Raw genomic sequence first — 115343 nt, forward strand, 5'->3', positions numbered from 1 at the left:
AGTGGCCTTGTTTTTTCCAATAATAAATTGTCCCATGTAATGTATAGAGGCTAATAAATAAAAATTAATATCACATATCGTATTTACAGCCTCCATTATTACAGTATTTATACTTAATCTTGTTTATTACTATGTAGGCAAGATTAAGTAAACAGGAGTTTGCTATGAAAGAAATAAAGTTAGAACAGGTGATGGCATATCAAAATGAAGATATTGTTGCTCGCTTTATAAAAAATTATGGTGTTGATAAAGAACAAGCCAATATTATATTTGATGATGTTAAACGTTGGTTGTGGCTAGCTTATAAAGTCAGAGCTGAAGGAATCAAAAAACCATTAGTGATTGATGCCCAATTAGTTGTTTTAGATGAAATGTGGCACAACTTTATTTTATTCACTCGAGAGTATAGTGGTTTCTGTAAAGCGTTATTTGGTCAATATTTACATCACTCGCCTAATACTGAATCAAATAAAAAGAAAGAAGCTGACAAATATAAAGATATGTCAGTTGCGGAACGAAAGAAAATATTGATGGACAGTAAACGTTGGCAGTATGAGTTTATTTATGATCATTTAGGTAAAGATGTATTTATTCGTTGGTATAAAGAATATCCAAGTCAATATACGGTTGAATCACTGTGTCAGATGGCTTATGAGGCTGAACATCAGCGTTCTGAAAATAAACGCAATGAGTTTGAGCGGATGAGAGGCGAAATGTCTGGCGCAGCTTAGACAAACGGGAGGACGGTATGCAGTATTTTTCTGATAGAGATAAACTTTTTAGAAAAGAGGTTTTGGAAAAGAATAATAAAGTAAAAACGTTAGGTGAAGTGCTGCTACGTCAACCGCCTGAGTACAAGTGGATTGCCTATATTTTATTTATCGCAATTTGTGTTTTTGTCGTTTATTTATTTATGGGGAATTACGCTAAACACGCCACTGTATTTGGGGTCATTACTGTAGATAAAGGCGTTGTAAAATTAAGTGCGAGCCGTGAAGGAAAAATTGAGCAGCAGTTATTTAATGAAGGCGATATCGTTGCGAAAGGGCAACTGCTATATGTTATTTCAACTGAGCGACATAGTTCTTTAGATAAAAACTTAGATCAAAATATTTTGCTGCAACAACAACAATTAAACCAGTCTTTACAAGAAGATATTAAGATTGCCGAACAAAAGATGGTGCTCGATAAACAGCTATTAAGTGACAGAATAGTCGCTAAAAAGAGTGAGATTAATCATCTTGAACAACAGCTCGTTATCTATGACGAACGTTTGGTGTTAGCACGTAAAAGTCTACAACGTAATGAGCAACTATTAGCTTCAGGGCATACCAATCAAGCCCAAATCGACAATGTCTATGAAGATTATTTAGCGCTGAAAACTAAACGTAACGATCTGAATTTAAAAATCACAAATAGTGAAACTAAACTCACGGAACTGAATAATGACTTAGCATTAATGCCTGCTGTTTTTAATGAAAAAATTAACTTACTCGAGCGTAAACTGATTGAGAATGAGCAACGCATTGTCGATGCTTCCGCTAAAATTGATTATCGAATTTATGCGCCCACAGCAGGCGTTATCGCCACTCAGCATTCGTTTATTGGTGAGTACATTAAAAAAGGCGAATTGATTGGCAGTTTGATCCCCGCTGATTCTACTTTGCAAGCAGAGTTATATGTGCCTGCAAGCTCCATTGGTTTTATTAAGGAAGGCCAACAAGTTGCCATGCGCTATAGCGCCTTTCCATATCAGCACTTTGGCTTGCAGCAGGGACAAGTTGCTAGTGTTTCAAAGGTCATTTCATTACCGGAAGAGTTGCAAACCACGGTCGAGCTGTCTGGCGCCGTTTATAAGGTGGTGGTGTCGCTAACATCGCAACACATTAAGGTTGGCGAGGACCTGATTAGCTTAGGTGTTGGAATGGAGTTAGAAGCAAGCGTAAAACTTGAAGATCGTTCATTGGTGCAATGGATTTTAGAGCCTATTTACAGCTTAAGGGACAGTTAACATGAATAACTTAATTGATCGAATTAATTTTTCTGGTAAGCAGTCTTTACCTGTTATTTTACAAACAGAAGCCGCTGAATGTGGTTTAGCTGCTATGGCGATGATTGCTGGATATTATGGCTGTAATATCGATTTATTTCATTTGCGCCAAATGCATCGAGTATCAATGACAGGCTCTACTTTACGTGGACTGACCCAATTAGCGGATAAAATTGGCTTAGAACATAGAGCGGTACAGTGTCAGTTAGAAGATATGAAGCAGCTAAAGACACCTTGTATTATTCACTGGGATCTTGATCATTTTGTGGTATTGAAAAAAATATCGGGTAACAAATTTCATATTCATGACCCTGCTACAGGTTTACGAGTGTGCTCTTTGGCAGAGATGTCAGATAGCTACACCGGTGTGGCACTAGAACTTACGCCTAAAAATGATTTTAAAAAACAAGAACACGTTGAAACGGCGTCGTTAAGTTCATTCTGGACCAACTTAGAAGGCTGGAAACAATCTTTACTGACGATTTTTATTTTTTCGATGTTATTACAAGCATTTATTTTGGTGACGCCAATATTTATGCAGCTTACTGTGGACGACGTCATTATCAGCAATGATTATAGTTTGTTGATGATACTTGCAATTGGTTTTGGCTGCGTGTTGCTACTACAGGCTTTATCGACTGGACTCAGGTCATTATTGATTATGTTATTAGGTAATCAGTTGTCATTGCAGATGAACTCGAATTTGGTCGGTCATCTGTTTAAATTGCCGATGGATTACTTTGAAAAGCGTCATATTGGTGATGTGGTATCACGTTTTCGCTCATTAGAATCGATTAAAAATCTACTGACTACCACGTTAGTTGAAAGTATTGTTGATGGTCTAATCGTCATCGGCTTATTAGTGATGATGTACATCTACAGCATTGAACTCATGTTATTGGTGGTATTGGCTTCAGCCTTGTATTTATTAGTACGGGTGGTGTCATATCAAAAGCTACGCCATGTAAACCGTGAGAATATTGTTGCCACTGCAAAGAAAGACAGCAATTTTATGGAGTCGGTACGGGGCATTCAGAGTATTAAGTTATTTACTAAAGAGGCCGACAGGTTAAGCCTGTTTAATAATTTCAATGTCGACAGTGCTAATACCTCGATTAAAGTTGAGCGTCTACGAGTCATGTTTAGCTGGACCAGCATGCTTATTTTTGGTGTTGAAAATATTCTAGTCATTTACCTGGGGGCTGAAATGGTGATGACGAATATTTTAACTGTGGGAATGTTACTAGCTTTTGTGTCATATAAAACTCAGTTTGAGCAAAAAATTAATAATCTCATTGATAAATATATTGAGTTTAAAATGTGTTATCTGCACTTGGAGCGTTTGGGCGATATCACCTTAACGGAACAAGAAAGTGATTTGGGCGAAGCAGATGATGAATTTAATGTGGCTGGTAATTTGACGCTTAAAGAGATTCAATTTAGCTATTCTGACGAAGAGCGAGATGTGTTAAATAACTTAAGCTTAACCATAAGTAGTGGTGATTCAGTCGCGATTGTTGGGCCATCAGGTTGTGGAAAAAGCACGCTCATGAAAGTGATGTTAGGATTATTAAAACCGAGCCAAGGGCAGGTCTTAGTTGATGGTCGAGATATTCGTAAGATCGGTTTAGTTAACTTTAGAAATCAAGTGGCTAGCGTCTTGCAAAACGATCAACTTTTATCTGGCACCATTATGGATAATATTACATTTTTCAGCCAAGAACCTGATCGTCAGTGGGCTGAAAAATGTGCTGAACTTGCGGGGATAGATAAAGACATACAGCGGTTGCCCATGGCTTATCGTTCTCTGATTGGTGATATGGGATCGAGTCTTTCTGGTGGGCAAGCACAACGTCTACTGTTGGCTAGAGCTTTTTATAAGCGACCTAAGATTTTATTCTTAGATGAGGCGACCTCGAGCTTAGACTTAGCGACCGAACAACATGTTAATGCGGCAGTAAAGCAGCTTAATATTACGCGAATTATGATTGCTCACCGACCGCAGACAGTGATGACAGCAGATCGCATTTTGCGTTTTGATAAAAATGGTGTGCAGGAAATCAGTAAAGAGGACTTTGGTCAACGCCGCCGCGCAAATAGTGCTGCATTTGCCTCTGCATGATAGGTATAAGCCAACTACAATTGTTGAGCGATAGCTTTATATTGTCTACAATGGCGCACTTTTTGACTTTGGGTAAGAAATAATATGAGCGACACTCAATCACAACCAGCTTTACCAGATCGCCTTTCAGGTAATCCACGTAGCCGTTTTCATGTGGCAGAATTTTTTGAGCATGACATTGGTATCCGTTTAAACGGCAAAGAGCGTTTTGATGTTGAAGAATATTGCATCAGTGAAGGTTGGGTAAAAATTCCTTCGCCTAAAGCGCTAGATCGTTTCGGTCAACCGATGTTAATTACCTTAAAAGGTACTGTTGAAGCATTTATTAAGTAACCTTGTTTGGGTAATTAATTGCAGAATTTAACAAGGGTCTAATTTATTTAGACCCTTTTTTATTGTGTTATTTATGCATTGAGCGAGACTTTATTTGAGTTTGAAGCTGCATGAGTTTAGTTTCTAGCTCTTGTCGATACAGGCTTTGACCTTGGCATTTTTGTAGGACAAAATTACAGGTTCTTACGACAGTACGCCATCTTGGATTTTGTGGTAGGGTAGCTAAGCTAAAATAACGCTCCATCGCCCTAGCACGTAAGCGGCCATCATCAATACCCACGCTCCAAATTTTACTCTGTTGTGCCAGTTCTAATTTACCTGTTTGGGTATTTTCTTCCCACATTTGTAGGGCTAAATGCATTAACTCGATTAATTGACTTTTAACCTCATCATCGCTGATCTCTTTTATTGGTGGTGTCACCTGTTTAGTTGTCTCTGGTGTGCTTTGGTTTTCAGGCGTAATTGCTGTTGCGGTTTTAGTGCGGAAATGATGCCATCCCCATATTACTAATAGCGAGCCAATGATTATCGCTGCTAGTATCCAAAATAAAGGAAAAAACAATTTATTATCGGTCGTTGCAGGCTGTGGGGTAAATGTAAATGAGCTCTTAATTTTTTCAATTCTTAGATCATTTTTACGAATAAGTTGCGAAGATAATGTATCTGCATATAAACGCCAGTATTTGCTGGATTGTTCAAAGTTAAGTTGTTTTTCACTGAGCGTCGCCATCGCCGTATAGAGCTGTTCTTGTAGTTTATACTCTTTATTTTTTTTCATTAATTGGTATGCCATTTCAAAGGCTTGATAAGCTTGCTCTAGTTTGTTCTGCTTTTCATAAATGATGCCTTGAATATACCAATATTTAGGGTTTTGCTCAGATGATTGGAATAAATTAAAGGTATGCTTAGCTTGATCTAACCATGATTGTGCTTGGCTAAGTTGATTGGATTGTGCGGTTATCTCTGCCAATAGTACATAAGCATTTGATAAATATCGAAAGGCATTTTCCTGCTTAAATATATCTGCAGCATTATTGAGTAATTCTAACGCCTTATGTGTGTCTCCATTTAAATAGAAGGCATAGCCTAGTTTTGACAGGGTATTGTTAGCTCTGAGCGATTGGCCGATATCATTAAAAAGTGAGTAGGCATTACGATATGACACAATCGCTTCGTTAAGCTTGTGTTGGTCAACATATAAGGAGCCTAAGTTGTTTAGTACAACCGCTTGTCCTAGCTTATTTTTTTCCTGATTATGGAGTTCATAACTTTTCATTAGCAATTGAATGCTGGTATCAAAATCACCGTAAACTTTATAGATATTGGCTAAGTCGTTATAGCTTAGTGAAACAAGTTTGTTGTTCTTTATTTCAATTGCTAGAGAAAGGGATTGCTCAAACTCTTTAAAAGCTTGTTCATACAAACGTTGGTGGAAATAACTAATACCTAATTGACGGTGGAGGCGAATCGCTAAGGTGGGATCTAGATTTGAGACTTGTTTTAAGTTGGTTTTAAGTAAGGTTTCTGCAGAGGTGAGATCGCCTATTTCTTGATACAGTGTCGACAGTGCCAAGCTGGATAATATGTATTGTTGACTATCAGGTTTTAATGTTTTGAGTAGATTCTCGCATTTTAAGATTTGCTGGCTAACATTAGTTTGTTCAATATTATGCGGACGACATACTAATTCATCTGCTTGAGTCGAAAATATAGTAAGAAAAGTGACTAAATAAACGAATAAATTGCAACTTCTGTGTAAGTACCTTTCGAAATCCATCAGTAGATGTTCCTTATCAATCTCTTATTATCTCAATAAGCGAAAATAAACAATGTATGTCTCTGTTCGCTTATAAAATAAGTTAAAAAGTCAGGTTTACAAGTCCTATGTATTTCAAGTTGTTAGAAGCAAAACATGCCCTGTAACTGTCATATTTTCCCTAATTTAAGCCCTAGATGACCCTAGCAAAAATAGCAAATATAGTCCAAATTTTTAACAAATTAATCGTTTTAATTTTACTTGCGGCAGTCGCAACTACAACTTGATGTGTGCCAGCAGTTATTCAGTTTTTGTAAGTATTGATTGAGATAATTGCGGACTAAAATAATGAAGAGGGCTAGACAGATGAATCCAACAAAGAATCAAAAAAGTATGAATAAAAATAGTCATGAGGCTGAGTTACAAGCCGATGCTAAAGATGAACGTTTGCAAACCATTGATGATGCATTATTGGATAATTGCTCTGGAGGCGTGAACGAAGGTATATGTAATGGACATCAATTTTGTGTGTATTGCCAAATACCACCTCAAAATTAAATAACTAAAACAAAGCAAGCTAACCGTTAAACAATATTAACGGTTAGCTTGTTTGTACTGATTAATCTGTATCGTAATCCAGTACCGGTTGTAGCCATTTTTCAGCTTCGGCGATGGTCATTCCTTTTCGGTTGGCATAATCTTCAACTTGATCGCGACCAATATTGGTTACCCCAAAGTAACGTGATTGTGGGTGGGCAAAGTACCAGCCGCTGACGGCTGCGGTTGGGTACATGGCATAACTTTCAGTGATATTAAGATCGATATTTTGATCAGGTTGCAATAACTGCCAGAGTAACCCTTTTTCTGTGTGATCTGGGCAAGCAGGATAACCTGGCGCAGGTCGAATACCTTTGTATTTTTCACGGATAAGGGCTTCATTATCGAGCGATTCATCAGTGGCATAACCCCAAAATTCTTTACGCACTCGTTCATGCATTCGTTCAGCAAAAGCTTCTGCTAAGCGATCGGCTAAACATTTGAGCATAATGGCACTGTAATCATCATGATTAGCTTCAAATCGCGCAATATGTGCGTCGATGCCATGCCCCGCAGTAACGGCAAAACCACCCATATAGTCTGCCACACCACTTTCTTTCGGTGCGACAAAGTCAGCTAAACAGAAGTTGTTATTACTGACTCGCTCAATCTGCATCCGTAAATGATGCGTGGTTAACAAGGTTTGTTGACGCGTTTCATCGGTATAGAGTTCAATATCATCATGATTGATGCTATTTGCGGGGAATAAGCCTATGACCGCTTTAGCCGTTAACCATTTTTCATTAATGATCTGGTTAAGCATCTGTTTGCCATCGCTAAACAGTTTGCGTGCTTCTTCACCGACCACCTTATCTTCTAGGATTTCTGGATAATGACCATGTAACTCCCAACTTCTAAAAAAAGGCGTCCAATCAATACGCTCGACTAAATCAGTCAGAGGATAATCATCAAATACTTGGATGCCTAACTTATTAGGGGGTATGGCTTGATAATTGTGCCAATCATGTTGGCATCGATTGGCTCTTGCTTCTTCAATAGAGATAATTTTTTTACGTTTAGTTTGGCTATTACGCTTGTCACGCATGGTTTGATATTCGTCATAGATGGCATCAATTGTTGCCTGACGGGTTTGGTTATTAATTAACTTACTCACCATTGGCACGGCTCTAGAGGCATCCGCAATATAGATAGCCCCATGAGGAGCGTGGGGAGCAATCTTGACTGCGGTATGGATCTTAGAGCAGGTAGCACCACCAATAATGGCTGGAATCGTTAGTCCTTCACGGTGAAAGGTTTTAACGTTATGAACCATTTCATCTAAGCTTGGGGTGATTAACCCCGACATACCAATAATGTCGACATTTTCAGCTTTCGCGACTTCGATTATTTTCTCAACCGGTACCATTACGCCTAGATCGATCACTTCATAGCCATTACAAGCCAGTACCACGCCGACAATATTTTTGCCGATATCATGTACATCGCCTTTTACCGTGACCATTAAAATCTTGCCATTGGATTGGCCAGCTATTTTTTCAGCTTCAATATAAGGATTTAAATAAGAAACAGCTTTTTTCATGACCCGAGCAGATTTGACTACTTGAGGTAAAAACATTTTGCCTGAACCAAATAGATCTCCCACCACATTCATGCCATCCATTAATGGCCCTTCAATCACATCTAGTGGTCTGCTAGCAGCTGCACGTGCTTCTTCAGTATCTTGGTCAATATACTCAGTGATCCCTTTTACCAGTGCATGCTCAAGTCGTTTATTGACTGGGAGTTGCCGCCAACTTAAATCAGTTTTAGATTCAGCTTTTGCCCCATCTCCGCGATATTTTTCTGCTACGTCGAGTAATTGTTCAGTATTGTTTGAATTAGTAAGGGGGCAAGGTAAGTTGAGTACCACATGTTCAACTAACGGTTTAAGTTCTGCATCAATATCATCATAAATTGCCAGTTGACTTGGATTGACAATGCCCATGCTCATTCCCGCCTTGATGGCGTGGTAAAGGAATACCGCATGGATTGCCTCACGGACGGGGTTGTTGCCTCTAAATGAAAACGACACATTCGATACGCCACCTGAGATCATGGCATGTGGCAGAGTGCGTTTAATTTCTGCGGTCGCTTCAATAAAGTCGACACCATAGTTATCGTGTTCCTCAATACCGGTGGCGATAGCGAAAATATTGGGGTCAAAAATAATGTCTTCAGGTGCAAAACCGACGCGATCAACAAGGACACGATAAGCACGAGTGCAGATCTCAATTTTACGTGCTTTAGTGTCTGCTTGACCCGCTTCATCAAACGCCATCACAATGGCAGCGGCGCCATAGCGTTTGATTAATTTGGCCTGTTCAATAAATTTAGTTTCTCCCTCTTTAAGCGATATTGAGTTAACAATCCCCTTACCTTGAATGCATTTTAATCCAGCCTCAATCACCTCCCATTTGGATGAGTCGATCATTACAGGCACTTTGGATATATCTGGCTCAGATGCGACCAAGTTTAAAAACTTAGCCATCATCTCAACTCCATCCAACATGCCTTCATCCATATTGATATCGATAATTTGTGCGCCATTTTCAACTTGATCTCGGGCAACATCGAGAGCAGTTTCAAATTGTCCCTCTTTAATCAGCCGTAAAAATCGTGCTGAACCCGTGACGTTTGTGCGCTCTCCCACATTCACAAACAGTGAATCTTTATCTATGGTTAAGGGTTCTAGGCCTGATAAACGACATGCAACTTCGATAGTCGGTAATGGCCGTGGTGAATAGCAAGCAACGGCTTGTTTAATTGCGGTAATATGTTTTGGTGTGGTACCACAACAGCCGCCAATAATATTGATTAGACCTCTGGCTGCCCAATCTGCAATAACTTGTGCCATCTGCTGCGGCGTTTCATCATAACCACCAAATTCATTGGGCAATCCCGCATTAGGATGAGCAGAAACATAACTTTCACTTATACGGCTTAATTCTTCAATATAGGGACTTAGTTCTTTAGGGCCCAGTGCGCAATTGAGCCCCATAGATAGAGGTTTGATATGGCGTAATGAGTTATAAAATGCCTCGGTTGTTTGGCCGGTTAAGGTGCGACCTGAAGCATCTGTGATGGTGCCCGATATCATGACGGGTAATTTGATATTGCGCTGACAAAATACTTCATCAATGGCAAATAAAGCGGCTTTGGCATTGAGCGTATCAAAGATGGTTTCCACCATGATCAAATCAACTCCGCCCTCAATAAGTGCATGACATGATTCTTTATAGGCACTGACTAACTGATCAAAATGGATATTACGATAACTGGGATCATTAACATCAGGACTGATTGAGCAGGTACGGTTAGTTGGCCCGAGTACTCCTGCAACAAATTTTGGTATCCCCGTAATTTGGCTCACTTCATCAGCCGCGGATCGTGCAATTTTCGCTGCAGCTAAGTTAATGTCTGCTGCAATCGATTGCATATCGTAATCGGCCATCGCAATAGTGGTCGCGTTAAAGGTATTAGTTTCAATAATATCGGCGCCAGCATTGAGATAGGCAGATGGATATCTTTGATAATTTGTGGCTGAGTGAGCACTAAAAGATCATTGTTACCTTTGACATCACAGTGCCAATCTTTAAAACGCTGGCCTCTAAAATCGACTTCTGAAAGTTGATGATTTTGGATCATTGTTCCCATAGCACCATCAAGAATCAAAATACGTTGGTTGAGTTCGTGTTCAATGGGGTGTAAGGCAGAATGCGATGATGTCATATTATTTACCAACCTTTAGAGTCCAAATATTCATAATGTTGTTATTTTTTGAGAAAATAGGATTTAGTTTTGGACATATATCCGTATAGACGTCCATAATAGCCGAGTTAGAAGATTAAGGACAAGCGTTAATCAGTAATTAATCATTTGTTAATATTTATGTGAGTGACGATTTAGCGATGCAGCAATTTTCTATTTATCTTTTGCGTCATGGTCAATGCCAAGGTGGGGATATTTTACGGGGGCGCACTGATGTGGCATTAACCTCATTAGGCCAGCAACAAATGCAACAAGCATTGGCAAAGTTTGAGCATTTACCTTCATTAATTGTGACCTCACCACTGCAACGTTGCCTGCATTTTTGTCAGCTACAATGGCCTTCAGAGGTCATTCATTGTGTTACGCAATTAGCCGAATTTAATTTTGGCGATTGGGATGGGCAAACCTACCAGCAGTTATATCAAGATTATCCACAGCAATTAGATGCATTTTGGCAAGATCCTTGGCACAATCCGCCGCCAGCAGGTGAAACCATGATGGAATTTGAATTAAGGGTGATGCAAGCTTGGCAACATGTATTACAGTTAGTCGAGCAACAACAGCAAGATGCGCTGGTGGTGTGTCATGCGGGCGTTATTCGTTTTCTGCTTAGTTATGTTTTAGGTTGTTCAAAGCAAGTGGGTTTTTACAATGCCTTGCACTTACCTTATGCTGCCTTGCTGCAAATAAAATTATCAATAACAACAGATGGTCAGCAGTTTCTACAGCTTTGTTGGCCAGATTAAGACCTATATGTTGAGTATGGGAAGTTAGCTTCGTTAAGGTGTTAGTTATTTTATGACTAACTTAAATGGGAATGTGTATCTCGTATTATATCAATTAGATACTGACTGTCCCCGCAACTGTGAGTGCTTAGCACAAGTCAGACACCAGCCTTAATGTTGTTTTTTGCTTAAGCGGGTGCACTTAAGCGTAAAGGATATTCATGTCACAGAACAAAGCATTAACGGTTTGCTCTTTATCTTGGAAAATCGATGCAAAATCGATTTTATCTGAGATTAGTTTTGAGTTGCCGCAGTCTCAAATGCTGGCTGTCATTGGCCCTAACGGTGCGGGTAAGTCGAGTTTATTACGAGCAATCTATCGATTTATTCAGGCTAATAGTGGTCAAGTCATGCTATTTGGTGAAGATGTCAGCAAAATGAGCTTACGTCAACTGGCTAAGCAAGTTGCGGTGGTACAACAAGAAAATAACGATCACTTTATTAGCACCACCTTTGATTTAGTGGCGATGGGAATGTTACCGCATAAAAGTTGGTTTGAAGGTCATACTTTGGATGATCAACAGCAAGTTGAGCAAGCATTGACTATGGTTGGATTACTTGACAAAGCCAACTGCATGTTAAGTGAGTTATCTGGTGGTGAGCGACAACGCGCCTTGATTGCCCGAGCGATTGTACAAAAGCCTAAGCTGTTGATTTTAGATGAACCGACGAATCATCTTGATATTCGTTATCAAATTCAAATTTTAACCTTAATTAAAAAGCTTAATTTAACGGTGATCGTCTCTATTCATGATCTGAACTTAGCCAGCGCGATTTGTGACCAAATATTGTTATTAAATCATGGTTGTGTTGTTGCTCATGGTACTCCAGATGATGTGATTACAGAGGCAACCATTGCTGATGTTTTTGGGGTTAAATGCCAAATCAAACCGCATCCGTATCACCAGCGACCAATGGTGCAATATTTTTATGATAGTGAGGCGACTTATGACTAAGCAGCATCATTATTGCTCTTTGTCTTGGGTATTGTTTGTACTCGCACTTTTTACTTTTTTATTTAGTTTATCTTTAGGCGCATACCCAGTATCAATGGTGCAGGTGATAAATCATTTGTTGCCTGACTCAATTAGTTCTATTTGGTCGACAGCAACGCCAGACCCTTTAGTTCAACAAGTTATTTGGCAATTACGATTACCGCGCATGCTATTGGCTTTTATGGCTGGGGCTGGTCTTGCTTTAGCTGGGGCAGTATTACAACGAGTGACCCGAAATCCTTTAGCCGATCCCTATCTATTTGGTATCTCATCAGGTGCTTCATTTGGCGCAGTGGTGATGCTTACCCTATTCAATAATAAACTCGGGCATATTGGTATTAGCACTGGCGCTATGCTTGGGGCATTAGCGGCAATGGTCATTGTGGTTGGCTTAAGTGGCCGGCAAGTTAATCGCCAAGTTGAGCGGATGCTATTAGCAGGTGTAGTCACTTCATTTATGTTTGCCGCCTTATCGAGCTTATTACTGTATTTTGCTGACCCTCAGGCGGCTGCGAGTGTGCTGTTTTGGAGTTTAGGCAGCTTTACCCGTGCATCATGCCTATTTTAATTTGGCCATTGTTAGCCTTGAGCATTAGTTACTGCATCATTGTTGCTTATAAACGGCCACTAAAGGCGTTAAGTGCGGGTGATGAAACCGCTCACAGTCTTGGTGTTAATGTGGTTAAAGTGAGATTGTTGATGCTGGGGGTGTGCTCATTACTCACTGCGGTGTTAGTGGCATTTTGTGGCGGTATTGGCTTTGTCGGTTTGATGATCCCACATTGTGCGCGTTTGCTTTTTCCCCAACAATATTCATTTTTATTTGTCGGTTTGTTAGGCGGTATCTTTATGGTGTGGGTCGACGTATTTGCTCGCATGTTGCTAACCAATCAAGAGTTACCTATTGGTATTATCACCGCTGCAATGGGCAGCATCTTTTTCTTATTTATTCTTAAAAAGCGTCAGCGCTAATTGATAGGTATTACAGCTATGTATTGCATTACACCCGTTTCAACCGTTAATGACAGCGCAATTTGGCATAAAATTAACAATAAAACTAAACCCATTGGCGCATTAGGCAAATTAGAACCGCTGGCAGCACAATTAGCGGCAGTATTAGGGCATCAGCATATTAAGTTAATGCCCCAAGCCATGATTTTTGCAGCAGATCATGGTTTGGCGAGAGCCGGTGTTTCGATTGCGCCAAGTGAAGTGACCCAGCAGATGGTGCATAACTTTGTTGCAGGCGGCGCGGCTATCAATGTGTTTTGCAGACAAATGCAGATTGATTTAGAGGTGATTGATTGCGGCATGTTATCGCCGTTAGATGATTCATTGGGCGTGATTAACCAGCGATTAGGGGCGGGTACTGAGGCCATTAATGTTACTGAGGCTATGTCGTTAACTACCTTGGAACAGGGCTTTGAATTTGCTAATCAACGCGTTGAGTATCACCGTCAACAAGGTATCAATCTGTTATTGCTGGGGGAAATGGGGATTGGCAACACCTCATCTGCGTCAGCCTTAATGACAGCATTATTAGATATAGATAGCGATCTCTGTGTTGGTGCTGGCACGGGAATAGATGAACAGACATTAATTAGAAAACGACAGCTAGTTGCTGATGCAGTTGTTTTACATCAAGACAAACGTGGTGATACTAAGGCAATATTGGCTGCATTGGGTGGTTTTGAAATCGTGCAAATGACCGCCACTATGCTCGCTGCAGCACAAGCTAACATGCTCGTTATCATCGATGGTTTTATCGCATCTGCAGCGGCATTAGCCGCAGTAAAGTTAAATCCCCATGTTAAAGATTACCTGATTTTTGCTCATACCTCCCATGAACAAGGCCATCAATTGATGTTAGCTAATCTCGCGGCTAAACCATTATTAGATTTAGGATTACGCTTGGGGGAAGGGAGTGGTGCTGTGTTGGCCTATCCATTAATTGAGGCCGCAGCAAATTTTTATAATCAAATGGCCAGTTTTGAAGATGCTGGTGTTAATTCTGTAGTTTAAGGCCATGTTATGTTAAAGCGTCAAATTGGGTTATTTCTTGTTGCTATGGGTTTTTTTACCCGTATTCCTATGCCTGCATGGGTATTTACTGACACTGAAAAATTAAATCGAGCCAGCCGCTATTTTGGTTTAGTGGGTACCTTCGTTGGTATTATTACTGCAACTGTTTTTTGGTTAGCACAAACAGTGTTACCGATTGGCGTGGCGGTGGTGTTATCGATGATTGTCTCTGTGCTGTTGACGGGGGGATTTCATGAAGATGGCTTAGCCGATACTGCTGATGGCTTAGGTGGTGGCTGGAAAGTGGCTGATAAGCTCAACATCATGAAAGATTCTCGGTTAGGCAGCTATGGTGCACTTGCTCTAGTACTGGTATTACTATTGAAGTGGCAGTCGTTAACAGAGCTAGCACTGTATGATCCGATTACCGTGGTTGCCGCATTAATTGCGGCGCACACCTTAAGTCGAGTGGTTGCGGCCAGTTTTATTTTTACTGAAACCTATGTTCGAGATGATGAAACCAGCAAGAGTAAGCCGCTAGCCTCAGAGCAAAATGTCAATGATATTTCGATTTTGTTACTGTGCAGTTTACCTGTTGCTTTGTTGGTGCATCATCAAGTCTTTGTTTATTTAGTGGTTACCATGCTGGTGGCTCGATTTGTATTAGTGCGTATTTTTAGACGCCAAATTGGTGGCTATACCGGTGATGTACTGGGCGCTGTTCAGCAAGTTTGTGAGCTAATTTGTTATTTGGTTATTTTGCTCGCAGGAGGCTTAAATTGATTGAGCTGGTGTTGGGCGGCGCGCGCAGTGGTAAAAGCCATTACGCTGAAGCAACGGCTGCCAGCCTCGATTGTTCGTACTATTACTATATTGCGACGGCTGAAGCTCAAGATGCCGAAATGGCACGGCGCATTGCTCAGCATCAACAAGATCGGCTTAATGCTAAAATTGATTGGCAATTGATTGAAGCGCCACAAGATATTTGCACTCCTTTAGCTCAGTTTAATCAACCTCAGCAATGTATCGTAATTGATTGCCTGACCTTATGGCTAACTAATTTACTTTTGGCTGGAGCTGATATTAATGCGAGCAAACAGGCGCTAATTGATCAGTTAAGAATGACTCAGGCTAATGTGATTTTAGTCAGTAATGAAGTGGGTTTAGGTATAGTGCCATTGGGTGAGTTATCACGCCGTTTTGTCGATGAAGCGGGTTGGCTCAATCAAGCGATTGCCGCGATAGCAGATAAAGTGACCTTTATTGCTGCGGGTTTACCATTAAGGATGAAGGCTGATGGCTTATACTTTAATGGTACAAGGCACCACCTCTGATGCGGGTAAAAGTACGCTAGTAGCTGCATTAGGCCGAGCATTTGCGCAAGGTATTGAGCCGCAATTAAGTTATGTTGCGCCTTTTAAACCACAAAATATGGCGCTTAATAGTGCCGTAACTACAGATGGTGGTGAAATAGGTCGAGCGCAAGCTTTGCAAGCTTACGCTTGTGGTGTCGAGCCGCATACTGATTTTAACCCCATTTTACTCAAGCCGAGCTCTGATACACGGGCGCAAATTATTGTGCAAGGGCATGCTTTGTCTGAAATGGATGCTGCTCAGTATTTTAATGGCTATAAAGTTAATGCCATGATCCCGGTACTCGATTCATTTTCACGATTACAGCAGCAATATCAATTAGTCTTAGTTGAAGGTGCAGGGAGCCCTGCAGAAATCAATTTACGTGAAAATGATATTGCGAACATGGGCTTTGCAGAGGCGGTTGATTGCCCCGTTATTATTATTGCAGATATTGATAAAGGCGGAGTATTTGCGCATTTAGTTGGTACTTTGGCATTGCTGAGTGAAAGTGAACAAGCACGGGTTAAAGGCTTTGTGATTAACCGTTTTCGAGGTGATATTAGTTTATTGCAATCAGGTATTGATTGGTTAGAAAACTACACCAATAAACCAGTGCTTGGGGTGTTACCCTATTTAATGGACTTAAAAATTGATGCTGAAGATGCCATTGTTGAGCAACAGGTCAATGCATCTCAAGCTAAATTTAAAGTGCGAGTACTGACCCTGCCAAGGATCAGTAACCATACTGATTTTGATCCATTAAGGCAGCGCTGTGATATCGATTTTGCTTATATCAATGCCGCTAACAGTCATTATCAAGATTCAGGAGATCTGTTGATTATCCCTGGTAGTAAGAATGTTGCTGCTGACTTAGCCTTTTTGCGAGCGCAAGGTTGGGATAAATTGATTGAACGTCATCTGCGTTATGGTGGCAAGCTCATTGGTATTTGTGGCGGTTTGCAGATGCTCGGTCAAAGCATTTATGACCCATTGCAGATAGAGAGTTCAGATGGCTTAACCCAAGGGCTTGGCTTATTACCTATCACAACAGAATTAACGACCAGTAAACGTCTAACCCAAGTACAAGGGCAGTTATGTTTAAATGGGCAACTTGCCGATGTTAAAGGTTATGAAATTCATTGTGGAATTAGTCAATTTAATGCTGATATAGTAGCGCCCTTAACATTACAACAAATTGATAACCAAAAATTTACTGATGGCATGTTGTCTGATGATAATCAAATTTTTGTTAGTTATTTACATGGTATATTCGATCAGCCGCAAGCATGTCAGTTAATGCTTGCTTGGGCAGGACTTGAACAAGTCGAAGCGCTTGATATTGATGCCCAGCGTGAAACTGAATTAAATCGTCTTGCTACCATGGTCAATCAGCATTTAGATATGGATAAGCTGATTAATATTATAAAAGGAACGTCATGACTTCTGCCGCTGACAATGCTAAGCGTCATCAACAACGTCAACAAAAACTACAACAAACCGTTGCTGGTAAAGTTGCAGCTGCAACTGATGAGCGTGGGGTCTTGATGGTGTTAACTGGGAATGGTAAGGGTAAAACCACTGCGGCGATTGGTACAGTAACGCGGGCGGTTGGGCATGGTAAAAAAGCCGCCGTCGTACAGTTTATTAAAGGTAATTGGGAATGCGGTGAACGTAATTTGTTAGCCGCAAATGGTGTGCTGTTTGATGTGATGGCAACGGGCTTTACTTGGGATACTCAAGATAAAGAAGCCGATATAGCGGCTGCGCAAGAGACTTGGCAACAAGCGTTGTTACGATTACAAGATCCAACCATCGACTTGGTGGTATTGGACGAATTAACTTATATGTTGAGCTATCACTATTTAGCGGTTGATGATGTTGTGGCTGCAATTGAGCAAAGACCTACCCATCAACATGTGATTGTCACTGGGCGAGCTTGTCATCGCAAGTTAACGACATTGGCTGATACTGTCAGTGAAGTTAAACCGATAAAACATGCATTTGATGCTGGCATCAAAGCACAAGTAGGTTTTGATTATTAAGATGAAGATATTAGTTGCGATGACTCAATGGGTATCCGGGATACTGCTATTAGCATTGACCAGCGTTAATGCAGTGGCTCAAGAGGCACCTGTAAAACGTATTATTGCTTTATCTCCCCATGCGGTTGAAATGCTGTTTGCTATTGGTGCAGGTGAGCAAATTGTGGCGGCAACTGATCATGCTGATTATCCTAAACAAGCGTTGGATATTCCTCGTATTGGTGGCTATTACGGGGTGGTGATTGAAAAAGTATTGGCGCTTAAACCTGATTTAATCGTCACTTGGGGCGATGGAAATAAATCTGAAGATATTGAACAGCTGAAAAAGTTAGGTTTTAAGGTGTTTGATAGCAGCCCTAAAGCGCTTGATGATGTGGCGGTCAATATGATTAGCTTAGGTAAATTGACAGGGCATGAACAACAAGCGCAACAAGTTGCTGAAAAATATCGACAGCAAATTAATGGGTTGCAGCAAAAGTATGCTGAAAAATTGCCTATAAAAGTTTTTTATCAGCTATGGGGTAGACCATTAATGACAGTGTCTAATAATAGCTGGATTGAACAAATTATAGAGATCTGCCACGGTCAAAATGTGTTTGCTAATTCGTGGAATGAATACCCTCAAATAAGTACTGAGAATGTATTAGTGACCAAGCCACAGGTGATTTTACAATCAAATGATCCCAGTAATTTAGATGCGGTGAATTGGCTTAATTGGCCTGAAATACCAGCTGTTGAAATGAACAATGTTTTTGTGATGAATGCCGATTATTTGCATCGAGCTGGGCCGAGAACGCCACTTGGGGTCGCCCAAGTGTGCAATGCGCTGCAAAAAGGTCGACAACATATTCATTCGAGTGTTGAATAACTCTATATATACTATAAAAAGGCTTAATTATTTAATAATTAAGCCTTTTTTACTCCACCACAAGTACGATTTAATTCCCCTGTCGCTAAATTACCATTTGCTTAAATCATAACTATATTTCAATTAGTTAAGCTATAGCTGTAACAATAATGGACTAGTTATTTTGGGTTATTTCGGGCACGTATTGCCGACGACTATGCCGCTGAACCATCATTCTTGTTATTATTGATTTTAACAATGCATTTACAAGTGTATTGTTGGCTACCAGTAATACAGGGATGTAGTGATGATTAATCGGTTTATTTTATTATCAATATTAGTGCTGTTGCCATGCAGCCTGCCGCTGCAGGCTCAAGATCATGATATTGAAATTAGTGGTTTAGTGATTGATCGTACCTTAACCCGCTTTGGTAAAGATTTTAATTTTTACTATGCCAGCTATTGGCGAGACCTGCCTTTTACCCAAGGATTTAATGTCACATTAATTGAGCAAGTATTTCCGCAAGCAGGGACTTCATTAACCCTATTAATTAATGATATTCAAATATATAAAACCTATTTTGGTCGCCGTGCCAGCCCCATAAAAGAAAGAGCTGAGCAGGCCATATTATTGACCATTGATCATATCGCCAATACCAGAGCGAATGCATTAATGGGTGAACTTGCTGATGTAAATAATGGATTCTAGGAAGGAATTATGTTGAACAGGATGTTGATTATATTATTCATATTTAGTGCCAATGCTACCGCTACTGAATTAGTTTATACCCCGATTAACCCTAGCTTTGGCGGTTCTCCGCTAAATGCTTCTTTTTTGCTGAGCAAGGCGCAGTCTCAAAATGATCATACCGCTGAAAGTCGTGAAAAAGACTTTGTCACGCGTTTTAAAGAATCACTAGAACGTAACATTATTAACTCGATTACTCGTGGTGTGGCAAATGGTGAAATAACAGAAGGGGTTTACGATACTGGTGACTTTCGCGTTGAGGTTGCTTCGACGGGGGGCGGTGTGATGTTAACCATTACCAATATAGTCTCTGGTGAGGTGACTGTGATTGAGATGCCTACATTTGGAGGTGGCCTATGAGGTTAATCTTCAGTGGCATCATCGCATTATTACTTAGTGGTTGTAGTTTAGTGCCAAAACCTGATCTTAATATATCCGCTGCAGAAGTGAACCCTATTAGTGCCACCATGCGTCAATTGGCGCAGCAACCAGGGCCTAAATATCCTATTCCAGTATCTGTATATTCATTTAGAGACCAAACTGGGCAATATAAACCACAAGCTAATGTGAGTTCATTCTCAACAGCCGTGACACAAGGTGCCACTTCAATGTTGGTGCAAACTTTACTTGATTCAAAGTGGTTCACTCCGCTTGAACGTGAAGGACTGCAAAACTTACTCACTGAGCGAAAGATAAGCCAAAAGCAACAAGTTAACGGCAACAATGTTCCATCATTGACCCATGCTAGATTGCTGCTAGAGGGCGGCATCATTAGTTATGAGTCAAATATTAGTACAGGCGGTAGCGGGGTTGAATATTATGGTATTGGCGCATCTGAGCTGTATCGTGAGGATCAAGTTACCATCTATTTACGCGCAGTGGATGTTCATACCGGTAAAGTGCTCTTGTCTGTTAACACCAGTAAACGGGTGTTTTCACAAGAAATGCGCGCAGGACTATTTCGTTATACAAGTTTGAATCGCCTAGCAGAGGCTGAAATTGGATTCTCAACCAATGAACCAGTGCAATACTGTGTGCTACAGGCGATTGAACTGGCCGTTGCTGAACTCATTGAAAAGGGCATATCACAAGGATTTTGGTCGGTTAGTTAACGGGGGCCAATTGCCTGCCAGAATAATTGAAAACTGGCCTGTTTATAACGCTCATTTTGCCATAGGTGCGGTTGCTCAATATAAAAGTGGCTGAGTGTTAAAAACTGGCCATGACAAGTTTCTAACATAAGATCCATTGGGTAATCGGCGACCAGTGATTGTTGCTGACCTTGTACCAATAAGGGTTCCAGTAATTGATAAACACTTGCTAGAGCTTGTTGTTTAATGGCTTTGTTAATCGTGGCAGATTGTGAATATTGTTGGAAAAAACGCTGTTTAAGCGGATTTTCCATTGCCCATTCAATGGCGCCAAACCATATCTGCTGGGCTAATTGTTGCAGTGTTAAGTTTGGCGCTTGTTGACGGATTTGCATGACATGATTAGCAAACTCTTGCTTTATTGATAAATAGAGTTGCTCAATTAACTTGTCTTTGCTACTAAAATGGTGGAATAGCGTTCCTGTTGCTACCTGAGCTTGCTTCGCAATTGAGGCCGTAGAGGTTGCATAAAATCCTTGCTCAACAAACAGCAATAAAGCAGCATCAAAAATTTGTTGTTTTTTCTGAGATAACTTAGCCATTAGCGCATAAATATCTTAAACAGTAACTGTTGGATTTTATTGCCATAGGGTGGATGTACCAATTTGCCGGTATTGAAACGCCCTCTGCTCAGTACTGTTTTAGCGTGACTAAAGCTTAAGAAGCCCTCTTTACCATGATAATGGCCCATGCCCGATGGTCCAATGCCACCAAAAGGCGCATCGTCTGCGGCTACATGAAATACCGTCTCATTAACACAGACTCCGCCGGAATGGGTGCGACTAATAATCTGTTGGCTCGTCGTCTGCTCGAAACTCATAATATAAAGTGCTAACGGACGAGGACGTTGATTAACGTAGCTAATCGCTTGTTCAAGGTCATCATAAGCAACAATAGGCAGCAGTGGTCCAAAAATTTCTTGCTGCATAACAAGCATAGAATCTGTGACTTGGCTGATAAGCTGCGTGGCCATTTTTCGCTGCGGAATATCAATACTATTACTGGTGACTGGTTCGACTTGCGCCCCTTGTTGTTTGGCATCTTCAATAACTGCCAGCAAGCGTTCAAATTGACGTAAATTAATCACATTTGAATAGTCTTGATTGTCGATAAAATTAGGATAAAGTTGTTCAAATTTAGTTTTATAAGCATCAATGAAAGCTTGTTGTTTATCTTTCGGGAGCAAGACATAGTCTGGTGATACACAAATTTGCCCTGCATTTAAACATTTACCAAATATCATCCGTTCAACTGCAATATCTATGTCCATATCAGGTGCAATAATAACGGGCGATTTACCACCGAGCTCTAACGTCACTGGGGTTAAATTCTCGGCGGCCGCACGCATTACATGCTTGGCGACTTCGGTTGAGCCAGTAAAGAGTAAGTGGTCAAATGGTAGCGCTGAAAATTGGGCGGCAACATCAGCTTCACCTTCCACAATATAGACCTGTTCATCACTGAATACTTGGGCGACAATTTGTTTGATGACTTGGTTTACCGCTGGCGTGAATTCACTCAGTTTGATCATGGCATGGTTGCCAGCAGCCACTGCGGTAATTAATGGCCCTAAACTGAGCATAACCGGGAAATTCCATGGCACGATAATGCCGATAACGCCTAATGGTTGGTAATGTACTTTGACATTGGCAGGCGCTAATAATAAGCCTGCGTGGCGGCGGCTAGGTTTTATCCATTTGGCTAAATGTTTACGAGTGTAATTGATCTGGTTAATACAAGGCATAACATCAGCAAGCAAAGTATCAAAGCTGGCTCGATGTCCATAATCATTAGCGAGCGCGCTGACAATATGTTGCTGATGTTGGATGAGTGCATGCTTAAGTTGGTTTAATTTGTCGAGCCGAGTTTGGAAGTCAAAGCCACCGCTTTGCTCAAAACTATGACGTTGTTTTTGCAATTGGGTAATAAGTGCTGAAGCTTGATTTTGTTGTGTATTAACCCTATCCATGTTGACACCTTATTTGTTATAAAAACAATTAAACCGACTAGTCAGTCGGTTTAACATAGCGTGCTTAATTGGACGGGGCAATAGCTCAATAGTCGCTCAACAGAAGTGCCTTGAGCTGAACGAGCTTAAGTGCTTCTAGAAATAACAGCTTCAGGTCGTTTGGCTATTATAGTTTTGCAGTTGCTGTTGTAACTCTTTCAATTGCTGTAAGCGTTGCTGAGTCAAATAAGCTTGCCACTGTTGTTTGGAGGTATTGGGCGTCAGTAAACTGAGTAGATGGGCGGTACTATCACGATAATTTAACCATGCACGTTGAGTTTGCTTTAGATCATCAAAATGAAAGCTAATATTGAAGTCAGTTACGGGATGAGCACGCAGGTTTTTTCTAAGCTGTCGGTAGACTTGATTTAGAGCCTTATCTTCAGCGCTGAAATCGACCACGACAGGATGACTTAATAGCGCCACTTGATTATAAATCCAATCAATATAGTGCTGCTTTTGTTGATTGATATCTTCAATGATCATGCCTGAACGGCTAGTGCCTGCATAAAGTTGTTCTCCAATCGCGCGTAATTGGGCAAAAGTCGCAAATTCATTGTAGCTGTCATCAAGTGCCATTAATAATTGTTGGTGCTGTGGCTTATGCAGTAACTGCTGTTTGATTTTTGATAACTGCAATTGTTGCTGTTTAGCCTGCTTTTGGGCATCGCGATTAGCACAAAAACTCATGCCCATACCGCTGGTAATATAGTGACAAATATTGAATGTTTGGCTGCTATAGTTCTGTAACCAAAATTGATAACGTTCTTCAACCGCAGTTTCTAACTCTGCGGGGACTTCACTGCCTCGGCAAATAATTTGCAATACCAGCTGATTGGTTTTATTGGCATAAATGGGGTTATGCGAAACACGCTCAGCGAGTTGCCATGTTTGATAGATATCACCATGGTGGATTAAGTAACTTTGCTGATCTGCTTCGGTTAAATCAGCTAAGTTAAATGTACCTGCATTGACGCATTGCTGCAGGCTTTGACGGCTGTTTACCGCTAAATGGGGTTGCTGTTTCTTCTGTAGTTTGACTAATTCGAGTGCGCGCTCAGGAGAGGCATTTTGTAAGTATCTGGCGCGGGTAAATAATACCTCAATAGCATCGTCTAGCGCAGGACTGTAGCCCAGTTGTACCGCTTTTTCATAATAGTTGATTGCTTGTTCATTGCTGACAACATAACGATATGCCAGTTGGTAATAGGCTTCACCACTGTCTAATTGTGCTGCTTTGACGTAAAGGTTTTGGGCTAACTGAGTTTGACCTTGTTCGAACAGTTGATTGGCTTGTTGCAGCAACAGCGTTATTGATTGTGACGGAGCTATTTGAGATGACCGCAGCTCAATATGTTGAGTATTAACTGAGGCTGATGCCGCGTTAACATTAAAGAACAACGTTGATAGCAATGAGCAGAGTAAAGCTGGGTACATCAGAAAACGCATGGAGGCTCCATCACAAAACAGTAACAATAGAATAATTCATTACAACTACATTAGGGATTAATAATAAGTTGTGTATCTCCCATTCTACTTGAATTTTTGTTATTAATTAATAGAAGTGTGATGCTGATATATTGATCTTATTGTTAATGGCGTATCTAATTGTTAACAACTAGAATCAAATCAATACAACAGAGTGAGGCGATGATGAGAAACAAACCGATATTATGGCCAACAGATTTTTCTGAAACAGCCGCACATGCATTAAGCTATGCCATTGAAATGGCAAATTTATATGATGTTGATTTACGTATTTTGCATGTTGTTGAACAGCCATATGGTTATGAAAATTACCAAATTATGGCAATTACTCCACAAGAGCTCGCAGATAGTATGGAACTGGCCGCGGCTCAAAAAATGAATGATTTATTAGCAAAATTAAAAATGACATTGAAGGTCGATACTGTTATTCGTCATGGGCAAGCGATTGAGCAGATAATTGAAGAAGCTGAGCAGGCTGATGTGGGGATGATTGTGATAGCTTCACATGGCCGCACTGGCATTGATCACTTCTTACATAGTAATGTCGCTGAAGCGGTTGCAAACGGTTCTAAATGTCCGGTGCTCGTGGTTAAATAAATTAAAAACTTGAGCCAGGCTGATTGAGAAAATCAAGTTCAGCTTGGCTAGATTCGCGTCCTAAAATCGCATTACGATGTGGATAGCGACCAAATCGGTCAATAATAGCTTTATGGCTTAATTCATATCCCAATTGTGCTTTTGCAGCTTCTCTATTAAATAAAATCTCAGCGACCTCATGAATTTGTTTTGATTCACTGTGCATATAAGGCATATATAAAAACGGAATATGTTTGGTTTTTAATTGAGTATCAATATGTAATGCAACGGCCTCTTGCGCTAATACCAAGGCTATATTATCAGCGGCAAATGCTTGTGGAGTGTCGCGGTAGATATTACGTGAAAATTGATCAAGTACGATGATCTCGGCTAGACGTCCTTCAGGAGTACTACGCCAATGATATAATTCCCCCAGTTTCGCTTGCTCCAACACAGATTGATATCTCTGGCGTAGTAATTGATCAAATTCAAGATCTTTTACCCACCAACATTGACAGTCTATCTCTTCAAACCAAAAGTTTAAGATTTCATCAGGGGTTATCATTAGCCATGCTTCCGTTTCAGTGGTTAACGATTTACTTTAGCCTTAGATTGCGCATAAAATCAACTAACGCTTTATCTATAGACCAAATTATAAGTATTACAAATGGATAGAATTACTATGCTCGATCCTAACAATAGCTCAAAACAGCAGAAAGCCTTCCTACGTAAGCTTTACTTGGCACATCTTATCAAGAGTGAGTCTCATAATTTACTGTCATTAACTCAATTAACTGGGATGCCTCGCCGCACGTTGCAAGATGCCATTGCAGCATTCGCTGATATAGGTATTGAATGCCAGTTTGTTCAATCTGGTGTCCGCAACAATGCGGGCTATTATCAGATCGATGCTAGCGGTCCAATCAATTTAGATTGGGTTGCTGATCACCTTGAGCAGATAGCATTATTACTGGAAATATCCGCAAGCAATAATTGAAATAATATTCAGAATAATATTATTTAAAGTTTAAATTAGTTTAGGTTTTATTTATAAAATAATAAAATTGATACATTATGCAATACTTGTTTAAATAATATTAAATAAGCAGTGAATTAATTATGTGACCTAATTTACATTATTAATTTATTCTTATTCACCAATAATTAAATATATGCAATATTAGCGCCGCATAGTTAAGCGGCGCGTGTTTATTTTCTGCTAATTAACTTGCCTTTGAAATTAAATAATAATATGTGAAATTTAATTACCTCTTATGATTTTTAATCATGAGTATGGCTTCGTATATTCTAAATTTAATGATGTTTTTATTTGTTTATGTAATTTAAATACAAAACAAGGCTTGTTTAGAGATCAAATAATTTGGTCATTAACTGAAAATAAGCATAGGAGTTGGTGTGAGTATTTTATTGGTATCTGGCCATCCTGATTTGCAGCGCTCTGTCGCTAATCAGGCCATTTTGTCTGAGTTATCAGCAACCGAGATACAGTGTCGTTTACTCGATAAATTGTATCCTGACTATCAAATTGATGTTTTGCAAGAGCAACAAGCATTGTTGGCAGCTGATGTTATTATTTTTCAGTTTCCTCTGTATTGGTCGACTTATCCTGCATTAATGAAGCTGTGGTTTGACGAAGTGTTTACTTATAACTTTGCTTTTGGTCCAAATGGCAGCCAGTTAAAAGATAAAAAAGTGATTTTGTCGATTACTTGCGGTGCAACTGCAGAATCTTACGCACCTGAACAATTTAATTTCTTAGATATCAATCATTACCTGCAAGCAGCTATGCATCCTGTTAATGCTGCGCAAATGGACATTGTTGACACTATTCTCACCTTTGAAATGAACTCTACCCCTGATGAAGGTGGTGATCAGCAACAAGTGATGCAGTTAGCGCAACAGCACAGCCAACGGATATTGGCCTCAATCCAACAATATAGTTAATTTTTAGGATATTTTATTATGTGGCAATCTCTTATTGGTATTGTAGCGTTATTGGCGCTGGCATATTTATGCTGTAATGCTAAATCAAATATTAACTGGCGTACCGTAGGTGGGGCGTTAGTGATTCAAGTGCTTATTGCAGGTTTCGTACTGGCGACTGAGTTCGGTAGCGATATGCTGTTAGCACTATCAAATGGTGTTTCAAGCATCCTAGGTTATGCATCTGAAGGTATTGGCTTTGTGTTCGGTAACCTCGTGACCTTTAAAGTTGAAAACTTAGGTTTTGTGTTTGCTTTTCAAGTATTACCTGCGATTATTTTTACCGCTGCATTAGTGAGCTTATTGCACTATATGGGCATTATGAATCTATTCGTTAAAGTATTGGGTGGTGGCTTACAAAAAGCGATTGGTTCATCGAAAGCTGAGTCGATGAATGCGATTGCAAACACTGTGTGTGGTCAAACTGAAGCGCCATTATTTGTAAAGCCATGGCACCCATACTTGACTAAGTCTGAAATCTTCGCGGTGATGGTGGGTGGTTTAGCGTCTATTGCCGGTTCTGTATTAGCAGGTCTTGCAGGTATGGGCGTTGAAGTTAAGTATCTTGTGATGGCTTGCTTTATGAGCGCGCCTGCGGGTCTATTGTTTGCTAAGTTAATTATCCCTGAAACTGAGCAACCAATGAATGATGTACCTGAGCTACCAGATGATGAAAAACCAAGTAACTTTATTGATGCGATTGCTAAAGGTGCGATAGCGGGTCTTAAGATTGCTGTAGTAGTGGGTGCAATTTTGATTGCATGTATCGGTTTAATTGCCATGGTTAACGGCATGTTAGGTTGGTTTGGTGACAAGATTGGTTTTGAAGGTTTAACGCTTGAGCTGATTCTAGGTTTTGTATTTGCGCCGGTGGCATGGTTGATTGGTGTGCCTTGGGCTGAAGCTAATATTGCAGGTTCGTTCATTGCGCAAAAGTTAGTCCTTAACGAGTTCGTTGCTTATGCAGGTTTTGCTCCTTATATCAGTGGTGAAGCGGTTGTGGCGACAACGGGTGAAGTGATGTCACCTAAGTCGGTTGCCATTATCACAGTCGCACTATGTGGTTTTGCTAACTTAGGTTCTGTTTCTATGGTGGTTGCAGCACTTAGCAGCATGATCCCAAATAAATCGAGCTATATCGCTAGCGTGGGTATGAAAGTGTTACTTGCAGCGACATTAGCTAACTTACTTTCTGCAACAGTGGTGGGTTTATTTATGTCATTCTAATTGGATGATGTAAATTGAAGCGAGTCAGTGCAAACTGACTCGCTTTTTTATTGGCTCAATGTTTTGTGTTGCTTAATTACAGAGTGAGCGGCTATTTAGGTTGATAATTGCACAGGCTCTAACTTTTTAACTTGCTTCATTAGCAAAGGTTAATGAAATACAAAGCTATCATTATGATTTAAAAGTATTAATCTGATAGTGCGTAGATGTGTCGATATTTGTTTGCGTAATAAAATTACATGTTAATTCTGATTTGTGCGTTAGCTCACGGAAGTTTGAAGTGCTGCAAGGTACTTTGAAGATACCGCTTTTCCTGAAAAGCCTTAGCTAAGTGATTAGCTTAGCTAAATCTTTTTTGGGAGTGGTATTAATGAAAGTCACTAATCAGCAGGAATTAGATCGTCTGGTTACTCGCGTTGCTAATGCACAGGCAAAATTTGCCACTTATTCGCAACAGCAAGTTGATAAAATTTTTCGTGCGGCTGCACTTGCAGCAGCAGATGCCCGTATTCAATTGTCCAAAATGGCTGTTGCAGAAACACGCATGGGGGTGATTGAAGATAAAGTGATTAAAAACCATTTTGCTTCTGAATATATTTATAACAAATATAAAGACAGCAAAACCTGTGGCATTTTAGACGAAGACACCACTTTTGGCACCATGACTATTGCTGAGCCTATCGGCATTATTTGTGGCATTGTACCGACTACAAACCCGACCTCTACCGCCATATTCAAGGCATTAATTAGCCTTAAAACCCGTAATGCAATTATTTTCTCACCCCATCCGCGCGCTAAAAAATCAACCACGCAAGCCGCTAAAATTGTACTTGATGCTGCTGTTGCCGCAGGTGCGCCAAAAGATATTATTGGTTGGATTGATGAGCCAAGTGTCGAGTTATCTCATCAATTAATGACTCATGATCAGGTCAATTTAATTCTCGCCACGGGTGGTCCCGGTATGGTGAAAGCGGCATATTCATCAGGTAAACCTGCAATTGGTGTTGGCGCCGGTAATACGCCGATTGTGATTGATGAAACTGCAGATATTAAACGTGCCGTCAGTTCTATCTTAATGTCTAAAACTTTTGATAACGGTGTGGTATGCGCATCAGAGCAAGCGGTCGTTGTTGTTGATAGCATTTATGAACAAGTTAAACAGCGTTTTGCAAGCCACGGCGGTTATTTACTGAATGCTAAAGAAAATAAAGCACTGCAACAAGTGATCTTAAAAAATGGTGGTTTAAATGCCGATATCGTGGGTCAAAGTGCGGTAGATATTGCGGCAATGGCTGATATTAAAGTGCCAGCAACCACTAAAGTGCTGATTGGTGAAGCCACTAAGATTGATGATTCAGAAGCCTTTGCCCATGAAAAACTGTCACCATTACTCGGTATGTACCGTGCTGATAATTTTGAGCAGGCTGTGATTAAAGCTGAGGCATTAGTTGCCCTTGGTGGTATTGGTCACACATCGGGTTTATATACCGATCAAGATACTCAAATTGATCGTATCAGATTATTTGGCGAGCGCATGAAAACGGCGCGGATCTTAATAAATACGCCTGCTTCACAAGGTGGTATTGGTGATCTTTATAACTTTAAATTGGCACCATCATTAACCTTAGGTTGTGGCTCATGGGGTGGTAACTCTATTTCTGAAAACGTTGGGCCAAGCCATCTTATTAATAAGAAAACTGTCGCTAAACGGGCTGAAAATATGTTGTGGCACAAACTTCCATCATCCATCTATTTCCGTCGTGGTAGCTTACCGATTGCACTTGAAGAGCTTAAAGATAAAAAACGTGCGCTGATTGTGACCGATAAGTTCCTATTTAATAATGGTTACTGTAATGAGACGCTGCAAATCCTTAAAGCGCAAGGATTAGAAACTGAGGTGTTTTATGAGGTAGAAGCCGATCCAACTTTAGCCGTAGTGCGTGATGGTGCTAAAGTCGCGCAGAGTTTCCAACCTGATGTGATTATTGCATTAGGTGGCGGTTCACCTATGGATGCCGCCAAAATTATTTGGGTGATGTATGAGCATCCAGATGTGGCCTTTGCTGATTTAGCGTTGCGCTTTATGGATATTCGTAAGCGTATTTACACTTTCCCTAAGCTAGGCCAAAAAGCAATGATGGTGGCGGTGCCAACCACATCAGGCACTGGCTCTGAAGTGACACCGTTTGCTGTGGTCACTGATGAAGTGACTGGAATGAAATATCCAATCGCTGATTATGAGTTGACTCCTGATATGGCCATTATTGATCCTAATTTGGTGATGAATTTACCCAAATCATTAACGGCTTTTGGTGGTATTGACGCCATAACTCATGCGTTAGAAGCTTATGTGAGCGTGATGGCCAATGAATATAGTGATGGTCAGGCATTACAATCAGTTAAACTGCTCTTTAGCCATTTGGAAGATGCTTATCAGTTAGGCGCTAATGCCCCTGTGGCGCGCGAAAAAGTGCATAACGGTGCCACAATTGCGGGTATTGCATTTGCTAACGCTTTCCTTGGTATCTGTCATTCAATGGCACACAAATTAGGGGCAGAATTCCATCTTGCTCATGGTTTAGCCAATGCGCTACTGATCAGCAATGTGATTCGTTTCAATGCTACTGATTTGCCTACTAAACAAGCCGCTTTTAGTCAGTATGACCGTCCTAAAGCTAAGTGTCGTTATGCTGAAATTGCTGACTACCTGCGTTTACCGGGCCAAGATGATAGCGCTAAAGTGAATGCACTTATTGATGAAATTGAACGGATTAAATTGGCGTTAGATATCCCGATGTCAATTCAGGCCGCAGGGGTGAATGAAGCCGATTTCTTAGCTAAATTAGATGAAATTGCAGAAGATGCCTTTGATGATCAGTGTACTGGCGCGAACCCTCGTTACCCATTGATTAGCGAGTTAAAAGCGATTCTGTTAGCCAGTTACTATGGTAAGCCGTACCAAGATTGATTTTCAGCTAGCTAAACAATTTAAAATGGAGCCTAAGAGCTCCATTTTTGTTATGGTGCAATCATATTAACGATAAGGAATACTAAAGTGGCAGTAACTCATGATGAAATAGTCGTGGTATTGAGCTCTTTGAATTGTAGAACCAATTTTACCATTAAGAAGATTACTGAATATATGTTACCTGAGTTGAAAGAGCCGATCTATTTGCAAGGTTCAGGTAAAGATTGCCAACTAGTGATCCGTCCAGCGTATGAAATTTTTCTTAATGAACTATCGTCGCTTGAGGGGGTTAAATATAAAGCGGGCTATTTTCATAATAGTGAGATGACTCGTTTCCCTAAACGTGTGCAAAAAAGCTTAAATGGTATTCATTATGGCTTAGCATTTAAATTTGATGATGAGATGGCGATTAAGCGTTTTATTCAGCAGTTATTGAATATTATTAATGGCGCTTAAACACATGGATAAGGCATTATTGCGCGATATTATTGTGGTACAGCTTGAATCAATTAAACAAGCTGCAGTTAATGCGGCTAATCAAGCTCATGAAACCGCGACACACAGTGAAGCCATTGCTAGAAGCAAATACGAGACTTTTGGCCTTGAGGCATCATATTTAGCCCATGGACAAACTCAACGGGTGGCAGAGTGCCAGTTAGCGCTGCAACAAATTAATGGCTTAGTACTGCGAGATTTTGATGCTGATACTGCCATTGGTTTAGGCGCTTTAGTGATCCTTGAAGATGAGCTTGAACAATTACAGGCATTATTTATCAGCCCAGCGGCTGGTGGTGTAAAAGTGCAGTGGCCAGAGCTTAGTCAGTATCATAATGATATCAATAACGTTATGTTAGTGACGTCTGCTGCACCATTAGGTTATGCATTAATGGGCAAATATGTGGATGATGATATTGTGTTAGCAGGTCAGAATAAACAGTATCAAATTATTGCGGTTTATTAAAAGCCAGCAAAGGTCGCTGGCTTTCAATACTATGCTATTGCATCAGCGCCTTTGATTGTGAAAGGTGTGGCTCAATCAATTCATTTTCAAAAGGTCCCACCATAAATTGTTGTTTACCATCTAAATACTGGATATTTACCTGAGTTGCTTGGTTATCACCTAAACCAAAAGTGATGATACGGCTGCTATCAGAGCATAAGCCTTCTCCAGAGACGTAAGGCCGTTGTAGTACATCACCATTACTTAATTTAATTGCAACCACGGCGCCAATAGAATTGATGGTATCAGCAAGCTTTACTTTTAAGTAATTACCAGAGCCAGGCTGGCTTAAAAACAGTTTGGAGTCACTGTTTAAATTGGCATGAACAATATCAGGTCGGCCATCTTGGTTAAAATCAGCTGTTAAAGGGGAGATTGAATATAATCGATTGGATACTCCAGCTTGCGCACCCGCTGGTGCAAACTCACCATTAGCGGTTTGCAGGAGTAATCGACCATTTAAACGTAAAAATGGCATTTTATGCATAGGTAACCCTATGTAGTTTTCTGCCACAATTAAATCATCACGACCATCTAAATTAAGGTCATCAAATACGCCACCCCAAGCAAATTCGTAATCAGCAATTTTAGCTTGTTGAGCAACATCCTCAAATTTGAAGTCGCCGTTATTTTTAAACAGTAACCATTTCCAATTACTGATTTGGTCATCGGTTAGCTCGCCTCTAATCATAAAGTTGGGCGGAGTCGTACCGACATTCGAGAAGTAAAAGTCAACATAACCGTTATTGTCGAGGTCGGTAATACCTAAGCCCATCGGATAGCTGTATTCACTTGAGTTAGGATTGTCGACCGCTGCAAATTTAAGATTACCCAAATTACGCCATGTACGGACGTGTCCAGTATCATGCGCGACGATCAGATCTTCTTTACCATCACGATCGATATCGATAAAAGCTGATTGAAAAGTGTTATGTTTATATTCAAGTCCTGCTTGCTTAGTGTAATCAGTAAAGCTGTTGTCGCCATTATTGATAAATAATCGACTTGAACCGCCATAACCTTCTCGGAAGATATTTTGCCCTTCAACTAATTCATGCTGAATATAGCCTGCAACATACATATCAAAGGCACCGTCACGGTTAAGATCTGCGATAGCAATCGAGAGAGGCGTTGTACCTGCAGGCATTTGTGCTGCTAACTTTTGATTGTTAAACATGCCGTGTTCATTTAAATGCAGCCAAATACCATCTTCGCGGGCTACAATCAGATCTTGATAACCATTGCCGTCTACATCAAGCACTACACTACCAAAGCTGGCTTGACCGTTATTGCTTATTCCTGCACTACCTTTAATGGCAACCAATTGATTTTTGGTAAATTTAAACAGACCATCATTACTCTTTTTACTGCCGCCCAAAAAAAGCTCTTCAACGCCGTCATTTTCAATATCAATAATAGCCGACCCTAAAAATGGCAAACTATCACTAAAGTCATTAGCTTGATTAAATGGGATAGTCGATTCGATATATAGCGGCACTTCAGTATCCGCTAGACTGACGTCGTAATCGTCTTGTCTATCCATAATGGAACGAATAATGATCATAATAAACATAGCGATTATGAGCAGTAACAAAGCAAATAATAGTTTTAAGGTTAGGCGCATCTATCTGTCCTTATTGTTTTATTTTTATGGCAATAAATAGTGAGAGGGTAAATAGCAAAGCAAATGAAGTGTTTAATGCGATAGGCATTAAATATATACCTACAGCAGGTGAGATAAGCCAAATAGCAAAGTTGAGCAGAATTAAGGTAAAGGGATTAAATAACATAAACCAGCGAGGATAGTGAGTTTTGCCGGTTGCAATTAATCCAACAAAAATGGCTGAGAATAATAAAACGATGACTCTGGTCACTTGCAACAGACTTTCATATCTCGCTTGATAGAGTGCAATTAATTGAGTTTGGTCTATATTCACAGATTGATTAATCATGGCACTGATATCTGCTCTTGAGCCAATCCACACCAGCCCGATAATAATGCCATAGCTTAGTAATACAAATCCGATGGTGGCGAGTAATTTATTAGCAGGTTCAAGCATTTTCATCAAATGCCAAAAACCTATGATATATAAAGGGCCACTGAGTACTGCAATAAAATGACCATAACTGGTGCGGGTTGCACTGATCCCCTGCATAAATTGATAAGGAGAGTCGGCATTAAAGCGTCCTTGAGGGTCAAAATGTAATAAAAATTCGCCACAGCCGACTAAAAGCGCGGCTAATAAACCGATAACGGCTGATAAAAGTAATTTTCTCTTTAGTGTCATCATTATTATTTTATTCTCGCTGAACTCGCGTTTTGATGAATCAAGCTTGTTATAAACCAGAACTGTTATGGATAAGTGTTTTTTTAACCTAACAGTGACACTGAAGATGTCAATAATTAAACAGTTATATACCCTGTGAAATTAATAATATAACGGTAGCTGTTTAAATAATTATTTATATTAAATGATTTGTTTTATTGTGTAGGTGGTAATAATTGCTTAGATATTCAATTATTATTTAATGGTTATTAATGATAAATATGCGCGAATAATTAAAATCGTGTCGTTATTAAAATAAAGCCCATAGGGTTAAATATGGGCTTTAAGGGAGAGGTGACGTCGAGTTAAGTTATTATTGACTGCTCGTCGTAATACGATTGATCGTCAGTGGATCTAAGCTTGGCTTTGGTAAATTCAGTGCCTGTACGCGACTTAAGCCAATATCAGTAATACCACCTTCATATTGCGGCGTGCTGTCACCTGGGTAAATAAATGATTTACTGCCCGGATTCCATGCCTTGAAAAACTCACTTAAATCAGTTTGGGTCGCATACGACATACATAGCATCAACTGATCACTGGCTGATAGCTGGCTGTTATAACACTGATTTTCACCATGTGCAGGCGCATCTGCATTACGCGTTAAGCGGTGCATTAACTTAAATAAGTTCCAGCCAGCGAGTCCTTTTTGTTCATCGTAATAGCTTGGTAAGCTTTGGTTTGGATACCAAGTATTAATATCAAACTCGGTTTCAGCCCATTGTTTAATTTGAGCAAACATCAGTAGTCGCTCGCCAGCTCCGCCAGCAGCCCAAGCATGACCCTGTTCGCTTTGCACAAACTCAGGGGCAATACGAATGTCTTGCTCAACTCGGTTCATTTTACCTAAATGTTTGTCCTGCATATAAAGTGCCAGTAAGTTGTTAACCACTTCTGTGGCACCAGCAACATTAAACGGGGCTTCAGCCATATTGTGGCCAACTTCATGCCACAGTAACCAATCATTCAGTGGTGTTGTCGGCAACTGCTGGCTTTGCGGATTAAAGTTAGCATTCATGACCGGATAGCCCGAGTGAGCAGCACCTATACTGATGGCAACATCATTGACGAAATGATGGCGGCTATTGCCAATACTGCTATCAGTCGCTTTACGGTTGAGCAGTCCATTTACCCCTTCATCACGACTGTAAAAATCGTTACTGTCTAAGGCAAATTGATCTAGCTGCTGTGCAAATTGAGCCAGATTACCCTCAAAATTACTCGCGGCTAAGTTTGCTTTGGCTGTGGTATAGATGAAGCTTTGGCTAATGACTTCAGCCAGTGGTGCAGGCGCATCTTGTGGGTTAAGCCATTGCCCTTGTTGACCATCAAATTGATATAACGGTGCAGCAACAGTGCCTTGCAGGCTCAATTGTACTGGTGTATCAATATTGGCTTTGGCATAGATTAAACCGCCATAAGGCACTGTCATGGTGTAGCTATTGCCAATATCGCCGCTGTTTAAGGTGATACTTTGGCTTATACGTGGTGGACGCATTAAACCAAGCTCATGTTTTTCACGACCTGTTAAATCGTCATTGAGGGCAACGGTAATCGTAATTGGTTGATTGCTATTAGCCGATATGGTGAAAGGCTGCTGCGCAACGGCCCACTGACCCGTTGCTTGGCGACTACCAGCAAACCAAGCCGCACTGCGGTTACTTAAATCCAATGTAACATTGTGATTGCTTGGGCTGGCATTGGCTTCACCAGGGTATTGCCTAATATCAACTTTGATATCTAAATCCCAAAAAGAGCGGCCTAACATTAAACGTGTTAACGGCTTTTCCATATAATTCAATGGATAGCTTGGGTTCATGTAGTCTGCATACTGGCCTGCATCGTCGCCGTAAATCATGCTAAGTGATTGCATGCTAGTACGCAGTTCAGTCGGGCAAACTGTACCACCTGCAGCGCGGTTGTCGCTATAACAGTTCAACATTTGGGTGAAACGTTCAAAGCCAAGTTCATCTTCTATTCCCGCTTGGAAACGGTAATCAAGATTATTCCATAGCCAGACCGACATATTTTGATAAATACGTTCTAAATCAACACTATTTAAACGCTCACCTTGTTTACCTTTGCTACGGAAGTAGCGCTCATGCTGATATAAACGTTCAATGTTATCGCCTAAGTTTGCGGCTTGTACCATAGCTTTGGCTTCATCGTTACCCAGACTTAACTCGGTATAATGCGGTACATACATGCCACCAGAAAGGGCAATGCCATTGCCGGGACGGTACTCTAAGCAGTTGACTTCATAATGATAGTTACTGTCTTTACATTCACTATACGCCAAGCTGTCATCAGCCTTTTTAAAGGCATTCAAAATACGTGCTTTATCAGCGGCGATATCTTTACTGTTGGCAACATCAATATAAGCAAGGTGTTTGATTTGTTCGCCTTGGTCATTAGTTTCTGTCCAACTAGCTACCTCTAATTTTGGCTTATCGTCTGGCTTGCCTTGTAGCTGATATAACCAATCAACGCTACCATCGGCATTAATGATATAGGGGGTGGTTGGCTTATTATCTTCACCCTCAACTGCGGCATAACGTTCAATCACCCATGCCCCTAATTGATTGTGGCTACGAACGCGATCAGGATAACCTTGGTTAGGGCCATTGCCATTGTTAACCACATTTTGGCCAATGCCAAATGCAATGCCAGCACTGTCAAGTAGACGCGCTAATGGATTGCCCTGCGGCATATCTAACAAGGTTTCCATCACTAACACATTGCCGCCGCGACTCACATAATCAATCAGGTCAGTAGCATCTTGTTGAGTCAGCTTTGCTTGCTCTGTATCGGCTCTTAGCGGTAATTCGTAATGGTTACCATTAGGATTGAGTAGATATTCAAAACCATTAATCATCACAATTGGCATTGTTTGCGGATCAAGATGACTGAATTGGCTAACTTGCTCGGTAGCTACGTTAAAGTCAGGATGGATTTGATACGGCGCTGAGTTGCCAGTGACTTGACCATGACGTTTAAAATAAACCAAAGGAATATTGGTGCCTATGGTATAACCACTTTGGCCATGGCTTAGATAGTTCAAGACGTTCTTCATGAAATGCTTCATATCGTCACTATCATTGCTATTGGTGCATTGACCTTGGTTATCAACGCCACCTTGCCAGCTATAACCATTTGGACAAACTAAGATACTGTTATAACGAGCATTACCCATTACCATCACTTTACCTTGGCCCATTTCACCAATGCTGATAAAAGGCAGATTAAAAGTGGCGGTGTTGGCGCCAACACGTTCTGCAATCACAGTTGATGGTGCCTCAGTAATATAAGCTAGACCATGTTGATCCCACGCTTTTTGCTGACCAAACGGTAGCCAATAGTTATTGTCATTGCGGGCCATCATGACCGGAAATGCAGTATTGGCAATGTTAACTGCCGCTTGACCACGGGCATTACCGGTACTGCCATAAAAGTTAGTGCTGTCATGGAAAACATGGAACTGTTTAACGGGTAACCAACCTTGCTGTTGGACCTCAGCAGTACTGCCCCACAGTTTTTGAATATCAGTTAAAATCTGATTGCTGCTTTGCTCTACCAATTGGCGCTGCGCTGGGGCTTGGCAACCATTCGCGCAAATTTGTTGATCGATTTGTTGAGCCAACCCTTGTTTAAACTGCTGCTCAAATTCGGCGCTGATAGTTTGGGTTTGACCATTGCCTAAATCGAGTATTTTATCGTTAGCAGTTAATGATAATGAAATGATCTCATTAATTGCGTTCGGGTATTGGCTGAAGACTCGATTAACTTGCTCAGCCAACTGCCAATGTTGTGACTGTTCAGTACTATAACGTAGCACTAATTGTTCGATATTTTGACCTACATCGCCATGGCCGAGCTGGCTGAGTGTAAATTGAGTTTGATTGCCTCGAATGCTGCCCAGCTCAAAGGTGTCGATACCAAAGCTGATATTATCACCCCAATTAAATTCAAAATAACCCTCGCTGTCTGTGATACCACGGCTATGGGCACTAAAATATTGAATACCTGCAATAGCTTTACCTTGGCTATCGGTCAGTTTAGCCTTTGATAAAATCACTTCTGTGGCTTGATACTGATAATGACTTTCAGCATTAGCCGCTACAAACTGGCCGTTAAGATCTGAAGATGCGCCAGCCGTCACTGCGGGCTTAATGTCCGGCACATGAGTACTTGGCTGTTTATCAACTTGATTGTCGTTACTTTGCTTTTGCTCAATCAGCTCAACAAACTGGCTATGTTCCATATCCAAATCATGTTGGTAATAGTTAGTAAACTGCAGCTGTTGAATTGGGGTTAATTTAAGCTCAATTTGATTACCATACGTGGTTGCCATGCTATTAATTAAGCTGCTGGCATTAACTACAGCATTTGGGCGCTGCGCCATATTATCAGCATGTTCAAGTACTAACAGCTTACGGCTGGTTGGTTGCTCGCTGCGGCTAGGGTCTGCTTGCACATTGCTAAATTCTGCCAACGTCAGTTGATCCAATTGACAATTAACATCATCACCCACTTGAATGGTAAAGGCATTAGCTGACATACCGTTACACAGAACACTGTCGCCAAAAGTAAGATGGCCATCTAATGAGAAACTCGCATTAATTTCAGTGGGAACACTGGTGGCTGCGGGGGTTCTGGCGGTAGCGTTTCATGGTCATTATTGTCTTTTTCGCTACATGCACTAAGCAAGGCAAGTAAAGACACTGCAATAATTGATTTATTCATACAATCCGTTTGTTTTATAAAGATATTAATCTAAAAGTGTTAAATATCATTTGCTGATTATTTTGCTAAGTTAATTAGTGTTAATCATTGGTTGTTTTTTGACATGCCAGCAATTTATCACTCAAGTAGAAATAATTTAAAGGTTGTTAAGAATAAAATGATAATCTTATTTTGCTTGTTAGTGAATCTTGTAATTTGCTGTTTTTATAGCTTTTATTTTTATTGCTTAAACGCTGCCACTTTATTTTATGATGAATGCTAATTATTTGAATAAATTTGATTTAATTCAAAAAAAGAAGACTTGTGATGGATTTGAACTGTAGTTTGGTAAAGTAAGGATTATCCATTGTTAGATGTTTATATTATTGAAATACATGATAATTATTTTTAGTTTTCAGTTGGGGTTCCATTGCTAGCAATATAAAGATAGGCCAATGAGTTTAAATTTAAGACGTGATTTCGTGAGTAATGATAATAAATTATTACAGTACCTCTATTTATACAAATTGACACATTTTAAAGACATCAAATACAGCAATTAACTGATGCGTATGTTAACTTAATGTAAATTTCGTTGTGTAATAAGCATGACATGACCACTTAGTTAATATCGAGGAGCAACTGGATTATGATGAAGTGTGTACCATCATTTTTGTTAGTGTCACTGGCTATAGGGCTGACTGCCTGTAATCAAGCGTCAGAAAAAGACAGCAAAGTGAATATTAACAAGGATCCTTATCCTAGCACTTACCAAGCTTTAGCCGCGAAGCCCATCTTAATCAAGAATGCCACTATTTTAACCGGAACGGGTGAACAGTTAGATAATGCCGATATTTGGTTAGTTGACGGTAAAATTAAACAAATTGGCCAAAATATTGAAGTTTCCAATATTCAAATTATTGATGCTAAAGGTAAATGGATCACGCCGGGGATCATTGATGTGCATTCCCATTTGGGCGCTTATCCCAGCCCATCTGTTGAGTCACATCAAGATGGTAATGAGATGACCAATCCGAATACCTCACGGGTGTGGGTTGAACATAGTGTTTGGCCGCAAGACCCCGGTTTTGATACTGCTCGTGCTGGTGGTGTCACTAGCCTACAAATTTTACCCGGTTCAGCTAATTTATTTGGTGGCCGAGGCGTCACTTTAAAAAATGTACCATCAACTACGATGCAAGGGATGAAGTTTCCACAAGCGCCTTATGGGTTAAAAATGGCTTGTGGTGAGAATCCTAAAAATGTGTATGGTGGACAACATATTGCGCCATCTACTCGTATGGGCAATATGGCGGGTTATCGTGAAGCATGGGCCGAAGCCACAGAATATAAGCGCGAATGGGATAAATATGAGCGTGATTACGCAGCTGGATTAAATCCAACCCCACCACAACGAGATCTTACTCATGACACGCTACGCGGCGTGCTTGATGGTGAGATACTCATTCATAATCATTGTTATAAAGCTGAAGAGATGGCGATGATGATCGACTTATCAAAAGAGTTTGGTTATCACGCTGGTACTTTCCACCATGGGGTTGAAGCGTACAAAATTGCTGATTTATTAGCTGAAAATGGCAGTTGTGCTGCGCTATGGCCTGATTGGTGGGGCTTTAAAATGGAAGCTTATGACATGGTGCCTGAAAATGTGGCTATTGTTGATGCCGTTAAAAATAGCTGTGCCATCGTTCACTCTGACTCAGCCGACACCATTCAACGTTTAAATCAAGAAGCTGCCAAAGTGATGTATAGCGCCAACCAAAGTGGCTTTGATATTGATGAGGCACATGCGATTCGCTGGATCACCAGTAATGCGGCTAAATCATTAGGTATTGATGATGTGACTGGTGATTTGAGCGTTAATAAACAGGCTGATGTAGTGATGTGGAACATGAATCCTTTTAGTGTGTACGCGCAAGCCGAGCAAGTGTTTGTTGATGGTGCCAAGGTTTTTGATCGCCATGATGAGCAGTATCAAGCGGTGAGTGATTTTTTGTTAGGCCAACAGTAATAGGGGTTATCTGATGAAACTATTTTCAAAAACACTGTTGGCAATAGCACTGTGCTCGATGACCAACGCTTACGCACAAAGTATTGCGATTACCAATGCCACATTACATACGGCATCAGATGAAGGGGTATTAACTCAAGCCAGTTTAGTGATGGATGACGGTAAAATTATCGCCATTAATCCTGCCAAAATTGATGCTGACGTGGTGATTGATGCTAAAGGTGCAATCGTGACGCCGGGTTTGATTGGCTCTCTCAATCAATTAGGGTTAGTTGAGGTGGGGGCGGTAGCAAGTTCGCGCGATGGCCGTGATAAAGATGCTGATATCAGTTTTAATGGCGAGACAGCTTTTAATCCTAAATCTAGCGTAGTGGCATACAGTCGTAAGGGCGGTATTACCCGAGATGTGATTATGACCAGTGGTGGCTCGCTGTTTTTAGGGCAAGCATCATTGGTTGAGTTAACCGGTGAGTTCAACAGTGTTATTACACCAACCAGTGCAGTCGTGATGGAGTTTGGGGCTCAGAAAAAAGGGTCGCGCGCGCTTAAGTTACAACAGCTCGTCGATGAGTTGACTGAGCATCAACAGCAGTCTTCTGAAAAGCCGCCTAAAAAGAAACAAGCGCCATTATCAAATAAAGCTAAATTATTAAATCAGCTATTGGCTGGCACATTGCCACTGATTATTAAAACAGATCGCGCTCAAGATATATTGCATTTAATCAAATTAAAGCAGCAGTTTAATTTAGATATCAGTATTGCCGGAGGCGCCGAAGCATGGCGGGTTGCACCGCAATTAGCCGAGGCCGATATAGCGGTTATTTTAAGCCCATTGCAAAATCTACCGGGTAATTTTGATTCATTACATGCCAGCATGGAAAATGCGTCACGATTGGATAAAACAGGGGTACAAATTGCCTTTACCGTCGTCGGTGATGCGACTCATAATCTCTACCAATTACGCTTTGATGCGGGTAATGCGATTGCTAATGGTTTGAATCCGGCATCGGCGTTAAAAGCAGTGACTTACAATGTTGCTGACATCTTTAATATTGATGCAGGACAATTGGCTGTTGATAAAGCCGCTGATGTGGTGATTTGGAGTGGCGATCCGTTTGAGCTAAGCACGCATGTCGAGCGTATATTTATTGGTGGCAAAGAGTATTCGACGCAGTCGCGTCATGACAAATTACGTCAGCGCTACACCACAGATAGCCAGATGCCACGGGCTTATACTAAGTAAGCGAATGATATTGACAAGGCCTCGCAATGAGGCCTTGTAAATTTGATTAACGATAGCTGACAAACAGCTGATAACCGATAAACCCCAGCCAACTTATAACCAGTAATATCCAAGCTAATTTACTACTTGATTGAGGTATTTCAAATTCATCCTCATCGCTATCATCAGTCGCATTTGTTTTCTGCTTTAGTTGCTGCTTCTTAAATTTATCACGATCTCTTGCTTTGGCTTTTTGCAGCTTTTTATACTCACTAATGCCTTTTTCAATGCCTGCGGCAATCAGTTTAGTTTGTTCTTTAGTTTGTCCTGGTCGCTGCGTTGCTTTAGCCACTTTTAGCGCTTCTTCTTTGGTGGCGTCAGAGATAGATTTCTTCATGATTATTGATTATTGCTACTGAGATGATGGTAACTATACCGAATGCAATCTGATCCTGCACCTTTAACTCTTTTAGAGATTAATCTGGCTGATAGCTAATTTGAGGTATGTTAGAAAGTTGTTCCTTAACCCGCTACAAATCATGTGTTATATCTGCACATTATGGGTTGAATAGCGTAGACTAAAATTAAATTTAGAGTCTAATAATCAATAAGGAACGCTAGTGCCGCGTAATATAAATTACGAAACAGAACATACTAAAACCATGGCAAAACGTGCTATCTGGCCTTGGATTGGTTCCTTTTTAAAACCATATAAATGGCAAGTTATTGCCGCCATTATCTGTTTATTTGTTGGTTCATTAGCATGGTTGTCATTGGGGCAAGGCGTACGCCTTATGGTCGATGAGGGCTTTGTTAAAGATAATGGCAATAGGCTGAATGAGATCATTTTATTGGTGTTGTTGATCACTTTTATTAGTGGTGCAGCGGTATTTTGTCGCTTCTATTTAATGTCATGGTTAGGGGAGCGAGTCAGTGCCGATATTCGCCTCAAGGTCTATAACAATCTGCTGACACTATCTCCTACTTTTTATGCTAAAACGCGTACTGGTGAAGTGATCTCAAGATTTACGGCTGATACCACATTACTGCAAACCGTGGTGGGATCCAGTTTGTCGATGGCATTGCGTGCTAGCGTCACTGCGCTCGGAGGCTTAGTGATGATGTTGTTTAGTAGCGTTAAGCTCACTTTACTCGTGATGTTAGCAGTGCCTTTAGTATTGGGACCGGTCAGCTTCTTTGGTAAAAAAGTACGCAAATTAGCCCGTGCTAGCCAAGATAAAGTCGCTGACTTAGGGGCTTATGTCGATGAAAGCTTACATGAAATTCACACCGTACAATCATACACACATGAAACACTCGACAGTCAGCATTTTGGTGAGCGAGTTGAGTCTGTAATGGCGGCAGCCAGTGAGCGTATTCGTTATCGCTCGATTTTAATTTCATCGGTGATGTTTTTAAGTATCGGTGCGATTGTAGGGGTGACTTGGGTCGGCGCCCATAATGTGATGAATGGCAGTATGTCTGGCGGTGAACTATCTGCATTTATGTTTTATGCGGTAATGGTTGCAGGCTCTGTCGCCACCATTAGCGAAGTGATTGGTGATATTCAGCGCGCATCGGGCGCGACCGAAAGGCTAATTGAACTAGCAGAAGTTCGCAGTGAAATTGAAGTCCCTACTCAAGTCATGCAATTGGACACAACGGCAACGGGTGAACTGAGCCTTAATGGACTTCAATTTGCTTACCCCAGTGATGATATGCCATTGGTGCTTAAAGGTATTGATTTAACCGTGAGTGCGGGTGAACGCGTCGCGTTAGTCGGTGTAAGCGGTGCGGGTAAAAGTACTTTGTTTGAATTATTGCAGCGTTTTTATATTCCGACCGCAGGCAGTATTTGTATTGACGGTGTTGATTTGGACAAGCTGCATCCGCAGCAGATCAGACAACAGTTTGCATTGGTACCACAAGAGTCGGTCATCTTTGCAACCAGTGTTTTTGAAAATGTGCGCTATGGTCGCGTTGATGCCAGTTTAGACGAGGTGAAACAAGCTTGTATTGCGGCGCGTGCCGATGAGTTTATCAATGAGTTTGAACAGGGCTATGAGACTTATTTAGGTGAACGAGGTGTGCGGTTATCGGGCGGTCAAAAACAGCGAATTGCGATTGCCAGAGCCATTCTTGCCAATCGACCCATGTTACTATTAGATGAGGCCACCAGTGCATTAGATGCGGTGAGTGAACGTATGGTGAAATTGGCGTTAGATTCGTTAATGACCAACAAAACTACCTTGATTATTGCGCATAGGTTGGCCACGGTTATCAATGCCGATCGTATAGTGGTATTAGATAAAGGTCAGATAGCAGCTATTGGTACTCATCAAGAGTTGATGCAATCAAGCAAACTCTACCGTGAGTTTGCTGATTTACAGTTATTGACGGACTAGTCGCTTACCGGAGCGCTTAAAACAAAAATGACGCGATAATGCGTCATTTTTTGTGTCTACTATTTGATGATATTGAGTTTAGTAGGCAAATTTTGGCTTTTTGCAGTAGCGTTGCTCAAAACTAAATGGACTCATCTTGAGGGTGCGAACGGCATCCACCCAGCCCAATACGGTAGGCACTAAGGTCCAACTAAACAGCAGGTATAGACTACCTTTCATATACTGACCTAGGTAAAAACGATGGATACCTAAGCCGCCTAATAAGAAACTAAACCATACCGCAAGGCGCTGATTTTTGATACGTAAGTCAGGATCAATACCTGCTAATGCATCTAAACCTTGAGCAGCATGACATTGGGGGCAGGCCACTAGATTTAAGTCGATTTTTTGGCCGCATTGTGGGCAACTAATTTGTTTCATTGCAAACTCCAACTGTCATTTAGCTAATGACTAATTATGTGTACAAGTGTGCGCTGAAATAAAGGTGTCTAGATCACATTATTAAAATAAACATTAAAAAGCCAATATGGTCTAGCGTTATACATTTACTACAGTCGTTGATAATTTAGACTAAAACTCACCTGTTTTAGCTATATTTACGACATTAATCAATATGGATAGTTTCATCATTACTGAAATAAAAAGTACATGCATAACCTCGCTTATAGGTTACGCATGTACTTCTAGTGTTAGATATGGTTTTAGTTACTTCTTTTCAGAGTAAGGGTAAATATGACCCGGTATAAAGCGGTGATATAACACGGCGAGTGCCACAATACCTAGGGTACCAATTAGAATGGGGTGCAATAGGAAAGTCCAACTTGTATGGCCGCCAAGCATGATAAGTAATGGATTACCGCCTGCTGGTGGATGAGTAACATCAAACATCAACATAATAAATAAGCCAAGGCCGACAGCAAGCCCTAGAGTGAGCGGTGTAACCTCAATGTAGTTGATAAAAAATAATCCCACTGCAGCAGTAATTAAATGGCCAAAAATGACGTTCTTAGGCTGGGCTAATGGACTGCGATGCACACCAAAAATCAAAACCATAGTGGCGCCAAATGGTGCGATTAATACATAAGGAGTATCAATGCTGTTATCAATGGCTGCGAGTGTCCAAATACACAGTGTTGCACCAATGGCTGAGATGATGGCGGTGAGGAGTTTGTTTTCACGAATTAATGTGACGTAGTGTTCTTTCATACGAATAATGAGTGGTGAACTGATAGGCGTAAGTGTGGTTAGCGCAGATGAATAGATCAAGTTGTTGTATCGTAAAAATCTAATTTATTGATGCGTTTGCTTACTTTTGTGGCGATTATGGGTTAATTGGTGTGAGTATGTTGTTGCATTAAGGAGGTTGCGGCTTAGCTGCAACCTCGGTTTCAATTATCAGTTAAGCTTGGCGTAGCTCGCGACGTAAAATTTTACCCACAGTTGATTTAGGCAGTTGTTCAACAAACTTAATCACTTTAGGTACTTTATAAGCGGCTAATTGCTCACGACAATGTTGACGAATATCATCACTTAATTGCTGTTCATCAGTGATTTCTGTTTTACAAACAATAATGGCTTTAACGATTTCACCACTATGTTCATTAGCGCAAGCAACTACGGCAGACTCAAGGACCTGTGGATGCATGGCGAGAATATTTTCAACTTCATTAGGGTAAACGTTGAAGCCTGACACCAAAATCACATCTTTTTTACGATCTACAATGGTAATAAAACCATCATCACTGATGCTGGCAATATCACCCGTTTTGAAATAACCATCGGCCGTCATCGCGTCTTCAGTTTCCTGCGGGTTATTCCAATAGCCGAGCATCACTTGCGGGCCCTTGATGGCTAATTCTGCTTCGGTGCCAGTGATGGTTTGCCCTTGTTCATCGAGCAATTTTACTAGAGTATCGACTAAGGGTTTGCCAATCGTTCCTAAACGCTCATGCCCTGGTAAGTTAATACTGACTACTGGCGAAGTTTCAGATAAACCATAGCCTTCAGAAATGGTGCATCCAGTAGTAGTGAGCCATAAATCAGCGGCGGTTTGGGTTAAGGTTGTACCGCCTGAAATGGTTAACTTAAATTGGCTAAAATCCAATTGTTTAAATTGCGGATGATGGCATAGACCGATGAACAGCGTATTTAGGCCAATCATACCTGTAAATTTATGTGGACTGATGGCTTCAACAAATTGATTTAAATCTCTTGGGTTAGGGATCAAAATTGAGCAACAACCCATCTTGAAGTAAAGCAGTAAATTTACGGTAAAGGCGTAAATATGGTATACGGGCAATGGTGCAATGATGACCTCTTTACCAGTGTCTAAAGATTGGCTGAGGCGTGACTGGCATTGCAAGGTATTGGCAATGAGGTTTGTATGGGTCAGCATTGCTCCTTTAGCCAGCCCGGTTGTTCCTCCCGTATATTGTAATGCCGCTAATGCATTATCAGCTATGTTTGGGCGCTCGTATTGTGTTTGCGCACCTAAAGCTAATACGTCACAAAACTCAATATGCTGCAGTCCCGTTTGCGGGTGGATTTGACGTTCAATAAGGTCAAATACATGGGTTGAAATCACATACTCAATTTGGGTCTGCGGTACCACTTTAGCGATAACAGGTAATAGATCTGACAATACCACTAAGGCTTTTGCACCAGAGTCTTGATATTGATGCACTAACTCTCGTTCTGTGTAGAGCGGGTTGGTATTAACGAGTACCAGTCCAGCTCTTAATGCGCCATAAGCCGCTATCACATATTGGACTAGGTTAGGTAATTGAATGGCTATTCTATCGCCTACTTTCAGCTCTGTATGCTGTTGTAGATAGGCTGCAAAATATCGGCTTTGTTGCTCTATATCTGCAAAACTATAACGCTGATCTAAGCAGATATAAGCAGGGTTAGCGGCGAATTCTTGACAAGTCTGCTCGATAAGGCCGATTAAATCAGGATATTGTTCATTTTCAGTTAATGAAAAAGCATCAAATTGCATAAGTAGGGTCCAAGTAAATGGCAAACAGTCCAGTCTGAAGCCTAATGGGCTTTTGGCGATGGAGCAATCTTGCTGAGTTAAAAGTGTGCTTGGTAACGAATAATATTGGTCAGTTTACTTTAAGATACATGTAGTAAGTATGTGAATTCGGTAACTGTAAACAAGTATATTTTTATTGACACATAATAAAAATATATTTAATGGTAATCTATTGTTTTTCTGTGTTTTTTATTGTTATCAAAATATAAGAATGCGTAACCGTTTGAGTTATCGACATTATTTTTATAGCCATGGCTGTAAATTTGTTATAAAAATGTAGCACGCAATAATACTAATATATTAATTGCTAATGTAGGTTGTGGGGAGGATGAGCCGTATTGCCGCAATCAATTGCATTGTTAACAACAATTACAATTGAGAGTGATAACATGAAAACCAATAATAAATACTTACCTAAGTGGAGTACGTTGAGTGTTGCTGTCTCCATCGCGCTAGCGGGCAGCATGGCAACCCATGTATATGCTGCCGAAGGAGAAGAAGGTGTTCCGCAGGATCCCAAAGGTCCTAAAATGGTCATTGAAGAGGATGTGGAGCGTATTGCGGTTGTAGGATCAAGAGCCGCGCCGCGTTCAGTCGGTGAGTCACCCGTACCAATCGATATTGTTGATGGCGATGAGTTTACTCGTAGTGGTGTTAGCGACATGAGCGACTTACTCGGTAAAGTGGTGCCGTCATATAATGTTAATGTGCAACCTATCAGTGATGCCGCAACGTTAATTCGTCCAGCTAATATGCGTGGTTTAGCACCGGATCACACCTTGGTGTTAGTCAATGGTAAACGTCGTCATCGTGCATCGGTTATTTCATTCTTAGGTGCGGGTATCTCTGATGGCGCACAAGGCCCAGATATTTCGGTTATTCCATCTATTGCATTAAAACAGGTTGAAGTTTTACGTGATGGAGCTGCAGCGATTTATGGTTCAGATGCCATTGCTGGGGTAATTAACTTCGTGCTTAAAGATGCATCTGAGGGCGGTGAAGTTGAAGTTAAATACGGTCAATATTATGAGGGGGATGGGGAGTCGCCTCAAATTGCAGCAAACATTGGCTTACCTTTTACCGATGAAGGTTTTATTAACCTCAGCATGGAGTACCGTGAAGCTGACCCAACCAGTCGCAGTGTACAACGTGAAGATGCTGCAGGATTGATTGAAGCTGGCAATACTCATGTGGCTGATCCAGCGCAAATCTGGGGTAGCCCAGAAGTGAAAGAGGACGCGAAGTTATTTTTCAATGCAGGTATCGATTTAAGTGAAACTCAACATGCTTATATGTTTGGTAACTGGGCAAGACGTAATGTAGAAGGTGGTTTCTACTTCCGTAATCCCAATACCCGTGGTGGTGTGTTTAAAGGTAATGTGAGAAATGTTGGCGGCGTGAGTATGTATCGTCCCGGGGATGATGATGTTGCCGGACAAGAAGCATGGGATGCTGCACCCTCAACGATTCTAGTTGGTGCTTTAGAAGGTGGTAATCAACTGGATTGTCCTGTAGTTGAGATCATGGATAATGTGCCTAATCAAGCGGCATTAGATTCATTAGCCGCAGCCAATTGTTTTGCATTTAACTCTATGTTTCCTGGCGGTTTTACCCCACGTTTTGGCGGTATTGTTGAAGATACCTCATTAGCGGTTGGAGTACAGGGCACCTTTAGCAATGAAATTAATTATGACTTCAGTGGTTATTATGGTCGTAATGAATCCTCTTTTTATATTAAAAACACGGTTAACCCATCAATGGGCCCCAACACGCCAACTTCATTTAAACCGGGCAGTTATGTACAGCTTGAGCGTGGTTTAAGCGCTGATTTCAGTTATTACGAGTTTGATACTTGGTCATTAGCATCAGGGGTTGAATACCGCCGTGAAACCTTTGACATTATTAATGGTGACACAGGTTCATTTGAAATTGGTCCATTGGCGTCACAAGGGTTTGGTATTGGTTCAAATGGTTTCCCTGGCTTTAAGCCTGAAGATGCGGGTTCATTTAGTCGTACTAACTTTGCGATTTATTTTGATGCAGAAAAAGAGTTGGGAGATTCATTCTTAGTCACTGGTGCGGTGCGTTATGAATACTATGATGATTTTGGTGCAACCACGAATGGTAAGTTAGGCGCATTATGGAATGCGACCGATGAGCTTTCATTCCGTGCCGCTGCGAGTACGGGCTTTAGAGCGCCGACGGTTGGTCAAAATAACGTGCGTAACGTGACTACTGCATTTGGTCCTAACGGTCTGGAAGATCAGGCAACATTGCCGCCAACTAACCCTATAGCAATCCAAAAAGGCGCGACGCCGCTTGAGCCTGAAACATCGGTTAACTTCTCGATTGGTTCGGTTTTAACGCTTGATCAACTGTTTGTGACCGTGGATTACTTCCACATTAAATTGGAAGACCGTTTATCACAAACCTCAAATCTAGCATTAACCCAAGAAGATAAAGATCTATTGATTGCGCAAGGGGTACTAGATGCTTCAAGTTTTGCATCAATTAAATACTTCACTAATGACTTTGATACCACCACGCAAGGGGTCGATATTGTTGCTAACTATCTACCTGATTGGTTAGAGGACGGTGAGTTTGCGTTAGCCTACAACTGGACTGATACCACGGTTGATGATTACAACCCTGCCAATATTAGTCGTGCCAAAGTGATTGCACTTGAAGATTCACTGCCAGCGCATAAAGCGACCTTTACTTGGAACCAAGGTTACGGTAATAACTTCTATTCATTATTGCGCATCAATTATTATGGTGAGTATTTTGAAAATCATTTAGATGCTGAAGATGATTATGGTAATCCTGCTATGCCAATCTTAGAGGGGGCTTCAGTCACCGTTGATTTAGAGTTGAGCTATGATTTCTCTGAGCAATGGACTGTCAGTGTAGGCGCACAAAACTTGTTTGATCAATACCCTGATGATAATCCATATGAAAAAGTCGCAGGTGCTAAGTACCCTGTGAGTACACCATATGGCTTTAACGGCGGCTATTATTACGGTCGAGTGAACTACCGCTTCTAAATTGTGATAATACCAACTTGATTAAGAGGGTGATCATTCAGCGGGAGTTCAAGGTGCTGTAGACAAGGCGGACATTTGACTGGAATAGTTATTCTATTTTGAAAATGTTCAACGCAGAATACAGTACCTTGAAACCCGCACGAAGTGAGCTTTTCAGGCCTTTCCATTTCGATGTTGCATTGATTTGAAAGGGAATAGCCATTACGGCATCAATGCGCCTAGAACTGAAAAGGCTGACAAGCTCTGAATAGATTACATCTTTAATCAAATTGGTATTACAGATAAACTAGCCAAACCGCAGCATTACGCTGCGGTTTTTTATGGCTTTTTTAATACATTAAGCAATGTTTCTAATGTCAATTCTCTTGGCAGTTCAATACCTTGAGGATGCGTGGGGGTATAAAAACGGTTGTAGGGCAGCCCTAACGCTTGATTCGCGTTTAAATATTGAGTTGCTATTGGGTTGCTTTGGCTAAGATCGCCGCGCATTAAAATAATATTACTGTTTTCAAAAACCTTGATGGCTTCATTGCGGTGTAAAGCATTGGCTTTATTAGCGGCGCAAACATTACACCAATCGGCGGTGATATCGACAAATACCCGATATCCTTGAGCGAGATAATCTTCAATTTTACTGGGTGCGAGCGGTTGCCAGTTGAGTTTTTGGTAAGCCTGATAGTCTTCACCAAAATAGATAAATTTAACCATGGTGCTACTAATGGCGCCAAAACTCATAAAAATAATAATGACGCTGATTGGAATCGCTTTGCCTTGGCGACGTATTCCATATAGCCCAGCGGCAATAATAAAAAATAATAAGCTAATCAATATGGCAATGATCATTGTTGTTAGTATGTTAGCGTTAGATTGATATGGAGAATAACATAAATATGGAATTAACCAGTTGGTTTGCTCTGCTTGCCATTTGTTGTTTGGGCGCTATGTCACCCGGACCAAGTTTAGCCATGGTAGTAAGACATACCTTAGCGAGTGGGCGACTGCACGGTATTGTTTGTGCGTGGGCTCATGCGATGGGCATTGGTTTTTATGCGCTAGTGACGTTACTTGGCTTGGCGGCATTATTACAAAGTGCGCCAATGGTATTTAATGGTATTGCTGTTATTGGTGGACTCTATCTTATTTGGCTGGGGATTCAAGCGCTCAGAGCTACTGCAGGAGCTGATAAAAAATATCAAGCAGGGCAACAAACATCTTTATTAAAAGCGGCGGCTGATGGTTTAGCTATTTCGCTGTTTAATCCTAAAATTTTATTGTTTTTTATTGCGTTATTTAGTCAATTTGTACTGAGCGCACAATCGTTATTGGGTCAAGGTTTAGTGGTATTAACGCCGTTGGTGATTGATGGCTTGTGGTATACCGTTATTGCAACGCTATTGTCGCATCAAGCGGTCTTGCCTAAGATAAAACAGCATGCACAATTGATTGATAAGATTTCTGGGGTCGTGCTGCTATTTTTAGGGGCGAAAGTGATAGTGGGAATTGCTTTTTAATTTCTGTAAATTAATAAAAATGCTGCCAATGGCAGCATTTTTTAGTTGAGGAGCATTAACCTTTAAAAATCTCAACAACCTCTTCTTCTTCCACCGTTTGTGTTGGTGGATTTTTGATATGGTCGTCAATGTTGTCACTCAACATATCTTTATATTCAGCAACAAACCATTCTATTGCATTTTGCTTTTCGGTATTTAAATCCGCAGATTTAATCGCAGCTTCAAAAGCGTTAAAACGCGCAGCAGCGAAACGTAATGCAGTACCGACTTTACCCACATCTTGTTGATCTTGAACGAGTTGGTTAGCAAGGGCGATAAATTGATCTGCAAGTTGATAAATAGTGATCTCTTGCTGCTCAGTAGTGTTGTCTGACATAACTTAATACTCTTAACTTTAAAGGTGTAAACTCAAGTCAGTTTACTCCATATCAACCTTGTTAAACCACTTTTTCTTTATCAATCCTTGTTAATTGAACTAATGTTATAATCCAGTAATTGAGTGATTTAATGAATACAACCATGACTAGCATTTCGACTTGGCAACAGTTTTTACAGCATCAACAGCAACAAGCTTATTATCAACAGTTAACCGAATTTGTCGCAACAGAGCGAGCCTCTAAGGTTATTTATCCTGAGCCTCAAGACGTGTTTAGTGCGTTTGAATTAACGCCGCTTGATCAAGTTAAGGTGGTGATTTTAGGGCAAGATCCCTATCACGGTCCTAATCAAGCACATGGCTTAAGTTTTTCAGTCAAGCCGGGCATTAAAGTACCGCCGTCATTAGTAAATATGTATAAAGAATTGGAGCAAGATATTGCTGGCTTTGTTCGGCCTGAACATGGCTATTTATTGCCTTGGGCTAAGCAAGGAGTATTAATGCTTAATACCGTACTAACGGTTGAACAAGGTAAAGCGCATTCACATGCGAAATCGGGTTGGCAACAGTTTACTGATAATGTACTCGATTTACTCAATCAGCAGTCTCAGCCGATTATCTTTTTGTTGTGGGGCAGTCATGCCATTAAGAAAGGCAAGTTGATTACTGCACCTCAGCATCAGTTAGTGACGGGGCCACATCCATCACCATTATCTGCTTATCGTGGCTTTTTCGGTTGTAAGCATTTTTCTCAAGTGAATCAACTACTAACTGCACAAGGTTTGGCTCCTATTAACTGGCAAGTTTAATCGGATTTTTATTCATAACTAGCTTTGTTAATTATCAGATATTTCACACGAATTAGGGCTAAAGTTATAAAATATTAAGCTTTGCCCTATTTATATAGGTAACTATGTATTTACTGTGCTAAATCATGGTTAAAATGTCATTTTTATGACTACTAAATTGTAGATTGATGATATTTAATCCGTTGTTTTCAGCGGTAAACTAAGATTTGTGTTACAATCGTTACGTTTTCGATATCCAATTTAAAGCTTTGGAGGGGCGAGTGGACGTATCTAATATTAATCAATTCTTTCTTATTGGGGCGGTACTGACGGCATTAAGTGTTTTGCTAAGCCCCGTATCATCTCGTTTAGGTATCCCCATTTTATTAGTCTTTTTAGGTGTGGGTATTCTTGCAGGTGAAGATGGTATTGGTGGTATTATTTTCCATGACTACTCAATTGCTTACTTTGTGAGTAATTTAGCATTAGCTGTTATTTTACTCGATGGTGGTATGCGCACCTCTGTGGCCAGTTTTAGGGTGGCTTTATGGCCAGCGTTGTCGCTGGCAACTGTTGGCGTTGCCTTAACCACTTGTATTACCGGATTGTTAGCTGCTTGGTTATTTGATTTAAGTCTATTACAAGGCATTTTAGTGGGCGCGATTGTTGGCTCAACCGATGCCGCGGCGGTTTTTTCGCTGCTTAAAGGTCGCCGTCTAAATGAGCGTGTTGGCGCTTCATTAGAGATTGAGTCAGGCAGTAACGATCCCATGGCAGTATTTCTTACTGTCACCATCATTAGTATTCTCGCTCACCCCGATGCGGCAATTTCAGGTTGGCAATTAGCCTCAAACTTAGTGATCCAATTTGGTCTTGGCGGCGCGTTAGGATTAGGCGGTGGTTGGCTATTATGGAAAGTGATCAACCGTTTTCAGCTTGATGAAGGTTTATATGCCATTTTAGCGTTAAGCGGTGGCTTAATGATTTATGCACTGTCTAATATGTTAGGCGGCAGTGGTATCTTATCCATCTATTTGGTGGGCTTGTTGCTGGGTAATAAAGCCACTCGTGGTAAACACGCTATTTTAAATGTACTCGATGGTATGACGTGGTTAAGTCAAATCGGTATGTTCTTAGTGCTTGGTTTACTCTTAACGCCATCACAGTTAGGTGATATCTGGTTACCTGCATTGGTGTTAGCGTTTGGTATGATCTTATTTGCGCGGCCAATTGCAGTGTGGGTTAGTTTACTGCCTTTTTCTAGTTTCAGTAAGCGTGATCGCTGGTTCTTATCATGGGTTGGTTTACGCGGTGCAGTACCGATTATTCTAGCGGTATTCCCCATGATGGCAGGGCTTGAGCATGCGCAGCTTTATTTTAACTTAGCCTTCTTTGTGGTGATGGTGTCCTTGTTAGTGCAGGGCAGTTCATTAACCACGGCGGCCAAGTTAGCTAAGGTGGAGTTACCGCCAAAGCCAATGCCAATTTCACGGACGGGGTTAGAGATCTTCCCTAAAAGTGAATGGCAATTGTTTGTGTATTGCCTAAGTGAACATAAATGGTGTGTGGGTGAGCCGTTAAGCCGCTTAACTATGCCAGAAGGGACGCGCATTACCGCAGTATTTAGACAACAGCAGTTAGTCAATCCAAAAGGAACCACGGTACTAGAGTCCGGCGATTACCTATGTGTACTCGGACAAGAGCATAATCTTGATGATTTAAGTCAGCTCTTTAGCCAAGCGCCGCAAACAGAAGAAGAAGCCCGTTTCTTTGGTGACTTCTTTGTTGATGTCAGTGCCAAGCTTGCTGAATTGGCATTAATGTACGGCATTGAGTTAGACGCCGATGAGCAGCAACTGAATCTTGCACAGTTAGTACAACAACAATTAGGCGAAGCACAGTGTGTCGGCGACCAATTTTATTGGCACGGCTAGATTGGATTGTATGTGATATTGACGAGGGTAAAGCGGCTAAAGTGGGTATTCGCTTACCGCCAGAACCTGAGCCGGAAGCGACTTAGTGACAATCTTTGTGATCAACAGATAATAAAAAGGCGCTTAATTGCGCCTTTTTGCTGTTTTGATACTGATAAATTAATACAAAGATTCTGGTTTATCTTCAGGGCGCGTCTTAAAGCGGCGATGTAACCACATATATTGACTTGGGTTACGGTCAATTAATTGCTCGATTATTTGATTACCACGAATGGCATCATCCACTTCATTGTCGCCAGGGAAGTTGTCTAACGCTGGCATAATCTCAATGTTATAACCCGTATCATCACTATTACGTTCAACAAAGAAAGGCAGTACTTTTGCACGGCCAAGTTTAGCTAAGCTGGTGGCGCCAGTAATGGTTGCTGCATCTGGTACCGCATAAAACGGAATAAATACCGCGCTTGAGCGACCAAAATCTTGGTCAGCGGTATACCAAATCACATCGGGTGAGCGCAAACTGCGGATCATTTGGCGCACATCACGCTTAGGCACTAGCGCCTTATTTGAACGTAAGCGACCTTTCACCTGTAGATATTCCATGACCGTATTATTGTGTGGGCGATAAACGCCAACGCCGGGTTGGAATTGACCAAAAATACGCGCGCCCATCTCTAGTGGTAAGCAGTGAACGGCAAATAAAATCACACCTTGGCCGTTTTCTAGGGTTTGGCTGACGTGCTCTTGCCCTTTAATGTTCATATGGCGCTGAATTTTAGCGTCAGACCACCACCATGCATTGATGGTGTCAAAAATCGCTTTGCCAGTATTTTCAAAGTTAGCCGTCAGCAGTTTGGTTTGCTCTGCTTCACTCATGTCAGGAAAACATAAGGCGAGATTACGCCTTGCAGTATTAACTCGACTTTTAGCAAATCGCATCGCTAAACGACCAATTGCGGCGCCGATTTTCATTTGGCATGACATAGGTAACAACTGGGTAAGTCGCATAATTGCAACACCAAGCCACAGTAACCAGTATTTGGGATGACACAAATGTGCAGAAAATTGTGCTTGCTCGACCACGGTTAACTCATAAATAAGGAAAATTTAGCGTTATTCTAACGCAAAACTGCTAAAAAATTAGGTACAATCACAGTTTAATTTTGTAAAAGATATGAGCGCTATGAAGGTTACTCTACCAGCATTTGAAAAAGCCCGTGTGTTAGTCGTCGGTGATGTGATGTTAGATCGCTACTGGGTAGGGCCTACAGGCCGTATCTCACCAGAGGCTCCTGTGCCTGTGGTTAATATTGATCAAATTGAAGATCGTCCCGGCGGAGCAGCTAACGTGGCATTAAACATTGCCACTTTAGGCGGCCAAGTTAAATTGGCTGGACTTGTAGGTGAAGATGATAATGCCAATGCATTAACGCAAGGCATTGAAGCTTTAGGCGTGGTGCCACAATGGCAACGTGTGGCAGATAAGCCAACGATTACTAAGCTAAGAGTGCTTTCACGTCACCAACAGCTGATCCGTTTAGACTTTGAACAGCCATTTGCATTAAGCGATAGCCAAGCACTGTTAACTCAAAGTGAGCCATTACTGCAAGATTGTGATGTGGTCATTCTATCTGACTATGCCAAAGGTGCATTAGCACAGCCACAAGCTTTTATTGCAAAAGCCAATGCTAATGGCGTTAAAGTGCTGGTTGACCCTAAGGGCAGTGACTTTAGTCGTTATCATGGCGCTTATTTGATTACACCAAACATGAGTGAGTTTGAGGCGGTTGTCGGCAAAGTGACATCAGAAGCTGACCTTGTGGCCAAAGCTCGTCAATTGCTGGTTGAGCATCAATTACACGCCATGTTAGTCACTCGTTCAGAAAAAGGCATGACCTTAGTGGTACAAGACCAACCTGAACTGCATATCCCAACCGTAGCCCGTGAAGTTTATGATGTAACAGGTGCTGGTGATACTGTGATTTCTGCATTAGCGACAGCCATTGCCGCTGGCGCTGAATTGCCACAAGCTTGTGCGATTGCCAATACCGCTGCAGGTATCGTGGTTGGTAAGTTAGGCACATCAACCGTGAGCCGTGTTGAACTGATCAATAGCCTTGCGGTGACCGATGGTGAAACGGGTTTTGGCGTGATGAATGAAGATCAATTAGCTTATGCCTTAGAGCAAGCTAAATTACGCGGTGAACGTGTGGTGATGACCAATGGTTGTTTTGATATTTTACATGCAGGTCATGTGAGTTATTTAAAGCAAGCCCGTGAGCAAGGTGATCGCTTAATCGTGGCTGTAAATGATGATGCCTCTGTGCGCCGCCTAAAAGGTGATGGTCGCCCTGTTAACTCTGTTGATCGCCGTATGGCAGTATTAGCCGGTTTAGCATCGGTAGATTGGGTGGTGCCATTTGCTGAAGATACCCCACAACGTGTGATTGCCCGTTTATTGCCAGATATGTTGGTGAAAGGTGGCGATTATAAGGTTGAAGATATTGCTGGTGGCGCCGAAGTGATGGCTGCTGGTGGTCAAGTTAAAGTACTTGGCTTTGAAGATGGCATCTCAACCACTGCCATTATTCAAAATATTATGGCTAATCAGTAAATGCTAGCCGCAGCGCTATTACTCAGCCAATTAAGCTTGAGTCATGGCGTTGCTTGGGTCGCTTCGCACACTAAACCTGCGTTAGTGTGCGAGGTGAACTATCTCCAGCCCTGCCAACAATTAATCGATTCAGATTTACATTCACTACTAGGTTATCGTGCGGCGATGGCGATTCCGTTAACTCACCCGTCATATGCAGGTGTGGTACTGCTTAATAAAATAGCGATGCCGACAGAGCAATCCGCTTATTGGTATCTCAATTCGATTTCATTGACGTTAGATAAACAAAAACAGTTAAGCTTATGGCATGAGTTAGGCCATTTGCATCAGTCGCTAAGCAATACTGTGCTAACGGATTATCAACATGAAGTGTATGCCGATTTGTATATGATTTGGCGTATCGCATTATCACAACAAGATTTTAAATTAGCATGGCAACAATATCATCGACGTAATATCGCCATGTTGGATGACCCAGATAATATTAGTCATTGGACCGTGCCTGCAATCGCGTTAATGCTTGAGCATTATTCGCCAACTGCATTAGTGCAGATAACGGATTTTAATCAAATTTGGCAGCAGCTTTTACCGCAAATAGAAACGTTGGACATCGAGCGTTTAAGCAATTATCAACGTTTATTTAAACAGCAATATCATGCTTCACATAATCGTCAAGTACCTCGCTACCTACAACCTTTGCAGCAGTCATTAAGCCTGTATTTGCAACCGACGATGAACTTATACCAATTTGATTTATTTTAATTTTACTGACGATTCAAATCGATGAATAATTTATATACGTATATATCCCAAATAAATAAAGTGGATAGCAGAGATTCTGCGTTAGATAGCATTCATATTGTTAATAGTGTGCGTCAAGATAACTCATATCAAGAGCTGGAAGGCAAGATTGAAGCATACGAAATCCTGTACTCTTTCAATAACGGCGTCACCATTCAATGCTCTACAGAGGCGGAGCAATTTGAAGTTAACCCACAAGTCTGCCCTGAATGTTGGATCTCTTACCAAGTTATAACTGACTTAGCTGATAATCCTATTAAGCCACATCGCAAAAATTTTATTAATCATTGCCAACAGGCATTTTGGTTAAAAATGAATAGTGCGCAGTAACTAAAAAACTCATGATATTTTTGTGATCTAGTGTCCTGTTTTGATATGTCAGTTTATAAATTAGTCATTATTCATATAGCCAGATATGAAATTAAGGTTACAGCACCGTCAAATAGGGTAATAATGGCGCTCATCAGCAGTACAATTATTATATTTGGATAGTTACCTATGCGCGCTTTTGTATTAAGAGCCAGATCCGCCCCTACAGAAAGTCAGGCATTACTCGCAGGTGTTGGCCACGAATGCCACTCTGAGATTTTAGCTCACACCTTAATGAATTCTATTTTTGTGGCGCAGTCACACCGAGATGATGTGATTGTTTATTTAGTATTAGAAAGTACCAAAGACTTCTCTCGTACTATCTGTTTTGAGCCAACAAAAATCAGTGATTTTGGTGGTTTTCATGAACAGGCGTTATTAGCTAAAGTCGTTAAAGCCCTAGATGTATCGCAAGGTATGGCCAAAGAGCAAACGCGTATTGTTGAACCGGGTATTAGCGTACAAACATTGAGTTTTGAACGTTTAGTGCAGCAATTAGCTGAAGATTATCAAATTTACATGATGGATAAAAAAGGCACCTCTATCCGTGAGCAAGAGTTCTCAGGTAACAGCTGCTTTTTATTAACAGACCATATTCCGATGCCAAAGAAAAGTTATAACAGTTTGAAACGCTTAGGTGCACAAAAAATTAGCCTTGGCCCGAAAATGTTATTTGCATCGCAATGTGTGGTACTGATCCATAACGAACTTGATCATCAGTTATAATCAGTCATAAAAAAACGCCAGCAAGAGTCTATCTCGCTGGCGTAATTTTAGTTGTTAAAAACGATTACCTTGGTAATCACTGTAAGCTTGTAATAACTCCTGTTTAGTGTTCATGACAAATGGCCCAGCTCGGGCAACGCTTTCATTGAGTGGCTGTCCTGCAATCAATAAAAATCGGCAGTTATCTGTCTGACTTTGAATATTAATCTGTTCACCTAACGATAAAATGCCTAATTGGTTACGGCCAATTCGTTGCTGCTGTTCACCGACTATCGCTTCACCTTCAAGTATGTAGATAAAGGCATTATGTTCAGCATTGAGTCGATGACTAAAATGGTCGTCAGCATTCAAGCTCACATCAAAATAAGTCGGTGAGACAAAATGCTCTGTTACCGTGCCTTGAGTGCCATTATTGGTGCTTCCTGCAATGACTCGTACTTTGCTGCCATGAGTTAATGATTCCACAGCAATTTTATCTGCTGCAAATTCTTGATAACGCGGTGCTGTCATTTTATTAGCTTGAGGTAAGTTGACCCAAAGCTGAAAGCCACGCATTAAGCCCGCGGTTTGCTCTGGCATTTCAGAGTGAATAATACCTCGGCCAGCCGTCATCCATTGCACACCATTGGCTTCAATCACGCCTTCATTTCCTATGCTGTCTTTATGACGCATTTTACCGTCGATCATGTAGGTAACCGTTTCAAAACCACGGTGTGGATGGCTAGGGAAGCCACCAATATAATCTTGTGCTTGTTCAGTCTCAAAACAATCCAGTAATAGAAATGGATCAAGCATCTCTAATTGATGATGACCAATTAAACGGGTCATTTTAACGCCATCACCATCGGTTGCTCTTAAACCATTAGTGATATGGCTGAGTTCACGGATGCGCCGTTGTTGTACTGTATTTATAGTCATAATATGCCTCCGTTTGTTGTTGCTGATATGGTGACATATTGACCAATAATGGATAAACCTACAGAATAGAAATTGATTGTTGAATAAAGGAGAACAATCAATGGGCCAATTAGAAGATATGAAAGTGTTTATTCGGGTGGTTGATACCGGCAGTATTACCAAGGCATCCGAACAATTAGGCATTGCCAAATCAGCAGTAAGCAAGCGTTTGGCTGATTTAGAGCAGCGTCTAGCCGCCAAGCTTATCCATCGTACGACTCGTAAATCGAGTTTGACCGAATCGGGCAGTTTATATTACCAACAAGCTAAGCAAATATTGGCTGAAATTGATGATTTGCATCAGCAAATTGCGGTCACCAGTTTATGCTTACAGGGACGCTTAAAAATATCCTTGCCACTCTCTTTTGGTTTATGCCAATTAGCGCCTTTAATTGATGAGTTCTCGCAGCGGCATCCTGACTTATTATTGGATGTGGATTTTTCAGATCGCAAAGTTGATGTGGTTGAGGATGGGTTTGATTTAGCATTTAGAATCGATAATTTTGAAGATTCATCAATGCGAGCCCGTAAAATTTGCACAATTAAGCATGTGTTATGTGCAAGTCCCAAGTATCTTAAATTGCACGGAAAGCCACAAACACTCCCGCAGTTAAAACAGCATAAATTCCTAAAATACAGTAGCCAAACAGATAACTTAATTCGTCTAGCTGATGCCGATAAACAGCTGTATAACGTCAGTATTGAACCTGTGATTGTGGCAAATAATGGCGATTTTTTAAAGCGGTTGGCTTTGTCTGGTCATGGTGTCACCTTATTGCCTGAATTCATCATCAGTAGTGAACTTAAACAGCAACAATTGTTGCCTATTTTGACGGATTATCATGTGGCAGATATGTATGCTTATGCGCTGTATCCTGCCAGTAACTATTTACCGTTGAAGGTCAGGTACTTAATTGACTTCTTAGTGGAGCGATTAGACTATCATTAAATGTATGCTATGTTAGTGATTACTTACAGTTAATGAATGCGAGTTAAAATGGAATTTTTTGATAACCTGTTTACTGAATATGATGGCATCACATTAATATTAATCGTATTCGCGATTGTATTGGTGTGGTTTCTACCAGCTTTGTTAGCACTCATCTTTAATCGTAAACATGTAAAATATATTTTTCTGGCTTGTATTCCCGCAGGTCTTTCTTTCATAGCGTGGGGCGCAGTGTTGGTGTGGGCTGTAGGCGGTAAAGCCGCAGGTAAATATGCTGATAAACTTAAACAAACTAAATCATAAAGTCATTAATAAGAGATCATAAAAAAGGACAGCAATTGCTGTCCTTTTAAGTCTGCTTAAGCCGCTAAATTAATCAGCTTCTTTTAAGTCTTTAGTTAGTTCAACGATTTCCTTTTTACCATCGCCAAATAACATTAGGGTGTTATCGTTAGCAAACAGTGGGTTAGGGATACCAGCAAATCCAGGACTTAGAGAGCGCTTAATGACAATAACCGTACGTGCTTTATCAACGTTTAGAATAGGCATACCATAAATTGGGCTAGTCTTATCTTCACGGGCAAGTGGGTTGGTTACATCGTTAGCACCAATAACAATAGCAACGTCAGTTTGTTCAAATTGAGGGTTAATTTCATCCATCTCAATTAACTGCTCGTAAGGCACTTCAGCTTCCGCTAGCAATACGTTCATATGACCCGGCATACGACCTGCTACTGGGTGAATCGCATACTTAACATCAGTACCACGGCGTTGTAATTCATTGGCTAAATCACGCACTGCATGTTGTGCTTGTGCCATTGCTAAACCATAACCTGGCACAATGACTACGCGCTCTGCAGTTTCAAGTAACATGGCCACTTCTTCAGGTGAAGTTGACTTTACTTTGCCGGCATACACTTCATCAGCATCAGCAACAACGCCACCTTCACCCATTACGCCAAATAGCACGTTAAACAGTGAACGGTTCATCGCTTTACACATGATTTGGGTCAAGATGATACCAGAGGCACCCACTAGTGCACCTGCTACAATCAGCACTGTGTTGCCAGTAATAAAACCTGTAGTTGCAGCTGCAATACCTGAATATGAGTTCAGTAGTGCAATCACAACAGGCATGTCTGCGCCGCCAATAGGTATTACTAAGAAAATACCTAACAGTAGCGATACTGCTGCAAGTGCATAAATCAGATCAATTTGAGTTGGATCAACCACAATTGCACCTGATAGCGCAATAGCAGCCACTAACAAGACAAGGTTAATCACCTTGTTACCCGGTACGCGGATTGGGTTACCTGAGATCAACTCTTGCAGCTTCGCAAACGCGATAAATGAGCCGGAAAGCGTGACCGAACCAATCAGTACCGTTGCACCGATTGAGATAAGTGCCACTGTATGAGTGGCTGATGCAGGGTCTAAGAAGTTAGCAATCGCAATAAATAACGATGCACCACCACCAAAACCGTTTAGTAATGCCACCATTTGTGGCATGGCAGTTACTTGGATTTTCTTCGCCATAAAGGCGCCAATTGCACCACCAACAATAATGCCTGCAATAATCCATTGATAGCTAATAATGCTATGGTCAAGCAGTGTTACCACTACCGCAATTAGCATACCTAATGCAGATAGTTGGTTACCACGTACCGCAGTACGAGGTTTGGTTAAGCCTTTAATACCTAAGATAAATAAGCATGACGCCACTAGGTAGGCTAGATAAATAATCGTGTTATCCATTGCGCTTATTTCCTCTTGAACATGCTAAGCATGCGGTTGGTTACCATATAGCCGCCAACCACGTTAATGGTCGCTAATACCACAGCGATAAAGCCTAGAATGTTGACCCAATAGCCAGCGTCAGAGCCCGCAGATAAAATAGCACCGACCAATGAGATACCAGAAATTGCATTGGAACCTGACATCAGTGGAGTATGCAGTGTCGGTGGTACTTTAGTGATTAATTCAACCCCTAAAAAGACAGCAACCACAAATAGCGTCAGCAGTAGTAATAATTCCATTATTGAGCCTCTTGTTCAGTGGTGGCTAATGGTGCTAAATCAAGTAGTTGACGTACTCGATTGTTGATCACTTGGTGATCGTGAGCCACGAGGGTTTCGCGAATAATTTCATCTTCAAAATCCAGTGTTAACACACCTTCTTTATCAATGATTAGATTCAATAAATGTTCGATATTGGTACCGTACATTTGGCTGGCATGATTTGCCGCTGTGCCAGCAATGTTTTCAGGCCCCATAATGATCACGCCGTTGTGATTAACCTCAACCCCTTTTTGGGTCAGTTCACAGTTACCGCCAGTTTCAGCGGCTAAATCGACAATAATGGTGCCCGGTTTCATGGCTTCTACCATCGCTGCAGTAATCAATACTGGTGCTTTACGACCCGGAATGGCAGCGGTAGTGATTACAATATCTTGCTGCGCTAACACATTCGCCATTGCTTGTTGCTGACGGGCAATAAATTCATCACTTTGTTCGGTGGCGTAACCACCTTTAGTTTCAGTATTTTCAGCTTCGATATTAAGCTCAACGGGTTTAGCACCAACCGAGATAATCTGTTCACGTGCAGCGGGGCGAATATCGTAAGCTTCAACTACAGCGCCAAGACGCTTTGAGGTTGCACAAGCTTGTAAGCCTGCTACACCAACGCCCATAATAAAGGCTCTTGCTGGCTTTAAGGTGCCCGCAGCAGTCATCATCATTGGGAATAAACGCGGAGCTTTGTGAGCGGCTAAAATAACGGCTTTATATCCTGCAATCGTCGCCATAGAAGAGAGCACATCCATGCTCTGAGCGCGAGTAATACGAGGAATTAATTCAAGGGCAAAAGCACTGCAACCTGTCTCAGCTAATTGCTGCGCATGAACTGGATTCATCAATGGATCCATCATGCCAATAAGTAACTGTTGTGGCTTACAAATGGCTTTAATTTCTTCGAATTGTGGGCCTTTTAGATTAACCAGCGTAATAATATCTGAACTGGTCAGTAGGTTTTGGCGATCTGTAGTGATTTGTGCGCCAGCTTGCTGATATTCTGCATCAGTAAAACCAGCAGCTAAACCAGCGCCAGACTCAACAACCACTTCAATCTGCTTTTTGATTAATCGAGCAATATTGGCAGGGATCAGAGCAACTCTGGTTTCCCCGGCAAAATTCTCTTTTGGTAGACCTAGTTTCAAAGGAACACCCTCAGTTAGGAAATGTATGATTACATTTTAGATGAAACGTCATTGTCGCAATTTCTAGGTACCTGACAAGAGGTTATTGAAGAATTGCATTGTCCTACATCAAATAAAAATGTGTTTTTTGCACTACGTCACACTTTTGTAGCCTATTTTGTGACCTTGCACATATATTAAGAAAGAATAAAAAATATGTTTTTATTCTTTTTTGGATTTTGTTGATGACGATAAGCTAAAGCCATGTTTAATTATGGCCGTAAGCTATGTCTCAAAATGCAGTAAGTTCGATGGCTTTGCCATTATCACAATCACAAGCAGAAAAGTTATCACAGCTGTCTGCCGAATTAGATCCATTACAACTCGCTTGGACGAGTGGTTATTTAGCGGCTAAAGCCGAATTGCCTGCTCAGTCAAGATTGCCACAAACAGACAGTGCCAGTGTGATGACCATTTTGTATGGTAGCCAAACGGGTAATGGTCGGATGATAGCCCAGACCTTAGCAAATTTAGCGACAGCCAAAGGCTATTCAGTAAATTTGCAATCAATGGCCGATTACAAGCCGAAGCAGCTCACCAAAGAAACCCTAGTGACTTTTGTGGTCAGTACCCATGGTGAAGGCGAAGCGCCAGATGACGCCATCGAGTTGCATCAATATTTAGCCTCTAAACGCGCAGCCAAACTCGATAAGTTACAGTTTTCAGTACTGGCGCTAGGTGACTCAAGTTATGAGTTTTTCTGTCAAATGGGTAAAGACTTTGAACAGCGCCTAATTGCGCTTGGTGCTAAGCCAATTCTCGAACGCGTGGATTGTGATGTTGATTATCAGCAGGACGTTGCCGCGTGGCAGCAAGCGTTACTGACGCAAGCCGATGCTATTTTGCAATCAAGCGGCGACAGCGGCAGTGTGGTGCCATTTCAACAAGCGACCAACAGCCAGTACGACAAGTTTAATCCTTATCAAGCTGAGGTGATTGTTAGTCAAAAAATCACAGGCCGCGATTCTGATCGTAGTATTAGCCATGTTGAACTCGATTTAGCCGATTCAGGTATCAGTTATCAAGCAGGGGATGCGCTTGGGGTCTGGTTTGAGAACTCAACGGCCTTAGTGGATGAAATCCTGACGGGTCTACAACTTGATGGCAATACTGACATTGAGCTGGCGGGCAAAACCCAAACATTACAGCAATTATTATTGCAGCATAAAGAGTTAACTCAGTTATCACCTAAGCTAATTGAGCAATGGGCGCAGGCCAGCCAAGCCGCGCCGTTATTAGCATTGATAGATGATAAACCTGCGTTAAGGCAATTTATGCTACAGCATCAATTGGCTGATTTAGTGGCGCATTATCCAATCAGTGTCACCGCTGAACAATTAGTGTCGTGGTTACGCGATCTTACCCCAAGACTTTACTCTATCGCCTCAAGTCAGCAAGAGGTTGAAGATGAAGTGCATTTAACCGTGGCATTGGTGGCGGATGAGCATCAAGGCGAACTACGTTATGGTGGCGCATCCTCCTATTTAAGCCAAGTCACTGAAGGGCAAAACATAAAGGTTTATGTCGAGCCCAATCACCATTTCCGTTTACCTGAAAATCCAGATACGCCAGTGATTATGATTGGTCCAGGTACAGGCGTCGCACCGTTTAGAAGTTTTATGCAGCAACGCTCAGCACTAGGTCATGGTGGTGATAACTGGCTGTTTTTCGGTAACCCTCATTTTGAGCAAGATTTTCTGTATCAAACCGAGTGGCAACAGTGGTTAAAACAAGGGGTGTTAACTCAATTAGATTTGGCCTTCTCGCGTGACCAAGCTGAAAAAATCTACGTACAACACAGATTACAGCAACGAGCTAAGCAAGTGTGGCAGTGGCTTGAACGTGGCGCTCATCTCTATATTTGTGGTGATGCTAATCGAATGGCTAAAGATGTGGAGCAAGCACTAATTAATATCGCCATGCAGCAAGGTGGGTTAGATGAAGCCGCTGCTGAACAATATTGGCAAGATTTACGCAGCAATAAACGCTATCAAAAAGACGTTTACTAACAATAAAGGTATGACAATGAGTGAGCAAAAACTAGCGGTAAATGAATACCTAAAAACAGATAGTGATTATTTGCGCGGCAGCATTCAACAAGGTTTAGATACCCAAGTGACCGGCGCATTTAGCGATGGCGATCAGCAGTTGATTAAGTTTCACGGTTTTTATCAACAAGATGATCGTGATTTACGACTTGAGCGAAAAGCACAAAAACTAGAGCCCCTTTATAGCTTTATGTTACGTGCTCGCGTCCCCGGTGGTATTTGTAGTCCGCAGCAATGGTTAGCGGTAGATGAAATCGCCTCCAGCTTAACCAGTTCTAATTCGATTAGATTAACCACGCGGCAAACCTTTCAATATCACGGTATTCCTAAGCGTAATCTAAAAACCTTGATTCAAGGCTTAGACAGACAAGCACTTGATTCCATTGCCGCGTGTGGTGATGTTAATCGTAATGTGATGTGTAATCCCAACCCACACGTTTCGGTATTGCATCAACAAGCCTATGATTGGGCTAAAAAGCTGTCAGATGAATTGCTGCCACATACTGCCGCCTATGCTGAAATTTGGTTAGATAAAGAGAAGCTATTATCGGTTGAAGATGAAGTCGAACCGGTTTATGGCAATACCTATTTACCGCGTAAATTTAAAATGGCAGTGGCAGTACCGCCCGATAATGACGTTGATGTGTATACCAATGATCTGGGTTTTATTGCGGTGGCAGAGGCAGGTGAGCTAATTGGTTTTAATGTGGTCGCTGGTGGCGGTATGGGATCAACCCATGGCGATGTTAATACTTTCCCTCGTCTAGCGGATGAACTGGGCTTTATTGCCGCGCAAGATTGTGTTGAATTTGCCAAAGCGGTGATGACGGTGCAGCGAGATTGGGGTAACCGAGTCGACCGCAAACGAGCTCGCTTAAAGTACACCATAGTGGATCATGGCTTGGCCGAGTTTAGCGCCGAAGTGCAGCAGCGTTCAGGTATTCAGCTACAAGCATGGCGTGATGTCGTGATAGGTGATCGTGGTGATCGCTATGGTTGGGTAGAGGGCGAGAATAAACAGTGGCATTTAACCCTGTTTATTGAAAGTGGCCGAGTCAAAGACACCGCCCAAGGTATGTTACAAACAGGCTTGCGTGAAATCGCTAAAATCCATCAAGGTGATTTTAGAATGACCGCCAATCAAAATATGATTATTGCCAATGTGGATGCGGCAGATAAAGCGCAAATTGAGCAGATTGCCCGTGAACATGGTTTGCTTAGGGCGGAATTATCAGCAACTAGAGGCCACTCGATTGCATGTGTGGCACTGCCAACCTGTTCATTAGCAATGGCCGAGGCCGAGCGCTATTTCCCGCACTTTATTGATCAAGTGGATGCACTGCAGCAAAAGCATGGCATTAGCGAACAAGCCATAGTGGTGCGAATTACTGGTTGTCCTAATGGCTGTGCTAGACCCTTTGCCGCAGAAATTGGTTTAGTAGGTAAAGCGCCCGGTAAATATAACTTCTATTTAGGTGCTAGCTATGAAGGCACACGCTTAAATAAAATGTACCGCGAAAATGTCGATGAAGCTGTCATATTAACCGAGTTAGATCAGCTATTTGGTCAATATGCCGCACAAGGTTTAGCGGATGAAACCTTTGGTAATTTTACCGTGCGGACAGGCATAGTAAATGCTGTGACCGATGCCGCTAAGGATTTTCATGGATAAGCTAACGCTTACATCACCATATACTCAGGCGCAGCTGCAAGCACTGTTACAGGCGCCTGCAGCCGAACAACAACAGGTGCTAGCCAAGCTCAATACATGGCTACAAACGTTAACCGCCAATGAGCGAGTTGCGTGGGCGCTTGCCTATTTGCCCGCACAAGCAGCATTGTCATCCAGTTTTGGTATTCAAGCCGCTGTTATGCTGCATATGCTAACGGTAAAGCAAGCTGATATGCCGATTATCTTGACCGATACTGGCTATCTTTTTAGTGAGACATATCAGTTTATTGACAGACTGACCCGAGAGTTAAATTTAAATCTTAAAGTCTATCGGGCGCAGCGCTCAAGTGCATGGCAAGAAGCCAAATATGGGCAGTTATGGCAACAAGGCGCCGAGCAACTCGCGCTTTATAATCGCATCAATAAAGTGGAACCAATGCAACGCGCTTTAGACGAACTCAAGGTGGGCACTTGGTTTGCGGGATTAAGGCGCAGTCAGTCAGACAGTCGCAGTGAGCTACCCATCCTCGCCATACATGGTCAACGTTATAAAGTGTTGCCGATTATTGATTGGAGCAATAAACAAGTGCACCAATATTTAACCGAGCAACAGTTGCCTTATCATCCACTTTGGCATCAAGGTTATGTGTCAGTGGGCGATACTCATTCCAGTCAGCCATTAACCGCAGGCATGAGCGAACAAGAGACGCGTTTCAATGGATTAAAGCGAGAATGTGGCTTACATGATGAGATTTAATCGATTGATTGGGTAAGTTTGTATCATAGTGTATTATCCTAGAGGTTAATAATTAATCTAGGATGATGCATGATGAATAAGACATTGGTCGTTGCGGCAGTGGTTGCCGCTTTAGGAGTTGGCTATTGGTACAATAGTGATGAATCGAGCCGCGATGGTTTTGACGAAAAAGATATAAGTTTCTTAAAGCAAGTACCTGCCGATACCCTGTTTTTCTCCGCATCATTTGATCCATTTCCAATTAAAGATTATATCGACGCTACACCATCAAGTTATACCACCGAAGAGGTAATGAACGCCTTTAGCGCAGTCGATGACTCGCCGACCAGTAGTTTTTTTGCCAGCCTTGTACGTCAATATTTAGTTAGTATGCAATCAGGCGAGCAGTTTGTTAAAACCTTTGGTTTAAAAGAACGGGCTAAGTTTGTGAGTTACGCAGTGGGCATGATCCCAGTATTTAAAGTGGAGTTAGCCGATCCTGCCGCATTTTGGCAGGTGTTAGATACCGCAGAAAAAAATAGCGGTATTGCGTTAGCTCGCCAGAGCCAAGGCGACCAAACCATTCGCACGCTAGTCGTGCAAGACGATGCTAACCAGCCCTTTGCTAACTTAGTTTTTGAGGTCGAAAAAGGCTGGCTTACTATCGCTATTATGCCAGTTGAGCTGTCAGATAAAGATGGCAAGATTGCACTCGGTCAAACCGCACCTAAAACCTCATTGGCTGATGTGACTAAAATTACTGAGATGTATAAACAGTATCCATTAGAACACTCAAATATTACCTATGTTGATTTCAAACAGTTAGCGACGGCATTAACCACCAAAGATGGAAACTTATTAGCGCAGCAACTCAATCAGTTAGGTGATAGCGAGCTTAATAGTGAGCTTGCAGCATTCCATACGCCGCAGTGCCAAACTGAAGTGGGCGCCATCGCCGCAAATTGGCCTTATTGGATAGGCGGTACCACGGATCTACAAATCAGCAATAAGCACGTTAATATGAAGACCGCATCTTATATACCGAGTAACAATAAGGTGATATTAGATGCGCTGATGCAAACCAAAGGCGTGTTAGCAATTACCTCAATAAAGATGATGCTATTTTGTCATTAGGTGTGGGTCTTGATGTCGCCAATGTGGGCTCAGCAGTATATGACATTTGGCAAGACTTACTGACGCCGCAATATCAATGTCAGCCATTGGCTGAAATGCAGACCATGTTAGAAGCCTCAGATCCAACTGCATTAACCATGATGAGTGGCATGGTGAGCGATCTTAAAGGCATGAGCTTTAACCTGTACCAATTTGACGTGCAAAATGATGAAAACAATCCAATCAAGTCAATGGATGCAGTATTCAGTATTGCCCTGAATAATCCGCGCCAAGTGTGGTCAATGCTGAGCAGCATGCAGCCGATGTTAGGCCAAATTAAACTGCCGCAAGATAACACCCCTATCAAACTTGAGAATACGCCGCTGTCGATGATTGCCCCTAATATTGACATGATGTTAGCGGTAGAAGGTCAGCACTTAGTGGTTTACACCGGTGAGCGTGGTCAGCGCGCAGCGCAATCTCTCGCGCAGCAAGATTTAACCCCCAACGGTAGCCTTAAAGCCTTTGCTGATTACGGCGCCATGATTAAACCGATTATGACCTTTGCCGAAATGAGTGGTGAACAGCTACCACCCGAAATGAAGAACTTTGAAAAGTTTGATTTTGAAATGGGCACAGAGCTTAAGTTTAACCCAACTAATATTCAGATTGATTACGATCTACTCAGCACTAAAAAGCCAGTTAAATAAGGTTTTTGAGTTACGGCTGAGTTTAAAAAGTAATGAGATGATAAAAGGGCAAACGTAAGTTTGCCCTTTTAGTTGCTAAGTTTATAAACTTATCAATTTCCCTTTTTCTAAGAGGAAACTATTACTTTGGATAAAATAAAATTTCATTAGTTTCGACATAGGGACGTTCTACTGGTGTTCCAAAGTTTTCAACTAATTGAATTCGCACATATCGTGCATTCACTGGTTTTTTCAAGGTAAACTCAAACCAGCCTTCTTGTTGTTTCATTTCTGCATTTACAATTTTTTGCCATTTGAATTTCGTTATGTCTGCTTTCTCATCGCCTATACGCTGTAGGTTAGAGTCATCAGATACGAAGATATTAATTTCTTTAGCTAATTCATCCAATGGGCTGATAGTTGCTCCTACGTTATGAAAGATACGAACACGTTTAATTATTTGTTTTTCACCAAAAAAACTCAAAACTGCTTCTGCTGGCCCATTGGTAGGAGCCCCCCAGCTCCCACCATTTCGAGCTGTATCATCATCGTTAAGGTTAGCAGCCCAATATAAAGGGGTTGGTAAAGTCGCGTTTGTCCATTCTAAACGACTATAGTAGCTTCCATTACGGCGCACACCCAATGGACGTTTTACATCTGTGGCATGATAAGCAAGGATTTCTCCTTGTAAAGCCATAGGAATAATAATCATGTCCTGTTGTTTTAAGTATTCAATATCTCCGGCACTGCGTTCAGTTTTAATTATTTCTGTTACTTTTCCACTGGGCGTAATTGTGAATATCTTTCCCGCTTTCCAGTCAGATAACAAAAAGTCTTTTTTATATCGCTGAATACCATCTAAATTTCCTAGCGCTTGTTTAGTTATTTTTTTTATTTGTTTATCCTTTAGTGATACTTTTAATAAATTGCCATAGGGCGCTTCTAGGGGATTTTCATCATTAAAAGAACCCCATGCAGATATGTATATATCGTTACCTTCGATGAGCAACCCATTAGGATTTTCAAGTTTTGGACTATCTAGCCATAATTCAAAATTATCTTTAGTATCTAGCTTATAAATAGCGCTATTAAACATGTCAGATACATAGACATTACCATGGGGGTCAATGGCAACATCATTAAGTGCTTTAGCACCCTTACCGATATAACGTTTTATGATTTTTCCTGAAGGAATGTCAATTTTAACAAGAAATGTTTTATCACTGACATAAAGAGTATCACCAGCAATGGCAATACCTTTGGGTTCATCTAATCCTGTAACCCAATTAGTTGCTATGACCGCACCATTGAGTGTCAATTGTCCTATAGATGCTTCCCCATTTTTACCTGCATATGCTTGGTTTGAAATAAAAAGTATGTTTCTAGTTGAGTCATAAACTACTGACTCAGGATTAGGTAAATTATTGGTTTTCCATGCCAATTCCCAAGTTGATGCATTTGTAACTGATATTATGATTAAACTATTAATTAATAAAATTATTTTAATTATAAATCTCATTGTAAAACTCCTTTTATTAAAGACTTATGACTTTAAATGATATGTTTGAATGAATTGATAATATTGGTATTAAGATATGTGTGGATGTTGGTATATAATTCCATGCAGTTGTCGTAATAAATTTATAATGATTAAGTGTAATGGTTTTTGCGCGAGTAAATATATTTTTTGTTATTTTATTTTTTGAACAAGCAATATTGTTATTAATTATTTGATTTTGTGGATTTAGATATATTTATTGTATGTTGTAATAAAGAATTGTCACCAAATTCACCATGACCTGGAATTACAGTAGCAATATTGGGGTAGGTTGATATGATATTTTCAATAGAACCAGACCACTGCTGAATATCAGCTTCTCCGGTATAGCCTAAGCTTTTACTATCAAGACTACGAATTAAGCAACCACCAAACAATATTTTAGATTTAGGTAGCCATATCACTACATTATCGATGGTATGACCGTGCCCCGGGTAAAACACCTCAATTAAGCCATTCGCTAATGTAAATGGTGTTTTGTCAAAGCTGACCGTTGCTAACTCTTGTTTGTTATCTTTTAAGATTTGATTAGTTAAGCTCATCGCATAAGTGGGAACTGAGTGATTATTTAGGAACTTTATGCCAGTGGTTCTATCAGTATGTGAGTGGGTTGAAATACTTCCCTTTAATTCATAACCATTAGATTTTATCCAGTTGACCAATTTTTTAGTGTCTTGAATTGACCACGGTGTATCAATAATAAAAGCCTGTTTGTTTTCGATAATGATGAGACCATTTGCACTCACCAAACCATACTCTTGAACATAACGAAAAGACTTATGTAAGAAGATATTATCTTTAAGTTTTACAATCTCAATGTTAGGTATTACTGACTCAGCCAATGAGTTAACACTGAAGAATATTAACAAGATTAAATAGTATGGTTTCATTGCTTTACTCGAGAGATTGTCAGTCGATATTACCGAAGCTAACAGGGGCATAATCAGTTTACAAATGGTAATTAGCAATGAATTATTATTTTTATGTCTTAAATAGGATGATAAAAGGACAAACGCAAGTTTGCCCTTTTTTGTGTGGGAAAATACAAACATCTATCTGCATTAGCTAGAGACTGCATCAAAGCCACAACCCTATCCGCTACAACAAATCATTAATAGACACCCCAATGCCAAAGCGCTGATTATGCACATTGTAATCAATCAGACTTTCACCGTAGCCGTTAAAGTATTGAGTGTAGAGGCGTAAATTACCTATGATGGGGTAGCTCCAAGTGAGTTCGATAGCACCCTTATTACTCTTGCGCAGGTTATTGCGCAGCAGCATGGTAAAACGATGTTGCTCAAGCCCGTAAACCGCATTGATTTCAAAGTTACCCATATATTTGCCAATATCGGGGTTATCGTCACCGCGCGGATCGCCAATATAGTCCTTTTCATCTTCTGGCAGACGCCACCACACCTTAGTGCCAATCGCGATGGGACCACCATCAAATACCATAGTGCCATAAATGCGGTTCCAACTGCGTGAACGTAGATTAGAAGCGCCATTCGATTGGTGGCTAATACCAAAGCCCCAAAATGAGTTGATAAAATTACCGACTTGCCAGTCATTGTTGAACAGCATAAACAGTTCGGGTTCGTGATTGGTTTCCCTAAACGGGGATGAAATATCCTTATTAAAAACCTGCCAGTATGACTGATTGGTGTAAGCAAAAAACAGGTGACCATTATCACCAAACAGATTGTAAGCCAGTGGGAATTTAAAGCTAATTTGAAATTTGGCTTCGACTTTATCCAGCGGATAATGTACCTCATCTGATTGCTCAAATGGCGCATTATTAGGGGATGGATTATAGGTCACTGGCAGTAGATAGTTGACCTTATGCGGCGTGATAACAAAGGGCAGTTCTGAGGTGGCGAGTTCATCTTCAACCCGTTCTTCTAATAATGATGCATCAGCATTGGCATAGTGGGTACTGAGCATTAGCCTAATAAACTGGTGGGCAAATATCGTAACTGCGGCATTGTTATTATCTTCCTTAATACAATCTTTCTCTGATGGCATCCTAGCAGTTTCAGTGTCTAACTAGAACCTTTGGCTATGGCTTATAGCGTAATCGTTAGCTGAATTAGCCGTTTTGGCGCTATCTACTGCTACAGCACCACTTTGTATCAAATGCTCACTGTTTTTATATCATTCTGTTATAAAAACTAATAAATACTTATTTATATTGTAATAAGAAGTCTCGCTATATTGCACTAAAGCAGCAATAGGGGGCATCAATGGATTTAGTCACACTACCGGGACTCACACAAACAGGCAAGGTCTGGCTCGTTGGCGCAGGGCCTGGTGATCCTGAGTTATTAACTGTAAAAGCACTGCGTGTGCTTGAGCAAGCAGAAGTGGTGTTATTTGATGCCTTGGTTAGTGCTGAGATTATGGCGTTAGTGCCGCGCAGTTGTGAAACCATTGCGGTCGGTAAACGTGCCGACAAACACAGTGCAGCGCAAGATCAAATTAATCAGTTATTAGTCACTAAAGCGGCAACGGGTAAACGGGTGGTGCGTCTTAAAGGCGGCGATCCTTATATTTTCGGCCGCGGTGGTGAAGAGGTACAGGTATTGGCGCAGGCCAATATTGAGTTTGAGGTGGTGCCGGGCATTACTGCTGCCAGTGGCGGCGCTGCTTATGCGGGCATTCCGTTGACTCATCGTGATTTTGCCCAAGATGTCAGTTTTATCACGGGCCACTGCCAAGCCGATAAGCTTGATTTAGATTGGGCGCAATATCGCCATGCTAATCGTACTTTGGTGGTGTATATGGGCCATAAAAATGCGCAAATTATTAGTGATAATTTGATTAACGCAGGCCGCAGCGCCAGCACGCCGATTGCGGTGATTGCCAATGCTACGCGGCCGAATCAACAAGTGTTTACTGGTGATCTTCAATCGTTAGCGCAAGTCAGTGCCAATGCGCCTACTCCTGCTTTAATCATTATTGGTGATGTGGTGACCTTAGCTTCGCAATTAAGCTGGTTTAACCCTATGGCTGCGAGTGAGTTAACTGCGGTTTTAAATATTAACTAATGGAGTCAAACATGTCAGACACAGGATTAACCCATCTGCAGCAGCTTGAGGCTGAGAGTATTCAGATTATCCGCGAGGTCGCCGCTGAATTTGATAATCCGGTGATGCTTTACTCCATTGGTAAGGACTCATCGGTGATGCTGCATCTTGCGCGTAAGGCTTTTTATCCTGCCAAGATCCCGTTTCCGTTATTGCACGTTGATACGGGCTGGAAGTTTAAAGAGATGATTCATTTTCGTGATCAGCAGGTGCAAAAGTTAGGGTTGCAATTGTTGGTACACACTAACCCTGATGGGGTTGCACAGGGGGTAAATCCCTTTACCCATGGTAGTGCTAAACATACCGATATTATGAAAACTCAAGGGCTAAAGCAGGCGTTAGATCAGTATGGTTTTGATGCGGCTTTTGGTGGCGCCCGTCGTGATGAGGAAAAGTCACGTGCTAAAGAGCGAGTTTATTCATTTAGAGATAAGCATCACCGCTGGGATCCTAAAAACCAGCGGCCTGAACTATGGCGCACCTATAACGGCGCGGTAGATAAGGGCGAAAGCATTCGAGTGTTCCCACTCTCTAACTGGACTGAGCTTGATATTTGGCAATATATCTACCAAGAGAATATTGAGATTGTGCCGCTCTATTTTGCCAAGCCAAGACCCGTCGTTGAGCGCGATGGCATGTTGATTATGGTAGATGACGAGCGGATGCCGCTAAATGAAGATGAGCAAGTGACAGAGCAATCCGTACGTTTTCGAACTTTAGGCTGTTATCCGTTAACGGCGGCGATGCCTTCTACTGCAGATAACTTAGAACAGATTATTGAAGAGATGCTACTGACCCGTTCAAGTGAACGACAAGGGCGTTTAATTGATGCCGACCAAAGTGCATCGATGGAACTTAAAAAACGTCAAGGCTATTTCTAGGAGGAGAGTCATATGAATGCAGCAGTACAAAATCAAGCTGTCGCCGCAGAAATAGCCGAGCTAGGTGTCGCTGAGTATCTAGCAGCGCAGCAGCAAAAAGGCTTATTGCGCTTTTTAACCTGTGGCAGTGTTGATGATGGTAAAAGTACCTTAATTGGCCGCTTATTGCATGACAGTGCCCAAATTTATGAAGACCAATTAGCCAGCCTAAAATCAGACAGCGCGAAGATGGGCACTACGGGTGATGAGATTGATTTGGCTTTGCTGGTGGATGGCCTGCAAGCCGAGCGTGAGCAGGGCATTACCATTGATGTGGCTTATCGCTATTTTTCCAGTGATAAACGTAAATTCATTATTGCAGACACGCCGGGGCATGAACAATACACCCGTAATATGGCAACGGGCGCATCCACTTGTGATGCTGCGGTTATTTTAATTGATGCGCGTTATGGGGTACAAACGCAAACCAAGCGCCATGCTTTTATTGCTTCGCTACTGGGGATTAAGCATCTCGTGGTTGCGATTAATAAGATGGATTTGGTGAATTTTAGTGAGGCCAGCTTTAATCAGATTAGTGCTGATTTTGCTGAAACCATTAGCCATTTAGCCGAGCTGAATATCGACTATGTACCTGTGTCTGCCTTAACTGGCGATAATGTGGTTAATCGATCTACGCAGATGAATTGGTATCAAGGTGAGACATTACTGCGCTTATTAGAGCAGATTGACACCGACCAAGGTAAAGCCAGTAAAGATGCGCGTTTACCTGTGCAGTATGTGTTGCGACCGGATCTGAATTTTAGAGGCTTTGCTGGCACCATTAGCAGCGGCGTGATCCGCGTTGGCGATCCATTAACGGTATTGCCGTCGGGCAAAACCAGTAAAGTGGCGCGGATTGTCACCTTTGATGGTGATTTAGCTTCGGCGCAAGCAGGGCAAGCGGTCACGCTGACCTTAACCGATGAGATTGATATCTCCCGTGGTGACTTATTGGTGAGCAGCAATGCACCGGCGCAAGTGGTGGATCAACTTGAGGCTGATTTAGTGTGGATGGATGAAACACCGCTGCAGCTAGGTAAGCTTTATGACATTAAAGTGGCGGGTAAAAAGACCCAAGCCAAAGTCGATAGCATTGAGTATCAGTGGGATATTAACAGCCTGACGCAACACCAAGCGAGTGAAGTGGCTTAAATACTATTGCCAGAGTTAAATTGACTGTCGTTGAGCCAATTGCCATTGACCTTTATTTGCAACATGGTGAAACAGGCGCTTTGGTGCTGATTGACCGCTTAACCAACGCCACCGTGGCAGCGTTAACGGCGCAATCTGGGCAGTTAAGTCAAACTCAAGCTGCAAGCCAACAATTTAGTGAGTTTGAACTTGAGCTTAATGCGCTTATTCGTCGTCAATATCCACATTGGCAAGCGATTGATATTAGTCGTCTGAAGGAATAGCCGTGAGTGATATTAGTTGGCTAGCATTGATTTTAGTTGGGTTACTTGCTGGATTGATATCTGGCAAGTTTAAGCCTGCAGCGGTATTTGCTAGCGCAGCTATTGTGAGTTATTTACTGGGATTGGTATCACTGGAGCAGATGTTTGCCAGCTTTACCAATGCCAGTTTAATCACCTTAGTGCTGCTGTTGTTGGCAAGTTTAGCCTTAGAGAAAACCACGATATTAGCCAAACTCAGCCAGCATATTAGTCAGTCTAGCTTTACTGCATCGATTGCCAAGCTCGGTTTTTTTACCGCGTTATTGTCATCGTTTACCAATAATACCGCCGTGGTTGCCTCATTGATTGGGGTGGTGCAGCGCAATGAAAATCATCCACCGCATAAGCTGCTATTGCCCTTGTCATACGCGGCTATTTTAGGCGGCACATTAACCTTGATTGGCACCTCCACTAACTTGATTGTGAACTCGTTTGTTGAAGATGCAGGCTTAACGCCATTAACCTTTTTTGAGTTTACGCCGATTGGCATTGTACTGGTGTTCGCTGGTGGGCTATTGCTGATGCTGTTAGCCCATACCTTACCAAATCGTAGCCAATCGCCTGCGGCGTTGCAGTTGCCATATTTATTGGAAGCGCGCATTAGCTGTGATTCTAAATTGATTGGCCGCAGCGTGCAGCAGAATCAATTGCGAGCGCTTAAAAAACTCTATTTAGCCGAGCTAGAGCGCGACGGTGTGCGTATTTCACCTGTGCCGCCGCAGTGGATTTTACAGGCGGGTGACCGCTTACGTTTCAGTGGCGATGTTAACTCTGTCAGCTTGTTACAACAGTTTGATGGCTTGCAATGGTTTGGTCAGCATCAAGCGCAGGGGCAACATTTAGTGGAGGCGGTTTTGTCGCCGAGCTCAAATTTAGTCGGGCAGTCATTAAAGTCGAGCCAATTTAGAGAGCAATATGATGCTGCAGTGATGGCTATTCGTCGAGGTGCCACGCCATTAAAAGGTGGTTTGGGCGATGTTAATTTACAAGCGGGTGATGTGTTGTTGCTTACACCCGGTAGTCAGTTTCAACAGGCTTCGCAGCGATTGCATGATTTTGCAGCGGTGACGGGGTTAGGGGTGAGTTTAAGTTTAAGTCGTTATCGCAGTTTATGGGTGCTAATTGGTTTTGCGGTGGCGATATTTGCCAGCATGTTAAGTGGCATTGCGTTAGCGAAAACCTTATTGGTGTTGTTATTGGTTTATCTATTCATGGGCGCGGTGACATTAACCGAGATGCGACAACGCTTCCCACTTGAATTAGTGATTATTGTTGGCAGTGCGCTCAATTTGGCGCATTTGATGATTAGCTCTGGATTAGCGGCCAATATTACCAGTTACCTATTAGCGCAATTTAATCATATGGGCGTCTATGGCGCGTTTATTGGGGTCTATTTATTAACCTTATTACTGACGGAGTTAATTACCAATAACGCCGCCGCAGCGTTGGCATTTCCAATTGCTTATTCAGTGGCATTACATTATGGGGTTGATATTAAGCCGTTTATTTTGGCGGTGGTGTTTGGTGCCAGTGCCAGTTTTATTTCACCTTATGGCTATCAAACCAACTTAATGGTGTATCACGCGGGCAGTTATCGTTTTAGTGATTTTGTCCGTTTAGGTTTGCCCTTATCTGTGCTGTATAGCGTGATTGTGTGCACTTTAGTGCCGCAGTGGTTTCCGTTTTAGTTTTATTTTTGGAGTCATAAATCGAGATGAATAATATTGTCTGGCATCAGCATCAATTAACGCAAGCATTGCGTGGCCGTCAAAAGCAGCAGCAACCTTTACTATTGTGGTTTACGGGCTTATCGGGTGCGGGTAAATCAACTTTAGCTGGCGCATTAGAACAGGCATTATTTGCACGCGGAGCGCATACTTATCTGCTCGATGGTGACAATGTGCGCCATGGTTTATGCCAAGACTTGGGCTTTAGCGAAGCTGATAGAGATGAAAACCTGCGCCGTGTTGGTGAAGTGGCTAAATTGATGGTGGATGCAGGCTTGATTGTCTTATCTGCTTTTATTTCGCCTACGGCAGCAGAGCGCAACCGCGTTAGAGAGCTGTTCGCCGAGGGACAGTTTATTGAGGTGTATGTGTCTACCTCTTTAGCTGAGTGCGAAAAACGTGATCCTAAGGGCTTATATCAGCAAGCAAGAGCTGGCGAAATTAGTCACTTTACTGGCATTAGTGCCCCTTATGAGGCGCCACAAGCTGCGGAAATTGAAATTGATACCAGCAAAGGCACACTGGCGGCACAGGTCGATACATTATTGGCTTTTTTAAGTGCCATCAATGCTATTGATGTGAGTGACCATAACGATAATGGCAGTGGTATTTAAGCAACAGTTTTTAAGCGAGTAGCTGAGTGCATGAGGCGATTAAAGCTTTAATGTCTTGCTGGTAGCGCTTAGTTACTCGGTTATCAAACAGGGGCAATAACTGTTCGGCCAAAGGGGTAAAGCGGTAATATTTGAATTGTATTACCCCTTGTTTTGCGCGCCAATTAAGGTGCTCGTCTAAAATGGTCAATCTACCTTCATGCAGCTTTTGGGTTTCAAACTCATTTAATTCTAATAGCTGCGCATCAATCAAATTAAGTAACTGTCGATTATTAAAACTATGGCTAGTCAGATTAATCGCGTAGCGGCTTGGTCCTTTAAAATAGTGGTTTAAGCCACCGCTGTTAATGCAATTAAAAATCAACTTTGGGTAACGTTCGTTATTGAGGCGACAACTTAAGCCAAAGGCTAGCTGTAAATCGATAATGTCTGTTTCGGTCAGCTGTTTTAATTTACTGAAATTACGTGCTTGAAAATGCTGACTATGGCTAAGTTGATAGGCTAATAATTTAGCCCACAATAACTGCATTTGTGGCTGATGAACTCGCTCTGCATGTTGCCAATAGTCATGCAACCAATCACCATCAGGCACTTCACCAAGTTCGTCTGTGGCCGCATTTTTAATCGCAATATGGTAGATGGTTTCAACATTGGACTGGTATTTACGATGCTGCTGATAAAGCCGCTGCTGACGGCGTTCAACCAAGGATGCTTGGCTCACTTGGTACTCTTTAGTGCTGACCAAACCCAAATTTAAACCAAGTGATAACGCTTTTTTACGGGCGCAATTATTGGCGTTCACCTTAATCTCAGTGGTGTCGTTAGCATTGGTCGAGCTTGGTTTGGTTGCAACAGCTGCTGTCATAATAAAAATGATCCCAAATAAACTTAACTTGTTATCGGCCGTATGGCTGAAAAGTGAAGTAATACCACCTTGAACTCCCGCTGAATGATCACCTTCTTAATCAAGTTGGTATAACAAGTGTGAGCTAGGTAGAATTATCTTGCGTTAGCTGTGGCAGTGACAGAGCAAGGTGATCTGCTTCAAGTAATTACACGGCTTTTTGACCTATGATGCTTAAATCTGTTTTCTGTGTAATTACAAGAGGCACACGTGTCTAAAACGCTCATTATTCATTCAAGTGTTCATGGTCAAACCGTTAAGATTTGCCAGCATATTTGCCAAATCTTGCAACAAGCAGGCGAACAAGTTGATTTGGTTAGTTTAAATGATAATCCTGATATTACTGATTATGACAAGGTGTTAATTGGTGCCAGCATTCGTCATGGTAAGCATCGTCCTGAGTTATATGAATTTATCAGCCGTAATCAGAGCCAACTAGAGCAAAAACAAAATGGCTTTTTTGCTGTCAGTTTGGTGGCGCGTAAACCGGCTAAAAATACTCCTGAAACTAATCCATATATGCAAGAGTTTCTCGCTAAAACCACGTGGAAACCTGAGTTTTTACAAGTGTTTGCCGGTAATTTAGATTACCAAGGCTATGGCGTAATGGATCGTAATATTATTCGCTTTATTATGTGGATCACTAAAGGCCCAACCGATCCTAATACTCAAATTGAATTTACCCCTTGGGACAAGGTTGATGAATTTGCGCAGCAGTTTCACCAATCTCGTCAAGCAGCATAATAGAGGCAACGGATGAAACTCTATCAAGGCATTGTGCGCCATTTACATGTGATTGTGTTAGTGGTTGCAACGGTACTTATTTTAGGGAGTACCCAAATATTAATTGGCCGTTCATTACGTGCTAATGCCAGTTTTTGGGATTTACTGCATGTTTACCTAGGCTTATTTAGCGTGTTACTTGCAGCCGCTTTTTGGTTATACAACATGAGCCAAGGCCGTTGGCGTCAATATTATCCATGGTTAGTATTGGATTTCAGTCAATTAACCGCTGATGTGAAAAACCTATTTAAAGGTAAGTTGCCTTCTGCTGGTGGCAAAGGGCTATTTAGCGTGGTTGAAGGCATCGGCATGCTGCTATTTTTAGCAACGGCGGTGACAGGCTTGCTTTGGTATATCTATCAAGGCACGAGTGATGCGCTTATGTGGCGCGGTTATCATATCGATGTCGCCTATTATTTTGTCGGCTTTATATGCGTACATATGGTATTAGCCTGTTTGCATATTATTGATTTTATCAGGCAGTAATACTCACTATCACTGAACCTAGCATCCATTAAGCCAGCATATTGCTGGCTTTTTTGTGTTTGTTTACATGATCTTGAATTAATTAAACTTCATCCTTTAATCATGGGGATGAGTGCTACACTCTTATTATCTAATTGATGAGGGAGAGACACATGGCCGCTTTTGACAATATGCTGCAAGGCGCATATAAGGCGAGTAAAACTTGGGGATACGCCACCATAATTTTAGGCTTGTTAGCCATTGCGCTGCCGATGGCGATGGGGCTAGCAATCACTATTCTTATTGGATTAGTGCTCGTGATAGCTGGCTTTGTGCAAACGGGTGCTGCATGGCCGGGAGAAGGTCGTGGTTTTAGCGTGCGCCTATTATTAGCAGTGTTAACCGGTATCGCCGGTTTGGTCATGTTGTTAATGCCGCAAGTAGGCTTAGCCAGTTTAACCTTAATGCTGTGTGTTTATTTCTTACTGGATGCGGGCGCTAACTTTGCTGTCGCCAGCCAGTTACGTCCTCATCACGGTTGGGGCTATGTCGCGTTAGGCGGTTTTACTTCATTATTAATGGCATTGTTTATTATGTGGCAATGGCCTGTATCAACTGAGTTTATTATCGGTATTTTAATCGGGGTAAAATTGTTGATGTTAGGGGTCACTATGGTATTGGTGGCAAGAGCTGGCGAGCGTATGTTCAGTAAACAACAGCAGCAACAAGAGAAAGAGATAAATCCTAAAGAATAGATAGAAAAAAGGGCTCCATCCTGGAGCCCTAAAGGTTGTTAGCTAGTTTTTTTAGTTATTAATTATTCTTGTCTAAAGCGAGGTAGTTAATTAAATCAACTAGCTGGCCAATAGTGCGAAGCTGGGTCATGTCGATAGCATACTTATCGTTAACAATGAACGCTGGCACACTCTGAATACGGAATTCGCGTTGCTGTTTAAGCCATAAAGCGATTTTCTCTTCAGTGATAGCGTTAGTTGCTAATGCATCGTATTTAGTACCATCGATACCAAACTTAGCGAAGATTTTCTTAATATCATCACGGTTATTTACTGTTGGCTCATGTGTATGGCCTGGTGCACTGTGATCGTGACCTGCCGCGCCTTCCTCACCTTGGATTGCAGCAAACATTGCGTGATTAATCTTGTCGTTACCACCAATCTGCTGGATAACTGACAAAGCGCGCATTACTTCGATTGGCATCACATCGTTTTGATCTCGAGAGAAGTTAACGTGTTTAGTTTCGAAAGCAACTTGCTTGTTTAAGCCCGACTTAATGTCAGACATATACATAGTTTCCATGCCAAAACAGTTATGGCAGTAGAATGAAAAGAATTCGGTCAATTTAGGTTGACTGCTCGGTGCCTTTTGGGAAATCACATTGTAGTGTTTTCCTTCAACAAACTGACTTGCAAAACTGCTTAATGGTGCAATTGCTAAGGTCAACGCTAGTGCGATATGTTTAATCATTTTGTCCTCGTTAGGCCGATAATTGCAGCGTTTAAATTCACTGCATTTCGAATGGGTGTAGATTAATGCTATTAGCTTAATTTTGTCTTAATTCATGCGTCGAATACAGTAGATAAATGTGAGCTAAATAAGACTTTTGCAATGGAATTACAACGAGGCGGGTATTTTTGTGAGCTAGATCGCCAAACCGCGATGAATTCGCGGCTTGACGATAAATTAATTATATTTATATTTCGCTAAAAATCACTTCTTGGCTTAAACGAGACTTAGGTAATTTAGCGTTAAAGTCATCTTCTGCGTGGTAACCCAATGCTAAAACAACCGTGGCGCTGTAGCCTTGCTCTGTTAGTCCTAAAACTTGGTTAAGTTTGGCAGCATCAAAACCTTCAATAGGGCAACTATCTATATCCAGTAAGCTTGCGCCGAGCAGTAAGTTACCTAACGCGAGATAAACCTGCTTTTCCATCCATGCTGGTGCGTCATGTAGTTCATTAACATGTAAGCCAGTAAAGAATGCACGAGCGCCTGCCACCATCTGTTTGCCTTGTTCATCATCAAAACGGCCATCTTGCTGCTCTTGCTCAAGTAGCTGATTAAGATACTCATCTGTGATATCAGTTTTGCGACATAACACTAGCACGTGTGAGGCATTTAAGATTTTTGGGGTATTAAAGGCAAACTCTTCAGTTGCTTGGGCGATGAGCTGCTTACCTTCATCTGTCGCTGCTAGCACAAAGTGCCAAGGTTGTGAGTTAACTGAAGAGGCGCTGTACTGCGCTAGGCTTTTTAACTGCTGGATCTGTTCATCACTGATTTTCTTTGAAGGATCAAAAACTTTAGTGGTGTAACGCTTTTTAGCATAGTGAACAACATCGATCATAAATATACCTATAAATGGAAGTAAATCTAATCAGATTTATCAAGAGTACTTGATACTAACGCGACTTAATTTGTATTACCAATGCTGAAAATCGATAGCCGGATTCTGTTGTTTGCTTGCATGTACATTATTAAGCAAACGCTTTAGCATAGCGGGGTTGAATTGAAAGGATAGAATTGTGCGTATTTCCGCTAAAAAACGTTATTCATTATGGGTTAGACCATTACTCTGGTTGCAGGCGAGACACTTTGGCAAAGTGCTTAATCCGGCGAAATTATGGGGTCGTAAACCTGCACTTTTTTGGTTGATTGCCATGTTATTTGGTTTTTTAGACCGTAAAAAATCACCGCTTGCTGCAGTTATGCGTTCATTAGTTTGTGTGCGTGTGTCACAGCTGAATGATTGTGAGTTTTGTGTTGATGCCAATGGCATGAAATTGGCTGAGCGTTGTGATTCTGTCGATAAAATAAAGGCATTGGCGTATTGGCAGCAATCTGACCTATTTAGTGAGCAAGAACGGGTGGTATTGTGTTACACCGAAGCCATGACAATTACTGGGCAGAAGGTGACTGATGAGTTATTGAGTCAGTTAAAACAGTGGTATAGCGAAGATGATATTGTTGAGCTAACTGCGTTAATTAGCTTTCAGAACTTATCGGCCAAGTTTAATACCGCCTTAGATGTACCTGCACAAGGTTTTTGCGCGTTACCGATTCAGCCACAAGCAGCAAAGAAATCAGTGGCTAAAGAGAGTGACGAATCTTCGCAAGGTTGAACAAGCTTATGTTGTAAATTGAATTGTTGCTGCCAAGCGGGTAAGATCCCGCTCTATTTTTGCTCTCTTGTCTCACAAATTGTGTCGCGCTATTTAGGTTAACCATCTTATATGCACTCCCCAGAACATTGCTTTACTCCTTTTAAACAAGCCATTGCGGATATCTCTTTACCTGAGCGTTTCACCTTTCCGTTTTACTACGATCCACATCCATTGTCATTAATGGCAGCGCAGCAGTTACAGCAACATATTGAAAGCCAAACGCTTTGGCAGCATAACTTCGGCCTAACAGGCATTGAGCAAGGTGCCATTGGCAAGATGTTTGGTGTGTTAGTAGTGCGAAATCAAGCAGGAGAAATCGGTTTTCTATCAGCATTTTCCGGTAAGTTAGCCGACAGCAATTTATTGCCGCACTTTGTACCGCCTGTATTTGATATGTTGACTGAAGATAGCTTCTTTTTAAGTGAGCAGGTACGAATTAATCAGCTGACGGCAGACCTTAATGACTTAATGGCGGATCCTAAACTAGCTGAATATAAAGCTAATTTAGCGGATAAAGTCAGTGAAAGTGAGCAGGCGATTGCTGCGCAGCGACAATTGATGATTGAAAATAGAAAGCTACGTAAAGTGCGCCGAGTGCAAGCAGAATCAAGCCTTAATGCTACAGATTTCATTGAGTTACAAGCGCAACTGAGTAAAGAGAGTGTTGCTGATAAAAACCAGTTAAAAGCGCTTAATGCTTATTGGGAACAGCAGTTACAAAGTGCTAAGCAGCAATTAGCCCAGTTAATGGATGGCGTTACTGCGTTAAAACAGCAACGTAAGCAGGCATCAAGTGCATTGCAACAACGCTTGTTTGAGCAATATAAATTCTTAAACATTAAAAGTGAGCACAAGAGTTTAGGCAGTATTTTTAAAGATACTGTTTATCAAACGCCACCGGCGGGTTCGGGTGAGTGCGCGGCGCCTAAATTGCTACATTACGCCTTTAAATGGGGCATGCAGCCGATTGCTCTAGCTGAGTTTTGGTGGGGCAGTTCGCCTAAATCTGAGATCAGACAACACAAGAACTTCTATGGCGCTTGTCAGGGCAAATGCCGACCTATTCTGGCGCATATGCTTGATGGTATGGCTGTGGATGACGACCCATTATTAATTAATACCGCGCAGTCTAAAAATATTGATGTTATCTACCAAGATCAGCATATGGCGATTATTAATAAACCTGCTGAGCTGTTATCGGTACCGGGCAAAAATATCCAAGACTCTGTGTATGAGCGGATGAAGCAGATGTTTCCTGCTGCTACAGGCCCTTTGATTGTACATCGGCTTGATATGTCGACCTCCGGGTTAATGGTGATTGCATTGACTAAAGAGGCCAATAAACATCTACAAGCGCAGTTTATTGCTCGTACCATTAATAAGCGTTATGTGGCTTTACTCAGTGGTGAGCTGGCACAAGATCAAGGCATCATTAATTTACCTATGCGCGGTGATTTTAATGATCGGCCACGGCAATTGGTTTGTTTTGAGCATGGTAAGCCTGCTGAAACCCGTTGGCAGGTGATTAGTCGAAACAATGGTTGCACTAAAGTCTATATGGAGCCTAAGACTGGTCGAACTCACCAGTTACGGGTACACAGTGCTCATCCGCAAGGGTTGAATATGGCCATGGTAGGTGATGACTTGTATGGAACTCGTGCTAACAGACTACATTTGCACGCACAGTTACTGGAACTTAATCATCCTGAAACAAACGAGCGTATGAAGTTTGAGGTTGAGGCTGAGTTTTAACGCTTAACACTGCCTAAGTTAACGCTATTTAACCCACTGAAAATGTAGCGGCATGTATACTTAATGTTTGTTCATTAGTAAGTGGTTAAGTTGTGCCTAGCATTGATAAGTTGATTATTAAAAATCTCCGTTTGTTTCATGTTATTCGGATGACCTTAGTGTGTGTGATTGCCGTTGTGATTGGTGCCCTGTTTGCCTTGCCTTACAGTGCTTGGGCACCCATTACCATTATTGTGGTGATGGCATCAGATTATGCTGGCGCAGTGGTCGATAAAGCCAATCAGCGTATTGTTGGCACCATTATTGGTGCGGCTTGCGGTTTATCTCTGTATCTATTACCTGCCACTTATGCCGTGACTCACTATGTGCTGTTGATTGCTATTCTTGCCATATTTCTATTTTTTACTTTAGGTAAATATTCATACAGTGCCATTCTGGCATCAATTACATTTGTGCTTGTTGCGGGTAACGGCCCGAGTGAATTGCATGTGGCTGCTTGGCGCACCTTCAATGTGATATGGGGCGCATTGTTGGCAATGGCCGCCAGTAAGTGGTTATTTGCCGCTAAAGCGTCATATCATTTTAAGTTACTGACACAAGATTTTTTGATTAAATTTCAAAATATTTATCAGCAACATAATCAGCAGATGCAAGACGAAAAGGGCTATCAACGGGCTACGTTAGCTGAGCTTGAAACGGTATCTAAAAAATTGTCATCAATTGCACCGAGTGCAATCCAAGAGGTCAGCCAATTAACACCGACGATAACTGAGATAACAGCATTGCAGGTGAGGATGTTTAATCTATTAGAAAACATGGTGAAAACGCCTTGGAGTCATCAATATGGTAGCCAAAAGATTAAGCATTGTGCGGGGTTATTTGAATCGAAACAGCAAACGGTAATGTTGATTAAGCAACTGGCTGATTATATTGATGAGTCTGATAAAACACTCCCTCCATTTGTAATAAGCCAAGATGATTTAACTATTTTACAGTTGTTTCCCAAAATTGAAGATGATCATGAGGTTAAAACTGATATCAGTTATTACGGTTATTTATGGTTAAACCGTGAGTTAGCAAGACAAGTTATCGCCATTAATCATGAAATCAATCAGCTGGTTAAAGTGCGATAACTGAACGCTATAGTGCTGTCCGTTAGGCATATTTTTTTAGCATGAAATAACGGGCAGGGCTCGCTGCTATGGCCTCTACTTGGCCGACAATTTCAAACCCCAGTTTTTGATAAAATAAAGGCGCTTGAAATGACAGGGTATCCAGTTGTGCAGCTTTGCAACCTCGCTTAATGGCTTCAACTTCTGCCTGTTGCATCAGTTGACGCCCTAAGCCTGTACCACGTAAAGATTGCTCAACCCAAACTGCGATAATTAAAAATTGCTGGTATATGGTACGCCCTGACACGCCAGCAACTAATTTGCCCTCATCGTTATAGGCAACTACTGATAATGGCTGACTTTGTTCTGTGCCCATATGTTTGAAATTAAATTGCCGCACGCCATCGACAAGGGCTTCAAAAATATCGTTGTTCTCTTGGTTGATGATTTCAATTTTCATTCGCTATCTTCCTTGTTAGAGCACTTGTTAGCCATTGAGTGATAATTAAACTACATTAACCATGAATTGGTTGCAAATTAGCCATGTCGTTGGCGATTTCTCACTTATGGATAAAAATAGCTTTACAATCTATAAAATAAGCGACACAATATCGTTGCTTTGATAAAAGAAGTTATTAATAGTACATCTAGTTAAATCGCTAACCCTCATACTTTGCTACATATCTGCTCTGTTCCGGCTTATCTCTTTCGCTACATCGTTAATGTCAATAATTCATTTTAGTACCGTTTATTTCGAATATTATTTCGAATATCAGTTCGGTATGGCATAAAGAATTTGTTATCTCTATAACATCATAAATTACTAAGAAAATTGTAAGTTACAGATGACAAAATAGGTTTTAAATGACTATTCATGTATATGGTTTTTATATATGTGAGTAATTCTGGGTAAATATTACCGATAGCTAATTAACTATTTTTATAGGCATATAGATTGGTTATGCTACCCAGTGTAATAAACAGAAAATTAATAGAATGAAAAACGTTATATATACAAGTGAACAACAACATCAAACATTAGATTCAATCCTTACCGAAATGCTATGGGGTGATGACATCATTATTGTTAACCAAGCCTTTGATAAGAAAGAAGTAAGTAACCACCTTGCTTGATATAGTTTTAAATAAATAAAACAAAAATAAAATAAAATAAAATATAAGATAAGAGTTAAATAATGAATAATACATACCAAAATACAACATTGCCTCATCCAGACACGATTGTGGCTACACAAATATTACAAGATTATCAGGCTGAAAAAGAGCTATATTGGTGTCATGTTGACACTGAATACGGCACTGGGATTAAGCTTGTTTATTCAAATGATAAGTCATATGAAGTTATGCCAACGCATATAGATGGCCATATATCGATTAATTATGATAACGGCAAACAAGTGACAGAAATTTATAATGGTTTGAAAAAATCAAGAATGCAATAATTTACATTAGTAAGTCACCATTTAATATTAACCTACTCTAATTAATCTTTTATTAATAAATAAAAATAATAACAATAAGAGATTAAATAAGGCATTACCTTAACGGTAATGCCTTATCCAAAATACGTTAAATACCCACTGAGCCCTGCAACTTCAAATAGCTTGGGTGTAGCACTTAACGTAACACTTTACTTAAAAATGCTTGAGTACGAGGTTGACTGGTGTGGTCGAATACTTGCTCAGGCGTCCCTTGTTCGACAATATGACCGCCATCCATAAAGATCACTCTATCTGATACTTCCTTAGCAAATCCCATTTCATGAGTGACTACCACCATGGTCATGCCACTGTGTGCCAGTGATTTGATAACATCTAATACATCACCGACCATTTCCGGATCAAGTGCTGAAGTGGCTTCATCAAATAACATAATTTTAGGTTGCATGGCTAACGCTCTTGCAATAGCAACCCGTTGTTTTTGACCACCCGATAAGCTTGATGGATAAACATTGGCTTTGTCAGCAAGTCCCACTTTTTGTAGGAGTGGTATTGCAATCTCTTGTGCTTGCTGCGGTGTCATTTTTTTCAGTAACTCTAATGATAGGGTCACATTTTGCAGCACAGTTTTGTGTGGAAACAGGTTAAAGTGTTGAAACACCATGCCTACGTCTTGGCGTAATTTATTTATATCGGCATGGCTATCGGTAATGACCTCACCATCAATGCTGATACTACCTGCAGTCGGTGTTTCAAGCAGGTTTAAACAGCGTAGAAAGGTACTTTTACCACTGCCACTTGGGCCAATAATACTGACAACTTCACCGCTATTAATGCTGATGGAGATCCCTTTAAGTACTTGATTATCACCATACTGTTTATGGAGGTTATCTATTTTAATCACTTTGTTTTAACCTCTTTTCAAATCTGCCAAGGATAAGCGTAAAGCTATAAGTTAAGATTAAGTAGATAAGGGCACAGGTAAACAGTGGCACCATATCTTCAAATGTTCGGCTACGGATAATTTCACCTGCACGCATCAAATCAACGCCACCAATAAAGCCGATAACCGCGGTTTCTTTAAGTAACATAATAAATTCGTTACCCAGTGCAGGCAGAATATTTTTAATCGCCTGCGGCAGAATAATGTGTCTCATACTCTGGTTATGCGATAGGCCTAATGAGCGTGCAGCTTCCATTTGACCTTTATCGACCGCTTGAATACCTGAACGAATAATTTCAGAAATATAAGCGCCACTATTAATACCAAAAGCGATAATGGCAGCGGTAACTTTATCAATGTCAAATGATGCCAAAATAACAAAATACAGAATGACTAATTGGATGACGACTGGTGTTCCGCGAATAATACCGACATAAATATCAGCGGGTAACTTGAGATACCATTTACCCGATGTTTTACAATATGTGATTATTATGCCGAGTAAGGCACCTAAAATCATTGCGAAAAAAGTGACAATTAAGGTGACTTTTAGACCATTCAAGATCAGTAAGATACCGATCATGCCGTCTGCGCCTATTGGTTCAAATAATGATGTATAAATGGCATCCATAATCTTTACTTCATGTATTTTGATAATAGTGACTGATATTCGCCATTGGCTTTCATTTTATTCAAGCTTTGGTTAATGGTGGCAACGAGTTCTGGGTTATCTTTACTCACTGCAAAACCATAATATTCCGTGGTAAAGGTCATAGGTACTTGCTTAAGTGTAGGGTTTTTAGCTAAAAAGCTTTGGGCTGGTTCTTTATCAAAAATAACCGCATCAATTTTGCCATTGTTAAGTTCCATCACCGCCTCGAAACCGCTATTAAAGGCCGTCACCGCGGGGGTGAGTGACTTTGCCATAATGTCTCCGGTAGAGCCCAATTGCACCCCAATTTTCTTATCTTTTAAATCGGCTTCAGTGTTAATGGTCGCGTTATTAACTTGCACTAATACGGCTTGAGTTGCTTCGTAATAAGGTTCTGAGAAATCAACATTTGCCTGTCTTTCAGGAGTGATAGTCATACCTGAGGCAATAAAGTCAATCTTGCCTTTGTTAAGCGCGACGATAAGTGAATCGAAATTCATATTTTCGACTTTTAATGTTTTGCCTGCATCTTTAGCAATCTGCTTAGCAAGGTCGATATCAAAGCCGATCACGGTTGAGCCATCGGTACCGCCCATATATTCAAATGGAGGGAAGGTCGCATTAGTACCAACGACTAAAACATCATTGCTTTGTTGGCAGGCGCTTAAACTAAGAGCAAGTAGAGCAGCTAGAGGTAACTTATTCATATCATTCTCGATTTATGATTATTCTTGATTGAATGCACTATAATGCTGAAACTTACTCATGTAAATAATTATTCAAAAAAAGTGAATTATTATTTCAAAATAACATTATCTATCGATTTGTTTAGTAGCAGTTTATATAGGTTATTTCGTGAGTTACAGGTATGACTGTATGATGCTTAAGGTTGTTTTTTTAGATAAATATGCTGAATGTGACAAATTGTGAAATGGCTAAAATGGACAAATAACAGCCTAAATTAGTCATGATAACAAAATGGAATAATTAAAATTCTCATTATTCATTATTTTTATTTATAGGGTGGGCTTACACTGTATCTCTCATTAATTTTACGCAACTAGGTTGCTGCTTTATGTCTCCTCTACCTGCTGTTAAATCACGCTCATTTAAGCTGTTACAACTATTATTACAAGTCGCTTTTCTCTGTTTATTGGCTTGGTTTACTCATACCATTGCGGTGTATTTAGGGTCTCCTATTCCAGGTGCAGTATTGGGGATGACGTTATTACTGATTTTACTCTCTTTTAAAGTGGTTCCTGAAAAAGCGGTCAATCTAGGTGCTTCATGGTTAATTGCAGATCTGTTGCTGTTTTTTATTCCATCAGTGGTCGCAGTACTAAAATATGAGCCACTATTTGAAAAATATGGCTTAAACATTATTGCAGTGGTGATTTTAGGATCTTCTATGGTGTTGCTGGGTACGGGGTTTGTGGTTGATAGAATTTTTAGATTTGAACGCCGCTTAAACCATAGACGTCGTCAGCTTATTTTAGCCACTCGTTAGGAATTCATCATGTCTGCCACTGCATTATCTATTGTTTGTTTAGCGTTAACTCTGTTTTGCTATTATGCCTGTAAGTATCTTTATCTGCGCCACCGAGTGTGGTGGCTAGCGCCTATTTTTTTAGTGCCGCTGGTTGTTATCGGTATTGTGGCGCTATTTAAAATTGATTTACCTATCTATTTTCAATATACCCATTTGTTAGTGATGTTATTAGCGCCTGCAACGGTTGCATTCGCACTGCCAATTTATCGTGAACGTGCTCTTATTCAGAAATACCCCATTACCATTTTTTCTGGGGTTGTTGCAGGCTTATTTTTGGGTATGTTTTCCTCTTGGTTATTAATCAAATTTATTCCACTGCCAACAGAGCTTGCACATAGCTTTATTGTTCGTTCTATCTCTACTCCATTTGCCGTTGAAGCAACCACTTCATTTGGTGGTATTCCTGAGCTAACCGCTGTGATGGTGGTGATGACAGGCGTGGTTGGTATTTTGATTTGTGAGCCTATTTTTAAATTGGCACGTATTAGAACAAGCTTGGGACGTGGTGTTGCTTTAGGGGCATCTGCTCATGGTGCTGGAGCCTCAAAAGCCACTGAATATGGTCGTGAAGAAGGGGTTGTTGCTAGCCTAACTATGATCTTTGCTGGTGTATCTATGGTATTGGGCGCACCTTTCTTTGCTATTTTTGTCGGATAAAAATTAAACAAACGTTTAACATTTGTGTCATATTGATGTTTCACTATTGTGGGAACATTCGATAGAGGACAAAGATATGTCACAAATATCACGCCGAGATTTTTTAAAAATATCGGCTCAAGGTGCGGGCGCTGCCGTATTATCATATGGTTTGATGGGGTGCTCTAATAGTAATGAAGAGCATGGAACGGGTCAGTTTATGCATGGGATTGCCAGTGGTGATCCCACTCATGATGGCATTATTCTGTGGACCAGAGTGACCACTGAGCAAACTGACGCTAAAGTTGCTTGGCAAATCGCAACTGATAGCGGTTTTAATGACATTGTAAATAGTGGTGATACTGTCACTGATGCCAGCCGCGACTTTACCGTAAAAATTGATGCTCAAGGCCTAAGCTCTGGCATGAATTATTATTACCGCTTTAGTAGTGGTGATGCGCAATCTGAATCTGGGATGTTTAAAACTTTGCCGCAAGGTAGTGTGGCGCAAGTAAAGTTAGCCGTGGTGTCATGTGCTAATTACCCTGCCGGATATTTTAATGTTTACCAATTAGCGGCAAAGCAAGTTGATGCTGATGCGCTGATCCATTTAGGCGATTATATTTATGAATATGACCGCCAAGGCTTTGCCAGTGATCAAGCTGAGCAACTTGACCGTCAAGTACTTCCCGCCCATGAACTCCTTTCTTTAGCTGATTACCGCCAGCGTTACAGTCAATATCGCAGTGATACTGACTTACAGTTATTACACAGTAAATTGGCTTTTATCTCTGTATGGGATGATCATGAAGTGGCGAATGATGCTTGGTTAAATGGTGCTGAGAATCATCAAGCTGATGAAGGTGATTTTGATCTGCGTAAAGAGGCAGCACTGCAAGCTTACTTTGAGTGGATGCCGATTAGACCTTGGCGTAATGATGAGCATGACGATATTTATCGTAGTTTCAATTTTGGTGATCTCGTCGATCTACATATGTTAGATACTCGTCTTAAAGGGCGTGACCAACAAGTCGATTTTAATCAATTTATCGATCCCGCGACAGGTGCTTTTGATGGTGATAATTTTACCCAAGCGATCACGGACAGCAATCGCACTATGTTAGGTCAAACTCAAATGCTGTGGTTACAAGGAACCTTGTTGCAAGCTAACGCAACTTGGCAAGTATTAGGGCAACAGGTGTTAATGGGCAAAATGCTCTTACCCGCAGCCATTGCCACCCAGCAACTCTCTATTAGTCAATACGCAATGTTAGGTGAGTTAGCTCAGTTAGCTGCCCGCGTAGCGGCGGGCGATCCTAGTTTAACCGCAGCAGAGTTGGCATATTTACAAGCGAATCAACATTTACTTACTGCTGAAGTGTTGGCACTACTACAACTGCCTAATATTCCTTATAACTTAGATGCATGGGACGGTTATAGTTATGAGCGAGAAGTGATTTTTGGTACGGCTCGTTCACGTCAACAAAACTTAGTGGTGTTAGCAGGAGATACTCATAATGCTTGGGGCAGTAATTTAGTTGATGTTGATGGCAATGCGGTTGGAGTTGAGTTTGCGACCAGCTCAGTCACATCACCTGGGCTTGAGTATTATCTGCAAATTCCTGAAGCTGAAGTGCCAGCAACAGAGGCAGGAGTGGTGAGTTTGGTGAAAGATTTACAGTATGCCAATCTGTTTGACCGAGGCTATATGACGGTTACCTTTACCCCTGAAAAGGCGCAATCAGATTGGTATTTTGTGGATACGATTTTAAACCATGAATACCAAATGTTAACCGATCGCCAGCACAGTATGAGCTGTCAACGAGATAGTTTTAAATTGAGCTAGAGATAGTTTAATCGTGGTGATATTACCTAAAAAAGCAGAACTTATTTCTGCTTTTTAGATCAATCACTAAAATAAAACCGAAATCCACAAGCAAAGTTGTTCATTTTAAGCTAAAATTCGCGCCCAAAATCAGCTGAATACCTAAACAATAAAAATATTCAGTGTTGATCGAGGCCATGGACTTTACCACAGCGTACACAAGTTCATTCGAATAAGATGGAGTATCCACTATGTCAGAAAAACACTTTATAACTGCGCAAGCGTTATTAGAAGACTCATTTCGTTTAGCAGCACAAGTTTATGATAGTGGGTTTAGACCGCAATTCATCGTTGGTATTTGGCGTGGTGGTGCCCCAATCGGTATCGCAGTTCAAGAATTCTTCGATTTCAAAAAAGTTGAAACTGACCATATTTGTGTACGTACTTCTTCTTACTATGGTATCAACCAGCAAAGCAAAGAAATTAAGGTACATGGCTTACAATATATTATTGAAAATGCCAATGCAGCAGACAGCATTCTGATTGTTGATGATGTATTTGATACTGGTCGTAGTGTGCATGCTCTAATGGAAAATCTACGTGAGCAGATGCGTTTAAATATGCCACATGATATCCGTATTGCTTGCCCATATTACAAGCCGAAGAATACTGCAGTACCGTTAAAGCCTGAGTATTTTATCCATTCTTCAGATGAGTGGTTAGTGTTCCCACATGAAGTGTCAGGCTTAACGCCGCAAGAGCTTGCAGAAGGTAAAGGCGATCTGAAAAATATCAGTGAACTATTTATCTAATCGATATTAATTTATAAAAAAACGGCCAATCAATTGATTGGCCGTTTTTTTATGGCGTTATTTATTAAGCTGAGTCTGCCAAAACTGAGTTAGCTCACTATTAGCGGGTAACTGCATTATTCGTCGCTGTGCTAATTGACGTAAGCCTTGCTGAACTCGTTGTTGATAACCTTGCGGTAAGCTGCGCCACAGTGTCGGCGTTGCTTGTAGCTGCTCAAGTTGAGCGGCGATAAGCTGTAATATGGCAAGCTTATCTTCATCTGCATAATTGACAAAAACCGTTTGTAAATAACTGCGGGTATCCATCTTTTCTGCCATTAGGTTTTTACCTAGTTGCTGCCAAATTTGCTGTCTAATTTGACTGTCTTTAATCTTGTTCAAGCTGCTTTTAATGGTTTGTAAACTGGCTTGACTAAATAAACTGTAAAAGTGCTCATTATTTGCGGTGGTCGCTAAGATTAAGTTTGGGCATCGGTAGCCAATTAATTGCTTAACCTGTGTGACAGCGCCTGTTAATGGCAATGTTTGTGTTTGTTGTTTATGTAGCTCGTGCAGACCCTGAGTGTAGCTGGTGAGGGTAACGATACGATTAGCTATTGCTTGCTGATTTAAGCTGATCACATCCAGTGTCAGTACGCTGACTTTGCCTTGTTCGCATTGCAGTTGATAGCTCAATTGAGTTGGATTTTGTTCTAGTTTAAAACTTTGATACCAAGAGTTTAAATCCTGTTGGCTAGCCTGTGAAAATGCTTTGATAAGTTGCTTGATCCCTGCCTGTTTAAAGCTGTTGTGTTGTAAATACAGGGCTAATCCGGCGCTGAAGTCACTATCTGATAATTTATGCGTTAATGCACTCAATAAGCGTTCTGTTTGTTGGCTAATAAGGTCATTATTGTTAGCTTCTCCACTGACAATGGTTGCAATATAAGTGGCGATGCCATGGTTAAGCCTTTTGTTTGTGGTTTATCTGCGACTTTGATACCAAACCATTGTTGACTTAATTGTTGCGCCAGTATCGATGTTAGCTGCGGACTGGTCAGTTGTTCAGGTCTAAGCATCAATGTTGCCGGGGTCATTGGCGTAATATTGATTGGGGCTGGAGCCACCACAATATTGAGTTGCTGTGCAGGGTAAGGACTGGCAGTAATCAGCGCTATTTTATTGATTAATGAGGTAACGCTTGCTAGCAGCTGGGGTTTATTAATTGAGTCTTGGCTGAGATTATAGAGTGTGAGTTCAGGTGTTTGCTGTGATGGCTGCGGTGGTTTTATATTCGCTGCAACGAGGACTAATTGACTGCTGTAAATTTCAGGCGTGGCTGCAAATTGCCATAATCGCGTGGCGCTTGAACTTTGAGTGATGTTCGCTTGAGTATTGCTAATAACTTGCCAATCATTAGCAACGTTTACTGCCAAGCTAAAGTGGGCTTTGGTGTGCTCAGGATTAAATAATGCAATGGCATGACTTGCACTATTGGCATTAAGTTGATCAACACTTAATGAATCGGTCAGTGGATAGTTAATTACCCCCTGTTGGCTGCCATAATTGAGTTGGTAACTTAAGCTAATTTGATTATCACCGCGTTGTAGTAATCGTTTTGAAAGCTGGATCTGCTGGCCATTATAATTAGGTATAAGGATTGACCATTAATGCGCAGTTTTAGCATTTGGGCATTATTGAGTTGTAGCATTAAGTCTTGTTTATTGCTGGCTAAATGAAAGTTCACTTGGCCCGATACAGTAAAATGATCAGTTAATAAATTTAGCTGATATTGATAGCTTAATTGCTGCGGTTCCGCAGTGTTAGCTTGCGCAGTTACACTGCTAACTAATAGCAAAAATACGCCAATAATCCTAAGTTTAGTAAAAATAGTAACCACTACTGACCCTTTCTATACTCGTAAAAAAAGCCAGTAGTAACTGGCTTTTTGATCTTGCTTGGATTATAACCCGAAAAACGATTTTTCTTTAGTTTTGCGGATCTCTTTTTCATCAGACCATTCAATTAAGCCTGTATTTAAATCCATTAAGCGCATGGTCATTTTGTAGTAAACATCTTTGACATCGCCATTTGATTTTACAATGCTTGATAAATTGCCATATAGCATATATTCAGCACCAATTTGGCGGCCAAAATGGATGGCTGTTGATGGGTCAACCATGCCAGAGTTGTTTTGGTAATCAAGTTGTTTGCGTACCGCATCCACTTTGGTCATATCAATAAAGCGGAATTTGCCAGAACGCAGTAATTTATTACTGATTGAGTCGGTAATTGATTCAGTATCAATGTGCTCAGAGGTTTTATTTTTGATTTTATCAACAAAAATAATCGGGCGATCATGGGCGGTGAGTGCAACTACTGGTGGGAAAGTCAGCATGCTATCAACCATTTTAGCTGCAATTTCTTGCAAGTCAGTTGAACCAAAGTTCTCATTTACGGTTTCAACTGCAGTCGCGTTACCATACTCAACCTTCGTTTGACAGCCAGCAAGGCCAACAGCGAGCGCGAGCATTACAATATATTTTACTTGTTTCATAGTCAGTTCCATATCGGTCGTTAAATAATTATTGAATGAAAATAGGTGTAATTACCAGTGTCAATTGCCCACACTAGTGTTGTATGGCCGGCTTTGACTTGAATTGACTGGGTGCTATGGTTCAGGCTGATAGTGTATTGACCTCCTTTGACATATTGGCGTGCAATTTGTGCTTGCTTTGGGAGTGTTAACCAGCTGCGTAAATCAGCTTGTTCTGTGACAACATTAAATATTTGAATGGCTAATGATGCCACACTTGCGGCATTACTTTGGCTATTATCATCTCGTTCAAAAGACTGGTTTAATCTTGATTTTGCATAAACTCGTGCAGCCTGTCTTGCTAATGCTGCGGGTAAATCTTCTTTTAATGCGGTTATCGCAAGTGCGCCTATATTGGCGATAGGCGCTGTGGTGAGAGGCTGACCTAAGCCGCTAATTGTGGTTGGGGTCACCATTTGGTAATTAGGTAAATAACTGGCGATAGAGGCTGTTTGCCAATTGCCATTAATAGTAAACGGTACGGTAATACTTTGTTTGGTAGGCACAAAGCCCTTTTCAACAATAAATACCACCGTGCCTTGTGTGCTTGTTGCTGATTTTGCTGTCCCCCAGCGCCGTTTAAAATCACTGTACTGTGGCATATCAAGTTGTTTAGCTAGACGGACGAGGTCTTGTTGAATATAGCGGTTATCGGGCGCAATTTGCGCGGCTTTACGGTAATCAATAAAGGCATCATTGGGCTGCCCTAACAGTTCATAGAGTAGTGCCGTGGTGTAATAGCTATAGGCATTAAGGTATGAACTAGTGGTTTTACCCGCTGCCGCAGAGAGTCTATCAACTTCAGCATCTATGGTGCCATTATTAATATCACTGACCGCTTTTAATGAGTTCTGATAACGCTGCTGCTCTGTTTGTTGTAATTCATTGGCGCGGCGCACTTCGACTAATGCGGCTTCATAGTTATGTTCAAATACAAAGTTAAGCGCTTGATATTGATGTAGCATAATGCGCTCATAGCCGGGGCCTCGATAAGGAATGACATTGTCATTAATCAGTAAGCTTGAACCTGTCGCCCCTAAATCCGATAAGCTAACCTTGGCTTTATCATCAAAATGCTGATAATCACGAATGGCTTGCTGATAGTAATCTTGACTGGCTTTGAAGTGGCCCTCTATTTGTGCGACCCGTCCCGCCTCTTGAGCATAAAGTAAGCCGTCATCAGTATTAATTCCTGCAGCCAATTGCTTGGCAATATCAGTGTTACTGGCTTGATTGAGTTGATTTTTGATGGGAGCGATATGAGATGGGTAGCTAACAAATACACTACTAAATGCACAAGCACTAAGATTGATGCTGATACCAATAATGACTAGATGACGCGACAACTTCATTGTTGCTCCTTGATTTAATCATTTAAGTTTTGCATTAGTGATGCTTTGTTGAGTTAGGTTTGCTGACCTCTACTCTATTATAATAGGTTATTGCTTATATTCAGGTTCGCTTGGCTAGAACAATATATAATACCAATTTGATTAAAGATGTGAGCTATTCAGAGCTTGTCAGACTTTTCAGTTCTAGGCGCATTGATACAGTAATGGCTATTCCCTTTCAAATCAATGCAACAACGAAATGGAAAGGTCTGAAAAACTCACTTCGTGCGGGTTTCAAGGGGCTGTATACTGCGTTGAATATTTTCAAAATAGAATCACTATTCCATTCAAATATCCGCAAGCCACATGGATGTGGTGAATGTCAGTATTGCAGGAGCAAATACTGACCTTGCCTACAACCCCTTGAACTCCCGCTGAATGTTCACTTTCTTAATCAAGTTGGTATAACCTGATGATATTTAGCAAATAAGCGAAAAAAAAGAACGGACATTGCCGTTCTTATTTTGTAACTAGATATTCGTGCAGTTAGTAATGTGGCGGCGGCGTCTCTTCTGCTTGAGTTGCCATATTACTTGGTTCAATCGATTTTAATTTGCTGATCATGAATAAAATCTGGTGCTGTTGATCTGCAACAATACGATTCAGTTTAATCACTTCTTGGTTGAGTTCTTCAACGCTCATATCTTGGAAAGCTAATTTAGTTTCTAGCTCTTCAATACGTTCTGCTAGGGTATCCATCGCTGGCCTCAAAACTGGGCTAAGCTGAATTTGGCTTAGCTAGATGGCAATAATTGCGGATTATTATACAAGAGTAAGTGTAAATCGAAAAAATTTAATTATTTAAACTTGAAAAATGAACTTTTCAGTCGCATTTTAGTCTCTATGAACGTTTATTCATGGTTGTCACCAATGCAATTGGAATAAGCGTGATAACTAGTATAGAGTGGACAGCTAACAAAAGTTAATTAACTGTCTGTAAGTCATGATTTAAGGGATTTTAGTAATGAAATCAGTTTATAAGTATTCGTTAGTCGCGTTAGCTGTTTTTGGTTTAAGCGCATGTAATCAAGAAGAGAAGCAGCAAGTTCAAGCTGAAGATATGGCAACAGCGCCAGCACTACAACTGATCACTGATACTCAAAAAGAGTCTTACAGTGTGGGTGCTTCTATTGGCCGTTACATGGGGACTCACTTAAAAGAGCAGCAAGCGTTAGGTATTCCTGTTGATGAAACTTTAGTGATTGAAGGTTTCAAAAATGGCTTAAATGATAAAGTGACCCTAACTGAAGAAGAGATGCAAACTGTTCTTCAAGCGCTAGATAAGAAAGTTAATGATAAGCGTACTGCTGTTGCGAAAGAGTCTGCTGTTAAGAACGAAAAAGCAAGCGAAGAATATCTAGTGGCTAACGCTAAGAAAGAAGGCGTTAAAACCACTGCATCAGGTTTACAATATCAAGTACTAACTGAAGGTACTGGTCCTAAGCCAAAAGCAACGGATACTGTAGTTGTAAACTACAAAGGTACTTTAGTTGATGGTAAGCAGTTTGATAGCTCTTATGACCGTGGCGAGCCAGCAACATTCCCATTAAACCGTGTTATTCCAGGTTGGACTGAAGGCGTTCAGTTAATGAACGTAGGTTCTAAGTACCGTTTCGTTATTCCTGCTAAATTAGCTTATGGCGATCGTGATACTGCATCAATCCCTGCTAACTCAACTCTAATTTTCGATGTTGAGCTATTAAAGATTGAACAACCTAAAGCTGCTGAAAAGCCAGCTGAAGCTAAAAAGTAATTTTAGCTGAGTTAAATTTAATTCATTAAAAAGGGCGCTGATAGCGCCCTTTTTGTTGTTTCAACTTTGATGATTACTTACTCATACGCTTGTACTTTAAGCGATGTGGCTCGACAACATCTGAGCCATAAGTTTGTTTTAACCATGCTGAGTATTCAGTGTAGTTACCTTCGTAGAAGTTAACCTTACCTTCGTCACGGTAATCAAGGATATGCGTCGCGATACGGTCAAGGAACCAACGGTCGTGCGAGATACACATAACACAACCTGGGAATTCTAAAATTGCTTCTTCAAGCGCACGTAATGTTTCTACGTCTAAGTCGTTGGTTGGTTCGTCGAGTAGTAATAAGTTACCACCAGTTTGCAATAGCTTAGCTAAATGCACACGGTTACGCTCACCACCAGATAATTGACCCATGATCTTTTGTTGATCGCCACCGCGGAAGTTGAAGCGGCCTACATAGCACGACTTGGAATTTCCATGTTGCCGATACGCATAATATCTTGGCCACCAGAGATTTCTTGCCATACGGTATTCTTATCATTGATATCATCACGGAACTGGTCAACAGAAGCTAATTGTACTGTTTCACCCACTTCGATAGTGCCTGAATCTGGTTGCTCTGTGCCTGAAATCATTCTAAATAGGGTAGATTTACCCGCACCGTTTGCACCAATGATACCGACAATAGCGCCTTTAGGGATGCTAAATGACAAGTCATCAATTAATACGCGGTCACCATATGACTTAGTTAAGTTGTTAACCTCAATAACTTTGTCACCTAAACGTGGTCCAGGCGGAATAAACAGTTCGTTAGTCTCGTTACGACGTTGGTAGTCAGAGGTGTTTAGCTCTTCAAAGCGAGCCATACGCGCTTTACCTTTAGACTGACGGCCTTTGGCACCTTGGCGAACCCATTCTAGTTCTTTAGCAATGGTTTTTTGACGAGCGCTTTCAGTGGCAGATTCTTGCTGTAGACGGGCATCTTTTTGCTCTAACCAAGATGAGTAGTTACCTTCCCATGGAATACCTTCACCACGGTCAAGTTCTAAAATCCAGCCTGCTGCGTTATCAAGGAAGTAACGGTCGTGGGTAATTGCCACCACAGTACCTGAGTACTCTTGTAAGAAATGCTCTAACCATGCCACAGATTCTGCATCTAAGTGGTTAGTTGGTTCGTCAAGTAATAGCATATCTGGCTTTTCAAGCAGTAAGCGACAGATGGCGACACGGCGGCGCTCACCACCTGATAGTACTTCAATCTTCTCATCCCAATCAGGTAGACGTAGGGCATTAGCCGCACGCTCTAAAATATGATCTAGATTGTGGGCATCTTGTGATTGAATAATGGCTTCCAATTCGCCTTGCTCTTTAGCTAAAGCATCAAAGTCAGCATCAGGTTCAGCATAAGCAGCATAAACTGCATCTAGACGCGTTAGGGCGTTTTTAGCTTCAGATACCGCTTCTTCAATTGCTTCGCGAACGGTTTTGTTTGGATCTAATTGTGGTTCCTGTGGCAGATAACCAATTTTTAGATCTTGCATTGGTCTTGCTTCACCTTCGTACTCTTGGTCTACGCCAGCCATAATACGTAGCAGTGAAGATTTACCTGAACCGTTTAGGCCTAATACACCAATTTTTGCACCGGGGAAAAAGCTTAATGAGATATTTTTTAGAATTTGTTTCTTCGGCGGAACAATCTTTCCCACTCGAAGCATACTGTAGACGAATTGAGCCATATTGATACTCTTTAGCCAATAAAATTAACCCAATTCTACTGATTTAAGTTGAGATGTGAATATCTTATGTCGTTATCCATTCAAATATGTGGCATGTTTAAAATTATGCTTAAAAAATCCTGATAATTTATTTTATTACTGTTATATCGGTAAAAGCTAAAGTAATTAACAAACATCTTAAAATTGTTGGTTTTTTTACGGTTTAGCTACTGTGATTGTTGGTCGTTGCAGAGTAGAATGCTAAGCCAATTAACCCCTCAGAACCTGCACTGGAGTATGCAATGTTGACAAAAGATATGAATATCGCTGATTTCGATCCTGAACTGTTTAAAGCTATTGAAGACGAAACTCGTCGTCAAGAAGAGCACATTGAGCTAATCGCATCAGAAAACTATACCAGTCCACGTGTACTTGAAGCACAAGGTTCACAACTGACAAATAAGTATGCCGAGGGTTATCCGGGAAAGCGTTATTACGGTGGCTGTGAATTTGTAGATATTGCAGAGCAGCTTGCAATTGATCGTGCTAAAGAGTTGTTTGATGCAACTTACGTCAATGTGCAGCCGCACTCTGGTTCTCAAGCTAATGCCGCAGTATTTATGGCATTATTGCAAGGTGGCGATACCGTATTGGGTATGAGCCTTGCTCATGGTGGTCATTTAACTCATGGTTCTCATGTGAGTTTTTCTGGCAAGTTATACAATGCAGTACAATACGGTATTGATGAAGTAACTGGTCAAATTGACTATGCCGAGGTTGAGCGTTTAGCGCTTGAGCACAAGCCTAAAATGATCATCGCTGGTTTCAGTGCTTACTCAGGAATTATTGATTGGGCTAAGTTCCGTGAAATTGCTGATAAAGTGGGTGCTTATTTATTTGTTGATATGGCACACGTAGCAGGTCTTGTGGCTGCGGGTATCTATCCAAACCCATTACCGCATGCGCACGTAGTGACAACCACTACTCATAAAACATTAGCAGGCCCTCGCGGTGGTTTAATTTTATCTGCATGTAATGATGAAGATATTTATAAGAAGTTAAACTCTGCGGTATTCCCAGGTGGTCAAGGTGGCCCATTAATGCACGTAATTGCTGCAAAAGCAGTTGCCTTTAAAGAAGCATTAAGCCCTGAATTTACAGTGTACCAGCAACAAGTGGTCGCTAATGCGAAAGCCATGGCGAATACCTTTATTGAGCGTGGTTACAAAGTGGTTTCTGGCGGTACTGATAACCATCTATTCTTGTTAGATTTGATTGATAAGGATATCACTGGTAAAGATGCTGACGCAGCTTTAGGTCGTGCGAACATTACAGTGAACAAGAACTCTGTACCTAACGATCCTCGCTCACCATTTGTGACGTCAGGTTTACGTATTGGTTCGCCAGCAATGACACGCCGTGGTTTTAAAGAAGCAGAGTCAATTGAGCTGACGCATTGGATGTGTGATGTGTTAGACAATATCAATGATGAAGCTGTAATTGAGCAGGTCAAAGGTAAAGTGTTAGCGCTTTGCGGTAAGTTTCCTGTTTACGGTTAACCTAATCTGCTAAATAAGTTACACTGCAATGGCCGCTTTTTTGCGGCCATTTTATTTTTATTTTGTGATGGTAAACCATCACAAAGCAAATGTTACAATGTTATTCTGTATTTAAGTTAAAACAACGTGTTAAGCGGAGGCTACATGCACTGTCCATTTTGCAACGCAACAGATACTAAAGTGATCGATTCTCGATTAGTTGCCGATGGCTTACAAGTTCGTCGCCGTCGTGAGTGTACCGAATGCCATGAGCGTTTTACGACATTTGAAGGTGCAGAATTAGTGATGCCACGAGTGATTAAACGTGATGGTACGCGCCAGCCTTTTGATGAAGATAAATTACGTGGTGGAATGTTAAGAGCTGTAGAAAAAAGACCTGTTTCGATAGATCAAATAGAGCAATCGTTAAGTAAAATTAAGTCGACATTACGCGCCACTGGCGAGCGTGAAATTAACTCTGAGATGATCGGCAACTTAATGATGGAACAATTGATGGGGCTTGATAAAGTCGCTTATATCCGTTTTGCTTCGGTTTATCGTGCATTTGAAGATGTGTCAGAATTCGGTGAGGCAATTGCCAGTTTACAGAAATAAACTGCGCTAAATTGGCTTGGCGAAGTAAGGTTTTATATGTGGTCCAATCAAGATTACCAAATGATGGCACGCGCCATCGAGTTAGCTAAAAAAGGGCGTTATACCACTAGACCGAATCCATGTGTAGGGTGTGTGATTACTCAACATGGTCAAGTTGTGGGTGAGGGATTCCATATCCGCGCTGGTGGTCCTCATGCTGAAGTTCATGCGCTGGCAATGGCTGGAGAGCGTGCTCAAGGCGGTACGGCCTATGTCACGTTAGAGCCTTGTAGTCATTATGGTCGCACTCCGCCTTGTGCATTAGCCCTAATTAATGCCAAGGTTGCTCGAGTCGTTGTTGCTGTGACCGATGCTAATCCTCAAGTTTCAGGCCGTGGCATCAGTATGCTAAAAGAGGCCGGCATTGAGGTTGAAGTTGGCCTATTAGCTGATGAAGCCTATCAAGTTAATCTTGGTTTTATGAAGAAAATGGCGCAAGCCATGCCATTAGTGACGGTAAAGTTAGCCTGTAGTATTGATGGTAAAACTGCACTATCTAATGGCGTGTCAAAATGGATTACGGGGCCACAGGCTCGCCAAGATGTACAACGATTACGCGCACAACATTGTGCGGTTGTGACAGGTAGTGAAACTGTCCTCGCTGATAACCCAAGCATGAATGTGCGTTATCATGAGCTAGGTCATATTACCGAGCAGCTAAATGAAACTGATATTATTCAACCACTACGGGTGATATTAGATAGTCGTGCTAGATTAAGCCACGAATTAGCCATTTTCCATATAGACTCCCCATTATTACTGGTTTCCCTAGTTGATTACCCTGAATCGCAACAAGCTTGTTGGGGAAGCCATGTGCGTCACATTAAATTACCTGCGCTAGACGGTAGAATTGATCTTGTTGCCTTATTTAGTTATTTAGCAGATGAGTGTAATTCGGTATTAATTGAAGCCGGGGCCACATTAGCTGGAGCTGTTATTGAAGCTGGGCTGGCTGACCGATTAGTGATTTATCAGGCAATGAAGTTGCTTGGCAGTCATGGCCGTAATTTAGTGCAATTTGCTGATTATCAAACGATGGAACAACTGCCACAAATGCAGTTAGTTGAGCAGCGTATGGTTGGCTTAGATAATCGTTTGACTTTTTCTTTAGGTAATAAATAGATGTTTACTGGAATTATTGAAGCAGTAGGTAAAATTGCGAATATTGAGCGCCGTGCTGATGATATCAGGTTGACGGTTAATAGCGGTAAACTTGATTTATCCGATGTAAAGCTGGGTGACAGTATCGCGACTAATGGGGTTTGTTTAACTGTGGTTAAGCAGCTACCAAATGGTTATGTTGCTGATGTGTCAGCTGAAACGGTGGCATTGACTAACTTTAATCGCTATCAAGTTGGCCAAGCGGTTAACCTTGAAAAAGCGTTAACGGCAACAACCCGCTTAGGCGGTCATATGGTCAGTGGTCACGTAGATGGTGTCGCAACCGTTGAGCGTCGAGAGCTTCGCGGTAAGGCAATTGAATTTTGGTTAGCCGCACCTGCTGAGCTTGCTCGTTACATTGCTCATAAAGGCTCCATTACCATTGATGGCGTGAGCTTAACGGTTAACGAAGTTGACGGTCATTGTTTCCGCTTAACTATTGTACCGCATACTGCAGATGAAACGACTTTGGTGACACTGCAAGCGGGTCAGAAAGTGAATATTGAAGTTGATTTAATTGCGCGCTATTTAGAGCGTTTATTGACGGCGAATAAACAAGAACAACAGCCACAATCAAATGTGACCATGGAATTGTTAGCTCGCTCTGGTTTTCTTAAATAAGTAGGACATTGATACCCAAATCACTTCTTAAATAACTAATAGCTTGTTAACTGTGTTTATTGTGACTGGATTATAACAGTGCTGTTATTAGGTTTACATGAGGTTGTTCGGGTATAAACCCTACCAAATTTCATAAAGGTTTTAACATGGCGTTGAACAGTATAGAAGAGATCATTGCCGATATTCGTCTCGGTAAAATGGTTATTTTGATGGATGACGAAGATCGTGAAAACGAAGGCGATCTGATTATGGCGGCCGAAATGGTAACGCCAGAAGCGATCAACTTTATGGCGACCAATGGTCGTGGTTTAATTTGCCAAACCATGACTAAAGAGCGTTGCCAGCAACTTAATTTACCATTAATGGTCACTAATAATAATGCTCAGTTCTCGACTAACTTTACAGTTTCTATTGAAGCTGCTGAAGGCGTGACAACTGGGATTTCTGCACATGACCGTGCGGTGACAGTTCAAGCCGCTGTTGCTAAAAATGCGGTCGCGAGTGATTTAGTGCAACCGGGTCATATTTTCCCATTAATGGCGCAAGATGGTGGCGTGTTAATTCGTGCAGGTCATACTGAAGCAGGTTGTGATTTAGCGCGTTTAGCAGGCTTTGAAGCCTCTGGTGTTATTGTTGAGATTCTTAATGATGATGGCACCATGGCGCGTCGTCCAGACTTAGAAATTTTTGCTGAAAAACATGGTCTTAAAATGGGTACCATTGCGGATTTAATTGAATACCGTAATACTCAAGAAACGACTGTGGTATTAGAAGCAAAATGCAAATTACCAACCCGTTTTGGTGAGTTTGAGTTGGTCACTTTCCGCGACACGATTGATAACCAACTGCATTATGCCTTAGTTAAAGGTGAGGTGGCTGATAACACTTTAGTACGTGTTCATCTGCAAAATACCTTTAATGATTTATTGTATTCAGAGCGCGACCAAGCCCGTAGCTGGCCATTAGATAAAGCAATGGCTCGTATTGGTCAAGAAGGCGGCGTGATTGTTGTACTTGCTAATAACGATCAACCTGAAGACACCTTGGCAAAAGTAAAAGCATTTGCCGCAGAAGACGCTGGTGAGCAACCGCAAGCTGCTAAGTGGATTGGTACTTCTCGCCAAGTTGGCGTGGGTTCGCAAATCCTATCACAGCTGGGTGTGACCAATATGCGCTTGTTAAGTTCACCAAAACGCTATCATTCTCTATCAGGGTTTGGTTTGCAAGTTGTTGAATATATAGCAGAATAAATTTTTTAATCATTTCAATTCATTTGCATAGAGCTGATGGCGAATGGCTGTGTTATTATAGCGCCACTTTTCACCCCAGCTTGGGTGCTTTAGCAAATTATTAGGTAAGATAATGAACGTAGTTCAAGGTAATATCGAAGCGAAAAATGCCAAGGTTGCGATCGTAGTATCGCGTTTCAACAGTTTTGTAGTTGAAAGCTTATTAGATGGGGCGATTGATACGCTTAAGCGTTTTGGTCAGGTTGCTGATGACAATATTACTGTTGTCCGCGTACCGGGAGCGGTTGAGTTACCATTAGCTGCACGTCGTGTTGCTGCAAGTGGTAAATTTGATGGCATTATTGCACTAGGTGCGGTAATCCGTGGTGGTACACCTCACTTCGACTTCGTTGCTGGTGAGTGTAATAAAGGTTTGGCTCAGGTTGCATTAGAATTTGATGTGCCTGTGTCATTTGGTGTGTTAACTACAGATACTATTGAACAAGCTATTGAGCGTTCTGGTACTAAAGCTGGTAACAAAGGTGGCGAAGCTGCACTTGGTATGCTGGAAATGGTTAACGTACTTAACGAACTTGAAAAACAGCTGTAATTAGGAATTGAGATGAAGCCTTCAGAGCGCCGTAAGGCCCGCCGCTTAGCGGTACAAGCCATTTATTCTTGGCAACTAAGCGGGAACAACATTGCTGACGTTGAACATGAGTTTTTAACTGAGCAGAGTCTAGACGGTGTTGACGTAGCTTACTTCCGTGAGCTATTTGCTGGCGCAGCAACTAAGAGCGGTCAGTTAGACGAAGCTATTGCTCCGTTTGTGGTTGAACGTCCATTTGACGAAGTTGACCCAATTGAAAAAGCCGTTCTTCGCTTAGCAGCATACGAATTGACTTTCCGTAAAGACACTCCTTACAAAGTAGTGATTAACGAAGCTATCGAATTAGCTAAGTCATTTGGTGCTGAAGATAGCCATAAGTTTGTTAATGGTATCTTAGATAAAATGGTTGCACGTAAGTAATTAAAAAAACGGTATCAATTGATACCGTTTTTTCTATCTCCATTCATATTTAACTCTAGTTGAGTTTTCTCGTGAAAGAATTTCAATTAATCGAACATTATTTCAAGAGTCATCGCCAACCACGTAAAGATGTACTGATTGGTATCGGTGATGATTGTGCTTTGGTTTACCCAAGTCCTGAGCAAGCAATTGCTATTTCATGTGATACCTTAGTTGAAGGGACTCACTTCTTCCCTAATATTCCTGCTGCTGCACTGGGCTATAAATCATTAGCCGTCAGTTTGTCTGATTTAGCTTCTATGGGCGCACAACCTGCTTGGTTCACTTTGGCATTAACGATGCCGAAAGTTGATAGCGATTGGCTTGAAGCTTATAGCAATGGTCTATTTGAAGCCGCGGATTATTATGGTATTGCCTTGGTCGGTGGTGATACAACGCGGGGGCCATTAGCGATTACCATTACCGTTCAAGGATTAATGCCAAAAGATAAAGCATTAACACGTAGCGGTGCTAAAGTAGGTGATTGGTTGTATGTGACCGGTACCTTAGGTGATTCAGCATTGGGCTTAGATCTACTTCGTGGTAAGCAACAGGCTGCAACGAGTGATTATGATTATTTAGTCAACCGTCACTATAAGCCGACGCCAAGAGTGCTTGCTGGACATTGTTTACGTGGTCTTGCTTCAAGCTGTATTGATCTATCAGATGGATTGGTATCAGACATCAAGCATATTCTAAAAGCATCTACTGTTGGCGCAGTGGTTGATGTTGATGCGGTGCCATTATCACCTCAGCTTAGTGGGTGTGTCGATCAGCATCAGGCATTGTCTTATGCATTATCTGGTGGCGAAGATTACGAGTTAATGTTTACCGTTGCTGAAGCTAATCGAGGCCCATTAGAAAAGTCACTTATTGAAAACGGTGTACATTTTACTAAAATTGGTCAAATCAGTGCAGGTAATGAGCTGCAACTTCAACAACAAGGTAAAGCTTACAATGTAAGCCATTTAACCTTCGAGCATTTCTAATGAGTCTTTTTACTGATGATAAAGCGGTTAAGCGATTAACTCTCAAGCATCCTATTCACTTTCTTGCACTGGGTTTTGGCTCTGGTCTATTTGCTAAGGCTCCAGGTACTTTTGGTACGTTAGCGGGTATTCCCGTTTACCTACTATTGGCACAACTTAGCTTACCTTGGTATTTAGCATTAACTTTTATTGGTGCGCTTGCTGGTATCTATATTTGCCATAAAGCTTCAAAAGATATGCAAGTACATGATCACGGTGCGATTGTATGGGATGAAGTGATTGGTCTGTTAGTGACCATGATTGCGGCACCTACAGGCTGGCCATGGGTGGTACTGGGGTTTGTATTATTCCGTATTTTTGACATCCTTAAACCGTGGCCAATTCGATTGCTTGATGCCAAAGTTCATGGTGGTTTTGGCATTATGATTGATGACATTTTAGCGGGTGTATTCTCGTTAATCTGTTTACAAGCGATTGCTTATTGGTGGTTTAGCTAAACCAAACAAGACGATATATAAAAAGAGCGGACTAATGAGTCCGCTCTTTTTATATGTGCTTAACACAGATCTGATGCTAAGTGTAATTGAGCCAAACGAGACAGAGTGGTGAGTGATTGCTGGTGCTCATCTAAGCTGGCGGCAGCGCAAGCATTACTCACAATATGTACAGGATAATCCCGATCATGGGCATCTCGAACAGCGGCTTGAATGGCCCAAGTGGTACTGACACCACAGAAATAAAGTGCATCAATATTATTAGCGCGTAACACGCTATCAAGAGAAGTGTTATAAAAAGGGCTGACGCGAGGCTTAATAATGACAATATCATCATTATTTATTGCTAAGTCTTGATGAAATTCTGTGCCCCAGTGATTAAGGGCTAAAGCTTGATGCTTGCTCACCGCGCCAAACATAGGCGATTGCGTGGGGACATCTTGATAACTAGGATTAAAGCCGACTTTGATGAAAATAGGTAGGATGCTGTTGGCTCTGGCCCATGTGATAGCATGATTGGCGTGAGAGATGACATCATGGTCTTGTACTTGTTGAGCGCAACTGGCAATTTTGCCCTGTGGATGGACAATATCATTGATAAAGTCGATAACGATTAAGGCTTTTTTCATCTAAATAACTAAAGTTAAGCGGACTATAGTCTTTATCATAGCCCGCTTGAATGAGTTCGGTAGATTAAATCTTGATTAATATTAATGACACAAGAGTTCTTTCGCATTGGCCAAGGTGTTGGCGGTAATGGTATCACCCCCTAATAAGCGTGCTAACTCTTCAACTCGTTGTTGCTCTGTTAGTGGTGTCATTGATGTTTCTGTTTGACCGGCCTTGGCTTTTTTACTGACAAACATATGCTGATGGCCATTACCTGCAACTTGTGGCAAGTGGGTTACACACATTACCTGAGTTGATTCTCCTAAACTGCGTAGCATTCTACCGACTACTGCCGCGGTTGGGCCAGAAATACCAACATCGACTTCATCAAATATTAAGGTTGGCGTGGCTACTTTTTTAGCGGTAATGACTTGTATACCTAGACCAATACGTGAAAGCTCACCGCCAGAGGCAACTTTTGCGATTGGTTGTAGTGGTTGACCCGGGTTAGTGGTCACCATAAATTCAATATGATCACAGCCATTACTGCTCATGATCTCTGGCTGAAAATCCACTTGTATTTCAAATTTACCCTTTGGCATATTCAATTCGTGGATTGATTGCGTCACCAACTTATCAAGCGCTTTTGCATAACGGGCACGGCTCTGGCTGAGCTTTTGAGCATGGTTAACATAATCCGCTTTGGCCAAGGTTAATTGCTCATCAATTTCATCTAATGCTTGTTCATCATTATCTAGCTCTGCTAACTCTTGTGCGAGCATTTGATGATGTTCCGCCAGTTTTTCCGGCATCACATGATGCTTACGTGCTAGCTGCATACATTGAGTTAAGCGATTATCTAAATATTCATAATGCTCAGGATCCAGCTCTAACTTGCTTAAATAATGCTGTAACTCACTGGCACTTTCTTGTACTTGAATAAGTGCTTCATTCAGCATTTGGCCAATATTGCTTAGGCTATCGTCATACTGTTGTAAGTTATCTGCGTGACTCAGCGCACGATTAAGCATAGAGACAATATTGACTTCATCATCTTGTAAGATATTTAGGCCTTGCTGGCATTCATCAATCAGTTCGGTGCCATTAGCTAAACGCTTATGCTCTTGTTCTATCTCTTCAAATTCACCTAGCTTGAGATCAAATTCATTCAATTCTTCAACTTGATAGCTGAGTAACTGTTTACGTGCAATACGTTCTTGGCGCGACTGTTTTAATCGTTTTAAAGTCAGTTCAACTTGCTTGTAGCGGTTATAACTGGCATTGACATTATCGAGCAGCATATGATGGTTTGCATAACTATCAAGCAAGGTTAGTTGATGCTCATTTTTTAACATTGCATGGTGCGCATGTTGGCCATGAATACCAACCAGTAGTTGACCGATATGTTTTTGTTGGCTTAACGGTACAGGATTGCCATTGATATAAGCGCGAGAACGACCATCTGTGCTGATAGTACGACGTAAAATACACTCGTTATCGTGGTCTAAATCATTATCTTCTAACCAACGTTTTGCTTGTGGAATATCATCTAACATAAAGCGTGCACTGACTTCGGCTTTACTCGCGCCAGGGCGAACACTGGCTGCATCAGCACGATTGCCTAAGCATAACCCCAGCGCATCAATAGCAATTGATTTACCCGCTCCTGTTTCACCGGTAATGGTTGTCATTCCTGCACGGAAGTCTAATTCTAAAAAACGTACAATCGCAAAGTTATTAATATTTAGTTGGCAAAGCATAATGGGTCCTGTTTAAAAACTCATCAAGTACTGTATTGATAAACAGTATATACTGATTTTATATACAGTAAAGTGTTATACATCAATTTATCACTCAGTTTGGGGTGTAAACGCATAAATTTTTAGCGATTAGGTAACATTTAGGAACATATTTTTTGTTTTCAGGTATCCCTAAATAAGTCCACTTGCTGGTTGCACCTAATTAAAATGGAATGCCATTCTTACATAGGCACACCTAGTGTTGGACTTGCTTAAGTGTTCCGAAAATAGCAACTTCAGCTAGTTTGGAGATATAATGTAACTAACATCTTAAGCATATTTGAAATGCTATGGTGATAGGAATATAACCAATGAATGAAAATTTAGCCTCTGAGTTGCAACTTATATACGTGTTTGTGCATTTAGTTAATGCTGGTAGTTTTTCGCAAGCTGCTAAAACAATGGGTATGCCTATTGCAACGGTTAGCCGTAAACTTGCCAAGTTAGAAGAAACATTAGATAAGCAATTGTTGATGCGTAGTACGCGCAAACTAAGGTTAACAGAAGAAGGCTTAGCATTATTTAAACGCTATCAATCACTGATCAGTCAGTTTGATGAGTTGTGTGGTCACAGTCCTGAAAAACCGGAAGGTACTTTACGGATTGCCGCTCCTGTTTCCATTGTTTCTATGGTGTTTATTGAAGCATTGAATGAGTTTGGTCGTCGTTACCCTGATATTAAATTACATATTGCGCAAAGTAATCAGACTGTCGATTTAATTGACAAAGCAGTAGATGTTGCAATTGTGGGGGGCAGCCAGCCAGACTCTTCATGGGTATCAAGTACGCTTGGGGTACTTGAATATGGGCTTTATGCCTCACCTGCCTATCTTCAGCAAGCTGAAATGCTAACTCATCCTAAGCAGTTACGTGACCATCAATTAATTAAGGTGTGGCCATTATATAATTGGTTATTGAAACATACTGATGGTGAGTCATTTTATTATGATGGCCCTGCTAAGTTAACCTTGAGCGATCTCAATGGCGCAATTGCAGCTTGTAAAGATAATGGCGGTATTCTTTATGGGCCAAAATTGTTTGCTAAGCAGGAGTTAAAACAAGGAAGCTTAATCCCTGTTTTGCCGAGTTGGCAGGGTGAGAAAAGACGTATATCAATTCTTTATCATCAACGTAGTCAGC

At 41.3% G+C, this 115343-nt stretch carries 105 protein-coding genes, 5 pseudogenes and 1 riboswitch (1 of these 111 running past the window's edge); of the genes and pseudogenes, 70 read left to right on the forward strand and 40 right to left on the reverse strand.

Annotated elements, in window-relative coordinates; genetic code table 11:
- Positions 1–164: 164 nt before the first annotated feature.
- The 4 genes from JCM15074_RS09845 (at position 165) to JCM15074_RS09860 (ending at position 4505) form a co-directional block, all read left to right on the forward strand.
- On the forward strand, positions 165–731 hold the full coding sequence (locus JCM15074_RS09845; protein WP_025821047.1) for a UCP032817 domain-containing protein: 567 nt from the start codon (positions 165–167) through the stop codon (positions 729–731).
- Between the two features lie 17 nt (positions 732–748).
- Positions 749–2011, forward strand: a complete 1263-nt coding sequence (locus JCM15074_RS09850; RefSeq protein ID WP_025821048.1) for an HlyD family secretion protein — start codon at positions 749–751, stop codon at positions 2009–2011.
- Position 2012: 1 nt separating this feature from the next.
- A complete protein-coding gene (locus JCM15074_RS09855) occupies positions 2013–4172 on the forward strand; it encodes a peptidase domain-containing ABC transporter (protein WP_025821049.1) in 2160 nt (719 codons plus the stop codon).
- 84 nt (positions 4173–4256) lie between these two features.
- Positions 4257–4505, forward strand: coding sequence for a DUF3297 family protein (locus tag JCM15074_RS09860; protein ID WP_025821050.1), 249 nt, complete (start codon positions 4257–4259; stop codon positions 4503–4505).
- Between the two features lie 67 nt (positions 4506–4572).
- Here JCM15074_RS09860 and JCM15074_RS09865 read toward each other — a convergent pair whose 3' ends face one another.
- Complete coding sequence (locus JCM15074_RS09865) at positions 4573–6282, reverse strand: tetratricopeptide repeat protein (RefSeq protein ID WP_025821051.1); 1710 nt, start codon at positions 6280–6282, stop codon at positions 4573–4575.
- A 345-nt stretch (positions 6283–6627) separates the two neighbouring features.
- On the opposite strand from JCM15074_RS09865, the gene JCM15074_RS09870 reads away from it, so the two are divergent.
- Positions 6628–6819, forward strand: a complete 192-nt coding sequence (locus JCM15074_RS09870) for a hypothetical protein (RefSeq protein WP_025821052.1) — start codon at positions 6628–6630, stop codon at positions 6817–6819.
- Positions 6820–6880: 61 nt separating this feature from the next.
- Here JCM15074_RS09870 and metH read toward each other — a convergent pair.
- Positions 6881–10587, reverse strand: a pseudogene (gene metH / locus JCM15074_RS21725) (methionine synthase).
- A gap of 179 nt (positions 10588–10766) precedes the next feature.
- On the opposite strand from metH, the gene JCM15074_RS09880 reads away from it, so the two are divergent.
- From JCM15074_RS09880 to JCM15074_RS09935, 12 genes and pseudogenes are all read left to right on the forward strand, one after another.
- Positions 10767–11372, forward strand: coding sequence for a histidine phosphatase family protein (locus JCM15074_RS09880; protein ID WP_037469556.1), 606 nt, complete (start codon positions 10767–10769; stop codon positions 11370–11372).
- 19 nt (positions 11373–11391) lie between these two features.
- Positions 11392–11539: riboswitch (cobalamin riboswitch) on the forward strand.
- Between the two features lie 33 nt (positions 11540–11572).
- The gene (locus tag JCM15074_RS21730; RefSeq protein WP_037469536.1) at positions 11573–12367 is read left to right on the forward strand and encodes an ABC transporter ATP-binding protein; all 795 of its coding nucleotides are present in this window, start codon (positions 11573–11575) and stop codon (positions 12365–12367) included.
- Positions 12342–13378: pseudogene (locus JCM15074_RS21735) on the forward strand (FecCD family ABC transporter permease). Before JCM15074_RS21730 ends, JCM15074_RS21735 begins: the two are co-directional and overlap by 26 nt.
- An 18-nt stretch (positions 13379–13396) precedes the next feature.
- Positions 13397–14428 carry a nicotinate-nucleotide--dimethylbenzimidazole phosphoribosyltransferase gene (gene cobT / locus JCM15074_RS09895; RefSeq protein ID WP_025821054.1) on the forward strand — a complete coding sequence of 344 codons (1032 nt, stop codon included), beginning with the start codon at positions 13397–13399 and terminating at the stop codon, positions 14426–14428.
- 69 nt (positions 14429–14497) lie between these two features.
- A complete protein-coding gene (locus tag JCM15074_RS09900) occupies positions 14498–15211 on the forward strand; it encodes an adenosylcobinamide-GDP ribazoletransferase (RefSeq protein WP_373278899.1) in 714 nt (237 codons plus the stop codon).
- Positions 15208–15762: a bifunctional adenosylcobinamide kinase/adenosylcobinamide-phosphate guanylyltransferase gene (gene cobU / locus JCM15074_RS09905; RefSeq protein ID WP_025821056.1), complete on the forward strand. Its 555-nt coding sequence runs from the start codon at positions 15208–15210 to the stop codon at positions 15760–15762. The genes JCM15074_RS09900 and cobU overlap by 4 nt, the downstream gene beginning before the upstream one ends.
- Positions 15725–17224 carry a cobyric acid synthase gene (locus JCM15074_RS09910; RefSeq protein ID WP_025821057.1) on the forward strand — a complete coding sequence of 500 codons (1500 nt, stop codon included), beginning with the start codon at positions 15725–15727 and terminating at the stop codon, positions 17222–17224. The genes cobU and JCM15074_RS09910 overlap by 38 nt, the downstream gene beginning before the upstream one ends.
- Positions 17221–17826, forward strand: a complete 606-nt coding sequence (gene cobO / locus JCM15074_RS09915; RefSeq protein WP_025821058.1) for a cob(I)yrinic acid a,c-diamide adenosyltransferase — start codon at positions 17221–17223, stop codon at positions 17824–17826. The genes JCM15074_RS09910 and cobO overlap by 4 nt, the downstream gene beginning before the upstream one ends.
- Position 17827: 1 nt before the next feature.
- Entirely contained in the window at positions 17828–18694 is an 867-nt protein-coding gene (locus tag JCM15074_RS09920; protein ID WP_148300772.1) for a cobalamin-binding protein, read from the forward strand.
- A 286-nt stretch (positions 18695–18980) separates the two neighbouring features.
- A complete protein-coding gene (locus tag JCM15074_RS09925; protein WP_025821060.1) occupies positions 18981–19382 on the forward strand; it encodes a curli production assembly/transport protein CsgE in 402 nt (133 codons plus the stop codon).
- 9 nt (positions 19383–19391) lie between these two features.
- Positions 19392–19781, forward strand: coding sequence for a curli assembly protein CsgF (locus JCM15074_RS09930; protein WP_025821061.1), 390 nt, complete (start codon positions 19392–19394; stop codon positions 19779–19781).
- Entirely contained in the window at positions 19778–20533 is a 756-nt protein-coding gene (locus JCM15074_RS09935; protein WP_025821062.1) for a CsgG/HfaB family protein, read from the forward strand. The genes JCM15074_RS09930 and JCM15074_RS09935 overlap by 4 nt, the downstream gene beginning before the upstream one ends.
- Here JCM15074_RS09935 and JCM15074_RS09940 read toward each other — a convergent pair.
- The 3 genes from JCM15074_RS09940 to JCM15074_RS09950 form a co-directional block, all read right to left on the reverse strand.
- Entirely contained in the window at positions 20530–21114 is a 585-nt protein-coding gene (locus JCM15074_RS09940) for a TetR/AcrR family transcriptional regulator (RefSeq protein ID WP_025821063.1), read from the reverse strand. The genes JCM15074_RS09935 and JCM15074_RS09940 overlap by 4 nt on opposite strands.
- The gene (locus JCM15074_RS09945) at positions 21114–22541 is read right to left on the reverse strand and encodes a coniferyl aldehyde dehydrogenase (RefSeq protein ID WP_025821064.1); all 1428 of its coding nucleotides are present in this window, start codon (positions 22539–22541) and stop codon (positions 21114–21116) included. Before JCM15074_RS09945 ends, JCM15074_RS09940 begins: the two co-directional genes overlap by 1 nt.
- 150 nt (positions 22542–22691) lie before the next feature.
- Positions 22692–24029 carry a lysozyme inhibitor LprI family protein gene (locus JCM15074_RS09950; protein WP_025821065.1) on the reverse strand — a complete coding sequence of 446 codons (1338 nt, stop codon included), beginning with the start codon at positions 24027–24029 and terminating at the stop codon, positions 22692–22694.
- 204 nt (positions 24030–24233) lie between these two features.
- On the opposite strand from JCM15074_RS09950, the gene JCM15074_RS09955 reads away from it, so the two are divergent.
- On the forward strand, positions 24234–24665 hold the full coding sequence (locus JCM15074_RS09955; RefSeq protein ID WP_025821066.1) for a universal stress protein: 432 nt from the start codon (positions 24234–24236) through the stop codon (positions 24663–24665).
- A 1-nt stretch (position 24666) separates the two neighbouring features.
- On the opposite strand, the gene JCM15074_RS09960 is transcribed toward JCM15074_RS09955, so the two are convergent.
- Positions 24667–25209, reverse strand: coding sequence for a DUF924 family protein (locus JCM15074_RS09960; RefSeq protein ID WP_025821067.1), 543 nt, complete (start codon positions 25207–25209; stop codon positions 24667–24669).
- A 102-nt stretch (positions 25210–25311) separates the two neighbouring features.
- Here JCM15074_RS09960 and JCM15074_RS09965 point away from each other — a divergent pair, with 102 nt between their 5' ends.
- From JCM15074_RS09965 to JCM15074_RS09990, 6 genes are all read left to right on the forward strand, one after another.
- On the forward strand, positions 25312–25641 hold the full coding sequence (locus tag JCM15074_RS09965; protein ID WP_234400208.1) for a winged helix-turn-helix domain-containing protein: 330 nt from the start codon (positions 25312–25314) through the stop codon (positions 25639–25641).
- 419 nt (positions 25642–26060) lie between these two features.
- Positions 26061–26609 carry an NAD(P)H-dependent oxidoreductase gene (locus tag JCM15074_RS09970; protein WP_025821069.1) on the forward strand — a complete coding sequence of 183 codons (549 nt, stop codon included), beginning with the start codon at positions 26061–26063 and terminating at the stop codon, positions 26607–26609.
- Between the two features lie 18 nt (positions 26610–26627).
- Positions 26628–27875 carry a NupC/NupG family nucleoside CNT transporter gene (locus JCM15074_RS09975; protein ID WP_025821070.1) on the forward strand — a complete coding sequence of 416 codons (1248 nt, stop codon included), beginning with the start codon at positions 26628–26630 and terminating at the stop codon, positions 27873–27875.
- A 370-nt stretch (positions 27876–28245) separates the two neighbouring features.
- The gene (adhE, locus tag JCM15074_RS09980; RefSeq protein ID WP_025821071.1) at positions 28246–30843 is read left to right on the forward strand and encodes a bifunctional acetaldehyde-CoA/alcohol dehydrogenase; all 2598 of its coding nucleotides are present in this window, start codon (positions 28246–28248) and stop codon (positions 30841–30843) included.
- 87 nt (positions 30844–30930) lie between these two features.
- Positions 30931–31299 carry a hypothetical protein gene (locus JCM15074_RS09985; RefSeq protein WP_025821072.1) on the forward strand — a complete coding sequence of 123 codons (369 nt, stop codon included), beginning with the start codon at positions 30931–30933 and terminating at the stop codon, positions 31297–31299.
- A gap of 4 nt (positions 31300–31303) precedes the next feature.
- Entirely contained in the window at positions 31304–31804 is a 501-nt protein-coding gene (locus tag JCM15074_RS09990) for a transcription elongation factor (protein ID WP_025821073.1), read from the forward strand.
- Between the two features lie 34 nt (positions 31805–31838).
- On the opposite strand, the gene JCM15074_RS09995 is transcribed toward JCM15074_RS09990, so the two are convergent.
- The 4 genes from JCM15074_RS09995 to JCM15074_RS24895 all read right to left on the reverse strand — a co-directional run bounded on the left by JCM15074_RS09995 (position 31839) and on the right by JCM15074_RS24895 (position 38913).
- Entirely contained in the window at positions 31839–33467 is a 1629-nt protein-coding gene (locus tag JCM15074_RS09995) for a CRTAC1 family protein (protein WP_025821074.1), read from the reverse strand.
- Positions 33468–33477: 10 nt separating this feature from the next.
- On the reverse strand, positions 33478–34134 hold the full coding sequence (locus tag JCM15074_RS10000) for a DUF6796 family protein (RefSeq protein ID WP_025821075.1): 657 nt from the start codon (positions 34132–34134) through the stop codon (positions 33478–33480).
- 349 nt (positions 34135–34483) lie between these two features.
- Complete coding sequence (locus tag JCM15074_RS21740; protein ID WP_234400209.1) at positions 34484–38728, reverse strand: SslE/AcfD family lipoprotein zinc metalloprotease; 4245 nt, start codon at positions 38726–38728, stop codon at positions 34484–34486.
- A 41-nt stretch (positions 38729–38769) separates the two neighbouring features.
- The gene (locus JCM15074_RS24895; RefSeq protein WP_234400210.1) at positions 38770–38913 is read right to left on the reverse strand and encodes a hypothetical protein; all 144 of its coding nucleotides are present in this window, start codon (positions 38911–38913) and stop codon (positions 38770–38772) included.
- Positions 38914–39541: 628 nt separating this feature from the next.
- Here JCM15074_RS24895 and JCM15074_RS10010 point away from each other — a divergent pair.
- Entirely contained in the window at positions 39542–40924 is a 1383-nt protein-coding gene (locus JCM15074_RS10010; RefSeq protein ID WP_025821076.1) for an amidohydrolase, read from the forward strand.
- Positions 40925–40937: 13 nt separating this feature from the next.
- Positions 40938–42167 (forward strand): amidohydrolase family protein, encoded by a 1230-nt coding sequence (locus tag JCM15074_RS10015; RefSeq protein WP_025821077.1) that lies wholly within the window; start codon positions 40938–40940, stop codon positions 42165–42167.
- 46 nt (positions 42168–42213) lie between these two features.
- On the opposite strand, the gene JCM15074_RS10020 is transcribed toward JCM15074_RS10015, so the two are convergent.
- Positions 42214–42543 carry a DUF2956 domain-containing protein gene (locus tag JCM15074_RS10020; RefSeq protein ID WP_025821078.1) on the reverse strand — a complete coding sequence of 110 codons (330 nt, stop codon included), beginning with the start codon at positions 42541–42543 and terminating at the stop codon, positions 42214–42216.
- A gap of 265 nt (positions 42544–42808) precedes the next feature.
- On the opposite strand from JCM15074_RS10020, the gene JCM15074_RS21745 reads away from it, so the two are divergent.
- Positions 42809–44551 (forward strand): ABC transporter transmembrane domain-containing protein, encoded by a 1743-nt coding sequence (locus JCM15074_RS21745; RefSeq protein ID WP_084266989.1) that lies wholly within the window; start codon positions 42809–42811, stop codon positions 44549–44551.
- Between the two features lie 78 nt (positions 44552–44629).
- On the opposite strand, the gene JCM15074_RS10030 is transcribed toward JCM15074_RS21745, so the two are convergent.
- The 3 genes from JCM15074_RS10030 to JCM15074_RS10040 all read right to left on the reverse strand — a co-directional run bounded on the left by JCM15074_RS10030 (position 44630) and on the right by JCM15074_RS10040 (position 47549).
- Positions 44630–44971 (reverse strand): TM2 domain-containing protein, encoded by a 342-nt coding sequence (locus JCM15074_RS10030; RefSeq protein WP_025821079.1) that lies wholly within the window; start codon positions 44969–44971, stop codon positions 44630–44632.
- A 285-nt stretch (positions 44972–45256) separates the two neighbouring features.
- The gene (locus tag JCM15074_RS10035; protein ID WP_306302225.1) at positions 45257–45817 is read right to left on the reverse strand and encodes an HPP family protein; all 561 of its coding nucleotides are present in this window, start codon (positions 45815–45817) and stop codon (positions 45257–45259) included.
- 133 nt (positions 45818–45950) lie between these two features.
- On the reverse strand, positions 45951–47549 hold the full coding sequence (locus tag JCM15074_RS10040) for an AMP-binding protein (RefSeq protein WP_025821081.1): 1599 nt from the start codon (positions 47547–47549) through the stop codon (positions 45951–45953).
- A gap of 428 nt (positions 47550–47977) precedes the next feature.
- Here JCM15074_RS10040 and JCM15074_RS10045 point away from each other — a divergent pair, with 428 nt between their 5' ends.
- Positions 47978–50632 carry a TonB-dependent receptor plug domain-containing protein gene (locus tag JCM15074_RS10045; RefSeq protein ID WP_025821082.1) on the forward strand — a complete coding sequence of 885 codons (2655 nt, stop codon included), beginning with the start codon at positions 47978–47980 and terminating at the stop codon, positions 50630–50632.
- Between the two features lie 318 nt (positions 50633–50950).
- Here the strand turns inward: JCM15074_RS10045 and JCM15074_RS10050 are convergent, their stop codons facing one another.
- On the reverse strand, positions 50951–51460 hold the full coding sequence (locus JCM15074_RS10050) for a thioredoxin family protein (RefSeq protein ID WP_159105280.1): 510 nt from the start codon (positions 51458–51460) through the stop codon (positions 50951–50953).
- A 62-nt stretch (positions 51461–51522) separates the two neighbouring features.
- Between JCM15074_RS10050 and JCM15074_RS10055 the strand changes: the two genes are divergently transcribed.
- Entirely contained in the window at positions 51523–52143 is a 621-nt protein-coding gene (locus tag JCM15074_RS10055) for a LysE family translocator (protein WP_025821084.1), read from the forward strand.
- Positions 52144–52198: 55 nt separating this feature from the next.
- Here JCM15074_RS10055 and JCM15074_RS10060 read toward each other — a convergent pair whose 3' ends face one another.
- Positions 52199–52519 (reverse strand): DUF3144 domain-containing protein, encoded by a 321-nt coding sequence (locus JCM15074_RS10060; RefSeq protein ID WP_025821085.1) that lies wholly within the window; start codon positions 52517–52519, stop codon positions 52199–52201.
- Positions 52520–52662: 143 nt separating this feature from the next.
- Between JCM15074_RS10060 and ung the strand changes: the two genes are divergently transcribed.
- Both ung and JCM15074_RS21750 read left to right on the forward strand, forming a co-directional pair.
- Entirely contained in the window at positions 52663–53328 is a 666-nt protein-coding gene (gene ung, locus JCM15074_RS10065) for a uracil-DNA glycosylase (RefSeq protein WP_025821086.1), read from the forward strand.
- 260 nt (positions 53329–53588) lie between these two features.
- Positions 53589–55327 (forward strand): annotated as a pseudogene (locus tag JCM15074_RS21750) (potassium/proton antiporter).
- Positions 55328–55400: 73 nt separating this feature from the next.
- On the opposite strand, the gene JCM15074_RS10075 reads toward JCM15074_RS21750, so the two are convergent.
- Positions 55401–56324, reverse strand: coding sequence for an LpxL/LpxP family Kdo(2)-lipid IV(A) lauroyl/palmitoleoyl acyltransferase (locus JCM15074_RS10075; protein WP_025821087.1), 924 nt, complete (start codon positions 56322–56324; stop codon positions 55401–55403).
- Between the two features lie 100 nt (positions 56325–56424).
- Here JCM15074_RS10075 and hldE point away from each other — a divergent pair, with 100 nt between their 5' ends.
- The 4 genes from hldE to trmY all read left to right on the forward strand — a co-directional run bounded on the left by hldE (position 56425) and on the right by trmY (position 59751).
- Positions 56425–57855, forward strand: coding sequence for a bifunctional D-glycero-beta-D-manno-heptose-7-phosphate kinase/D-glycero-beta-D-manno-heptose 1-phosphate adenylyltransferase HldE (hldE, locus tag JCM15074_RS10080; RefSeq protein WP_025821088.1), 1431 nt, complete (start codon positions 56425–56427; stop codon positions 57853–57855).
- The gene (locus JCM15074_RS10085; protein ID WP_025821089.1) at positions 57856–58617 is read left to right on the forward strand and encodes a hypothetical protein; all 762 of its coding nucleotides are present in this window, start codon (positions 57856–57858) and stop codon (positions 58615–58617) included.
- 60 nt (positions 58618–58677) lie between these two features.
- The gene (locus JCM15074_RS10090; RefSeq protein ID WP_051536876.1) at positions 58678–58986 is read left to right on the forward strand and encodes a hypothetical protein; all 309 of its coding nucleotides are present in this window, start codon (positions 58678–58680) and stop codon (positions 58984–58986) included.
- A 168-nt stretch (positions 58987–59154) separates the two neighbouring features.
- Positions 59155–59751, forward strand: coding sequence for a tRNA (pseudouridine(54)-N(1))-methyltransferase TrmY (gene trmY, locus JCM15074_RS10095; RefSeq protein ID WP_025821091.1), 597 nt, complete (start codon positions 59155–59157; stop codon positions 59749–59751).
- Between the two features lie 54 nt (positions 59752–59805).
- Here trmY and JCM15074_RS10100 read toward each other — a convergent pair whose 3' ends face one another.
- Positions 59806–60669 carry a pirin family protein gene (locus tag JCM15074_RS10100; protein ID WP_148300773.1) on the reverse strand — a complete coding sequence of 288 codons (864 nt, stop codon included), beginning with the start codon at positions 60667–60669 and terminating at the stop codon, positions 59806–59808.
- 100 nt (positions 60670–60769) lie between these two features.
- On the opposite strand from JCM15074_RS10100, the gene JCM15074_RS10105 reads away from it, so the two are divergent.
- Together JCM15074_RS10105 and JCM15074_RS10110 are read left to right on the forward strand one after the other, a co-directional pair.
- Positions 60770–61657: a LysR family transcriptional regulator gene (locus tag JCM15074_RS10105; protein WP_025821093.1), complete on the forward strand. Its 888-nt coding sequence runs from the start codon at positions 60770–60772 to the stop codon at positions 61655–61657.
- Positions 61658–61705: 48 nt separating this feature from the next.
- Positions 61706–61960, forward strand: coding sequence for a superinfection immunity protein (locus tag JCM15074_RS10110; protein WP_051536877.1), 255 nt, complete (start codon positions 61706–61708; stop codon positions 61958–61960).
- 69 nt (positions 61961–62029) lie between these two features.
- Here JCM15074_RS10110 and JCM15074_RS10115 read toward each other — a convergent pair whose 3' ends face one another.
- The 3 genes from JCM15074_RS10115 to JCM15074_RS10125 are packed head-to-tail and all read right to left on the reverse strand — an operon-like array spanning position 62030 to position 64871.
- Positions 62030–63412: an NAD(P)(+) transhydrogenase (Re/Si-specific) subunit beta gene (locus tag JCM15074_RS10115; RefSeq protein WP_025821095.1), complete on the reverse strand. Its 1383-nt coding sequence runs from the start codon at positions 63410–63412 to the stop codon at positions 62030–62032.
- A gap of 5 nt (positions 63413–63417) precedes the next feature.
- Positions 63418–63693 carry an NAD(P) transhydrogenase subunit alpha part 2 gene (locus JCM15074_RS10120; protein WP_025821096.1) on the reverse strand — a complete coding sequence of 92 codons (276 nt, stop codon included), beginning with the start codon at positions 63691–63693 and terminating at the stop codon, positions 63418–63420.
- Positions 63693–64871, reverse strand: coding sequence for a Re/Si-specific NAD(P)(+) transhydrogenase subunit alpha (locus JCM15074_RS10125; protein ID WP_025821097.1), 1179 nt, complete (start codon positions 64869–64871; stop codon positions 63693–63695). Before JCM15074_RS10125 ends, JCM15074_RS10120 begins: the two co-directional genes overlap by 1 nt.
- Positions 64872–65137: 266 nt before the next feature.
- Between JCM15074_RS10125 and JCM15074_RS10130 the strand changes: the two genes are divergently transcribed.
- The 5 genes from JCM15074_RS10130 (at position 65138) to JCM15074_RS10150 (ending at position 71189) form a co-directional block, all read left to right on the forward strand.
- A complete protein-coding gene (locus JCM15074_RS10130) occupies positions 65138–66919 on the forward strand; it encodes an assimilatory sulfite reductase (NADPH) flavoprotein subunit (RefSeq protein WP_025821098.1) in 1782 nt (593 codons plus the stop codon).
- Between the two features lie 16 nt (positions 66920–66935).
- Complete coding sequence (gene cysI / locus JCM15074_RS10135) at positions 66936–68630, forward strand: assimilatory sulfite reductase (NADPH) hemoprotein subunit (protein ID WP_025821099.1); 1695 nt, start codon at positions 66936–66938, stop codon at positions 68628–68630.
- Positions 68623–69387: a phosphoadenylyl-sulfate reductase gene (locus tag JCM15074_RS10140; protein ID WP_025821100.1), complete on the forward strand. Its 765-nt coding sequence runs from the start codon at positions 68623–68625 to the stop codon at positions 69385–69387. The genes cysI and JCM15074_RS10140 overlap by 8 nt, the downstream gene beginning before the upstream one ends.
- A gap of 69 nt (positions 69388–69456) precedes the next feature.
- The gene (locus JCM15074_RS10145; protein ID WP_025821101.1) at positions 69457–70500 is read left to right on the forward strand and encodes a hypothetical protein; all 1044 of its coding nucleotides are present in this window, start codon (positions 69457–69459) and stop codon (positions 70498–70500) included.
- Positions 70491–71189 carry a hypothetical protein gene (locus JCM15074_RS10150; RefSeq protein ID WP_025821102.1) on the forward strand — a complete coding sequence of 233 codons (699 nt, stop codon included), beginning with the start codon at positions 70491–70493 and terminating at the stop codon, positions 71187–71189. Before JCM15074_RS10145 ends, JCM15074_RS10150 begins: the two co-directional genes overlap by 10 nt.
- Before the next feature lie 121 nt (positions 71190–71310).
- Here the strand turns inward: JCM15074_RS10150 and JCM15074_RS23565 are convergent, their stop codons facing one another.
- The 3 genes from JCM15074_RS23565 to JCM15074_RS10165 all read right to left on the reverse strand — a co-directional run bounded on the left by JCM15074_RS23565 (position 71311) and on the right by JCM15074_RS10165 (position 74670).
- Positions 71311–72687, reverse strand: a complete 1377-nt coding sequence (locus JCM15074_RS23565) for an NHL repeat-containing protein (RefSeq protein WP_025821103.1) — start codon at positions 72685–72687, stop codon at positions 71311–71313.
- Between the two features lie 203 nt (positions 72688–72890).
- A complete protein-coding gene (blaDIM, locus tag JCM15074_RS10160; RefSeq protein WP_199899793.1) occupies positions 72891–73778 on the reverse strand; it encodes a DIM/SIM/IMP family subclass B1 metallo-beta-lactamase in 888 nt (295 codons plus the stop codon).
- 46 nt (positions 73779–73824) lie between these two features.
- Entirely contained in the window at positions 73825–74670 is an 846-nt protein-coding gene (locus JCM15074_RS10165) for a phospholipase A (RefSeq protein ID WP_051536878.1), read from the reverse strand.
- A 299-nt stretch (positions 74671–74969) separates the two neighbouring features.
- Here JCM15074_RS10165 and cobA point away from each other — a divergent pair, with 299 nt between their 5' ends.
- From cobA to cysC, 5 genes and pseudogenes are all read left to right on the forward strand, one after another.
- Entirely contained in the window at positions 74970–75773 is an 804-nt protein-coding gene (cobA, locus tag JCM15074_RS10170; protein ID WP_025821106.1) for a uroporphyrinogen-III C-methyltransferase, read from the forward strand.
- Positions 75774–75784: 11 nt separating this feature from the next.
- Entirely contained in the window at positions 75785–76693 is a 909-nt protein-coding gene (cysD, locus tag JCM15074_RS10175) for a sulfate adenylyltransferase subunit CysD (protein WP_025821107.1), read from the forward strand.
- Positions 76694–76705: 12 nt separating this feature from the next.
- Positions 76706–78147, forward strand: a pseudogene (gene cysN, locus JCM15074_RS21760) (sulfate adenylyltransferase subunit CysN).
- Between the two features lie 2 nt (positions 78148–78149).
- Positions 78150–79874: an SLC13 family permease gene (locus tag JCM15074_RS10185; protein ID WP_025821108.1), complete on the forward strand. Its 1725-nt coding sequence runs from the start codon at positions 78150–78152 to the stop codon at positions 79872–79874.
- A gap of 26 nt (positions 79875–79900) precedes the next feature.
- Complete coding sequence (gene cysC / locus JCM15074_RS10190; protein WP_025821109.1) at positions 79901–80527, forward strand: adenylyl-sulfate kinase; 627 nt, start codon at positions 79901–79903, stop codon at positions 80525–80527.
- A 10-nt stretch (positions 80528–80537) separates the two neighbouring features.
- Here the strand turns inward: cysC and JCM15074_RS10195 are convergent, their stop codons facing one another.
- Positions 80538–81392, reverse strand: a complete 855-nt coding sequence (locus tag JCM15074_RS10195; RefSeq protein ID WP_025821110.1) for a TIGR03899 family protein — start codon at positions 81390–81392, stop codon at positions 80538–80540.
- A 249-nt stretch (positions 81393–81641) separates the two neighbouring features.
- Here JCM15074_RS10195 and hemG point away from each other — a divergent pair, with 249 nt between their 5' ends.
- The 3 genes from hemG to JCM15074_RS21765 all read left to right on the forward strand — a co-directional run bounded on the left by hemG (position 81642) and on the right by JCM15074_RS21765 (position 83434).
- The gene (hemG, locus tag JCM15074_RS10200) at positions 81642–82175 is read left to right on the forward strand and encodes a menaquinone-dependent protoporphyrinogen IX dehydrogenase (protein WP_025821111.1); all 534 of its coding nucleotides are present in this window, start codon (positions 81642–81644) and stop codon (positions 82173–82175) included.
- A 12-nt stretch (positions 82176–82187) separates the two neighbouring features.
- A complete protein-coding gene (locus JCM15074_RS10205; RefSeq protein WP_025821112.1) occupies positions 82188–82700 on the forward strand; it encodes a cytochrome b/b6 domain-containing protein in 513 nt (170 codons plus the stop codon).
- 152 nt (positions 82701–82852) lie between these two features.
- Positions 82853–83434: an HdeD family acid-resistance protein gene (locus JCM15074_RS21765; RefSeq protein WP_025821113.1), complete on the forward strand. Its 582-nt coding sequence runs from the start codon at positions 82853–82855 to the stop codon at positions 83432–83434.
- A 58-nt stretch (positions 83435–83492) separates the two neighbouring features.
- Here the strand turns inward: JCM15074_RS21765 and JCM15074_RS10215 are convergent, their stop codons facing one another.
- Together JCM15074_RS10215 and nfsB are read right to left on the reverse strand one after the other, a co-directional pair.
- Positions 83493–84164 carry a thiol:disulfide interchange protein DsbA/DsbL gene (locus JCM15074_RS10215; RefSeq protein WP_025821114.1) on the reverse strand — a complete coding sequence of 224 codons (672 nt, stop codon included), beginning with the start codon at positions 84162–84164 and terminating at the stop codon, positions 83493–83495.
- A 226-nt stretch (positions 84165–84390) separates the two neighbouring features.
- Positions 84391–85044: an oxygen-insensitive NAD(P)H nitroreductase gene (gene nfsB / locus JCM15074_RS10220; RefSeq protein WP_037469541.1), complete on the reverse strand. Its 654-nt coding sequence runs from the start codon at positions 85042–85044 to the stop codon at positions 84391–84393.
- A 178-nt stretch (positions 85045–85222) separates the two neighbouring features.
- On the opposite strand from nfsB, the gene JCM15074_RS10225 reads away from it, so the two are divergent.
- From JCM15074_RS10225 to JCM15074_RS10235, 3 genes are all read left to right on the forward strand, one after another.
- Positions 85223–85819: a carboxymuconolactone decarboxylase family protein gene (locus JCM15074_RS10225; protein ID WP_025821116.1), complete on the forward strand. Its 597-nt coding sequence runs from the start codon at positions 85223–85225 to the stop codon at positions 85817–85819.
- A gap of 111 nt (positions 85820–85930) precedes the next feature.
- Positions 85931–87613, forward strand: coding sequence for an RluA family pseudouridine synthase (locus tag JCM15074_RS10230; RefSeq protein WP_025821117.1), 1683 nt, complete (start codon positions 85931–85933; stop codon positions 87611–87613).
- 92 nt (positions 87614–87705) lie between these two features.
- Positions 87706–88746: an FUSC family protein gene (locus tag JCM15074_RS10235; RefSeq protein WP_025821118.1), complete on the forward strand. Its 1041-nt coding sequence runs from the start codon at positions 87706–87708 to the stop codon at positions 88744–88746.
- Between the two features lie 22 nt (positions 88747–88768).
- Here the strand turns inward: JCM15074_RS10235 and JCM15074_RS10240 are convergent, their stop codons facing one another.
- Positions 88769–89185, reverse strand: a complete 417-nt coding sequence (locus JCM15074_RS10240; protein WP_025821119.1) for a GNAT family N-acetyltransferase — start codon at positions 89183–89185, stop codon at positions 88769–88771.
- 536 nt (positions 89186–89721) lie between these two features.
- Between JCM15074_RS10240 and JCM15074_RS24345 the strand changes: the two genes are divergently transcribed.
- Both JCM15074_RS24345 and JCM15074_RS10250 read left to right on the forward strand, forming a co-directional pair.
- The gene (locus JCM15074_RS24345; RefSeq protein ID WP_159105281.1) at positions 89722–89859 is read left to right on the forward strand and encodes a hypothetical protein; all 138 of its coding nucleotides are present in this window, start codon (positions 89722–89724) and stop codon (positions 89857–89859) included.
- 62 nt (positions 89860–89921) lie between these two features.
- Complete coding sequence (locus JCM15074_RS10250) at positions 89922–90188, forward strand: hypothetical protein (RefSeq protein WP_025821120.1); 267 nt, start codon at positions 89922–89924, stop codon at positions 90186–90188.
- Between the two features lie 175 nt (positions 90189–90363).
- Here the strand turns inward: JCM15074_RS10250 and JCM15074_RS10255 are convergent, their stop codons facing one another.
- The 3 genes from JCM15074_RS10255 to JCM15074_RS10265 are packed head-to-tail and all read right to left on the reverse strand — an operon-like array spanning position 90364 to position 92487.
- Complete coding sequence (locus JCM15074_RS10255) at positions 90364–91089, reverse strand: amino acid ABC transporter ATP-binding protein (RefSeq protein WP_025821121.1); 726 nt, start codon at positions 91087–91089, stop codon at positions 90364–90366.
- Positions 91082–91762: an amino acid ABC transporter permease gene (locus JCM15074_RS10260; protein ID WP_025821122.1), complete on the reverse strand. Its 681-nt coding sequence runs from the start codon at positions 91760–91762 to the stop codon at positions 91082–91084. Before JCM15074_RS10260 ends, JCM15074_RS10255 begins: the two co-directional genes overlap by 8 nt.
- Positions 91763–91764: 2 nt before the next feature.
- Positions 91765–92487 carry a basic amino acid ABC transporter substrate-binding protein gene (locus JCM15074_RS10265; protein ID WP_025821123.1) on the reverse strand — a complete coding sequence of 241 codons (723 nt, stop codon included), beginning with the start codon at positions 92485–92487 and terminating at the stop codon, positions 91765–91767.
- A 368-nt stretch (positions 92488–92855) separates the two neighbouring features.
- On the opposite strand from JCM15074_RS10265, the gene JCM15074_RS10270 reads away from it, so the two are divergent.
- The 4 genes from JCM15074_RS10270 to JCM15074_RS10285 all read left to right on the forward strand — a co-directional run bounded on the left by JCM15074_RS10270 (position 92856) and on the right by JCM15074_RS10285 (position 96602).
- Positions 92856–93287, forward strand: coding sequence for a CidA/LrgA family protein (locus tag JCM15074_RS10270; RefSeq protein ID WP_025821124.1), 432 nt, complete (start codon positions 92856–92858; stop codon positions 93285–93287).
- Between the two features lie 9 nt (positions 93288–93296).
- Positions 93297–93986, forward strand: a complete 690-nt coding sequence (locus JCM15074_RS10275; RefSeq protein WP_025821125.1) for an LrgB family protein — start codon at positions 93297–93299, stop codon at positions 93984–93986.
- 76 nt (positions 93987–94062) lie between these two features.
- Positions 94063–95811, forward strand: a complete 1749-nt coding sequence (locus JCM15074_RS10280; protein WP_025821126.1) for an alkaline phosphatase D family protein — start codon at positions 94063–94065, stop codon at positions 95809–95811.
- Between the two features lie 230 nt (positions 95812–96041).
- Positions 96042–96602 (forward strand): phosphoribosyltransferase, encoded by a 561-nt coding sequence (locus tag JCM15074_RS10285; protein WP_025821127.1) that lies wholly within the window; start codon positions 96042–96044, stop codon positions 96600–96602.
- 57 nt (positions 96603–96659) lie between these two features.
- Here the strand turns inward: JCM15074_RS10285 and JCM15074_RS10290 are convergent, their stop codons facing one another.
- From JCM15074_RS10290 to JCM15074_RS10315, 6 genes are all read right to left on the reverse strand, one after another.
- The gene (locus JCM15074_RS10290; RefSeq protein WP_025821128.1) at positions 96660–97460 is read right to left on the reverse strand and encodes a M1 aminopeptidase family protein; all 801 of its coding nucleotides are present in this window, start codon (positions 97458–97460) and stop codon (positions 96660–96662) included.
- Positions 97457–98017: a hypothetical protein gene (locus tag JCM15074_RS10295; protein WP_025821129.1), complete on the reverse strand. Its 561-nt coding sequence runs from the start codon at positions 98015–98017 to the stop codon at positions 97457–97459. The genes JCM15074_RS10290 and JCM15074_RS10295 overlap by 4 nt, the downstream gene beginning before the upstream one ends.
- Positions 98018–98160: 143 nt before the next feature.
- Positions 98161–98481 (reverse strand): hypothetical protein, encoded by a 321-nt coding sequence (locus tag JCM15074_RS10300; protein ID WP_037469544.1) that lies wholly within the window; start codon positions 98479–98481, stop codon positions 98161–98163.
- Between the two features lie 63 nt (positions 98482–98544).
- Positions 98545–99138, reverse strand: coding sequence for a penicillin-binding protein activator LpoB (gene lpoB / locus JCM15074_RS10305; protein WP_148300775.1), 594 nt, complete (start codon positions 99136–99138; stop codon positions 98545–98547).
- A gap of 20 nt (positions 99139–99158) precedes the next feature.
- Complete coding sequence (locus tag JCM15074_RS10310; protein WP_037469547.1) at positions 99159–100529, reverse strand: COG3014 family protein; 1371 nt, start codon at positions 100527–100529, stop codon at positions 99159–99161.
- Positions 100530–101054: 525 nt separating this feature from the next.
- Positions 101055–101267, reverse strand: a complete 213-nt coding sequence (locus JCM15074_RS10315) for a SlyX family protein (RefSeq protein ID WP_025821133.1) — start codon at positions 101265–101267, stop codon at positions 101055–101057.
- Between the two features lie 265 nt (positions 101268–101532).
- Between JCM15074_RS10315 and fkpA the strand changes: the two genes are divergently transcribed.
- The gene (fkpA, locus tag JCM15074_RS10320) at positions 101533–102321 is read left to right on the forward strand and encodes an FKBP-type peptidyl-prolyl cis-trans isomerase (RefSeq protein ID WP_025821134.1); all 789 of its coding nucleotides are present in this window, start codon (positions 101533–101535) and stop codon (positions 102319–102321) included.
- 73 nt (positions 102322–102394) lie between these two features.
- Here fkpA and ettA read toward each other — a convergent pair.
- Positions 102395–104061, reverse strand: a pseudogene (gene ettA, locus JCM15074_RS21770) (energy-dependent translational throttle protein EttA).
- A gap of 281 nt (positions 104062–104342) precedes the next feature.
- Between ettA and glyA the strand changes: the two are divergent.
- The 9 genes from glyA (at position 104343) to JCM15074_RS10370 (ending at position 111798) form a co-directional block, all read left to right on the forward strand.
- Positions 104343–105599, forward strand: a complete 1257-nt coding sequence (gene glyA, locus JCM15074_RS10330; protein WP_025821135.1) for a serine hydroxymethyltransferase — start codon at positions 104343–104345, stop codon at positions 105597–105599.
- 144 nt (positions 105600–105743) lie between these two features.
- Entirely contained in the window at positions 105744–106193 is a 450-nt protein-coding gene (nrdR, locus tag JCM15074_RS10335) for a transcriptional regulator NrdR (RefSeq protein WP_025821136.1), read from the forward strand.
- 36 nt (positions 106194–106229) lie between these two features.
- Entirely contained in the window at positions 106230–107354 is a 1125-nt protein-coding gene (ribD, locus tag JCM15074_RS10340; RefSeq protein ID WP_025821137.1) for a bifunctional diaminohydroxyphosphoribosylaminopyrimidine deaminase/5-amino-6-(5-phosphoribosylamino)uracil reductase RibD, read from the forward strand.
- Positions 107355–108014 carry a riboflavin synthase gene (locus JCM15074_RS10345; RefSeq protein WP_025821138.1) on the forward strand — a complete coding sequence of 220 codons (660 nt, stop codon included), beginning with the start codon at positions 107355–107357 and terminating at the stop codon, positions 108012–108014.
- A 146-nt stretch (positions 108015–108160) separates the two neighbouring features.
- Positions 108161–109264, forward strand: a complete 1104-nt coding sequence (gene ribBA, locus JCM15074_RS10350) for a bifunctional 3,4-dihydroxy-2-butanone-4-phosphate synthase/GTP cyclohydrolase II (RefSeq protein WP_025821139.1) — start codon at positions 108161–108163, stop codon at positions 109262–109264.
- A 112-nt stretch (positions 109265–109376) separates the two neighbouring features.
- The gene (ribH, locus tag JCM15074_RS10355) at positions 109377–109853 is read left to right on the forward strand and encodes a 6,7-dimethyl-8-ribityllumazine synthase (protein ID WP_025821140.1); all 477 of its coding nucleotides are present in this window, start codon (positions 109377–109379) and stop codon (positions 109851–109853) included.
- A gap of 12 nt (positions 109854–109865) precedes the next feature.
- Positions 109866–110273, forward strand: coding sequence for a transcription antitermination factor NusB (nusB, locus tag JCM15074_RS10360; protein WP_025821141.1), 408 nt, complete (start codon positions 109866–109868; stop codon positions 110271–110273).
- 71 nt (positions 110274–110344) lie between these two features.
- Positions 110345–111301 carry a thiamine-phosphate kinase gene (gene thiL, locus JCM15074_RS10365; RefSeq protein ID WP_025821142.1) on the forward strand — a complete coding sequence of 319 codons (957 nt, stop codon included), beginning with the start codon at positions 110345–110347 and terminating at the stop codon, positions 111299–111301.
- Positions 111301–111798 carry a phosphatidylglycerophosphatase A family protein gene (locus JCM15074_RS10370; protein WP_025821143.1) on the forward strand — a complete coding sequence of 166 codons (498 nt, stop codon included), beginning with the start codon at positions 111301–111303 and terminating at the stop codon, positions 111796–111798. The genes thiL and JCM15074_RS10370 overlap by 1 nt, the downstream gene beginning before the upstream one ends.
- A 59-nt stretch (positions 111799–111857) precedes the next feature.
- On the opposite strand, the gene JCM15074_RS10375 is transcribed toward JCM15074_RS10370, so the two are convergent.
- Positions 111858–112424, reverse strand: a complete 567-nt coding sequence (locus tag JCM15074_RS10375) for a cysteine hydrolase family protein (RefSeq protein WP_025821144.1) — start codon at positions 112422–112424, stop codon at positions 111858–111860.
- Positions 112425–112505: 81 nt separating this feature from the next.
- The gene (gene recN / locus JCM15074_RS10380) at positions 112506–114164 is read right to left on the reverse strand and encodes a DNA repair protein RecN (protein WP_025821145.1); all 1659 of its coding nucleotides are present in this window, start codon (positions 114162–114164) and stop codon (positions 112506–112508) included.
- A 350-nt stretch (positions 114165–114514) separates the two neighbouring features.
- On the opposite strand from recN, the gene JCM15074_RS10385 reads away from it, so the two are divergent.
- Positions 114515–115343 carry the 5' portion of a LysR family transcriptional regulator gene (locus JCM15074_RS10385; protein ID WP_025821146.1) on the forward strand. The gene runs 71 nt beyond the window's last position, so only the first 829 of its 900 coding nucleotides appear in the window; its start codon is at positions 114515–114517; the stop codon falls past the right edge of the window.

It is taken from the genome of Shewanella marina JCM 15074, assembly GCF_000614975.1.
GTDB classification, from domain to species: domain Bacteria; phylum Pseudomonadota; class Gammaproteobacteria; order Enterobacterales; family Shewanellaceae; genus Shewanella; species Shewanella marina.

Bases quoted from the DNA above. Each gene is read 5' to 3' on its own strand.
- JCM15074_RS09955 (WP_025821066.1), top strand. From the start codon at position 24,234: ATGAGAAACAAACCGATATTATGGCCAACAGATTTTTCTGAAACAGCC.
- JCM15074_RS10100 (WP_148300773.1), bottom strand. From the start codon at position 60,669: ATGACTATAAATACAGTACAACAACGGCGCATCCGTGAACTCAGCCAT.
- JCM15074_RS09900 (WP_373278899.1), top strand. From the start codon at position 14,498: ATGCCTGCATGGGTATTTACTGACACTGAAAAATTAAATCGAGCCAGC.
- nusB (WP_025821141.1), top strand. From the start codon at position 109,866: ATGAAGCCTTCAGAGCGCCGTAAGGCCCGCCGCTTAGCGGTACAAGCC.
- JCM15074_RS09965 (WP_234400208.1), top strand. From the start codon at position 25,312: ATGGATAGAATTACTATGCTCGATCCTAACAATAGCTCAAAACAGCAG.
- JCM15074_RS10055 (WP_025821084.1), top strand. From the start codon at position 51,523: ATGGAATTAACCAGTTGGTTTGCTCTGCTTGCCATTTGTTGTTTGGGC.
- JCM15074_RS10285 (WP_025821127.1), top strand. From the start codon at position 96,042: ATGTCAGAAAAACACTTTATAACTGCGCAAGCGTTATTAGAAGACTCA.
- JCM15074_RS09935 (WP_025821062.1), top strand. From the start codon at position 19,778: ATGAGGTTAATCTTCAGTGGCATCATCGCATTATTACTTAGTGGTTGT.
- JCM15074_RS10195 (WP_025821110.1), bottom strand. From the start codon at position 81,392: ATGACAGCAGCTGTTGCAACCAAACCAAGCTCGACCAATGCTAACGAC.
- recN (WP_025821145.1), bottom strand. From the start codon at position 114,164: ATGCTTTGCCAACTAAATATTAATAACTTTGCGATTGTACGTTTTTTA.
- JCM15074_RS09920 (WP_148300772.1), top strand. From the start codon at position 17,828: ATGAAGATATTAGTTGCGATGACTCAATGGGTATCCGGGATACTGCTA.
- JCM15074_RS21765 (WP_025821113.1), top strand. From the start codon at position 82,853: ATGGCCGCTTTTGACAATATGCTGCAAGGCGCATATAAGGCGAGTAAA.
- JCM15074_RS09855 (WP_025821049.1), top strand. From the start codon at position 2,013: ATGAATAACTTAATTGATCGAATTAATTTTTCTGGTAAGCAGTCTTTA.
- JCM15074_RS21740 (WP_234400209.1), bottom strand. From the start codon at position 38,728: ATGTCAGCTAATGCCTTTACCATTCAAGTGGGTGATGATGTTAATTGT.
- JCM15074_RS10230 (WP_025821117.1), top strand. From the start codon at position 85,931: ATGCACTCCCCAGAACATTGCTTTACTCCTTTTAAACAAGCCATTGCG.
- hldE (WP_025821088.1), top strand. From the start codon at position 56,425: ATGAAGGTTACTCTACCAGCATTTGAAAAAGCCCGTGTGTTAGTCGTC.
- JCM15074_RS10120 (WP_025821096.1), bottom strand. From the start codon at position 63,693: ATGGAATTATTACTACTGCTGACGCTATTTGTGGTTGCTGTCTTTTTA.
- JCM15074_RS10015 (WP_025821077.1), top strand. From the start codon at position 40,938: ATGAAACTATTTTCAAAAACACTGTTGGCAATAGCACTGTGCTCGATG.
- nfsB (WP_037469541.1), bottom strand. From the start codon at position 85,044: ATGATCGATGTTGTTCACTATGCTAAAAAGCGTTACACCACTAAAGTT.
- cysD (WP_025821107.1), top strand. From the start codon at position 75,785: ATGTCAGACACAGGATTAACCCATCTGCAGCAGCTTGAGGCTGAGAGT.
- JCM15074_RS10275 (WP_025821125.1), top strand. From the start codon at position 93,297: ATGTCTGCCACTGCATTATCTATTGTTTGTTTAGCGTTAACTCTGTTT.
- JCM15074_RS10020 (WP_025821078.1), bottom strand. From the start codon at position 42,543: ATGAAGAAATCTATCTCTGACGCCACCAAAGAAGAAGCGCTAAAAGTG.
- JCM15074_RS09870 (WP_025821052.1), top strand. From the start codon at position 6,628: ATGAATCCAACAAAGAATCAAAAAAGTATGAATAAAAATAGTCATGAG.
- JCM15074_RS09945 (WP_025821064.1), bottom strand. From the start codon at position 22,541: ATGGATAGGGTTAATACACAACAAAATCAAGCTTCAGCACTTATTACC.
- JCM15074_RS09910 (WP_025821057.1), top strand. From the start codon at position 15,725: ATGGCTTATACTTTAATGGTACAAGGCACCACCTCTGATGCGGGTAAA.
- ribBA (WP_025821139.1), top strand. From the start codon at position 108,161: ATGGCGTTGAACAGTATAGAAGAGATCATTGCCGATATTCGTCTCGGT.
- JCM15074_RS10110 (WP_051536877.1), top strand. From the start codon at position 61,706: ATGGAATTTTTTGATAACCTGTTTACTGAATATGATGGCATCACATTA.
- JCM15074_RS10370 (WP_025821143.1), top strand. From the start codon at position 111,301: ATGAGTCTTTTTACTGATGATAAAGCGGTTAAGCGATTAACTCTCAAG.
- JCM15074_RS21730 (WP_037469536.1), top strand. From the start codon at position 11,573: ATGTCACAGAACAAAGCATTAACGGTTTGCTCTTTATCTTGGAAAATC.
- cysC (WP_025821109.1), top strand. From the start codon at position 79,901: ATGAATAATATTGTCTGGCATCAGCATCAATTAACGCAAGCATTGCGT.
- cysI (WP_025821099.1), top strand. From the start codon at position 66,936: ATGAGTGAGCAAAAACTAGCGGTAAATGAATACCTAAAAACAGATAGT.
- JCM15074_RS10315 (WP_025821133.1), bottom strand. From the start codon at position 101,267: ATGGATACCCTAGCAGAACGTATTGAAGAGCTAGAAACTAAATTAGCT.
- JCM15074_RS09925 (WP_025821060.1), top strand. From the start codon at position 18,981: ATGATTAATCGGTTTATTTTATTATCAATATTAGTGCTGTTGCCATGC.
- JCM15074_RS10030 (WP_025821079.1), bottom strand. From the start codon at position 44,971: ATGAAACAAATTAGTTGCCCACAATGCGGCCAAAAAATCGACTTAAAT.
- glyA (WP_025821135.1), top strand. From the start codon at position 104,343: ATGTTGACAAAAGATATGAATATCGCTGATTTCGATCCTGAACTGTTT.
- ribH (WP_025821140.1), top strand. From the start codon at position 109,377: ATGAACGTAGTTCAAGGTAATATCGAAGCGAAAAATGCCAAGGTTGCG.
- nrdR (WP_025821136.1), top strand. From the start codon at position 105,744: ATGCACTGTCCATTTTGCAACGCAACAGATACTAAAGTGATCGATTCT.
- JCM15074_RS09995 (WP_025821074.1), bottom strand. From the start codon at position 33,467: ATGCGCCTAACCTTAAAACTATTATTTGCTTTGTTACTGCTCATAATC.
- JCM15074_RS10115 (WP_025821095.1), bottom strand. From the start codon at position 63,412: ATGGATAACACGATTATTTATCTAGCCTACCTAGTGGCGTCATGCTTA.
- JCM15074_RS10000 (WP_025821075.1), bottom strand. From the start codon at position 34,134: ATGATGACACTAAAGAGAAAATTACTTTTATCAGCCGTTATCGGTTTA.
- JCM15074_RS21745 (WP_084266989.1), top strand. From the start codon at position 42,809: ATGGCAAAACGTGCTATCTGGCCTTGGATTGGTTCCTTTTTAAAACCA.
- cobA (WP_025821106.1), top strand. From the start codon at position 74,970: ATGGATTTAGTCACACTACCGGGACTCACACAAACAGGCAAGGTCTGG.
- JCM15074_RS23565 (WP_025821103.1), bottom strand. From the start codon at position 72,687: ATGAGATTTATAATTAAAATAATTTTATTAATTAATAGTTTAATCATA.
- JCM15074_RS10270 (WP_025821124.1), top strand. From the start codon at position 92,856: ATGTCTCCTCTACCTGCTGTTAAATCACGCTCATTTAAGCTGTTACAA.
- JCM15074_RS10280 (WP_025821126.1), top strand. From the start codon at position 94,063: ATGTCACAAATATCACGCCGAGATTTTTTAAAAATATCGGCTCAAGGT.
- ribD (WP_025821137.1), top strand. From the start codon at position 106,230: ATGTGGTCCAATCAAGATTACCAAATGATGGCACGCGCCATCGAGTTA.
- fkpA (WP_025821134.1), top strand. From the start codon at position 101,533: ATGAAATCAGTTTATAAGTATTCGTTAGTCGCGTTAGCTGTTTTTGGT.
- JCM15074_RS10265 (WP_025821123.1), bottom strand. From the start codon at position 92,487: ATGAATAAGTTACCTCTAGCTGCTCTACTTGCTCTTAGTTTAAGCGCC.
- JCM15074_RS10240 (WP_025821119.1), bottom strand. From the start codon at position 89,185: ATGAAAATTGAAATCATCAACCAAGAGAACAACGATATTTTTGAAGCC.
- JCM15074_RS10130 (WP_025821098.1), top strand. From the start codon at position 65,138: ATGTCTCAAAATGCAGTAAGTTCGATGGCTTTGCCATTATCACAATCA.
- JCM15074_RS10375 (WP_025821144.1), bottom strand. From the start codon at position 112,424: ATGAAAAAAGCCTTAATCGTTATCGACTTTATCAATGATATTGTCCAT.
- JCM15074_RS09850 (WP_025821048.1), top strand. From the start codon at position 749: ATGCAGTATTTTTCTGATAGAGATAAACTTTTTAGAAAAGAGGTTTTG.
- JCM15074_RS10215 (WP_025821114.1), bottom strand. From the start codon at position 84,164: ATGATTAAACATATCGCACTAGCGTTGACCTTAGCAATTGCACCATTA.
- JCM15074_RS09930 (WP_025821061.1), top strand. From the start codon at position 19,392: ATGTTGAACAGGATGTTGATTATATTATTCATATTTAGTGCCAATGCT.
- ung (WP_025821086.1), top strand. From the start codon at position 52,663: ATGACTAGCATTTCGACTTGGCAACAGTTTTTACAGCATCAACAGCAA.
- JCM15074_RS10010 (WP_025821076.1), top strand. From the start codon at position 39,542: ATGATGAAGTGTGTACCATCATTTTTGTTAGTGTCACTGGCTATAGGG.
- JCM15074_RS10040 (WP_025821081.1), bottom strand. From the start codon at position 47,549: ATGCAATTTGATGCTTTTTCATTAACTGAAAATGAACAATATCCTGAT.
- JCM15074_RS24895 (WP_234400210.1), bottom strand. From the start codon at position 38,913: ATGAATAAATCAATTATTGCAGTGTCTTTACTTGCCTTGCTTAGTGCA.
- JCM15074_RS09880 (WP_037469556.1), top strand. From the start codon at position 10,767: ATGCAGCAATTTTCTATTTATCTTTTGCGTCATGGTCAATGCCAAGGT.
- JCM15074_RS24345 (WP_159105281.1), top strand. From the start codon at position 89,722: ATGAAAAACGTTATATATACAAGTGAACAACAACATCAAACATTAGAT.
- JCM15074_RS10145 (WP_025821101.1), top strand. From the start codon at position 69,457: ATGATGAATAAGACATTGGTCGTTGCGGCAGTGGTTGCCGCTTTAGGA.
- JCM15074_RS09990 (WP_025821073.1), top strand. From the start codon at position 31,304: ATGGATAAGGCATTATTGCGCGATATTATTGTGGTACAGCTTGAATCA.
- blaDIM (WP_199899793.1), bottom strand. From the start codon at position 73,778: ATGTTTGTATTTTCCCACACAAAAAAGGGCAAACTTGCGTTTGTCCTT.
- lpoB (WP_148300775.1), bottom strand. From the start codon at position 99,138: ATGAAACAAGTAAAATATATTGTAATGCTCGCGCTCGCTGTTGGCCTT.
- JCM15074_RS09960 (WP_025821067.1), bottom strand. From the start codon at position 25,209: ATGATAACCCCTGATGAAATCTTAAACTTTTGGTTTGAAGAGATAGAC.
- JCM15074_RS10205 (WP_025821112.1), top strand. From the start codon at position 82,188: ATGAAACTCTATCAAGGCATTGTGCGCCATTTACATGTGATTGTGTTA.
- cobO (WP_025821058.1), top strand. From the start codon at position 17,221: ATGACTTCTGCCGCTGACAATGCTAAGCGTCATCAACAACGTCAACAA.
- JCM15074_RS09975 (WP_025821070.1), top strand. From the start codon at position 26,628: ATGTGGCAATCTCTTATTGGTATTGTAGCGTTATTGGCGCTGGCATAT.
- JCM15074_RS09860 (WP_025821050.1), top strand. From the start codon at position 4,257: ATGAGCGACACTCAATCACAACCAGCTTTACCAGATCGCCTTTCAGGT.
- JCM15074_RS09845 (WP_025821047.1), top strand. From the start codon at position 165: ATGAAAGAAATAAAGTTAGAACAGGTGATGGCATATCAAAATGAAGAT.
- JCM15074_RS09940 (WP_025821063.1), bottom strand. From the start codon at position 21,114: ATGGCTAAGTTATCTCAGAAAAAACAACAAATTTTTGATGCTGCTTTA.
- JCM15074_RS09865 (WP_025821051.1), bottom strand. From the start codon at position 6,282: ATGGATTTCGAAAGGTACTTACACAGAAGTTGCAATTTATTCGTTTAT.
- JCM15074_RS10165 (WP_051536878.1), bottom strand. From the start codon at position 74,670: ATGCTCAGTACCCACTATGCCAATGCTGATGCATCATTATTAGAAGAA.
- JCM15074_RS10250 (WP_025821120.1), top strand. From the start codon at position 89,922: ATGAATAATACATACCAAAATACAACATTGCCTCATCCAGACACGATT.
- cobT (WP_025821054.1), top strand. From the start codon at position 13,397: ATGTATTGCATTACACCCGTTTCAACCGTTAATGACAGCGCAATTTGG.
- JCM15074_RS10140 (WP_025821100.1), top strand. From the start codon at position 68,623: ATGGATAAGCTAACGCTTACATCACCATATACTCAGGCGCAGCTGCAA.
- adhE (WP_025821071.1), top strand. From the start codon at position 28,246: ATGAAAGTCACTAATCAGCAGGAATTAGATCGTCTGGTTACTCGCGTT.
- JCM15074_RS10310 (WP_037469547.1), bottom strand. From the start codon at position 100,529: ATGAAGTTGTCGCGTCATCTAGTCATTATTGGTATCAGCATCAATCTT.
- JCM15074_RS10045 (WP_025821082.1), top strand. From the start codon at position 47,978: ATGAAAACCAATAATAAATACTTACCTAAGTGGAGTACGTTGAGTGTT.
- JCM15074_RS10060 (WP_025821085.1), bottom strand. From the start codon at position 52,519: ATGTCAGACAACACTACTGAGCAGCAAGAGATCACTATTTATCAACTT.
- JCM15074_RS10345 (WP_025821138.1), top strand. From the start codon at position 107,355: ATGTTTACTGGAATTATTGAAGCAGTAGGTAAAATTGCGAATATTGAG.
- trmY (WP_025821091.1), top strand. From the start codon at position 59,155: ATGCGCGCTTTTGTATTAAGAGCCAGATCCGCCCCTACAGAAAGTCAG.
- JCM15074_RS09950 (WP_025821065.1), bottom strand. From the start codon at position 24,029: ATGCGTTTTCTGATGTACCCAGCTTTACTCTGCTCATTGCTATCAACG.
- JCM15074_RS10085 (WP_025821089.1), top strand. From the start codon at position 57,856: ATGCTAGCCGCAGCGCTATTACTCAGCCAATTAAGCTTGAGTCATGGC.
- JCM15074_RS10105 (WP_025821093.1), top strand. From the start codon at position 60,770: ATGGGCCAATTAGAAGATATGAAAGTGTTTATTCGGGTGGTTGATACC.